This is a genomic window from Brevundimonas sp. (assembly GCF_044336875.1).
Classification (GTDB): Bacteria; Pseudomonadota; Alphaproteobacteria; order Caulobacterales; family Caulobacteraceae; genus Brevundimonas.
Genome location: NZ_JBIIOP010000012.1, coordinates 1 through 107721 on the forward strand (window position 1 = coordinate 1; position 107721 = coordinate 107721).

Here is a 107721-nt window from a genome sequence, read left to right on the forward strand (position 1 = left end):
TGTGTGGGGCAGGCGCCGTCCAACACGCTTCGCGCGTTCGCCCTCCCCCAAGGGGGGAGGAGCGTCAGCTTTCGCCCTTCTGACGGGCCGCCCACTTCTCCAGCCAGTGGATGTCGTAGTCGCCCGACAGGATGTCCGGCTCCTGCAGCAGCTTCTGGAACAGGGGGATAGTGGTGTCGACGCCGCCGATGACGATCTCGTTCAACGACCGCTTCAGGCGCGCGATGGCCTCTTCGCGGTCGCGACCGTGGACGATCAGCTTGCCGATCAGGCTGTCGTAATAGGGTGGGATCGAATAGCCGGCGTAGATGGCGCTATCCAGACGCACGCCCAGGCCGCCCGGGGCGTGGAAATCGGTGATCCGGCCCGGCGACGGGGTGAAGGTCTCGGGGTTCTCGGCGTTGATCCGCACCTCGATGGCGTGGCCCTTGAACTCGATGTCGGCCTGGCTGAACGACAGCGGCAGGCCGGCGGCGATCCGCACCTGTTCGCGCACCAGATCGACGCCGGTGATCATTTCGGTGACCGGGTGTTCGACCTGCAGGCGGGTGTTCATCTCGATGAAGAAGAACTCGCCGTCCTCCCACAGGAATTCGATGGTGCCGACGCCCAGATAGCCGATGGCGGCGATGGCCTTGTTGACTGTCTCGCCGATCTGCTTGCGACCCTCGGCCGACAGGGCGGGCGAGGGGGCCTCTTCCAGCACCTTCTGGTGACGCCGCTGCAGCGAGCAGTCGCGTTCGCCCAGGTGGACGACATTGCCGTGGCTGTCGGCGATGACCTGGATCTCGATGTGGCGCGGCTTCTGGAGGTAGCGCTCCATATAGACGGCGCCATTGCCGAAGGCGGCCTTGGCCTCGGACTGGGCGGTCTGGACGGCTTCGACCAGATCGTCGGGCGTCAGGGCCACCTTCATGCCGCGTCCGCCGCCGCCCGCCGCCGCCTTGACGATCAGGGGGAAGCCGATGGACTTGGACGCCTCGATGGCGGCCTCGACGGTCTCGACCTCGCCGTCGGAGCCGGGAACCACGGGGATGCCCGCGTCCTTGACCGTCTGTTTGGCGCTGATCTTGTCGCCCATGACCCGGATATGCTCGGGCTTGGGACCGATGAAGGCCATGCCGTGGGCCTCGACGATCTCGGCGAACCGGGCGTTCTCGGACAGGAAGCCGTAGCCGGGGTGGATCGCCTGGGCGCCGGTGATCTCGGCGGCGGCGATGATCGACGGGATGTTCAGATACGACTTGGCGGCCGAGGCCGGGCCGATGCAGACGCTCTCGTCCGCCAGTCGCACCCACATGGCGCCGCGGTCGGCTTCCGAATGGACGGCGACGGTGGAGATTCCCATCTCCTTGCACGCGCGGTGGATGCGCAGCGCGATCTCGCCGCGGTTCGCGATCAGGACCTTGGTGAACATCGGGGCGCCTTAGGCTTCCAGCAGGACGAGGGCTTCGCCGAACTCGACCGGCTGGGCGTCGCCCACCAGGATGTCGGCGACCACGCCGTCGCGCGGGGCCTGGATCGGGTTCATGGTCTTCATGGCCTCGACGATCAGCAGGGTCTGGCCCTTCTTGACCGTGTCGCCCTTCTTGACGAAGGCGGGGGCTTCCGGCGAGGCCTGCAGATAGGCGGTGCCGACCATCGGCGACTTCACCTCTTCGCCGGCGCGGGCGACGATGGTCGCCGGATCCGACGGCATCGAAGCCGGCGCTGCGGCGGCGACCGGAGCGGCTGCGGCGACGGGCGCGGCGGCATACTGCACCGGGGCGGCGTTGACGGTGATCTCGCGGGCGACGCGGATGCGCAGTTCGCCACGCTCGACCTCGACTTCCGTCAGATCGGTCTCGTTCAGGATCTCGGCCAGCTGGCGAACCAGGGCGGCGTCGATCTCGGCGTGTTTCTTTTCATCGGCCATTGGAATGCGCCTTGTCTTTCGTGTCTGTAAGCGAACGGGCGGCCCTCAGGCGCGTTCCCGTATCTTGGTGAGGGCCGCCTGGACGGCCAGTTCGTAGCCGGCCGCGCCGAAGCCGGCGATGACGCCGGTCGCCGCGGACGACACATAGGAGTGATGGCGAAACGCCTCGCGCGCCGCCGGATTGGACAGATGCAGTTCGATCAGCGGGATCGACAGCGTCTTCAGCGCGTCGTGCAGCGCCACCGAGGTGTGGCCGTAGGCCGCCGGATTGATGATCAGGGCATGGGCGCTTTCGCGCGCCTCCTGGATCCAGTCGACCAGCACGCCTTCGTGATTGGTCTGGCGGAAGACGATCGTCGCCCCGTTGGCCGCCGCGATGCAGCGCTTTTCGATGTCAGCGAGGGTGTCGCGGCCATAGATGTCCGGCTCCCGAACCCCGAGCAGGTTCAGGTTGGGACCGTTCAGCACATGGATGACGGGGGTTTCGGCCATCGGCTTTGGGATGGAGCTCCGGAATCGTCGGCGTTTCCGCGACACAAGAGGGGCCTTTTACCGGAGCCGTCGTGCGGGTCAAACGGTCTGGTTCACGAAGTTGACGCAAGGGCGCCTGGCTGGCGGATATGTCTCCCACCCTCTATGTGGGCCGGATCAGCCCCGGGAGCCCGTCTTGCACCATATCCAGTTGAACGGAGAACCGCGCCAGGTCGCAGCCGCAACCATCCTGGCCCTGGTCGAGGAACTGAGCCTGGATCCGCGCAAGGTGGCGGTGGAACGCAATCTGGAGATCGTGCCCAAGTCCCTGCACGGCTCCACGCCGGTGGCCGAGGGCGACCGCATCGAACTGGTCCAGTTCGTCGGCGGCGGGTGATCAGACCTTGAGGATCGCGTCCTGATAGAGGCCGATGTCGTGATCGGCGGTCATCAGCATCAGGCCTTCGTGTCGGGCCTGTGCGATCAGGGCGCGGTCGAACGGATCGCGGTGCAGCAGCGGCAGATCCTGAACCGCCAGCCCGTGCCGGCTGGTGAAGTCGATCTCCCGATAGGCGTTGGCCAGCAACTGGTCGCGCAGGCGTTCAGGATCGAGCTGGAAATCGAGCCGCTCCAGCCGTCGCTTGATGCCGATCTCCCAGATGCTGACCGCGCTGAAGAATAGACTGTTGCCGGGGTCGCTCAGGTGCTCCCGCGCCCGGGCCGACAGGCGCTCGGGCCGGGTCGCCGTCCAGACCAGCAGATGGGTGTCGAGAAGCAGGTTCACGTCTTGCCGTAGAACAGGTCTTCGATCTCGTCCTTGAACGGCGTCTTGATGTCGTCGGGAATGACGCCTTCGCCGGCCATGAAACCGATGCGCTGCACGGCCTTCCTCGGCGTCTCCTCCAGGGGAACCAGTTTCGCCATGGGCTTGCCGGCCTTGGCGATGGTGATCGACTCTCCCTTCGCCGCCCGCTCCAGCAGGCGGGACAGATGGGTCTTGGCTTCGTGGATGTTGACCGTTTCCACAGCGTCGCTCCAGTGAACTTAGTCCGCTTAGTTTAGTCTATCTGGCTGCGTCTCGCAACGCGGCGTGATCGATCCGGCCTTTCCCATCGGGCCGGAGAGGATTAGGTCAGCCCCCATGACCGATACAGCCAACGAAACCTGGTCCGTCGCCGGCCGCACCTTCAACTCGCGCCTGATCGTGGGCACCGGCAAATACGCCGACTACGCCCAGAACGCCGCCGCCGCCGAGGCTGCGGGCGCCGAGATCGTCACCGTGGCCGTGCGTCGGGTGAACCTGACCGATCCCAACCAGCCGATGCTGGTCGATTATGTGAAGCCGGACCGGTTCACCTTCCTGCCCAACACCGCCGGCTGTTTCACCGGCGAGGACGCGGTCCGCACCCTGCGGCTGGCGCGCGAGGCGGGCGGCTGGAGCCTGGTCAAGCTGGAGGTACTGTCCAACACCGCCCACCTCTATCCCGACATGATCGAGACCCTGCGGGCCCTGGATCTGCTGATCAAGGACGGGTTCGACGTCATGGTCTACTGCACCGATGACGTGGTCATGGCCAAGCGTCTGGAAGACGCGGGCGCCGCCGCCATCATGCCCGCCGCCGCCCCGATCGGCTCGGGCCTGGGCATCCAGAATCCGATCAACGTCCGCCTGATCGTCGAACAGGCCAAGGTGCCTGTCCTGGTCGACGCCGGGGTCGGCACGGCCTCCGACGCGACCCTGGCGATGGAACTGGGCTGCGACGCCGTGCTGATGAACACCGCCATCGCCGGGGCCAAGGATCCGATCCGCATGGCCCGCGCCATGAAACACGCCGTCATCGCCGGGCGTGACGCCTATCTGGCCGGCCGGATGCCTAAGCGGATGTACGCCGACCCGTCCTCGCCGCTGGCGGGTCTGATCTAGGGCTCACCAGTCCAGCGCCGCCTCGCCGCGCAGGATCGCCTCCGCCTCGGTCGTGTGCTTGGCGCCCGATCGGTCGTGCAGCACCAGGGCGGGCAACAGGCGCAGCGGGGCCTTGCCGGTCTTGATCGCCTGGACCAGCACCCGCTTCGCCGGTTCGTCGGCGAAGGGCTGCACCGGCCGGATGGCGAAGGAGCCGGCCTTGTCGCCCAGCAGGTCCAGCAGGTCGGCCAACCTATCGGCCCGGTGGATCACCACGATCCGCCCCCCCTCGCGCACCGACTTCAGCAGCAGGCCGGTCCAGGCCGCCAGGCCGTCGTCGGCCATCCAGGCTCCGGTCTTGCCGGGCGCAGGGGCGCGCAGGGCGCCGGGGTCGTCGAAGAAGGGCGGGTTGGACACAGCCCAGTCGAACGGCGCCAGGTCCAAGGCGCGGAAGCCGTGCGCCACGTCGCCGTTGAGGATCGTCGTCCGCTCGGCGACACCGTTCAGCGCGGCGTTCTCGCGCGCCAGACCGACGGCGACCGAATCGCGCTCCAGCCCGGTCAACGAAATCCCGGCCTGACGCGCCGCGACCTGCATCAGCACGGCCCCCGCGCCGCAGCCGGCTTCGAAAAGGCGCTCGCCTGGTTTCGGCGCGACGGCCGCAGCCAGCAGGGCGGCGTCCATGCCTGCCCTATAGCCGCGCGCAGGCTGGCGCAGGCGGACGCGACCGCCCAGCAGGGCGTTCTCCTCCACGTCCGGCTTCACCGCATCCGTCCCGTCCACGCCTCAATCTCCTTGACCCCAAAAGGGTCGGTCACCATTGTGCGCCGCATCGCGTTCCGGCAAGCGGAACCCGATCGAAAATCCCCTATGCGCGGTTCGTCCGCGCGACGTGTGAAGAGAGTATCCCTTGGACGCAGCCCTCGCCGCCGCTCCCCGCCCGAAGGGGGACGTGAACGCCCTCGTCCGGCTGGCCGGAACCGACATGGCCGATGTGGATGCCCTGATCCTCGATCGGATGCAGTCGGACGTGCCGATCATTCCCAAGCTGGCCGAGCATCTGGTCTCTGCGGGCGGCAAGCGCCTGCGCCCGCTGCTGACCGTCGCCGCCGCCCGCGCCTCGGGCGCCCAGGGCGACATCCTGTCGCCCAAGAAGCTGGCCGCTGCGGTCGAGTTCATCCACACCGCCACCCTGCTGCACGACGACATCGTCGACGCCTCGGAGCTGCGGCGCGGCAAGGTCGCCGCCCATCTGATCTGGGGCGCGCCCACCAGCGTCCTGGTCGGCGACTTCCTGTTCGCCCGCGCCTTCGAACTGATGGTCGAGACCGATTCGATGCGCGCCCTGGGTATTCTGGCCGAAGCCTCTCGCGTCATCTCCGAAGGCGAGGTCCTGCAACTGACCCGCGCCCACGACCTGAACCTGGATCAGGCCACCTATCTGCAGATCATCTCGGCCAAGACCGCCGAACTGTTCGCCGCCGCCGCCGAGGCGGGCGCCGTCGGGGCGGGCGCTTCGGCCGAGGCGATCAAGGGCTTGCGCGATTACGGCATGGCCCTGGGCATCGCCTTCCAGCTGGCCGACGACGCCCTGGACTATGGCGCCACGGCCGAGGCGCTGGGCAAGAACGCCGGCGACGACTTCAATGAGGGCAAGGCCACCCTGCCGCTGCTGCTGGCCGTGGTCCGCACCAAGGGCCGCGAGGACGACTTCTGGGAGCGGACCGTGACCAAGGGCGACCGCACCCCCGACGATTTCGCCCGGGCCCGTGAACTTGTGATCGGCTCCGGCGCCATCGGCGCGACCCTGGATCTGGCCGGCGACTACGCCGACAGGGCCAAGGCCGCCCTGTCGGTCCTGCCGGCCGGCGACTGGCGCACGGCGCTGGAAGATCTGGCCGACTTCGCGGTGTCGCGCGCCGCTTGACCGAGGCCGCCGCCAGCCTGGATCAGCAGGTCCGCGCCGCCGATCTGGACCGCTGGCTGTCCAGTCGCCTGGTCGCGGATGCCCAGGCGCGCGCCGATCTGATCACCCTCTACGCCTTCGAGGCCGAGCTGATGGCCATCCCGACGCGAGTGACCCAGCCCCTGCTGGCCGAGATGCGCTACACCTGGTGGGCGGAACAGCTAGATGGAGTCTTCGCCGGCGTGCCGCGCAAGGGGCATCCGGTGCTGGAGGCCCTGACCGACCTCGTCGCGCGCCATGGTCTGGATCGCGCGCCCTTCGACGCCTTGATCGAGGCCCATATCGGTCGGGTCCACAGCGAGCCGCACGACCTGGACGCCTTCTACGTCGGCCCCATGCAGGCGGCGGTTCATGTGCTGGCGGGACCGGGTCATGCCGACAAGGTCGTCGAGGCCGGGCGGGTGAGGGCGCTGGGTCAGGTTGGTCGCACCGATGAGGCGAAGGCGGCGCGGTCGAACGCCAACGCTGCCTTGAAAGGGCTTCCGCCTTCAGCCTTCCCCGCCGTGGCGTCTGCGACCCTGATCCGTCAGGACGAGCCCGAGCCGGTAAAGCGGCTGCGCCTGCTGTGGGCGATCCTGCGGGGGCAGGTTTAGCCCGCGTCCCGCCAGGCCTTCAGGCTTGCCATCGCCCGGATGCTCATCAGCCGCTTCTTGGCTCGGCCGCGCTCCTTCAGCGGAATCTTCTGGCCGTCTTCATCGACCTTGGGCGCCTCAAGCGGGGGCAGCAGGCCGTAGTTGATGTTCATCGGCTGGAATTTGGAGCCTTCCATGTGGCCGCCGGTGATGTGCTCGACCAGGGCGCCCATGGCCGTTTCCGGCGGGGGGGCGGCCAGGTCGCGGCCGAGGGCTTGCGCGGCGGCCAGCCGGCCGGTCAGCAGACCCATGGCGGCGCTCTCGACATAGCCCTCGACGCCAGTGACCTGCCCGGCGAAGCGCAGTCGGGGCATGGCCTTCAGCCGCAGCTGCTTGTCCAGCAGTTGCGGGCTGTTCAGATAGGTGTTGCGGTGCAGGCCGCCCAGACGCGCGAACTGGGCGTTCTGCAGGCCGGGGATCATGCGGAAGGTCTCGGCCTGAACCCCGTGTTTCAGCTTGGTCTGGAAGCCGACCATGTTGAACAGGGTGCCCAGCGCATTGTCCTGACGTAGCTGGACGATGGCGTAGGACTTGACCAGCGGGTCGCGCGGATTGGTCAGGCCGACGGGCTTCATCGGCCCATGGCGCAGGGTCTCGCGACCCCGCTCGGCCATGACCTCGATCGGCAGGCAGCCGTCGAAATAGGGGACGTTCTCCCAGTCCTTGAACTCGGCCTTGGGGCCGCCCAGCAGGGCGTCGATGAAGGCCTCGTACTGGGCCTTGTCCATCGGGCAGTTGACGTAGGCGGCGGCGTCCCCGCCCGGGCCTTCCTTGTCGTAGCGCGACTGACGCCAGGCGATGTCGAAGTCGATGCTGTCCGCGTGGACAATGGGAGCGATGGCGTCGAAGAAACTAAGGCTTTCCTCGCCGGTCGCCTTCAGGATGGCCTCGGCCAGGGCAGGGGAGGTCAGCGGCCCGGTGGCGACGATGACATTGTCCCAGTCTTCCGGCGGCAGGCCTGCGATCTCCTCGCGGAGGATGGTGACCAGCGGATGGGCTTCCAGCTTCGCCGTCACGGCGTCGGAGAAGGCGTCGCGGTCGACGGCCAGCGCCCCGCCGGCCGGCACCTGATTGACGTCGCCGCAGGCCATGATGACGGAATCCAGCGCCCGCATCTCCGCGTGCAGCAGGCCAACGGCGTTGTGCTCCCAGTCGTCGGACCGGAAGGAGTTGGAACAGACCAGTTCCGCCAGCCCGTCCGTCTGGTGGGCGTCGGTCTTGATGCCCGGCACGCCGCGCATCTCGTGCAGGATCACAGGCACGCCGGCCTGGGCGATCTGCCAGGCGGCTTCGGAGCCGGCGAGGCCGCCGCCGATGACGTGGACGGGGGAGGGAGAAGCGGGGGAAGCGGTCATCGCGGCCTTCTAGAGCATGATCGTTTCGGACGGAACCGCGCAGCGGTTCCGGCTGGAGCGTCGATGATGTTCTCGATTCATGCTGGAGCCTGATGCGAGCATCAGGCTCTGACGGCGGTCTGGTCGGATGTCATGATCCCCTGCTATGTCGGCGTCCGGAACTCAGGGGGCAGGGGTTGAACAATCATCGCGTTCTGCGACTGGGCGAGGCGCTGTCGGCGGCCATCGCGAGCCTGTCTCGCCTGTGGCGCGGCGCCTGGGGGGCGATCCTGCTCGCCGCCGTGGTCTGGAGCGCCAAGGTCGTCGCCGCCGGCGTGACCAGTCTGGTCTGGGCGCCGTTCGGCCTGATCTCGACCCTGATGCTGGCCGGGGCGCTCAGCCGGATCGCCATCGGCGACGATCTGGCGTCCGCGCGTCGGCTGGGCCTGGGCCCGGCGGGTCTTCAGTTCGGCCTGCCCGAGTTGCGGCTGCTGGGCGCGAGCCTGTTATGCGCGGTCTTCATGGCCATGATCCTGTCGGTGGTGGCCCTGGTCCTGCTCGCCGTTTTCGGCATGGCCGAGCTGGACGCCCGTGCCATCGAGCTGCGCCAGTGGGGCGCGGTGGGGCCGGCGTGGAAACTGGTTCTGCTGGCCCTGGTGACCCTGTTCGCCCTCTACGCTGTCCTGGTTCTGGTCGTGCGCCTGTCCCTGTTCGGCCCGGCGACCCTGGGACGCGGTCACATGGTCTCATTGAACAGCATGGGCATCGCACAGGGCAGCTTCTGGCCCCTGCTGGGCGGACTGCTCGTCGTCGGCCTGCCCAAGATCGTCCTGCTGGTTCTGACCGGGGCGGGCTTGCTGTCGGGCGTGATCGGATGGATCGTGTGGGCGGTGACGCTTACCGCGCTGGAGGCGCCCCTGACGATGGCCTTCCTGGGCGAGGCCTATCGCCGACTGGAATACTGGACGCCGCAAGGAGCGACGCATGACTGAGAGCCTTTCCATCGGCGAGGCCATGGCGACACCCGTGCGCGTGATCCGGCGGCATCCGCTGGCGATCTTCGTCTGGGGATTTGTGATCATGGCCTACAGCCTGGCGATGGTGGCCTTGATGTTCGGCGCGCTGGCCAATCTGCCGCTGACCGAGGGGGCCGAGCCGCCGCCCGAGATGGTCGGTCAGATCCTGGCGTTGCAGGGGGTGTCCATGCTGCTGAACGTCGGCCAGATGGCGTTGGCGGTCATCATCTGGGCCGCGACCATGCGGGCGACGCTGACGATCGGACGGTCCGACCGGTATTTCTTCATGCGGGTCGGCATGGATGAGCTGCGATTGGTGGTGGTGGGACTGGCCCTGTTCCTCGGCGCCTATGTCGCGGTCATAATCCTGGTCATGCTGGGCTTCTCCATCGGTTTCACATTGTGGCAGATCAGCGAGCCGGCGGCCGCGATCGCCGGTTTCTTCCTGACACTTGCTCTGATCGCAGCGGTCGCCGTGGCGATGGCGCGCCTGTCCCTGATCGCGCCGGCGACCCTCATTCTGAAGCGGTTCGCCTTCGTGGAAGGGTGGAAACTGGGCAAGGGCCAGACCTTGGCCTTGCTGGGGCTGCTGGTCTGTACTTGGCTGATCTATATGGTCATCTACTTCGTCATGGCCTTCGTGGTCATCATCGCCCTGTTCGCCAACGGCGCCCTGGCCGGCTTTGGGCAGGGAGCAGTCCCGGAGACTCTCGGCGAGATGATCCCCGCCGCAGGCGCCTTGTGGGGCGTGGCCGGCGTGCTGCTGATCCCGGGCAGTTTCGCCTATGGGGCCGTGATGACCCTGCTCTGCGCGCCCTTTGTCTCGGCCTGCCGCCAATTGCTGGATGGCGCGCCGCAGGACGACGCGGCGCCCGCGATGGTCTAGGGTCGCCGCGAATCTGGTCTGGAGTTCGAGATGAGTTTTTCCGCCACCGAAGCGGCGTTTGAAGGCTTTCGGGTCGTTCGTCGCCACCCGCTGACCGCTCTGTTCTGGGGATTGGCCTATCTGGTGGTGTTCCTGGCCATGTTCGGCCTGGGCGGGAGTCAGTGGGCTGCGATCATGGCCGCGGCCGAAACCATCGAGCAGTCCAGCGACCCGTCGCCCGACGACCTGATGGTGCTGATGCAGGCCTATGCCGAGCTGTTCGTCTGGCTGGTCCCGCTTGGGCTGGCCGTCGGTGCGGTGCTCAGCGCCGCCGTCGCGCGGTCCGTGCTGCGGCCGGAGGAGAGCCGCTGGGGCTATATCCGTTTCGGCATGGACGAACTGCGCGTGCTGGCGGTCACCGTGGTCATCGGTCTGATCGTCGGACTGCTCAGCGGCGTCCTGTTCGCAGTGGTCAGCAGACTGGTCGGCGCCGGCCTCGCCTCCGGTCAGGCGGTGATGTTCCTGCTGGCCCTGATCGTCGCCCTGGGCGCGATCGCCCTGGTCATCTGGCTGTCGGTCAAGTTCAGCCTGGCCGTTCCCATGACCCTGGATCGCCGCAAGATCAGCGTCGTCGAGTCCTTCAGCGCCACCAAGGGCCAGTTCTGGCCGCTGCTGGGCATGGCGATCATCGCCCTGGTGATGAGCTTCATCGTCAGTATTCTGGGCGGAATCATCAGCGCGGGTACGGACCTGACGACGGGGGGCATAGCCGGCCTGGCGTCAATGGACGGCCTGTCCACTCTCGACGTGTTGGCCCAGGGCTGGCCCGCCATCCTGGTCTGGTCGGTGGTCAACGCCTTGCTTTCGGCGTTGCAGCTGGCGGTGCTGTATGCGCCCTTCTCAGCGGCCTGGATGGGGCTCCGGAACCGCTGAGGGGTCCGGAGCCGGCAAGCGGGATCAGGCCGAGGCCTTGGCCCGCTTCTTCTTCGCCGGTTCGACCGAACTCCCCAAGGCCGCGACGCGCGCCTTGCGGCGGTCCTCGTGCCGGTCCAGCACCTCCTTGAGGTATTTGCCGGTCCAGCTGGCCTTGTTGCCGGCCACCTGTTCGGGCGTGCCGACCGCGACGATCTCGCCGCCGCCGTCGCCGCCTTCGGGACCGAAGTCGAGCAGGTAGTCCGCCACCTTGATGACGTCGAGATTGTGCTCGATCACCACGATGGTGTTGCCCGCCTCGACCAGTTCCTGCAGCACCTCCAGCAGTTTGCGGGTGTCTTCGAAATGCAGGCCGGTGGTCGGCTCGTCGAGGATGTAGAGGGTGCGGCCGGTGGCCCGTTTCGACAGTTCCTTCGACAGCTTGACCCGCTGGGCCTCGCCCCCCGACAGGGTGGTCGCCGGCTGGCCCACCTTGACGTAGCCCAGGCCCACCCGCTCCAGCGTCAGCATCTTGTCGCGGATCGGCGGCACGGCCTTGAAGAAGCTCGCCGCCTCCTCGACCGTCATGTCCAGCACGTCACTGATGGACTTGCCCTTGAACACGATCTCCAGCGTCTCGCGATTGTAGCGTTTGCCCTTGCAGACGTCGCAGGTGACATAGACGTCGGGCAGGAAGTGCATCTCGATCTTGATGACGCCGTCGCCCTGACAGGCCTCGCAGCGGCCGCCCTTGACGTTGAAGCTGAACCGGCCGGGGCCGTAGCCGCGCGCCTTGGATTCCGGCAGGCCGGCGTACCAGTCGCGGATCGGGCCGAAGGCGCCGGTATAGGTGGCCGGGTTCGAGCGCGGTGTGCGGCCGATCGGCGACTGGTCGATGTCGATGACCTTGTCGAAATGCTCCAGCCCCTCGATCCGGTCGAAGGGGGCGGGGGCCTCGGACGCATTGTTCAGACGACGCGCGGCGGCCTTGTACAGGGTCTCGATGGTGAAGGTCGACTTGCCCCCGCCGGAGACGCCGGTGATGCAGGTAAAGACCCCGACCGGGATCTCGCCGGTGACGCTCTTCAGATTGTTGCCGCTGGCGCCGCTGATCTTCAGCATCCGCTTGCGGTCGATCGGGCGGCGGCCGTCGGCCGGGATCTCGATCTCGCGTTCGCCGGTCAGATATTTGCCGGTCAGGGAGTTCGGATTGGCCATGACCTCAGCGGGGGTGCCTTCGGCGCAGACCTGACCGCCATGGACGCCGGCGGCCGGGCCCATGTCGATGACATAGTCGGCGGTCAGGATCGCCTCCTCGTCATGTTCGACGACGAGGACCGAATTGCCCAGGTCGCGCAGCCCCTTCAGGCTTTCCAGCAGCCGGGTGTTGTCGCGCTGGTGCAGGCCGATGGAGGGTTCGTCCAGCACATAGAGAACGCCGGTCAGGCCCGAACCGATCTGCGACGCCAGGCGGATACGCTGGCTCTCGCCGCCCGACAGGGTGCCGGACGAACGGGAGAGGTTCAGATAGTCCAGGCCGACATTGTTCAGGAACCGCAGCCGGTCGCAGATCTCCTTCAGGATCCGCCGGGCGATCTCGGCCTGTTTGTCGGTCAGGCTTTCCTCGATGGTCGAGAACCAGAGATAGGCCTTGGAGATCGACAGCACGGAGATGTCGGCGATGTCCTCGCCCCCGACCTTGACCGCCAGGGCCTCGGGCTTCAGGCGTTTGCCGTGGCAGGCGTCGCACGGGGTCTCGGACTGATAGCGGGCCAGTTCCTCGCGCACCCAGGCGCTGTCGGTCTCGCGCCAGCGGCGTTCCAGGTTCGGCAGGACGCCTTCGAACGGCTTGGAGACCTCGTACTTCCGGGCGTTGTCGTCATAGACGAACTTGATCTTCTCCGACCCCGTGCCCTGCAGGATGGCCTTGTGGGCCTGGGCCGGCAGTTCGCGCCACGGCTTGTCCATCGAGAAGCCGTAGTGGCGGCTCAGCGACTGCAGGGTCTGGGTGTAGAGGGGCGACGGCCCGCGCGCCCAGGGGGCGACCGCCCCGCCGTGCAGGGTCTTGTCGCGGTCCGGGATGACCAGATCGGCGTCGAAGGCCAGCTTGACCCCCAAGCCGTCGCAGACCGGGCAGGCGCCGAACGGATTGTTGAACGAGAACAGGCGCGGCTCGATCTCGCTGATCGTGAAGCCGGACACCGGACAGGCGAACCGTTCCGAGAACAGCAGGCTGCGCGGCGCGGTCTCGCCCTCGGCCGTCGACGCCCATTCGGCGTTGGCGATGCCGTCGGCCAGGCCCAGAGCCGTCTGCAGACTGTCGGCGTAGCGGCCTTCCTGATCCGGCTTGGTGACGATCCGGTCCACAACGATGTCGATGTCGTGCTTGAATTTCTTGTCGAGGGTCGGCGCCTCGTCGATCGGATAGAACTGTCCGTCGATCTTCAGTCGCTGGAAGCCCTGACGCTGCCACTCGGCGATTTCCTTCTTGTACTCGCCCTTGCGGCCGCGAACGACCGGGGCCAGCAGCAGGATGCGTTCGCCGTCCGGCAAGGCGGTCAGCTTGTCGACCATCTGGCTGACGGTCTGGCTCTCGATCGGCAGGCCGGTGGCCGGCGAATAGGGCACGCCGACCCGCGCCCACAGCAGACGCATATAGTCGTGGATCTCGGTCACCGTGCCGACGGTCGAGCGCGGGTTCTTGGACGTGGTCTTCTGTTCGATGGAAATGGCCGGCGACAGGCCCTCGATCAGGTCGACGTCCGGCTTGCCCATCAGTTCCAGGAACTGGCGGGCGTAGGCCGATAGGCTCTCGACATAGCGGCGCTGGCCCTCGGCGTAGATGGTGTCGAAGGCCAGGGACGACTTGCCCGAGCCCGACAGGCCGGTCATCACCACCAGCTGCTCGCGCGGAATATCGAGATCCACGCCCTTGAGATTATGCTCGCGGGCGCCGCGAACGCGGATGAAGTTGTGCTTTTCGGTCATGGAGTCCGGGAACGCGGAGGAGGCCGGTCGGGTCCGGCGCGACATCGCTATATGGGGATGAATTGCGGAATTTAAGCAAGAACATTGTGAGAACATTGCAGCGCGGGCGGCGGCGCGGTATCGTCGGCGCATGGCCGATGGTTTCGACATCCATCTGAACGAGGATCAGGCGCGGCGCCTGAAGGCGGCGGCCGAGGCGGCGGGCGTGGACCCGACGGCCTATGCGCTGGAGCTTCTCGATCTCGGAACCCAGGATGACTGGGCAGAGGACGAGCGCCGTTTCGCCGAATACGAGCGGACCGGAGAGTTCATTTCGCTTGAAGAGTTCTTGCGACCTTTCGAGGAACTGCTTGCGGAAAAGAAGCGTAGCGCTTGAGCTTCGCTATCCGGTTTTCGGTCGCGGCGAGATCCGACCAGCAGCGCTTACTGGATTTCATCCGCGAGAAAAGCCCCGACGCAGCCGCGCACGCCTATAGCGTCCTGCTCGGCGCATTCGATCAACTCATGGAGTTTCCGCTCAGCGGAAGATCCGTCGGCTCGTCCCGGATATGTGTCGCCCGGTTCGGTCAGGGTGGGTATGTCATCAAGTACCGCGTCTATGGCGATGTCGTCGTGGTCTCGCGTATCTTCCACTTGCGAGAGAACTGGCGCGGCTGACCTATTCCGGCGTCCACGCCTGCGCGGGGCGGACGAACCGTTCGCCCTTGGCCAGCATGACGCCGCCTGCGTTGGCGATCCCCAGTTCCAGGCTTTCGGCGATGCGGCGGGCGCGTTCGATGAAATGTTTGGCGGCGACCGGCGGGCAGAGGGTGTTGGCGGTCTCGACGAAGATCTCCAGCCAGCGGTCGAAATGGCGGGCGTCGATGGGCAGGGGCAGGTGTTTCGGCATCGGCCGGCCCTGATAGACGCCGGTCGACAGGGCCACCGACGACCAGAACAGCTTCATCTGCGCCAGATGCGGGGCCCAGTCGTCGATGCGGGCGGCGAAGATCGGGCCGATCAGACGGTCGTCGCGGACGCGGGCGTAGAAGGTCTCGACCAGGGCGTCGATCATGGCCTCGTCTATGCCGGTCTCGTCGCGCAGCGCCTGGACGGCGGCCTCGCGACGAGCGGCGGCGCCGGCGGGATCCTCGATACGGAAGCGGGTTTCCATGGCGGGGCTTTACGCCGGGTCGGCCTATTGGTCGAGAAAATCGCCGGCGTTGAACGACAGGACGCAGACGGGATCGCCGCCCGCCGCATCGGTCGAGCAATAGTCCACGCCGAACAGATTGGCGCGCACCCTGGCGGTGGAGCGGAAGGTCCGGCCGTCACGCTCGAAGCTCGAGCCGATCGTCTCGCTCCACGGCGTCAGGGCCGCGACGAAGGCCTGGGCCGGCACGCCGGTGCAGGTGAACAGCAACAACTCCTCGCCGCCGCCGTCCGCCGCCCTTCGATAGGCGCCTGAAATTGCAGCCTGTTCGAAACAGGCGGCGTAGAGCCGCGCATTCCGTGTCGGGTCCTGGGTCGGCATGGCGGCATAGTTCGGCGGCGGAGGCGGCGCGTCGGGCGTGCTCGCACAGGCCGAAACGGCGAGGGCGCAACCCAGACCGAACGTGACGAAAGGCTTCATTGGCAGGCTCCTGACGGCCAAGCTTCTCACGCGGCCGTGTTCGACGCCAGACTTGCGCATCGCACAAATACGACCCATCCTCCTGTCTCTGACGAGTTTTGAGCAGGAGGCTCGAAGATCATGATCATCGCACTGGCAACCGGTTCCGCCCTGTCCGCCATGCTGCTCGTGATCCTCCATGCCAACCAGCCCAAGCCGAAGCGTGTCCCCGTCCGCGCTCGCGACCCTCGACAAGGTCGCCGCCAGGACGCCTGACGGCGCCGCCCTCTTCGATAATCTGAGCCTGACGTTCGGGACCGAACGTACTGGCGTCGTCGGCCGCAACGGCGCGGGCAAGACCACCTTATTGCGCCTGATCTCCGGAGCGCTCCCGCCGGCCGAGGGCGCCGTGACGCGCGTCGGGACCATCGGCGTGCTGGAGCAACGTCATGATCCGGAGCCGGGCGAGACGGTCGCGGGAACCCTGGGCGTCGCGTCGGCCCTGGCTGTCATCGACCGTGTCCTGGCGGGACAGGGCGACGCCGACGACCTCGCGGCCGCCGACTGGAGCCTGGAGGCGCGGGTCGCCGAAACCTTGGCCGAGGTCGGGTTGGCGGATCTTGCGATGGATCGGGCGACGGCGAACCTGAGCGGCGGCGAACAGACGCGGCTGCGGCTCGCCGGTCTGCTGCTGGCGCGGCCGGACCTGATCCTGCTGGACGAACCGACCAATCATCTGGACGTCGAGGCGCGGCGGCTGGTCGCCGAGGTGCTGGGCCGCTGGCACGGCGGCGCCGTTGTGGTCAGCCACGACCGCGATTTGCTGGGCCGCATGGACCGGATCATCGAGGTGTCCAGTCTGGGCGTCGTGGTTCATGGCGGGAACTACGACCTCTACGCCGAGCGCAAGGCGACGGAGCGCGCGGCCGCTGAACGTGATCTGGCCGTCGCCGAACGGACGGCCGCCCGAGTCGGCGCGGACGCCCAACGGCGCGCGGAGACGAAGGCGCGCCGCGACGCCGCCGGTCGTCGCAAGGCGGCCAAGGGCGACATGCCGAAGATCCTGATCGGGGCCCGGGCCGAGCGGGCCGAGAACAGCGGCGCGGGCGATCGGCTGCTGGCCCTGCGACAGGCTGGTGAAGCGGAGTCCGCCCTGGTCGCCGCGCGCGAGCGGGTGGAGCGGATCCGGTCGCTGGCCATCCCCATGCCGACGACCGGTCTGGCGGCGGGACGGACCGTGTTGGCCCTGGACGCGGTCGGCTGGGTGACGCCGGAGGGGCGGCCCATTCTCGACCCCGTCGATTTTCGTCTGACGGGGCCGGAGCGGGTGGCCGTCACCGGAGTGAACGGCGCGGGCAAGACCACCTTGTTACGCCTGATCGCCGGTGATCTGGCGCCGACCGTGGGGCGGGTCGAACGCCCGGTCCCCGCGGCCCTGCTGGATCAGGAGGCGGCGATCCTGAAACCGGACGAGACCCTGGTCGAGGCCTGGCGTCGGCTGAACCCCGAAGGCTCCGTCAACGACGCCCAGGCGGCCTTGGCGCGCTTCCTGTTTCGCAATACGGGGGCGCATCGCCGGGTCGGCGACCTCTCCGGCGGAGAAAGGCTACGCGCCGCCCTGGCCTGTGTGATGACGGGGGGGCAGCCGTCGCAGTTTCTGGTGCTGGACGAACCGACCAATCATCTGGACCTCGAGTCCATCGCGGCGGTCGAGGCGGCCCTGTGCGCCTATGACGGGGCGCTGGTCGTGGTCAGCCACGACGCCGACTTTCTGGAAGCCGTCGGCGTGGACCGGACGATCAGCCTATCCCGCCCGTCTGTCTGAGCCCTTCCCAAAGGGCGATGCCGGCGGTCACCGACAGGTTCAACGACCGCGCCTCGGGCCGCAGGGGCACGACCACGCGGGCGTCGACGGCGGCATGGACATAGTCGGGCGCGCCCGTCGTCTCCTTGCCGAACAGAAGGGTGTCGTCGGGCTGGAAGACAAAGTCGGGCAGGGGCGTGGCCCCGCGCGTGGTCAGCAGGACCAGTCGTCCGGCGGGGCGATCGCGCTGGAAGGCGTTCCAGTCCGTGTGCCGCGTCATGTGCGATAACGGGCCGTAGTCGAGCGCCGCCCGCTTCATGGCGCGGTCGTCGAAACGGAAGCCCGTCGGCTCGATCACATGCAGGTCGACCCCGAAACAGGCCGATAAGCGGATGCAGGCGCCGACGTTCTGAGGAATGTCAGGTTGAAAAAGGGCGAGACGCATTCTAGTCCTTAAATATACGCGACCTGGGGGTTTGTCGCGGCCTGTTTGCGAGCGTTTCGCAAGAAACGTCAGCGACTTGTGGTCATGGGCCGCAAATACAGGTCGAGGGGAATACTGGGTCTCGTTTTTAGGGTTCGTGCCGTAAAAGAGGAACGTCAATACAGGCGCTCCCGGCGGTGTTCGAGAGGTGAAACGTGGCGGAAACGGGTGTGATTCCGGAAGGCGAGGGCGATCCGAATCGCCGCGACTTCATCCATATCGCGGCGGGCGCCGCCGCGGTGGGCGCAGGGGCGATGATCGCCTGGCCCCTGATCAACCAGATGAATCCCGCCGCCGACACCCTGGCCCTGGCCTCGATCGAATTCGATCTGACCAAGGTGCAGGAAGGCCAGCAGGTCGTGATCAAATGGCAGGGCAAGCCGGTCTTCGTGCGCTATCGCACCCCGGCCGAGCTGCAGCGGGTCATCGCCGACGACCACGCCTCCGACCTGAAACAGCCCCAGACGGACGCCGAGCGCACCAAGCCGGGTCACGAGAAATATCTGGTCGTGGTCGGATCCTGCACCCACCTGGGCTGCGTGCCGACCTTCGGTGCCGGCGACTACGGCGGTTGGTTCTGCCCGTGCCACGGCTCGCACTACGACGCGTCCGGCCGGATCCGCAAAGGCCCCGCGCCCCTGAATCTGGTGGTGCCGGAGTACGAGTTCGCATCCGACACGCGCGTCAAGATCGGTTGAGGGGAGGGCGGACATGAGCGAGCACGAATCCACCTACGTCCCCAAGACGGGCGTCGAGAAGTGGCTGGACAGCCGGCTTCCCATCATTCGCTTCGGCGCCGACTATATGTCGCTGCCGACGCCACGGAACCTGAACTACTGGTGGACCTTCGGCGGCATCCTGGCCCTTTGCCTGGTGACCCAGATCGTCACCGGCATCGTCCTGGCCATGCACTATACGCCGCACGTCGACCTGGCCTTCGCCTCGGTCGAGCGGATCATGCGTGACGTCAACGGCGGCTGGCTGATCCGCTATGTCCACGCCAACGGCGCGTCGATGTTCTTCATCGCTGTCTATCTGCACATGCTGCGGGGGCTCTACTACGGCTCCTACAAGGCGCCGCGCGAGATGATCTGGATCATCGGCTGCGTCATCTTCTTCCTGATGATCGCCACGGCCTTCCTGGGCTATGTCCTGCCCTGGGGCCAGATGTCCTTCTGGGGCGCCGAGGTCATCACCAATCTGATCGGGGCCATCCCGGGCATCGGCGAGCCGATCCTGATCTGGCTGCGCGGCGGCCCAGCGATCGACAATGCGACACTGAACCGCTTCTTCTCGCTGCACTATCTGCTGCCGTTCGCCATCCTCGGCTGCGTCGTCCTGCACCTTTGGGCCCTGCACGCGGCGGGTCAGAACAATCCGGTCGGCATCCTGATCCCCAAGGATCGCGAGAAGAAGGACCTGCTGCCCTTCCACCCGTATTTCACGGTCAAGGACGGGTTTGCGATCATCCTGTTCCTGATCCTGTTCTCGATCTTCGTCTTCTATCAGCCAAACGCTCTGGGCCACGCCGACAACTACATCCCGGCCAACCCGCTGCAGACCCCGGCGCACATCGTGCCCGAGTGGTACATGCTGCCCTTCTACGCCATCCTTCGCGCCATCCCGGACAAGTTCGGCGGGGTGGTGGCCATGTTCAGCGCCATCGGCGTGCTGTTCGTCCTGCCGTGGCTGGATACGTCCAAGGTGCGGTCGATGCGCTATCGGCCGACGATGCGGGCCTTCTTCATCATCTTCCTGGTGGTCGGCGTCGGTCTGGGCTGGTGCGGCGGTCAGCTGCCGGACGCCCCGGTCCTGCCGGGCATGCCCAGCCCTGTCTTCTTCGACGGCCACCTGAACTCCTATCTGTGGCTGACGCGGGTCTTCACCCTCTACTATTTCGTCTTCTTCCTGGTGATCATGCCGATGGTCGGGCTGAAGGAGACGCCGCTGCCGATACCGGCGACCATATCCGAACCGGTGCTGACCGGCGCGGACGCCCCCGAGCAGAAGGGCTGATCGTCATGAAGATCGGAAACAAGATCGTGTCGATCGCCCGCACCCTGGCTTCCGCCGCCCTGGCGGTCGGCGTCCTGACCGCCGCTCCGGCCCTGGCGGCCGGCGGCGCGGCCCATCCGCATTCGGGCGGGTTCAGCTTCGACGGCCCGTTCGGGGTCTATGACCAGGGCCAGCTGCAGCGCGGCTACAAGGTCTATCACGAGGTCTGCGCCGCCTGTCACAGCATGAACCTGATGCACTACCGGAACCTGGGCGACCGTCATGGGCCGTTCTGGAATCCGAAATACCCGAACCCGAACGACAATCCGGTGGTCAAGGCTCTGGCCGCCGAGGTCCAGGTGCCGGACATCGACAGCGAGACCGGCGAGGCGATCCAGCGCGACGCCACCCCGGCCGACAAGTTCCGCGCCCCCTATCCGAACGCCACGGCGGCGGCGGCGGGCAACGGCGGCGCCGCGCCGCCCGACCTGTCGGTCATGGCCAAGGCCCGTCACGGCGGGGCGGACTACATCTATTCCCTGCTGTCGGGCTACAAGGCCGCGCCGGCGGGCCTGACGATCCGCGAAGGCCAGCACTACAACCCCTTCATGGCCGGCGACCTGACGCCCTTCTGGACCGGTGACCACGATCACGTGCCGCCCGGCGGCTTCATCGCCATGCCGCCGCCGCTGCAGAATGGCCAGGTCACCTATGACGACGGCTCGCCCCAGACGGTGCAGCAGTACGCCAAGGACGTCGCCGCCTTCATCGCCTGGACCTCGGAGCCCAAGATGGTGGAGCGCAAACAGGCCGGCTTCGGCGTGATCATCTTCCTGCTGATCTTTGCGGGCCTGACCTACGCCTCCTATCGCCGCATCTGGAAGGGCGTCGCCCACTAGGCTGAACGATATCGAACACGATCCAGGCCCGTCGGCGTATGTGTCGGCGGGCCTTTTGGTTTCGACCAATGGCGTCGCGACATGGAATCGACACGCAGGACTTCGCCCCCTAGGGTCCGACCCTTCCGTTAAGGCTGTGGGGTCTGTTCATGCGTCTCGTCTCTTCGTTCGCCGCCGTTCTGCTGGCCGGCGCGGCTATATCGGCTTGCGCCACGGCCCCGAATCCCGGTGCGGTTCACACTGCTCCGACCTTTGAAGCCGCGCGCATCTCGGAAGACATCCGCATCCTGTCCAGCGACGCGTTCGAAGGTCGCGGCATCGCCACCCCGGCCGAGGAGAAGGTGGTCCGCTATCTGAGCGAACAATACGCGGCCGCCGGATTCGAGCCAGGCGGTCCGAACGGCCAGTGGACCCAGGACGTGATCCTGAACCGCTTTACCCAGTCGAACGTCTCGGCCTCGCTGAAGCTGGGCGACTGGACCCTGCCGATGACCCAGGGGCGTGAGGTGGCCATCTCGACCCGCCGCCCGGCCCAGCATGTCAGCCTGAAGGACGCGCCCCTGGTCTTCGTCGGCTACGGCATCTCGGCGCCGGAACGCCAGTGGGACGACTTCAAGGGGCAGGACCTGCGCGGCAAGATCCTGGTCGTCCTGGTCAATGACGCCGATTTCGAGGAGCCGGCGCTGAACACCTTCGGCGGCAAGGCCATGACCTACTACGGCCGCTGGACCTACAAGTACGAAGAAGCCGCCCGTCACGGCGCGGCCGGCGTGCTGATCATCCACGAGACGGCCCCGGCCTCCTATGGCTGGCAGACGGTGGCCAACTCCTGGGGCGTGCCCCAGTTCGACATCCTGCGTCAGAATGCGGCCGCCGAGCGCGTGCCGATGGAGGCCTGGATCCAGCGCGACGTGGCGGTGGACCTGTTCCGCCGCGCCGGTCTCGACTTCGAGGCCCTGAAGGTCCAGGCGCGCAGCCGCGACTTCCAGCCCGTCACCCTGACCGGCGCCGGCTTCTCGACCGAGTTCGACGTGGCGACCAGCCAGGTCACCAGCCACAATATCATCGCCCGCCTGCCGGGCACGACCCATCCTGACGAGACGGTCCTCTACACCGCCCACTGGGATCACATCGGCATGGGCGAGCCGGACGCGACCGGCGACCGGATCTTCAACGGCGCCGTCGACAACGCCTCGGGCACGGCCGGTCTGCTGGACCTGGCCCGCGTCTATGGCCGCGCGCCGCGCACCGAACGGTCAGTGGTGATGATCAGCTTCACCGGCGAGGAAAGCGGTCTGCTGGGCGCCGAATACTACGCCTCCAACCCGGTCTATCCGCTGGCCAGGACCGTTGGCGGCTTCAACATGGATTCGATGAACGTCTATGGCCGGGTCAAAGGCCTGGGGATCACCGGCTATGGCCAGTCGGACTTCGACGAGCGTCTGGCCGAGGCCGTCCAGCCGCAGGGCCGGACCATCGTGCCGGATCACGAGAATGCGGCGGGCACCTATTATCGTTCCGACCATTTCCCTCTGGCCAAGCGCGGCGTGCCGATGGCCTATGCCGGCAGCCGGGGCGACTTCCGTGACGAACCCATTGCGGACCGCACAGCGGCGCGGGCCGAGTACGGCGCCAAACGCTATCATCAGGCGGCGGACGAATGGTCGGCGGACTGGGACTATCGCGGCATGATCGAGGATCTGACCGTCTTCTACGATGTGGGTCGCGCGCTGGCGAACGGCCGCGATTGGCCCGAATGGAAGCCGAGGTCCGAGTTCGGCCCGATCCGCGCCACGACGGCCGCTGAACGCCGCTGAGACCTCGTCATCCTTCACCGGGGGCGCCCGCGCTCCCGGTCCCATCTGCATTCCGCGTCACGAGTTGCCCTCCGATGATTCTTCGCCGTTCCTCCCTGGTCGCACTGGCGGCTCTGGCTCTGGCCGCCTGCGCCACGACGCCGGTCTCCGGGCCGTCGACCTCCACCGACGCCTTCGCCGTCGCCGCCGCCGCGAACCCGACCTTCAGCGCCCAGCGCCTGTCCGACCACATCAAATATCTGGCGTCCGACGAGCTTGAAGGCCGTTTCCCCGGCCTGATCGGTGAGCGGCTGACCCTGGCCTATCTGCAGCGTCAGTATGAGGAGATGGGGCTGGAGCCGGGCGGCCGTGACGGATCCTGGCTGCAGCCGGTCGCTCTGGTGCGGTTCACGCCCGAGCGGGCGCCGACGGCGTCCTGGACCGGGGCGGACGGGGCGTCCCACGCCCTGACCTCGGGCACGGACATCACCCTGCGGGCTGGTCCGGCCGATCCGGTGGTGAAGATCGATGCAGCGACGGTGGTCTTCGCCGGCTATGGCATCTCGGCCCCGAACTGGGACGACTATGGAAACGCCGACCTGACCGGCAAGGTCGTGGTCGTGCTGCGCGGTCAGCCGGAGGTCATGGGCGCGGATCCGAACTTCTACGGCTCCACGACCCACAAGACCCAGGAAGCGCTGAAGCGCGGCGCCGTCGGCGTCATCACCCTGCAGGACCAGGACGGTCGCTGGCGTCGCGCCGTCGGCGGGGCGACGCGCGGTCAGATGACGGTCAAGGGCGCCCAGGACGCGCGTTTCACCGGGGCGATCAATCTGGCGACGGCGACGGCCTGGGGCGGCGAGGGCTTCGCCGACCAGCTGACGCGCGCCAAGGCCGCCGGTCTGGGCGGCGTGGTCGACCTGGGCGCGCGGCTGAGCGTGGACATCGCAGAGACGACCGAGGTCATCCACTCCAACAACCTGCTGGCCAAGATCCCCGGCACGACCCGGCCCGACGAATATGTCGTCTATTCCGCCCACTGGGATCACGTCGGCAAGGCCAAGGAGCCGAACGCCGAGGGCGACGACATCTTCAATGGCGCCTGGGACAACGCCTCAGGCACCTCGGGCCTGATCGAGATGGCGCGGGCCTTCAAGAACGGGCCGGCGCCGGAACGGACCGTGGTCTTCCTGCACGTCACGGCCGAGGAACAGGGGCTGTTGGGCTCGGAAGCCTATGCCGCCGACCCGGTCTATCCGCTGGCGAAGACGGCGGCGGACATCAACATCGACATGCTGCCCTTCACCCCGGCGACGCGGGATGTGGCCGTGTTCGGCGTCGGCAAGTCGGAGCTGGAGGATATTCTGGGCCGGTTCGCCGCCGTCCAGGGGCGCGCCGTCACCGGCGACGGCTATCCGGAGGAGGGCTTCTACTACCGTTCCGACCACTTCAACTTTGCGGCGGGAGGGGTGCCGGCCCTGATGCCCTGGACGGGCCGTGATTTCGTCGAGGGCGGCATCGACGCCGGCAAACCCTATTACGAAGGCCAGATGGCCAAATACTACCACCGCCTGACCGACGAATGGCGCGCGGACTACGACTTCACCGCCGCCCTGCAGAACCTGGACCTGCTGTATCGGCTGGGGCTGACGGTGGCGGACAGCACGACCTGGCCGGCCTGGAAGCCGACCGCCGAGTTCAACGCCATACGCGACGCGACGGCGGACCAGCGCCGCTAGAAACGAAAACGGCGGCCCGGAGAGGACTCCGGACCGCCGTCGATCTTCTGTTCGTCCGGAATATCAGCGGGCGGACGTCGCCTCGGTGATCAGGATGCGGGCCTTGGCGACCGCCTCCGCTTCATTGGTCTCGCCGTCAGCAATGGCCTGGGCCAGGTCCATCAGCGGCAGGCCGGTGACGGAGCCGGTCTCGCCGACCTCCTGCAGATGGATGCCGTTCCCGGTGACGATGGCGGCGTCCCAGGCGTCGCGTACGGCGGCCCAGAAGCCCTGCGTCTTGGCCCAGTAGTCGTCTCCTGCCCGGGGCGAATAGCCGGTCGAGCGGTCATAGGTGTTGATGACGTCTTCCTGAACAATGGCGACCGGTTCGCCGCCGGCCTTGCCCGACATCTTCATATTGTCCTGGATATGCACCCAGCCGTCCGGGGTCAGGATGTGGCGGTTGGTCCCGAGATAGCGGTCATAGATCGGGTTCCGTACGGCGTCGCGGCGGGCCAGGGGACGCCAGGTCGCGTTCGAGGTCCAAGCGGACAGACCATTGTCGTAGGTCCAGCGGCCGACGCCGCCATAGCGGGGTGAATCGTCGGTCTGCCACACGGTCTGGGACCAGGCCCCGGTGCGCTCGGCTTCAGGCACCGCCGTCAGGGTCCACTGGTTCGGCCCGGCGTAGGTCAGGACCGTCGCCGGTTGATAGACCCAGTCGTGCCGCCAGTGCTTGATGACCATGGTCTGGCCGTCGTGCTCCATGACCAGGATGTGCTGCAGGCTGATCCGGTCGCCCTTGTCGTAAACGACGCGGACGATCTCGCTTCCACCCGACAGCTTTTCCTCCAGCGGATCGTAGTCAGCCCGGAAGCTGACGTTTTCGCGCATGTCGAAGTGGACGCGGTACTGGCCGGCCTGGGCCAGGATGGACTGGCGATCCCGTTCGAAGGCGTTTGCTGGGGCTTGGGCCGAGGTCGGAGCCGCCGGCGCGGCGGCTCCGTTGTCCAGGGCCTGAACAGCCGGAGCCGTCGCGGTCAGCAGGGCGGCGGCGATCAGTATGGCGCGCATTGGGCGACTCTGTTTGTTGATAGCTGTTCGCATTATCGATCCAGCCCCTTACAGGCGCAAGGTCAGCGAGACGCCGAAGTTGCGGCCCGGCTGGGTGTAGGCGTCCTTGACGGTCGAGGTGGCGGTCAGGCCGCGCACGTCGCTCCACCAGCCGTATTTCTCGTCCAGCACGTTGAAGGCGCCGGCGCGCAGCGTGGCCCGCTCCGTCACGTTCCAGTAGGCGGTGACGTCCAGCAGGGTGAAGCTGTCGCCCAGGTAGCAGGCCGAACCGCAGGACAGGTTGTAGGTCCGGCTGTCCTTCTTGCCCGACCAGGTGACCGTGGCCGAACCGCCCCAGACGCCGGATTGATCGGCGTAGTTCAGACCGGCGACCACCTTAAGCGGATCGACGCTGCCCAGTTCGGTGCGACGCCCGTTGGTGGTCGTATCGCCTTCGGCATAGGCGGCCGAACCGATCAGGCTGAAGCCGTTGTCCCAGTAGATGTCGGCGCGGGCTTCCAGGCCCCTGATGTCGACCTCGGTCAGGTTGACGTACTGATAGACCAGCGGGTCGACGCCGGGGATACCCGTGCCGCTGACCACCACCTGATCGATGAAGTCGTCGTAATGGGTGGCGAAGGCGGTGGTGTTCAGACGCATCTGACCGCCGGCGACATCGATGTCGCGCAGGCGGAAGCCGGCCTCGAAGCTTTCGCTGGTCTCGGGACGCAGGTTCGGATTCGGGATCGACTCATAGCCGAACACCGGGTTCTCGAAGAAGTTGTTGACCTGCATCGGCGACGGGGCGCGGAAGCCCAGGCCGTAGTTGGCGAAGACGCCCAGGTGGGGACCCGTCCAGTAGACCACGCCCAGCTTGGGCGAGATATGATCCTCGCTCTGACCGGTGGCGGCGGCCGGGAACAGGGCGTCGACTTCCGGCGACAGGTCGTACCAGTCGTAGCGAACGGCCGGGATGATGCTCAGGTCGCCGCCCAGCATCTCGATCTCGTCTTGGATGAACAGGCCGGCCAGCTGGAACTCGGTCTTGGGGAAGGCGCGGGTGGGGAAGGCCTCGCCGACCGGCGGGGTGACGCCGTCGCGGATGCCTTCCTGCGTGGTCATCGACCAGTCGGCGCCGACGGTGACCCGATGCTCCATGGCCGAACCAGCGCCGAAGAGGCGGGCGCCCTGAGCGGCCAGCCCATAGACAGTGTTGTCGAAGGTGACGTCGCGAACGCGGTCCACGGCAGGCGTCCGGTCCTCGAAGGTGTACTGGCGGGTCGTGGCGTCCTGCCAGTAGGCGCTGACAAAGCCGTCCGAGAGGCCGACGAAGTCCTTGAACCGCCATTCGCCCTTCACGCTGTCGCGCTGCGTTTCGTCATGGGCGGTGACGGCCAGGACGGTGGCCGACTGAGCGGTCAGGGCCTCACCATCCATTTCGGAATCAAGGTGATCGTAGGTCAGGCGCAGGGTGTGCCCCGACGCCACGTCCCACACGACTTTGCCGAGGATGGCGTTGGAGATGAAGTCCTGCGGGTTTGGCTCCGTGCGGGCTGCGCCAACGCCGCCGACCTCGCCCTGGGTTTCGGTTTCCTGCGAGTCTCGGCGGGTGTACGCCAGCAGGCCCGAGACCGAGCCGGTGCGGCCGGCAAGCACCAGTCCCTCGGTCCAGCCCTCGTCGGCCGAGTTATAGGCGACGCGGCCCCGCGCGGCGAAATCCTGATCGATCAGGAAGTCCGACGGATCCTTGGTGGTGAAGGCTACGGCGCCGGCGATGCCGTCCGAGCCGTACAGGGCCGAGGCCGGACCGCGCAGGATCTCGACGGACTTGACCAGATCCAGATCATTGTAGCCGCCGCGACCGACTGCCTGGGCGCCGAAGCTGAAGCCGCTCGGCAGACGCACGCCGTCGTTGATGATCAGGACGCGGTCGCCGCCCATGCCCCGGATGGTGAAGCCCGAATTGCCGTCGCGGCCCGTGCCGGCGCCGGCCAGGGTGAAGCGGGCAGGGGCGGTCGGAACGCTGACGCCGGGCTCGAACCGGATCAGGTCCTTGATGTCGGTGACCAGCAGGGCTTCGATCTGCTTGTCGGTGATGACGCTGACCGTACCCGGCGTCTGGGAGGCCAGACGCTCGGACCGCGTGCCGACGACCACGACGGGATCGACATCGGTCGCCGCGACCTGCGGCTCTTCGGCGCGCGCCGACGGGGCGATCAGGACCGAGCCGAAGGCGGCAGCGGCGGTGGTGAGGAGGAGAAGGTTGCGCATAATGGCCCCGCTTGTTGATTGGCGGGGGTGGTACTGCGAACGATTATTAGAATCAACCGCATTCGTTGCAAGGTTTGAACCCGAACCTTGGCCATGACGTTGTGTCTGGATGAAAACTGCGTTGTTACCGACGGTTGCCGCTCTCGCCCTGTTGGCGGCCTGTGGCCAGCGTCAGGTCAATCCGCCCGACGAGCCGGCCGCGCCGTTGCGAACGCCGGAGGCGATGCAACCGACCGAGCCGCCGGGCCCGTCGTCGCTGGCCAGTCGCGGGCCGCGCAGTTTTGTGGGGGTCTGGGCCGCCAATCCCGTCTGGTGCGCCAATCCGCTCGGCGCGCAGCGACCGATCACCGTCACGCCTATGCGGTTCGAGGGCTACGAAAACAGTTGCGACATCGCCAGGATCGACGAGACGGGGGCGGGCTATGTTGCGACCCTGACCTGCGCCGCTGAGGGGCGGACCACGACCGAACGCGCGCATATGGCGACGAGCGGCGAGGTGATGAACCTGACCTGGATCGATCGGGACATGACCACGGTCAAGCTGCTGCGTTGTCCGGGCTCGCCCCGCGCGCCGGATCCGGCTAATCCACTGGAGAAGATGATGAAGCCGGAGGGGGCGCCGCCCCCGCCAGTCCCGGATCCTAGTTGAACAGGAAGTTCATCACGTCGCCGTCCTTGACGACATAGGTCTTGCCTTCGGCGCGCAGCTTGCCCGCCTCGCGCGCCTTGGCCTCGCCGCGCAGGGCGACGAAGTCATCGTAGGCGATGGTTTCGGCGCGGATGAAGCCCTTCTCGAAGTCGGTGTGGATCACGCCGGCCGCCTGCGGGCCTGTCGCGCCGACGGGGATGGTCCAGGCGCGGGCTTCTTTCGGGCCGACCGTGAAATAGGTCTGCAGGCCCAACAGCTTGTAGGCCTCGCGAATCAGACGGTTCAGGCCCGGCTCTTCCAGGCCCAGGGTCTCGAGGAACTCCTTCTGCTCCTCGTCGTCCAGGACGGCGATCTCGGATTCGATCTGGGCCGAGATCACGACCGAATTGGCGTTGTCGGCGGCGGCGCGGGCCGCGACCTTGTCGGACAGGTCATTGCCCTTGTCGGCCGAACCTTCCTCGACGTTCGAAACATAGAGGGCGGGCAGGGCGGTCAGCAGCTGCAGCATGTCCCAGGCCTTCTTGTCCTCCTTGGACACCTCGGCGGTGCGGGCGGGCTTGCCGGCGTTCAGCTGGGCCAGGGCCAGATCGACCAGTTTCAGGGTCAAACCCGATTCCTTGTCGCCGCCCTTGGCGCGTTTTTCCAGCTGGGGCCGACGGCGCTCCAGGCTCTCCATGTCGGCCAGCATCAGCTCGGTCTCGATGATCTCCAGGTCGGCGATCGGGTCGATCCGGTCCTCGACGTGAGTGATGTCGTCGTCGACGAAGCAGCGGGCCACGAAGGCCACGGCGTCGCAATCGCGGATATTGGCCAGGAACTGGTTGCCCAGACCCTCGCCCTTGGAGGCGCCGCGCACCAGGCCCGCCACATCCACGAAGGTGATGCGGGCGGGAATGATTTCCTTCGAACCGGCGATCTCCGCCAGGGCGTTCAGGCGCGCCTCCGGCACGGCCACGTCGCCGGTGTTCGGCTCGATGGTGCAGAACGGATAGTTGGCGGCCTGGGCCGCCGCCGTCTTGGTGAGGGCGTTGAACAGGGTGGACTTGCCGACATTGGGCAGGCCGACGATCGCGACTTTAAGGGCCATGGGTATCCTCTTGAGGCGCGAGCCTTTAGCGGGTTCCGATCCGTTTGTCAGGCTCGCGCTTCAAACGACGTCAATGCGCGCCGTGATCCATGCCCGCCATGGGCGGCTGACGCACCTGCGCCTCGACCGTGACGGCCGGCGCCGAGGCGAATTGAAGCGTGATGGGCACGGTCTCGCCGGCGATCAGGGGGGCGGTCAGACCGATCAGCATCAGATGGTTTCCGCCCGGCGCCAGGGCTGTCGTCTCGCCTGCGGCCAGGGGCAGGCCCTCGGCCAGCTGGCCCATCTTCATCATGCCGTTCTCGGTCTTCATCTCGTGGATCTGGAGATCGCCGGCGCGTGGGGTCGAACCTCCCGTCAGACGATCGTCGGTCGCCGCCGTCAGGGTGACGTAGCAGCCGCCGGCCTTGGCGCCGTTGGGCGAGGGGCGACACCAGGCGTCGGCGACGGTCACGGCCGCGGCGGTTGGAGTCGTGTCGGCGGTCGACGGCGGGGCTGCGGGCTCGCCGCATCCGGCGAGGGCCAGGGTCGAGACGAACAGGCCGCTCAGGATCGAAATGGATTTCATGGTCGGGATTTCCTTCAGAAGGCGGCGGCGGGCGGTCGGCGCATCGCCCGAACGGCTCTGTCGAGCAGCAGGACGACAATCAGACTGACACCCGTCAGAGGATAGAGGATGGCGAGGGGAAGCACGATGCCGAGGATCGCCGCGCGAACGCGGGGACCGGGTGGAACGACGGGGGCGGCCAGGCGTCCTTTCGGGCGGCGTTTCCACCACATGACGAAGCCGCTGATCGCCAGCAGCCAGACGGCGATGCAGCCGCTCAGCATGAGGATGCGGTTGGTCCAACCGAACTGCGTGCCCTGGTGGACATAGATGCCCCATTCCACGGCCTTGGCCCCGGCGCCGAACTGGCGATAGCCGATATCCGCCAGCACGGCGCCGGATGTGCCATCGACATAGAGCGACCGGCTGTCCTCGACCCGTCGCACCTGCGCCGTGACCGTATAGGCCAGGGCGTCGTCGCGGGGGATGGAGACGGCGTAGGGACGTGGCAGATCCCGACTTTCGACGGAGGCAATCACACGACTCAGTCGCGTCGCGTCCGAAGGCGGGGCCGGCATGACCATCCCCTCCATGGTCCAGCCTGCGCCGGTGGGATGGTCCTGATGCTCCGCCCGCTGCCAGGCGCCGGCCACGGGCGCGGGGGGGCGGCCCAGACCAGTGGTCTTGAGCGCGCCCATGACCTGTTCCCCCCAGACCGCCGACCAGGGCATTCCCGTGACGGCCAAGAACAGGATCACGCCTCCGGCATAGAGGCCGGTCACCGCGTGCAGATCGCGCCAGAACGGGCGGCGAGCGGGTTCGGTTGCGCGGATCGAGACGACCCCTACCGGCCGTTTTCTGGGCCACCACAGGAAGACACCCGTGGCCACCAGAATGATGGTCCAGCCCGCGACCACTTCGACGATCAGATTCATCGCCGTTCCGAACAGACTGAGGGAATGCAGCCGTTTGATCGTCTCCATCACCCCGCCATAGGCGGTGACGCCGGTGACACGGGCGGTGTGGGGATCGACGAAGACGGTCCTCTGATCGCCGTCGTCGCGGTCGACACGGATACGCACCGCCTGGGACGCGTGTTCGGGCATCAGGATACTGGCCGCCCGGCCGCCGCCGATCTTTTGCGCCGCCGCGACCCAGGCTTCGGGCGGGGTCTCCGCCTCCGAAGAATCGACCTGGATCATCGGTCGATAGACGGCTTGGTCGATCTCGTCCTTGAACAGATAGAGGCCGCCGGTCAGAGCCAGCAGCATCAGAAAGGGCATGACCAGAAGGCCGGCGTAGAAATGCCAGCGCCAGACGGCGCGATAGGCGTCGGAGAGAGGTTTGGGAGGGTCGGTCGTCTGCGACGGCGCGCGTGGCGTCGCCATGGTCTTGGAAGGCATGGGAAGATCCTGAAAACAGAAGGACAGGCGCTGTCGGCCAAGGCCGATCGCGGGATGCGGTCTGGATTCAGGCGTGGGGCGGAGCGGTGGACGGCGGACGCGGCGGAGCGCGGGCCGGAGGCGGCGGGCTGATGCTGGCCGGCGTATAGACGACCGCTTCGAAGGTGCGGACCACCGAGGCCGGTTCGGGCGCCGACGGGGCGGGCAGGGCGGCGGCCAGGGGCATGACGCAGGCGGCGCACTTGGCGCCGACGTGTTTGTTGACCGGGCCGTCCATGCCGCCCGACTGGATGGTCTGAGGCCCCTCGGCCGAACAGATGACCAGGGGCTGGCCCGGCTGCGCCGCCGCCAGGGCGCCGAAGGGCAGCAGGGATCCGAGCACGAGCGCGAACACCGCCGCCAGAAAGGCGAGGGATTTCGAAGTCGACCAGTTGTCGGCCTGGGAACGGATCACGCCTCGCCTCTACGGCGTTTCGGCCCGGTCGGAAAGGCGGCGCCTTGTCCTACAGTTCGCCGCGCGCCGCCTGGCGGGGGCTGAACTTGGGCGCGGGAGCCAGGCGCATGACCTCGCCCTGATAGCGCTCGTCGTCGCCGGCGACGGCGAAGGGCAGGGCGTCGGCGCAGGCCTGCAGCAAGGCGTTCAGCCAGGGCTGTTCCGCCTTGTGGAAGTCGCCCAGCACGTGGGGCATGACCAGTTCCTTCTCGCCCGGATGGCCGATGCCCATGCGCGCGCGGCGGAAGTCGGCGCCCAGATGGCTGATCAGCGAGCGGACGCCGTTCTGGCCGGCCGCCCCGCCGCCGGTCTTCATGCGGAACCGGCCTGGGGCCAGGTCGATCTCGTCGTGGAAGACGATGATCTCGGCCGGCTTGATCTTGTAGAAGCGAGCCGCCTCGCCGACGGCCCGACCGCTCTCGTTCATATAGGTCTGGGGCTTCATCAGCAGGACCTTGGTCCCGTCGACCTCGCCCTCGGCGATGATCGACTGGAACTTGGCCCGCTCGGGGCCGAACCGCCAGCGACGCGATATCTCGTCTGCGGCCATGAAGCCGATGTTGTGCCGGTTCTTTTCGTATTTGCCGCCCGGATTGCCGAGCCCCGCGATGATGATCATGGCGTCCTCATGCCGTGTGCGTCGGGCAAAGAAAAGCCCCGCCGCGGCGAACCGGGCGGGGCTGATCTTTGTCGAAGCGACGAAGGCTTAGTCTTCGGTCTTCTCGGCCGGGGCCGCAGCAGCAGCGTCGGCGGCTTCGTCGGCGGCGGCCGATTGAGCGGCGGACGAAACCTTGATCGTGGCGATCACGAAGTCACGGTCGGTGATGGTGGCCGAAGCGCCCTTGGGCAGCTTGATGTCCGAGATGCGGATGGTGTCGCCCATCTGCGACTTGGCCAGGTCGACGACCAGTTCTTCCGGGATCTGGTCGGCGCGGACCGAGATCTCGACGGCGTGACGGACGACTTCCAGCGAACCGCCCTGACGGGCGAACGGCGCTTCGTCGGCGTTCTTGAAGTGAACCGGAACCTCGATCTTGACCGGAGCCTTCTCGTCGACGCGCATCAGGTCGAAGTGCAGGGGACGGTCCGACACCGGGTCGAACTGCACGTCCTTGGCGATGACCGGCTGGGTCTCTTCGCCGTACTTCAGGGTCACCAGGTGGCCCAGCAGCTTGCCGGTGTAGAGCGACTTGCGGAAGTCCTTCTCGTTCACCGAAATGGCGACGGGGGCTTGCTCGCCGCCGTACAGCACGCCCGGCACGAAACCAGCGCGACGCGCAGCGCGGGCGCTGCCGGTGCCGACGCCATCGCGGACGTCCACGTTCAGAATGATCTCGGCCATCTGGCTCGCCTCAACAACAACGGAAACACCGCGCCAACCCTGGGCCCGCGCGGCGGGGGTCATGAACCCTCGAATTCAAGAGCGCGGGCTATTACACGCATCATGACGGATGTGCAACCGCCGAGGCGGAGGATCAGGCCGCTTCAGCCGCGTCTTTCAGCAGGATGGCCGGATCGGCGACGATCGCCAGCAGTTCCGCAGCGTTGAAGGGCTTGGCCAGATGGTGGTCGGCTCCGGCCGCGCGACCGGCGGCGATATGTTCCGGCATGGCGTTGGCCGTCAACATGACGATGGGGGTGCGTGAGCCGCCCATGGCCGCCTCGTGCAGGCGAATCTCGTGAGTCGCGGTCAGGCCGTCCATGACCGGCATCTGCATGTCCATCAGCACCAGGTCGAAATCCCGGCCACGGAAGGCCTCGACCGCCTCTGCGCCGTTCTCGGCGATGGAAATCTCGGCTGAGGCCTGGGCCAGGATCAGTTCAATGACGCGGCGGTTGGTCGGATGGTCGTCGGCGACCAGCACCCGTATCGTGCGTTGTCGGCCGTTGACGGCGGGCGTGGCGACCGGCTCCGCGTGGACCGGAGCGTCGCAGACGACCATCGGAATGGTCAGGATGAAGGCCGAGCCGCCGCCGGGTTCGCTCTCGCAGTCCAGATCTCCGCCCATCATCTCGGCCAGTTGACGGCAGATGGACAGGCCCAGGCCCGAGCCGCCGAACTTGCGGGTGATGCCGCCGTCGGCCTGTTCGAATCGCGTGAACAGACGCTCGCGGGTGGCGGCGTCGAAGCCGATGCCGGTGTCCTCGACCGTGAACCGCAGGGTCGGGGCGCCCTGCTTGTCCGGTCCGCGCTGGACCGTCAGCCCGACGAATCCCTGGGTGGTGAACTTGACGGAGTTGGAGATCAGATTGGTCAGGATCTGCTTCAGCCGCACCACATCGCCGCGAATCCACAGGCCGTCCTCCACATCGATATCGACGTGGAAACCCAGATGCTTGTCGCGGGCGTTCTCGGCATAGAGCTGCGCCGCCTCGCGCACGGCTCCGGCCAGTTCGAAGGCGTCCTCGGTCAGTTCCAGCTTGCCCGACTCGACCCGAGCCAGGTCCAGAATGTCGCTGAGCAGGGTCTGCAGCGTCCGCCCCGAGGCCTGCATCAGATCCAGCATCTCGCGCTGGTCGGGCGTCAGCTCCGTCTTGGACAAGGCCTGTGACAGGCCGATCACGCCGTTCAGCGGCGTGCGGATCTCGTGGCTCATATTGGCCAGGAACTGGCTCTTGGCGACGTTGGCCGACTCGGCCGCGTCGCGCGCCTCTTCGAGGGCCTGGGCGTCGCGTTTCAGGTCGGTGATGTCGTTGCAGACAGTGACCGTGCCGCCTTCTGCAGTGCGGCGATCCTGAATCTGCAGCCAGCGGTCGCCGGCCACCTGCTGTTCTATGGTCGAGACGCCCTGGCGCCGCACGCGGATGCGTTCGGCGATCCAATCCTCCTCGTGGCCGATGGCCTCGTCGTAACGTCCCTCGTTGATGCCGATCTGCAGGATGTCACGGAAGGTCATGCCGACCTTGAGGAAGGGCGCCAGTTCCGGGTTCACCTCGGCGTAACGGGCGTTCCACAGCACCAGTCGGTCGTCGGCGTCATAGAAGCCCAGGCCGTCGGGCATGGCTTCGACCGCCTCACGAATACGGGCCAGGGCGCCGGAACGCGCCATATAGGCCATGAAGATCAGCGTGCCTGCGACGCCGGCGATGGTCAGGGCGATGACGACCATCAGCGCGCGCATGGCCTGCGGGGTGAGCCCCCTCTGCAGTTCGATCGCGGGATCGGGCATGACGGTGATGGCGGCCATGCCGGTGAAATGCAGGAAGACGATGGCCAGGGACGCGCCGCCAGTGGCGGTGACGAGGCTGCGCAGACCGCCGCGCCGGTAGAAAAAGGCGCTCAATCCGGCGATCATCATGCCGCCGAGGATCGAGACCACGACCAGGTCCGGCTGCCAGGCGATATGGGCCGGCGCCTGCAGCGCCGCCATGCCGAGATAATGCATGGCCGCCACGCCCGCGATGGCGATCAGCGCCCCCAGGGTGCGCCACAGCCGCTCCTCGCGTCTAAGGGCGGTGGCGATGGCCGTGCCGATCATGACGATCGCCACGACCAGAGAGGTCAGGGTCAGGACGACGTCATAGGTCACCGGAACACCGGCGACATAGCCCTGCATGGCGATGAAATGGGTCGCCCAGATCGACAGCGAACCGGTAAGACCCGCCGAGATTGCGAGATGCCGGCGTCGGGCGCCCTCGGTGATGCGGGCGCGTTCCATGAAGCGGAAAGTCGAGCCCAGACCGATGAGGCAAACGGCGGCGGCCAGCAGGGTCACCCGCCAGTCGTGGTCACGCGCGATGCAATAAAGTATCCGGTCCACCGGGCCCCCCTCGATGCAACCCTGGCCGAAACTCCTAAACAAACCGTGCGGCCACGCTTGGAAAAAACAACGTCGTCTGTCGGCGCGCCGTCACAGAATCCGTGCAAGGATCGGATTCCTTCGGCCGCTCATACGGGTCCCGCGCCGCAATGCCTTATGAATCCTCGCCTTCGCCGGTGGCGCCGATCTCGACCTCCCGCCTCTGGACGGTCGGCATCAGTATAGCAATCGCGCTGGTTGTGCTGATCGGTCTGGCCTTCATCCATCCCGAGATCGCCAACTGGCTGGTCGGCGGCGCGGTGTTGGTCGCCGCCTCGGCCTGGCTGCTGAACGTACAGTCGCCTTCCGCCGCGCCCTTGCCGATCCCGACAGGCGCCCAGGTCGAGCGGAAGGCGGATCCGATGACGGCGGAACTGCTGGACCGGGTGTTCGAGACTCTGGACGACCCCGTCCTGATCGTCAGCGGCGGCGAGCCCGACGATATCGCGGGGCGACGAATCGTCATGGCGAACAGCGCCGCGCGCGACCTGCTTCGGATCCAGCGTCAGGGCGCCCTGCTGGTCCAGGTCATCCGCGAGCCGGGCGTGCTCGAGGCGGTGGACGAGGCCCTGTTCGGCGGCGTCTCGCGCACGACCGACTACGCCACGGGCGGCCAGCGTGATCGACGCTGGCGGGCCTGGACCCGACCGCTCAGCGGCGACGAGGCGCGGGTGCAGGATTCCCTGGCCCTGGTGATCCTGCGTGATGAGACGGATGCGCGTCGCACCGAGATGATGCGGGTCGACTTCCTGGCCAACGCCAGTCACGAATTGCGCACTCCGCTGGCCTCGCTCAGCGGCTTCATCGAGACGCTGAAGGGGCACGCCCGCGACGACGTCGTGGCGCGCGACCGCTTTCTGGACATCATGTCGGCCCAGGCCGACCGGATGGGGCGACTGGTTGCGGACCTGCTGTCGCTGAGCCGGATCGAGCTGAACGAGCATATTCCGCCGTCCGGTCGTGTCGACCTGGATCGGGCCGCGTCCGACGTCGTCGACGCCGTCAGCGTCCTGACCCAGGACAAGCAGGTCGCAGTCGTGGTCGATCAGGGGGAGGCGAGGGCCTCGATCAGCGGTGACCGGGACGAGATACTGCAGGTCGTCCAGAACCTGCTCGACAACGCCGTCAAATATTCCCCCAAGGGCGGCACGGTCGAGATTTCGGTCCGCTCGGACCTGTCGTTCGACGAGGCCTGGGCGTCGCGAATGCCGGGGGCGACGCGCCTGCCCCTGGTCACGCCGGATCGGGCCGTCGGCGTCCTTTACGCCGCTGTCACAGTTCGCGATCACGGACCGGGCATGGCCCGCGAACATTTGCCGCGCCTGACAGAACGCTTCTACCGCGTCGAGGGCCAAAAGAGCGGTGAACGGCAGGGAACGGGCCTGGGCCTGGCCATCGTCAAACACATCATCAATCGCCATCAGGGCGGACTGGTGGTGGAGAGCGCGCCCGGACTGGGGGCCGCTTTCACGGCCTGGTTCCCGATGGTGATCGAGCGCCGCGACATCCGGACGGCCGCCTGAATCACGCCGGACCGGCGCTGTTACCGAACTGTCATCAACTCGTCTTATTCCGCTGACCATTCACAGGCATTGGTCGCGCCGCGTCGAGCCCGGATTCCCGGGCGTCTTTCGATTCGCGCCTGCCCCGCTTCGGACCCGGAATGATCTGGATTTATCTGCTGATCCTCATCGCGCTCAGCGCCGCCGCCTATCTGGGCGGGCGGGAGCTGGCGCGTCGCCGCGCGGTCGGCGCCAAGCCGCATTCGCGTCCCGGTCAGCACGGGGCCTATGCTTTGATCTGGGTCGCCGCGCCGGCCCTGCTGGTGCTGATCCTGATGGGCGTCTTCGCCACGCCGCTGGAGCGCCAGCTGACGGCCGTCGGCACGCCCGACGCCGTCGCCGCGCTTGAACCCTTCCGTCGGGACGCCTTCTTCGCCGACGCTCATCGTGTCGGTCGCGGCGAACCCGCCCTGCAGATCTGGGAACGCCCTCTGGCCGAGCAGCTGCCGGTCGAGGCCCGCCGCATGGTGGGGATCGAGCGCACCCTGCAATGGGGCGGCGGGATCGCCGCCATCCTGGCCGCCATCCTGGGCGGTCTGTTCGCCCTTACCCAGATCAAGCCCCAGACCCGCGCCCGCAACCGCGTCGAGGGCTGGGTCTATGGCGCCCTGTTCGTCTGCTCGGCCATCGCCGTCCTGACCACGGCGGGCATCATCGCCTCACTGGCCTTCGACTCCTTCCGCTTCTTCCAGAAGGTGCCGATCTTCGAGTTCCTGCTGGGAACCCAGTGGAGCCCGCAGATCGCCATCCGCGCCGACCAGGTCGGATCGACAGGCGCCTTCGGGGCCGTGCCCCTGTTCGCCGGCACCCTGCTGATCATGTTGATCGCCATGTGCGTGGCCGCGCCGATCGGCCTGTTGTCGGCCATCTATCTGTCGGAATACGCCGGCCGCGGCACCCGCGCGGTGATCAAGCCGCTGCTCGAGATTCTCGCCGGCGTCCCGACCGTGGTCTATGGCTTCTTCGCCGCCCTGACAGTCGGACCGATCCTGCGGGTCTTCTTCAATGAGATCGGGCTGTTTCTGATCGGCGGACCGCTGGACGGCATGGGCCAGTATCTGGCCCTGGTTCAGAACCAGATGGCTCTGACTGCGGGCGCCGTCATGGGCATCATGCTGATCCCGTTCGTCTCCTCCCTGTCGGACGACATCCTGAACGCCGTGCCCCAGTCGCTGCGCGACGGCTCCTTCGCCATGGGCGCCACCAAGTCCGAGACGGTGAAGCGGGTCCTGTTGCCCGCCGCCCTGCCGGGCATTGCCGGCGCCCTGCTGCTGGCCGTGTCGCGCGCCATCGGCGAGACCATGATCGTGACCATGGCCGCCGGCCTGGCCGCCAACCTGACCTTCAATCCGCTGGATACGGTGACCACCGTCACGGTGCAGATCGTGACCCTGCTGACCGGCGACCAGGAGTTCAACAGCGCCAAGACCCTGTCGGCCTTCGGCCTGGGCCTGACCCTGTTCCTGGTGACGCTGATGCTGAACGTCGTCGCCCACCGGATCGTCCAGACCTATCGGGAACAATATGACTGACGCGACCCCCGATCAGATCGAAGGCGCGGCGGCCAAGGGACGCCTGGAACGTCTGCGTTCCGGCCTGAAGCGCCGCCATGCCCGTGAAACCCGCTTCAAGTGGTACGGCCGCCTGGCCATCGGCGCGGCCATGGTCTTCCTGGCCATCCTGCTGATCCGCATCGTCGAGCAGGGCCACACCGCCTTCTACACCCACACCGTCACGGTGCCGATCTATATGGATCCGGCCCGGGTCGACCGCGCCTATCCGCAGGGGTCCAACTTCGAGCAGCTGGCGGCCGAGCAACAGTTGACGCGCTGGGGCGTCCAGGACGACGCAGCCGGCTCCAAGGCCAACGAGATGAAGCGCCTGTTCTCGTCGGAGCTGAAGTTCGTCGCCGCCGATCTGGTCGCCAAACGCTCGGACGTCATCGGCGAGACCGTGCCCCTGGCCGTGCCGCTGTCGGATGACGCCGACCTGTATCTCAAGGGCGAAATTTCCAAGGCGACCCCGCAGGACCAGCGCCGCATCAGCGACCAGCAGATCGCCTGGCTGGAGCGGATGCAGGCCGAGGGCGTCGTCGGTTCGCACTTCAACACTGCCCTGTTCACCAACGGCGACTCGACCCAGCCGGAGCTGGCGGGCGTGCTGGGCGCCGTGGTCGGTTCGGCCCTGATGCTGATGGTCACGGCCCTGATCGCCATTCCCCTGGGCGTCGGCGCCGCCATCTGGCTGGAAGAGTTCGCACCCAAGAACAAGCTGACCGACATCATCGAGGTCAATATCAACAACCTCGCGGCCGTGCCGTCGATCGTCTACGGCCTGCTGGGCCTGGCCCTGTTCATCAACTGGATGCATCTGCCGCGCGCCAGTCCGATCGTCGGCGGTCTGGTTCTGGCCCTGATGGCCTTGCCGACCCTGGTCATCGCCACGCGCTCTTCGCTGAAGGCCGTGCCGCCGTCGATCCGCGAGGCGGCTCTGGCCATGGGCGCCTCCAAGACCCAGACGGTGTTCAGCCACGTCCTGCCCCTGGCCATGCCGGGCGTCATGACCGGCGCCATCATCTCCATGGCCCACGCCCTGGGCGAGACCGCGCCCCTGCTGCTGATCGGCATGGTCAGTTTCGTGCCGGGCGTGCCGCACGCGATCGACCAGCCCGTCGGGGCCATGCCGTCGCTGATCTACATCTGGGAGAACGCCTCGGAACGGGCCTTCCACGAACGCACCGCCGCGGCGATCATCGTCCTGCTGGTCTTCATGATCATCATGAACGCGGCGGCCATCATCCTGAGGCGGCGCTTCGAGCGCCGGTGGTAAGAGAATGAAATTCCGTATTTTCCGCTCTGCCGAAGATCAGACCGGCGCTGGTCGGTCGCCCGAGGCCGACAAGGCCGCGCCCGCGGCCTCGACCCTGCGCGCCGGGGCGACGCCGGACGCCGCCCTGGACTCCACCCCGGTGAACGGGCCGGCCGTCGTGGCCAGCCCGCCGGTCGGCCCGATCAAGATCGCGGCCCGCGACGTCTCGGTCTTCTATGACGGCAAACAGGCCCTGTACGACGTTTCGCTGGACATCCCGGACAAGACCGTCACGGCCCTGATCGGCCCGTCGGGTTGCGGCAAGTCGACCTTCCTGCGGACCATGAACCGCATGAACGACACGATCTCGGGCTGCAAGGTCACCGGCCGGATCGCCATGGACGACGAGGACATCAACGATCGGTCCATCGACCCGGTGCTGCTGCGCGCGCGCGTCGGCATGGTGTTCCAGCGCCCGAACCCCTTCCCGAAGTCGATCTACGAGAACGTCGCCTACGGGCCCAAGATCCACGGCCTGGTCAGCGCCAAGTCCGAGATGGACGGCGTGGTCGAAAGCGCCCTGAAGCGCGCCGGCCTGTGGGACGAGGTCGCCGACCGCCTGCAGTCGTCGGCCATGGGCCTGTCGGGCGGCCAGCAACAGCGTCTGGTCATCGCCCGCGCCATCGCCGTGAACCCCGAAGTGATCCTGATGGACGAGCCCTGCTCGGCCCTGGACCCCATCGCCACGGCGCGGATCGAGGAACTGATCGACGAACTGCGCGAGCGGTTCTGCATCGTCATCGTCACCCACTCGATGGCCCAGGCCGCCCGGGTGTCGCAACGGACCGCCTTCTTCCACATGGGCCGTCTGGTCGAGACCGGCGATACGGAAGACATCTTCCAGAATCCCCGCGAGCGGCGCACCCTCGACTACATCACGGGACGCTTCGGCTGATGAACCAGCATACGGTCAAGGCTTACGGCGACGAGCTGAACCAGATCACGGCCGAGGTCGCCCGCATGGGCGGCCTGGCCGAGGCCCAGGTCGCGGACGCCATCGATTCCGTCGCCCGGCGCGATATCGCCCTGGCGCGCGCCGTCGTGGATCGCGACCTGAAACTGGACGCCCTGCATCGCGACATCGAGAAGAAGGCCATCCGTCTGATCGCCTTGCGCCAGCCGGTCGCCAGCGACCTGCGTCGCACCCTGGGCGCCATGAAGATGGCCTCGGACCTGGAACGCACCGGCGACCTGGCCAAGAACATCGCCAAGCGGGCGCTGATCCTGGCCGAGGGCGAACCGATGCAGCCGCTGACCCGGTCGATCGAACGAATGGGCCGACTGGTCTCGACCCGCCTGCGCGACGTGCTGGACGCCTACACCGCTTCCGAACTCGATCGCGCCGTCGCCGTCTGGCAGACGGACGACGAGGTCGACGAACACTACAACGCCCTGTTCCGTGAACTGCTGACCTACATGATGGGCGACCCGCGCACGATCGGCGCCTGCACCCATCTGCTGTTCATGGCCAAGAACCTGGAGCGGATCGGCGACCACGCGACCAATATCGCCGAGACCGTCCACTACGAGATCACCGGCGACGACATGCTGGGCGAACGCCCGCGCGCGCAGCCGGGGGCGGAAGACGATGCGTCGACGCCCAACCTCCCGACCAACACGCACTGAGCCGAGACCGGAGACACGACGTGCAGCCCTATATCCTTGTGATGGAAGACGAGGACGCGCTGGCGACCCTGCTTCAGTACAATCTTGAAAAAGAAGGTTACGATGTCGCCGTCGCCGCCGACGGCGAGGAGGGCATGCTGCAGATCGACGAGCGTCAGCCCGATCTGGTCCTGCTGGACTGGATGCTGCCCAAGCTGTCGGGCATCGAGGTCTGCCGTCGCATTCGCGGCAAGGCCGAGACCCGCAACCTCCCGATCATCATGCTGACGGCGCGCGGCGAGGAAAGCGATCGGGTGCGCGGCCTCGACACCGGCGCCGACGACTATCTGACCAAGCCCTTCTCGATGGTCGAACTGATCGCCCGCATCCGCGCCGTCCTGCGCCGGATTCGTCCGGGTCTGGCCGACGACCGCCTGAACCACGGCGACATCATCATCGACCGGGTGTCGCACCGGGTGAAGCGTTCGGGCCAGGAGGTGCATCTGGGCCCGACCGAGTTCCGCCTGCTCGACCATTTCATGCAACACCCGGGTCGGGTCTTCAGCCGCGAACAACTGCTGGACGCTGTCTGGGGCTCGGACGTCTATGTCGAGGCTCGCACGGTCGATGTCCACGTCGGCCGCCTGCGCAAGGCCCTGTCCATCGGCGACGACAGCGCCAACCCGATCCGCACCGTGCGGTCGGCGGGCTATTCGCTGGATCTCGAAGGCTGAGCCTCGGCGAAAGCGGAGGTCAGATCGCGGCCGCCTGACAGCATCCGGACGATACGCACGTCGCTGTCGTAGATTTTGAAGGCCACGCCGACACGATGTTCGAAGACGACAATCCGAAGCCCGGGACGGAGATCGTCCCGGGCTTCGCCACGTTACGGAAACAGGTCGAGCTGGGTGCAGAACCCGATTAGTCTTTCAGCATATTGGTCGGCGACGCGGTCGTTGGCCTGATCGGCCACCCAGCCATGAATGTCGCTGAGGTCGTCGATGGCCTGCGGATCGAAGGTGACCGAACGCAGCTTCACTCCCCGTGAAACCGCGACGGGCGTCTTGCCTTGACGAGCGCCAGAACCTCCTCGGCCGATACGCCGGGCGTGTTCTCGCGTTCGATCCGATCCAAGGTCGGCACGACTTCGTTTCGTAGCCAGTCCTCGACCCTGGGATTTTGACTGAGCAAATAGGCTTCGGGGCTCTCGGAAAAGCCCGAGGCGACCTTGGCGTCGATCTCTCGCGCCGTCTCCTCAGGCACTTCGACGGTGATCTTGCGGGTGGCGGCCATGGGGCGATCCTCTCAGGACAATCTCCCCGCCGCCACGGGGGCTCAGATCTGGGCCGCCACCACCTCGTCGGGCTCCAGCGCATAGACGGTGGCGCAGTATTCGCAGGTGACGCGAATCTTGCCGTCGTCCTCGACCATGTCCTGACGTTCGGCCGGATCGAACGAGGCCAGGACGGCGGCGATCCGGTCCTTGGAGCACCGGCAGACGGCCGTCAGTTCGCGCGCGCCTTCCAGCCGCACGCCGTCTTCGTGGAACAGGCGGAACAGCAGGGTTTCGGGCGATATCGTCGGGTCGATCAGTTCGTCGTCCGCAAGGGTGCCGAACAGGGCGCGGGTGCGGTCCCAGACCTCTTCGGTCGAGCCACGCGCCTCGTCGCCGGCGATGATCTGGATCATCGCGCCACCCGCGCGCCACTGCGTACCGGCTTCGGTCTGGACCGAACCGACGGCCAGGCGGACCTTGGTCGGCACCTGTTCGGACTGCTGGAAATAGTGTTCGGCGGCCAGGGACAGGCTTTCGCCCTCGATAGGGGTGATGCCCTGGGTGCGTTCGAAGTCGGGGCCGCGATCCAGGGTCATGATGAAGACGCCCTGGCCCAGCAGGGTATGGGCGCCGGGGCGGGCGAAGCCCTTGGAGGCCTCGGCCACCTCCGCCTCGTCATACCGGCAGTAGCCGCGCAGCGAGCCGTCGGTGCCGTAGTCGGCGACGACATAACGCACGGGGCCGTCGCCCTGGGCCTGGACCAGCAGGCGTCCGTCGAACTTCAGGCTGGAGCCGATCAGGGCCGCCAGGGCGCAGGCTTCGCCCAGCAGGGCGGCGACCGGCTCGGGATAGGCGTGGGCGGCCAGGATCTTGTCGATGGCGGCGCCCAGGCGGACGAGGCGGCCGCGTACCGGCCAGCCCTCGATCTGGAAGGCGGCGGCGAGGTTGTCTGAAACGGCGTTTTGAGGCGCGTGATCGGTCACGGCAGGGTCCTTGGCGGTCGTCATTTCGGGATCGCGGCTATGTAGGCGCCCGAGGGCGTGATGATAAGGGGCTAATCCACCCGCGCGTCGCTGCATCGGTTTGCGCGGCGGTCAGGGCAGGGCGGCGGTCTGGCGAATACGCTTTCTCGCAGCTTTGCCGCAGCCGGCGGAACCGTTTCGAGCCCGGTTCGCTCATTTCGCAGATGCGGCACCCCTGTCCGCCCCATGCCCCATGACCAAGAGGTATCCGATGCTCCGCGATTTCGACGCCATCGAAGAGGTTCGCAAACATCCGGGGATCAGCGCCGGCGCCGTCGCCGCCGTCCTGGTCGGCGCCGGTCTCGCGATTTACCTGGGCCAGCGCAGCGGCCCGACCCGCTATCAGCGAATCAAGACTCGCATCGATCCGCGGGCCTGGGTCGACACCGGCGCCCTGCGGCACAGATTCGAGGATGCGGTCGAGACCTTCCGTCACGGCGCCACGGACTTGGCCGAGGGCGTGGGCGAACGCGCAGGCGATTTCTCGCGTGACGCCCGTCACCGCGCCCTCGATTTCTCCGAGAGCGCGCGCGACCACGCTGACGAATGGTTCCGTTCGGCCCGCAAGGGTTCGAAGAAGGCCTTGAAGAAGCACGGGAAGACCGCTCGTCGCTATGCCGACGACGCCGGTTCCTACGCCCGTGACCATGCGAAGGAGGGCGGGGCGCTGCTCGCCGTCGCCACCATCGCCGCTGCTGTCGGCGCTGCCGTGCTGGAAAGCCGTCGTCCCGACAGTCACGTGCGCCGCATCGCCCGGTTCTGATATTTTCTTGCGGCCCGTCGCCGGATCGGCGCGGCGGGCCGCAAGGTTTAAGCGACTCTGAGCCCTGTCATCAGCACGGCTTGGCTTTGCCGCGAGCGCGAAGGTCGCTAAAGACCCCGCCCATGAGCGCGCGCCCCACCCTGATCTTCGACTTCGATTCGACCCTGGTCGACTTCGAAACCCTAGAGGCCCTGGCCGACATCGCCCTGGCGGATTCGCCTGAGGCGTCCCGGACTCGCGCCGAGATCGCGTCGCTGACTGACCAGGCCATGGCGGGCGAACTCGAATTCGGCGAGGCCCTGCGCCGTCGCCTGGCCCTGCTGCCCCTGACGCGCGACCATGTGCATGCTCTGGCCTTGGCTGCGCCCGATCGCCTGACCGCCTCGGTTCGTCGCAACCTGAACTTCTTCCAGCAGAACAAGGGCAGGGTGATCATCATCTCCGGCGGCTTCCGCGAGGTGATCGCCCCGGTGGCCGAGGAACTGGGCGTCTCGCCCGACCGCATCCTGTGCAACGACCTGACCTATGACGCCGACGGCCGGGTGACCGGCGTCGACGACGCCAATCCCCTGTCCCACGCCAACGGCAAGCCCGCCGCCATCCACGCCCTGAACCTGTCGGGCCGGGTGGTGATGATCGGCGACGGCTGGAACGACGCCGAGGTCAAGATCGCCGGCGCCGCCGACGCCTTCTACGCCTTCACCGAAATCGCCCGCCGCGCCCCCGTGGTCGAGGCCGCCGATTCCGAGGCCGCCTCTCTGGACGAGGTGCTGCACGCCGAGGGCCTGGTCGGCCGCTGGTCCTTCCCGCGCAGCCGCATGAAGATGCTGCTGCTGGAGAATATCCATCCCGCCGCCGTCGAGCGGCTGGAGGAAGCGGGCTATTCCGTCGAGACGGTCAAGGGCGCCCTGGACGAGGACGACCTGATCGCCGCCATCAAGGGCGTCCATGTGCTGGGCATCCGCTCCAAGACCACGGTGACCCGCCGGGTGCTGGAAGAGGCCGACAGGCTGATGGCCGTCGCCGCCTTCTGCATCGGCACCAACCAGATCGATCTGGACGCCGCCTCCGACCATGGGGTGGCGGTGTTCAACGCGCCCTATTCCAACACCCGTTCGGTGGTTGAACTGGCCATCGGCCTGATGATCGTCCTGATGCGCGACGTGCCGGACAAGTCGGCCGCCATGCACCTCGGCAAGTGGAACAAGTCGGCCACGGGCTCCAAGGAGCTGCGCGGCAAGACCCTGGGCATAGTCGGCTATGGCGCCATCGGCAGCCAACTGTCGGTCTTGGCCGAGAACCTGGGCATGCGGGTTCTGTTCTACGACCTGTCGGAACGTCTGGCCCTGGGCAACGCCCGACGGATGCGCTCGCTGGAGGCCATGCTGGCCGAGAGCGACGTGGTCACCCTGCATGTCGACGGCCGCAAGGAGAACGCCGACATCTTCGGCGCGGCCCAGTTCGCCAAGATGAAGGAGGGGGCCCTGTTCCTGAATCTGTCGCGCGGCCATGTCGTCAATGTCGGCGCCTTGTCCCAGGCCATGGGCTCAGGCCGGATCGCCGGCGCCGCCGTGGACGTCTTTCCCGAGGAGCCGCGCACCAACGCCGATCCGTTCGAAAGCCCGCTGCAGGGCCTGCCCAACATGATCCTGACGCCCCACATCGGCGGCTCGACCGAAGAGGCCCAGGAGGCCATCGCCGAGTTCGCGGCCGAGCGGCTGCTGGGCTATCTGAACCGGGGCGACACCACCTTCAGCGTCAACCTGCCGAACGTGCAGCTGGCCGAGGTCTCGGGCGCGCACCGCATCCTGCACATCCACCGCAATCAGCCCGGCGTCATGGCCGAACTGAACCGCGCCCTGGCGGCGGCGGGTCTGAACATCCTGGGCCAGCACCTGAAGACGGACGAACGGACCGGTTATGTCATCACCGACGTGGACCGCGACTACGACCCGGCGTCGCTTCAAGCCCTGAAGACCGTGCCCGGCACGCTGAAGTTCCGCACCCTGCACTGAGGTGTTTTCCTCCGGATGCTGACGTAACGGCATCTTGCGCTCGCCGCAGAGTGGCGCATCCTCCCGTGCAACGGCCGCGATACACGACGGTCGTGGGAGGAAACATATGTCACGCTATCTCACCGGGGGCGCGGTCGCCGCCCTGGTCGTCGCCGCCTGCGCCTTCGCCGGCTCGGCCTCGGCCCAGACCTACAACCGGCTGGTCGTCTTCGGCGACAGTCTCAGCGACAACGGCAATCTGTATCTGGCGACCGGAGGAACCACGCCCGCCTCGCCGCCCTACTATCAGGGACGGTTCTCCAGCGGGCCGGTCTTCACCGAACTGCTGGGATTCACGGCCGCCAATTTCAACGGCCCGGTCAGCGGCAGCATCAACTATGCTTTCGGCGGGTCGCGCACCGACGGCTCGACCACCCCGCCGCCCGGGATGCTGGCGCAGCTGGGCGCCTATACGGGCCGGGGCGGGACCTTCGGCGCCAATGATCTGGTGACCGTTCTGGGCGGCGCCAACGACATCTTCCAGACCCTGGGCCTGGCCGCCGCCTCGGCCGCGCCTCTGACCTATATGAACACGGTCACCAACACCGCCTCGACCAACGTCAACACCCTGGTCAATTCGGTCGCGGGCGCAGGGGCGGGGACCATCCTGGTCGCCAACCTGCCCAAACTCAGCCTGACGCCGCAGTTCCGCTCGCCCGCCGGCCTGCCCGCCGCAGGCCTGGCGGATGCGGCGGCCGGCAATTTCAACTCGACCCTGCTGACCAAGCTGACCGCCACGGCGGCGGCGCAGCCGGGCGCGAACATCATCCTGATGGACCTGTTCCGGGTGGGCGACACCATCGCCGCCAATCCGGGCCAGTTCGGCCTGACCAACGTCACCGACGCCTGTTTCAACGGCGTCACCGTCTGCGCCAATCCGAACAGCTATTTCTACTTCGACGGCGTTCACCCGACCGCAGCGGGGCATCAGCTGATCGCCCGTCTGGCGGTGGACTATCTCTACTACGGCGACATCGGCGCCCAGGCGACGCTGCAGGGCGAGACGACCTTCCGCCATCGGGAGGAGGCTCTCGACGCCGCCAGCGAGGCCTTCTCGGGGCGCGCGGCCTGGAGCCAGGGCGTCAATGTCACCACTGCCGCCTGGGGCGACAGCCTCGACACGGACGCGCGAGGCGTCGTATCCGAATCGTCCAGCGACGGCTGGGGCGGACGCATCGCCCTGGAGGCCGGACCGTCGGAGACCTGGCGCTTCGGCGTGGCGGGCACGGCGCGAACCTCGGACGTCGAAAACGCCAGCCTGTTCTTCAATGTCGAGAGCTTCGGTCTGGACCTTTACGCCGGCTGGCGCTCGGGCCCGATCTTCGTCAACGGCGTGGTCGGGGCGGCGCTGGACAATATCGACGACATCGAGCGGATCACCTCTCTGGCCCCGGTGGTCCATACCGCCAGCACGACGGCGGTCAGCGCCGGCGCGCGCCTGCAGGCCGGCGCCTGGTTCGACATGAGCGGCTTCGCCCTGTCGCCCCGCGTGGCGATCAGTTCCATCTCCAGCAAGGTGGACGGCTATCGGGAGGAGGGGGTGGCGGCCCGGTTCCAGTATCAGGACCGCGACGTCAAGGCGATCTCCGGCGAGGTCGCCCTTCGCGCCGAGGCCGAGATGAACGGCCTGCGCCTGTTCGCCGAGGGCGGCTATCGCGACGCCCTGGACGACAGTTCCGACCCGGTGCGCGTGGGCCTGTACGCCAATCCGGCCCAGGTTCTGTCGCGCGAGGTCGACGATCCGTTCGGCGGCCAGATCCTGGCCTCGGCCGGCGTCGAAGGCGAGGTGGGCCCCATGACCCTGTCGATCGGGTATCGTGGCCGCTTCGGCGATCACGCCGACAGCCATATGGGCGGGATCCAGTTGAAACTGCCGCTATAACCGCGAGCGGCCCCTCCCTGCGCCAGCGGGGAGGGGTCAGCGGGCCTTCTTGCGCACCCACATGGCGGCGTCCGCTTCGGTCAGCCAGACTTCCGGGTCCGTATGCCCGTCCCAGCCACGCACGCCGAACGAGCCGCCCAGTTCGGTCTTCTGGCCATCCCAGACGAAGCCCTCGGTCTTCAGCGCCTCGGACAGCTGCCTCGCCTTGGCGCGGCCTTCCTCGACCCCGGCGTTCAGCATCAGCAGGGCGAATTCGTCGCCGCCCATGCGCCCGACCGAGTCCGACTCGCGCAAATTGGACAGGAACAGCCTGGCCACCGCCACCAGGGCCGCGTCGCCGGCGGCGTGGCCCAGCCTGTCGTTGACGCCCTTGAATCCATCCATGTCGAGATACAGCAACACCGCCGACACTCCGTGCCGCTGGCAATAGGCCATGGTCCGTTGCATGGCGGCGATGAAACCGCGGCGGTTCAGGGCCGGGGTCAGGACATCGTGATCCGCAGCGGCCTCGGCGGCGGCGGCGCGCTGTTTCCATGCGTCCAGTTCGGCGCGCAGGCGCTCGATCTCGGCGGTCAGGTCGTGTTCGGCCACGTCGGTCACGGCGCAGGGAGGCTCCGGCGGCGCGACTCAACCGGACGCGCGATACGGGGATGTTAGAGCCTGATCCGCCGACATTGAAGGCTGCGCCGTAGCGAAAGCGGCGTGAATCCCGCCCTGTTCGGTTGCGGGCGCCCGTCGTGTGCTGTAACGGGCGGCCTTTCCGCGAGGGGCCTTACAGACATGGCGACTTCCGCAACGCCGGTGGCGATCATCATGGGCAGCCGTTCGGACTGGCCGACGATGAAGCTGGCCGCCGACAAGCTGGACCAACTGGGCGTCGCCTGGGCCGCCAAGGTCGTCAGCGCGCACCGCACGCCCCAGCGGCTGGTCGAGTTCGCGACCGGCGCCAAGGCCGCCGGCTACAAGGTCATCATCGCTGGGGCGGGGGGCGCGGCCCACCTGCCGGGCATGGCCGCCTCGATGACCGAACTGCCGGTGCTGGGCGTGCCCGTGAAGTCCAAGGCCCTGAAGGGCATGGACAGCCTGCTGTCCATCGTCCAAATGCCGGCCGGCATCCCGGTCGCCACCCTGGCCATCGGCGAGGCGGGCGCCGCCAACGCCGGCATTCTGGCCGCCCAGATCCTGGCCCTGTCGGACGAAGGCCTGGCCCAGCGCCTGGCCGACTTCCGCGCCGCCCAGACCGATTCCATCGCCGAAACCGTCGAGGACTGAGTGCCCACGCTTCCGCTTCCCCCCGGTTCGACCCTCGGCATCATCGGCGGAGGCCAACTGGGCCGGATGCTGAGCCAGGCCGCCTCGCGTCTGGGCTTCGACGTCATCATCCTGGACCCCGAGGCCGACAGTCCTGCGGGCCGTGTCTCGGCGCACCAGATCGTCGCCGCCTATGACGATCCCGAGGCCCTGACGGCGCTTGGCCGGGCCGCAAACGTGGTCACCTTCGAATTCGAGAACGTCCCCGCCGATTCCATCGAACGTCTGGCCGAGGCCGGCGCCCTGGTGGCCCCTGGACCGACCGCGCTACGCGTGTCGCAGGATCGGGTCGACGAAAAGACCTTCCTGAACGCCGTCGGCGCCCCGACGGTCGAGTTCGCCGTAATCGACAGTCTGGACGACCTGATCGTGGGCCTGACGCAACTGGGCCTGCCCGCCCTGCTGAAGACCCGCCGCGAAGGCTATGACGGCAAGGGCCAGGTCTGGATCCGTTCTCTCGAAGAGGCGCCCGCCGCCCTGGAAAGCCTGGGCGGTCGCCCGGCCATTCTGGAAGCCAGGGCCAGCTTCATCCGCGAACTGTCGGTGATCGCCGCCCGCGACTGGGACGGCCATATGGCGGTCTATCCGCTGGGCGAGAACAGCCACGAGGGGGGCGTCCTGCGCACCACTCTGGCCCCCGCCACGGTCAGCGAAGCCACCCAGGTCCGCGCCCGCGCCATCGCTGAGGCCATTCTGGACGGTCTGGACTATGTCGGCGTCATGGGGGTCGAGCTGTTTGACCTCGGCGACGACCTGCTGCTGGTCAACGAGATCGCGCCCCGCGTCCACAACACCGGCCACTGGACCCAGGACGGCTGCGTCTGCGACCAGTTCGAACAGCATATCCGCGCCGTCGCCGGCTGGCCCCTGGGCCCTGTGACCGCCCACGCCCGCATCGAGATGACCAATCTGCTGGGCGACGAGGTCGAGGACTGGCGCAAACTGTCCGGCAAGTCCGACGAACGCCTGCACCTCTACGGCAAGGCCGAGGCCCGTCCGGGCCGCAAGATGGCCCATGTGAACCGGGTGCTGGGGGCGGTCTGAACGCCTGCTCCGTCATCCTCGGGTCAAGCCCGAGGATGACGGAGAGTAGGTGGGCTTAAACGCGCGCCCCATACCGCATCCGACTCAACGCATCCGTCACCTTCCTGAACGGCGCGTCGAAATCCTTGCCGGCCTTCCACTTCTCGAAGGCCATGACGTTCTCGATGCGGCGGGCGACGAAGGCCTCGGCGGCCTCGCGTCCGTCGAACCAGCGCATGGTCAGGGCGGGGATCAGGATGCCCGACAGGATGGTCCGCTTCGAATAGTGGTTCCAGTCGGTCGCCTCGTCCCCGGCCCAGCGCCACAGGTGGTCGGCGCTCTCCCAGGCCAGCTTCAGCCCCAGGTCGGCGTTGACGGGCAGGGCCAGGAAGGCGGCGCAGCGGCGAGCGGCCTCCAGGTCGGCGGCCCCGGCCTCCATCCGCTCGGAAACGGCGCGGGCGATTCGTTCGCGAATCTTCAGCGACCTGGCCTCGACCTGATTCAGAGCCTCCAGGGCGCGGGCGTCGTGGCGGCGCGACAGCAGGGCGGCGAGATCCCGCGCGCCGTTCGGCAACAGCAGTTCCTGATCGCCCAGCGACAGGCCGCAGGCCTCGCAGGCTTCCCTGACCAGACGGGCGTTCCAGCCCAGGGCAGGCGCATGGGCTATGGCCGCGTCCAGCACGGTCTGCTCGGTCCGATCCGCCCAGTCGGTTTTCTGTGTCATGAGACCAGCATACGCCGGTCACGCGGGCGTTTCGAGCCTTCAAGAATGGTTGAGACGAACTGGACAGGGCGGGTCGCGTCGTGTATCAGCGCGCCTTCATCCGAGAGCCCGGCTTTCGGAAGACGATTTTATTTTGTTCGCCCGTCTCCCTCACAGGACGCGGCGGGCGGCCAAAGGAGAGTTCAACCTGGTACAGATTTTCGTTCGCGATAATAACGTCGATCAAGCGCTGAAAGCCCTCAAGAAGAAGATGCAGCGCGAAGGCAGCTTCCGTGAAATGAAGCGCCACGTGCATTACGAAAAGCCGTCGGAAAAGCGCGCCCGTCAAAAGGCCGAAGCTGTCCGTCGCGCCCGTAAGCTGGCTCGCAAGCGCGCTCAACGCGAGGGCCTGCTGCCCGCGCCGAAGCCGCGCGTTCCGGGCGGCGCCGGCGGCCGGTAAGGTCTAGCCGTCAAGGCACAGAATTTGAGGCCGTCTCCTTCGGGAGGCGGCCTTTTTCTTTTCAGTCCCTCTCATGCTTGCGAAAGAGCCGGTCCGTCGATCGCGCATTGGTCCAGGCTTGGAGAGGGAAAGCGTTGCGGCGCCTTCCCACCATCAGGCGCGCCGCCGCGCGCCATGGCCTGACATTCCCTGCAGGCGGGGAAGGTTTCGCCTCAGCGCCCCGTGACGGCTCGCCCGAAACTCTTCCAGCTCAGCTTCACGTCCGACAGGGCGCCGGCCCGGAAGGCTCGTCCTGCGATCCACACCATGACGGCGGCGGTGACGAACATCCCCACCAGTGTCAGGACGACCTCGATAAACGGGGGGTCGCTGGGCGCGCGGGCGCTCATCAGGAATGGGGTGAAGAGGGGGATCCAGGACAGGATCCTTACGACCGGGGCGTCGGGGCTGGTCAGGGCCATCTGCATCACCAGGATCGGCACGACCAGGATCATCATGATCGGACCCATCAGGGTCTGGGCGTCGCGCGGCGTCTCGCAGAAGGCGCCGATGGCGGCGAAAAGCACCGCGTACATCAGATAGCCGCCGATCATATAGGCGATGAAGTAGAAGATCATTCCGTCGTCCAGCAGGGCCTGACCGATAGTCGCCGCCATCTCGGGCGCCGTGGACAGCAGGCCGAAGGCGCCGATGCCGCCCCAGACGGCCATGACGGTCAGAGTCAGCATCGCCACCCCCAGCACCTTTCCGGTCAGGATTTCGGTCGCCGAAGCCGAGGACAGCAGCACCTCCAGGATCTTGTTGGACTTCTCCTCCATCACGCTGTTCAGCAGGATGGAGGCGCCGGTGATGACCAGGGACCACAGGACGAAACCTGCGACCAGGCCCGTGACCGACGGAATCCAGTCGCGAACCGACACCTCTCCACCGCTGGCGGCGTTGGGCGAGAAGCCCTTCACCTCAGGCCGGAAGGTCTGGATTTCCTCGGCCACCGCCGCATCCACGCCCGCCGCCTCCAGAAGTTCGGCCCGACGGGCGTCGCGCAGCGCGTTGCGAATGAAGCCGGCCACATCGCCTTCATTGGCGCGGGCCGTCCAGACCTGGGCGGAGGGTTTGCCGTCCGCACGGCTCAGGAAGACCACTGCATCCAGCCGTTGACCCTTGGGCGTCTCCTTGTCCAGAGCCCGGCGGATGGCGGCGTCGCGTGCATCTCCGGTCGAATCGGCGATGGCGGACGGTGCGTCGACCAGGCGGATCCGGGGTGCGCTGAACGAGGCCACGGCTCGGCCGCGCGCCCCCATCTGTCCGTTGCCTCCGGCTTCGCGCACGCGTTCGCTCTGGCGGTCCAGATCTTCCTTCAGCGCGGCCCGGACGACGGCGGCCAGCCCGGAGGCGCCAGGCCCCTGCTCGATGACCGCCACCGCCTTGACCGGTTCGGCCGAGCGGATCAGCAGCGGGATTCCGCCGCCCAGCAGGGCGAACAGTGGAAGGGCCAGCAGCGACAGCCAGAATCCGACGGTCTTGGCGTAGGCCACATATTCGCGGCGGGCGATCAACAGGGTGCGGTTCATCGTGTCGTCTCCGCCATGGCGACAGGCTGATCCGGGTTGTCCCCGGTCAGGCCGATAAAGGCGTCGTGCAGGCTCGGCTCCTTCAGGGCGAAGCCGCGCACGTCCAGACCGTTCAGGAAGGCCGCCTTCAACGTCTCCTGACCGCCGGCGCCGGGAGCCAGGGCGACCTTCAGGCGTCGCACGCCGTCATCATCCGCCAGGGTCTCGACGCCCGCCACGCCGGGCAGGCCGGCTGCGGCCTCGGGCGAGATGGCGCCGTTCAGGTCCAGGAAGCGTGGCGAGGTCGCCTTGGCCTCGTCCACCGTGCCTTCGAACGCCTTTCGGCCGCGCGCCAGCAACACCACCTTGTCGCACAACCGCTCGGCGTGCTGCATCACATGGGTCGAGAACAGGACGGTGGCCCCGTCGGCCGCCAGTCCCCGGATCATCGCCTCCAGCCCCTGCTGGTTCATCGGATCCAGGCCGGAGAAGGGCTCGTCCAGGATCACGAATTCGGGCCGGTGCACGACCGAGGCGATCAACTGGACCTTTTGGGCCATCCCCTTGGACAGCTCCTTCATCTTCTTCTTCTGCGACGCCCCCAGGCCCTGCTGTTCCAGCAGATCCTTCGCCCGCTTCTTGCCCTCGTGCATCGGCAGGCCCTTCAGGGCGCCGAAGAAGGCGATGGCCTCGATCGGGGTCATCTTCTTGTAGAGACCGCGCTCCTCCGGCAGGAAGCCGATCCGGTCGCGCACCTGCCGGCCGTCGTCGGCGCCCAGGATCTCGATCCGCCCCGAGGTCGCCGACTGAAGGCCCAGGATCATCCGCAGGGTCGAGGTCTTGCCGGCTCCGTTCGGGCCCAGGAAGCCGCAGATCGACCCCTTGGCCACTTCGAAGCTGAGATCGCGCACGGCCTCGAAGTCGCCGTACCGCTTGCTGACTCCGTCCAGCGTCAACGCCGCCATGTCCGTCTCCCCATGCAGTTGCAGGGAGTCTAGCAAGGCCGAAGCGGTCGAGGCCAGCCGCTTCGGCGCCGCGCCCCTACTTGAGGATCGGCAGGTCGATGTAGGAGGCGTCTTCACCCGCGTGATGCACGGCGTTGTCGGCGACCACGCCCTGGGTCTCGGTCTCGTTGGGGCCGCCCGTGTTCAGGTTGCGAACGAATTTCGGGAAGTTGGAGCTGGTCACCTCGACCCGGATGCGATGGCCCGGCTGGAAGGTGTTGCTGATCGTCATCGGCGTTGGCTGCACCGTGGCGACCTGGCCGGGCGTCAGCGGCGTGGGGCGGTCGTAACCGTCGCGATATCGGGCCCGCATGATGGTGTCGCCCAGAATATAGGCCGTGCCGTCCGGCGCCACGTCCACCAGCTTGACCGCAAAATCGGTGTCCTGCGCCGAGGAGGAAACCTTCAGCACGGCGTCGATGAAGCCCGTCACCTGCATCGCCTCGGTCAGAGGCTCGGACGTATAGACCAGTACATCGTCGCGGGCCTCGATCTGACGCTGATCGAAGGCGCCGGCCGTGACCAGGCCGCCGTTGCAGCAGTCGCCGCCGCCAATGGTCTGGACCGGGTTCATCGGGTCGTAGCGATAGCGGTCGGCGGCTTCGCCGGCGGGGGGCGCCTCCAGGCTGAGACGGCCGTCACCGTTCAGGCTGTTGGCCGCGCCGCCGGAGCGCAGATACATCCGCACCGTCTCGACGCCGAGCGGCGGCCATTGGGCGGCGGTGCGCCACTTGTTCTCGCCCATGTTGAAATACTGGACGTGGGGCGTGCTGGCGGGGAAGGCGCGGGCCTCGCCCTTCAGCCAGCGGTCGAACCAGGCGGCGACCAGTTCGTCGCTGTCGAAACTGGCGTCGCCCAGATCCCGGTCGCCCGAGCGGAAGTTCGGCCCCAGGCCCGCGAAGGCGCAGTGGTTGTTCGGGCCGACCACGACATACTGGTTCTCGGCCGCCTCACGGTCCTGGGTGGTCGCGCGGGCGTGGTTGAACAGCTCCATGTTCGGGCCGATCGACACGTCGTACCAGCTGTTGAACCACAGCGACGGCACGCCCCAGCCCATGTCGTCATGATACAGGCCGCCGTCGCGCCAGGCCGGGTCTGCGGGCGTGCGGGCGATCAATTCCTCGAAGGTCGCCGGCGGTTCGCCCAGGTCCTTCAGCATCTCGTCGACCGGCAGATGACGGATCTGGCGCGGCCAGTTCACCTCGGGCTTCTTGGCGTCCAGGTCGTTGTAGCGAACCAGCCGGGCGCGGGTTTCCTGATCCAGGCCGCCGGGAATCTGGGCGCGCTGCGGATTGTCGACGCCGTACAGCCAGACGAAGAACAGGTTGCGCGGCACGCCGCCAGTGTACCAGTTGCCCTGTTCCTGGAAGCGACCGACCTTGCCGATGCCGGCGCCGGACGCCTGGGGCACCATGGCGGCGTGGGCGGGGTGGTTCTGCGCCGCAAGGGCCAGCTGCCATTCGGCCGAGGATGAACAGCCCAGGGTGCCGACCTTGCCGTTAGACCAGGGCTGGGCGGCGATCCAGGTCAGGGCGTCGTAGCCGTCGGTCTGGGGATGGCCCAGAATCTCGTACTTGCCCTCCGAGAAGTAGCGGCCGCGCTCGTTCTGGACCACGAAGGCGTAACCCCGGCTGACCCAGGTCAGGGCGCTGCGCGTGGTGCGGGCGCTGTAGGCCAGCTCGTTGTAAGGGGTTCTGGAAAAGACGGTGGGCAGAGGGCCGCTGGCGTCCTTGGGGCGATAGACGTTCGTGGCCAGGCCGACCCCGTCGCGCATCGGGACCATCACCGCCATCTGCACGTCGGCGATGCGCGACAGTTCCGTCTGGGCCGCCGCATCGCTGTAGCGGCCATAGTCCTGGGCGGAGGCGGCGACCGGCGTGGCCGCCAGCAGACCGGCGACGACGGCGGCGACAAATCGGTTCATGCAAACAACCCCCCTGATGACGAGAGGCAGGTTAGGCCGATTGCGACGTCGCTCGCAACGCCGCGTCCGGCGAATCAGATCTTCGCCTTCACCGCCACTTCGAACCGACGTCCGACCACCTTGGTCGGGTTCACTTGGCCGCCGTTGCGGCGAACCTCGAAATGCAGATGCGGGCCGGTGGAATAGCCGGTCGATCCGACGAGGCCGATCCGTTGTTCGGCCGACACAGCGTCGCCGCTGGCCACGTCGATCCGGCTCAGGTGGCCATAGACAGTGCTCAGGCCGTTGGGGTGGCGGACCTCGATGAAGTTGCCGTAGCCGCCGGCGTCGTAACCGGTGCGCACAACCACGCCCTCGGCGGCGGTGAAGACCGATGTGCCCTTGGGCGCGGCGATGTCCACGCCCTTGTGCGCGCGGGCGCGGGCCTCGATGGCCAGCCGGCGCAGGCCGAAGGCCGAGTTGATCGCATAGCCGCGCACCGGGGCGTTGAAGACGATCTGGCGCATCACCGGACCGGCGGCTTCCGCCTCGGCCTTGACGGGCGGGGCGACGGGGGCGGCAGGCAGGGCGGGCAGGGGCGCTTCGCGCGTCACCACGGGCGCGGCGGCGGCGGCCAGGACGGCCACGGCGGCGAAGGCGGCCGTCTGGCCGGAATGGATCAGCAAAGTCTTGAGGCGCGCCAGGGGCGCGTCGGTCAGCAGGCGTCGCATTCGGCGGCGTCTCCAGCGTGTCCACGCTTAGGGATGGAAGGAGACGGCTGGCGACTTCGCGCGGCGGCGTATCCGGAACGAGGCGGGCTTATGCCGTCCGCCTGGGGCGACTTTGGGGCCGCGATCGGGCGGCGGAACGTCGCAGCCCTGACCTTGTTCCGTCAGGCCCCTTGTTTCGTCAGGCGATGATGTCGGGCAGGATCCGGTCCTCGATCTTCACGATCTCGTCCTTCAGGGCCAGCTTCTTGCGTTTCAGCCGCGCGATCATCAGCTGGTCCGGAATCGCCGCCTGGCCCAGGGCGTCGATCGAGGCGTCCAGGTCGGCGTGCTCCTGACGCAGCAGTTTGACGCGGGCGTGCAGCGCCGCTTCCTCTTCGCTGATCTCAGGCGTGTCGTCGTTCATCGTCAGGTCCCCGGGCCGCTTATACTCACGCTCGTCTCAGGCCGGAAGGGCGTCGGCGAGACGGATCAGCGCCGGACGCGGCGTGACCGAGGCCCAGATTCGCGCCGTGGCGACCAGGCCGTCGATCGCCGGGCGCGCGGCGGCCGTCGGCGCGGGCGCCAGATCTTCCAGCGCCTCCAGCAGATGTTTCTCGGCTTCCAGCTCCAGGGCCTTGATCCGGTTGCGCACGCTTTCGCGCGGGCCGTCGTCGATGTCCGGCACCGGCGCCTTCAGGGTGCGGCGCATCGTCCGCAACGGCGCCACGACCACTCCGTCCCAGGCGCGCGCCGTGTCGCAGGCGGCCTCGATGGTGTCCTCGTCCGGCCTGCGGCCGGTCGCGGCGATCCAGGCGGACCACAGCAGCAGTGGCACGTTCTGGTCATTGTTGTCCTGCAGCGCCAGACAGGCCTCGCCGACGCCCGGCGCGCCATAGGCGGCGACCGCCCAATCCCACAGACGCATTATTTCAGGCCTTCCCAACGGCGGACGGCGCTCCAGTCCAGACCGAACAGGTCCAGGGTCCGGCCCACCGACTGGTCCACCATCTCCATCAGTGAGGCGGGCTTGGCATAGAAGGCCGGCAGGGGCGGGGCGATGGTCGCGCCCATCTCGGCCAGGGCCGTCATTGTCCGCAGATGGCCCAGGTGGAAGGGGGTCTCACGCACCATCAGCACCAGGGGGCGGCGTTCCTTCAGCGTCACGTCTGCGGCGCGGGTCAGCAGGGAACTGGTCACGCCGGTGGCGATCTCGCCCATGGTCCGCACCGAGCAGGGGGCCACGATCATGCCCAGGGTGCGGAAGGATCCGGAGGCGATGGTCGCCCCTACATCGGCCAGCTTGTGGACCACCGACGCCTTCGACGTCAGGTCGTCGGCTGACAGATCCGTCTCCTGCGACAATGTGAGCAGGGCGGCCTTGGTCACCACCAGATGGCTCTCGACGCCCAGGTCGTTCAGCGCGTCCAGCACGCGTGCGCCATAGATTGCTCCGGAAGCCCCTGAAATTCCGACCACCATCCGGACGGGCGGTCTTTGTATGGCTCCGTTCACATCATCGACCATTTTGGGGGCCAGCCTCCGTGGGGTCCGGGCTGACGGGCTGTCACTGGAATGTGATTCTACAGCTCGCCGATCCGGGCGCTCACTCTACTGGTCCCTAACCTGAGGAGGCGCAAGCCATGACCATCGAGGCTCGTATTCGCGAACTGGGTAATCGTCATCGCACCCTGGATGAGACCATCCAGAAGGAGCTTACCCGGCCGTCCACGGATCCGCTGCAGGTCAGGGCGCTGAAGCAGAAGAAGCTTCGGCTTAAGGAAGAGATCACCAGTCTGGAGGCGCGGGCCCACTAGCGGTCCACGACCTCCCGAAAACGACGACGGCCCCGGAGATCGCTCTCCGGGGCCGTTTTCGTCAATTGGGGCGGATCAGTCCTTGGTGCCGAACACCGAGGCGGCCGTTGGTTCGGCGGTCGGGCGTTGGCGGGCTTCCGGCACGAACTCGGGCTCGGCTTCGACTTCCTCGACCGGCTGGATGGTGCCGCCGCCCTTCTTCAGGTCGTCCTTGGCCTTCTTGTCGGCGGCCTTCTTGACGATTTCGTCCAGGGCCAGCTGGCCGACCAGGCCCAGGGTCACCGGGTCGACCGGCTTGATGTTGGCGCTGTTCCAGTGGGTGCGGTTGCGCACGCTCTCGATGGTCGACTTGGTCGTGCCCAGCATCTTGGCGATCTGGGCGTCGGTCACTTCCGGGTGATTGCGCACGAACCAGGCGATGGCGTCCGGACGGTCCTGGCGACGCGAGACCGGGGTGTATTTCGGCGCCGGCTTGGCCGACTTCAGCAGTTCGGCGTGGCGGCTGACGATGGCCTTCATGCGGTAGTTTTCGTCGGCCTGGGCCTTGTCCAGTTCCTCGCGCGTCAGCTGCCCGCCAGTGACCGGATCGACGCCGCGGATGTCGCGGGCCACGTCGCCGTCGGCGATGCCGCGGACTTCCAGCGGGTGCAGGCCGCAGAAGTCGGCGATCTGCTCGAAGCTGAGGGAGGTGTTGTCGACCAGCCAGACCGCAGTGGCCTTCGGCATAAGAATGTCGCTCATGGGGCGTTCGTCCCGGTGTTGTGGAGCCGCCGAATGAGGCTTCGGCTGGCGTTGGATACGACGGCGCCCGGCCTTTCGACCGGGCGCTTATGGTTTCGATATAGGCCTATTCGGGCGAAAAGAAAACGCCGACCGACAAAGACATACAGCAACGGTTCATGTGCTGTGGCGCAACCTTCGCGGTAATAGAGGCTTTCGCCTTTGGGAGAGGAGAACCACCATGTCCATTCTGCTTGGGGCCGCCATGGCCGCGGCACTGGCTTCCGGTCAGGACGTCACCGCTCAACGTGTCGCGCCGCGCGGCGGCTACAGCCGGTCCTGCACCGAGGCCTATACCAATCGCGGCCGGCTCTATGCCGACTGCCGCGACATGAGGGGCCAGATTCGCGGCACCTCGATCGAGCTGGCCCGCTGCGGCAACGAAGAAATCAACAACGACAACGGCCTGCTGGTCTGCGGCCGCTTCCGTGGCGATTATGAGGACAGGCAGCCCGGTCGTCCCGGCAACGGCGGCGGCTGGGGTGGTGGAAACGGCGGCGGCAATGGAGGCGGCTGGGGCCGGTCCTCGATCACCGTCTATACGGACTCCAACTATCGCGGCGCCTCGCGAGTCTTCACCAGTGAGGACCGTAATCTGGGCAATACCCCGTTCAACGACCGGATCAGTTCGATCCGCGTCCAGGGACGCTGGGAAGTCTGCACCAACGCCCAGTTCGGCGGTCGTTGCCGGATCATCGACGGCGATCAGCGGAACCTGGGCGGCGGCTTCAACGACAGTATCTCGTCGGTCCGCCCGGTCGGCGGTCGTCGCTAGGGCCAAATCAATCCTGGGGCCTGGTTCACTGCGTCGGTGGGATCGCGAACCGATTCCGCCGCCGATCAGGCCCTAGGCCGTCAGCACGAACTTGCCGACGTGATCGCCCGCCTCCAGCGCGCGGTGCGCGTCGGCGGCGCGCGCCAGGGGGAAGGTCGCCTGCACCGGTGGCCTGACCGCGCCTGACATGACCCACGGCCAGACCGTCGCCTCCACGGCGGCGGTCAGTCGGGCCTTTTCGTCCGCCGAACGACTGCGCAGGGTCGAGCCCGTAAGCACCAGCCGCTTCAGCATGATCCGCATCAGGTCGACCTCGACCTTCGATCCCGACAGAGAGGCGATGACCACCCAGCGTCCGCCGGGATTCAGCGCCTTCAGGTTCAGTTCGGCATAGTCGCGCCCGACCATGTCCAACACCACGTCTGCGCCGCCGGCCTCGGCGATGGCGGCCGCCAGATCATCGACACGCGCGTCCAGACTGACGTCCGCGCCCAGGGCCTTGGCCGCCGCCGTCTTTTCCGCCCCGCGCGAGGTGGCGATCACCTTGGCGCCGACCGCCCTGGCCATCTGTATGGCGGTGACTCCGATGCCGCTGGTTCCGCCGTGGATCAACAGGGTCTGGCCAGCCGCCAACCCGCCCGCCTCGAACACATTGGCGAAGACGGTGAAGACGGTTTCGGGCAGGACCGCCGCCTGGGCGTAGTCCAGTCCCTCGGGGATGGGCAGGACGTGACGGGCGTCGACCACGGCCCGGTCGGCATAGCCCCCGCCGCCCAGCAGGGCGCAGACCCGGTCGCCGACCGACCAGCGCGTGACGCCGTCCCCGATGCTCTCGATCTCGCCGGCGATCTCCAGGCCCAGCACGTCCGATGCGCCGGGAGGGGGAGGGTAGCCGCCGGTGCGCTGCAGCAGGTCGGGCCGGTTAATCCCGGCGGCGTGGATGCGGATGACGACCTGTCCGGCTTCGGCGACCGGGTCGGGCCGGTCGGCGATACGCAATGCTTCGGCCGGTCCTGAACCGCCCTCTATCTCGATGACCCGCATTTCGCCTCCGCTTGCAATCGTCCGTGTCCGGGCGTTCAGATAGGGGTTTCGGTCCTCCAGGACCACGACAGGACGAAGAAAGGCGACGACGATGTTCGAGGATATCGAGCCCCGCCCCCGGCGCGGAGAGGCCCTGACGGCCCTCGGTCGCGAGGATCTGGACGTCTATTCCATCGAGGATCTGGAGGAACGGATCGAGGCCCTGAACGCCGAGGTCGAACGGTCCCGCGGCGCCATCGAGGGCAAGAAGTCCAAAAAAAACGCCGCCGACGCCCTGTTCAACTTCGGCTCCTGATCGCGCGTGGGTCAAATCCGTGGCATGACGGTTGCAGTCCTGACGACAAAGGCCCCGCCTTGGGCCAAAGTCAGAACAAGCGTCCAATCCCGATGATGATGTCCACCATGACCCTGAGCGACACCCAGAGCACGGGCTCCACGGCCGACCGCGCCCGCACCGTGCAGGACTTCGCCCGCTCGGAGCTGTTCGACCGCACCTTCCGCGAAGGCATGGAACTGGTCGAGGAGACCGCCGCCTATCTGGACGGCGAGGGCCGCCGGGATTCCAAGATGCTGTCGCGCGCCGCCGCCCTGGCCTATGCGGCCGAGAGCATGAAACTGACCACCCGCCTGATGCAGATCGCCTCCTGGCTGCTGGTGCAGCGGGCCGTGCGCGAGAACGACATGACGCCGGAAGCCGCCTGCGAGCCGCGCTACCGTCTGAACGACCGCCGCATCGAGGCCGAGCCCAGCCACGCCGAACTGCCCATCGCCCTGGTCGAATATCTGGTCCGTTCCGAGAAACTGTTCGAACGCGCCCTGTATCTGGACCGCCGGATGTATCTGGACGCCCAGGAAGAGACGCCGGTGAATCCGGTGCTGAGCCAGCTCGGCATGCTGGAAGCCGCCTTCAAGGGCTGAAGTCATTTTCCCTTCTCCCGTTGGGAGAAGGTGGCCCGAAGGGCCGGATGAGGGTTCCGTCGGCGGGCCAGTTCGCACCGCCGGAACCCCATCCCTTTCGCGCAAGACCGATCGCTGACGCTCTCGGGCGCTCAAGCCCTCTCCCGGAGGGAGAGGGCCTTGGCTTGACTACGGCCCGACGTCGTTGACGTCGCGGCGGCCGTCGTCGACCGGCTTGGGCAGGCTGACGGCGATGCCCAGGGCCTGGGCCAACTTGTCGTCGCGGCCGTAGATGTCCTCGCGGAACGCCACCCGACCCTGACCATCGACGAAGGCCGTCCAGTACAACAGGCGCACCGAGATCTCGCGGCCGGTGGTGACGCGCGTGGTCTCGCGCGTGTCCTGGGCCGTGTCGAACTGGCTCAGCTTGGTCGGATCGGGCGACAGCAGCAGACGGGCGAACTCGACCGCGTTCTGCACCCGCACGCAGCCGTGGCTGCGCTGGCGCGTCGACAGGTTGAAGGCCGCCTTGGACGGCGTGTCATGCAGGAAGATGGCGTAGCTGTCGCGTAGCTCGAACTTCACATAGCCCAGGGCCGAACGCGGCCCGGCGCGCTGGATCACCGTGCCGTTCGACACATACATGTCGTTGGCGGCCAGATAGCCCGGTCCCTTGGGCAGGATTTCGCGGCGGGCGATCCCGGCGGGAACATACCAGGGCGGATTGGCCACGACCGACGCGAAGGGCTTCTCCAGGCTGGGTGTCTGGTTCTCGGCAGAGCCGACGACCACGCGGTTGGAGTGAACCGGCTTGCCGTCCTTCCAGTAGACCATGATGGCGGCGGCGGTGTTGACCTCGATCCGCTCGGGGGCCATTTCGCGCTTAAGCCAGCGGCGGCGTTCCAGGTTCAGGGCGATCTGGCGGGCGCGATCCTCGGCCGAGGCCGACAGGGACCGCTGGGTCCCCGTGCCGATGCGGCCGTCCGCGCCCAGGCCGTGACGGACCTGGAAGCCCTGAACCGCCGTCTGCAGTTCCGCGCCATAGGTCAGGCCCTGGGCCTTCAGACGCGACCCGTCCGCCGCCGTCAGGTCGCCCTCGGCCGTCAGCCGGTCGATCAGGGCCGGGATGCGGCGGTCGCTCATGTTCGGTTCGATGGTCGGCCCTGCCGCGAAGGCCGGCCAGCCGCCGCGCGCCGCAAGGCGGCGATAGCGGACATAGCCCGCCGACAGGTTCTGATAGCCGATATCGGTCGGGGCCAGGCCCTCGAACCAGTCCAGGAGGAGGTTGCGGGCCAAGGCGTCGCTCATGCCGCGCGGCAGATCCACGCGGTTCTTCTGCATTTCCCACAGGTCCTCGACCGTCTCGGGGCGAACCTTGCCCTCGGCCAGGATCCGGCCATAGGCCAGGGCCGCGGCCGTGGTCCGCAGGTCGGACGAGGCGGGATCGGCGGCTAAGCCCACGAAGTCGAAATAGTCGTTGGCGGCCAGGCCGTGGCGCTCGCTGCGGGCGGCGACGGCGTTCAGGGCGCGAATCCGCTCGGCGTTCCACACCGGGCGCCAGCCGTTCAGTTCATAGAAGGCGCGGACGTCGGCCTGCTGGGTTTGCGGCAGACGGGAAATCTGGTCGTTGAAGCTGTTGTAGAAGGCGGTCGCTTCCGGTCCGCGCTGCACATAGACCTGTTGCGCGCGCGCCGTAGAGGCGAGGGTCACGGCCGCCGTGGCGACGCCCAGACCCAGTTCCCGTCTATTCATAACCTGTCCGCTTCTCGATGACGCCGATTCCCGTGAATCGAAGCCTTGCTGTGCCATACCCCAACGCCGCTCACGTTACCGACGTTCCGGGCAAACAAAAAGCGCCGGTCCTGCGACCGGCGCTCTTATCCATCCGATTGCTGCGACATGTCGCAGCCAGGTCGCGCTTACTTCTTGATGAAGCCGGCGAACTTGTTGTTGAAGCGCGAAACGCGACCGCCGCGGTCCAGCAGGTGGGCGTTGCCGCCGGTCCAGGCCGGGTGCGTCGACGGGTCGATGTCGAGGGCCAGCTTGTCGCCTTCCTTCCCGTAGGTCGAACGGGTCTGGTAGGTGCTGCCGTCGGTCATCACCACGGTGATGAAGTGGTAGTCGGGATGGGTATCCGCCTTCATGGTCGTCGTCCGGTCTCTGGCGCGATGACGATGCCGACCGTCGCTGCGCATGAAATGAGAAACCCGCCAGAAATCCGGCGGGAATGAGGGGCGGCGTTTACACCGGGGGGCGTTCCGGGGCAAGAGGCGGGCGAAATGACCGATCAGACCGCCGCATCCGCCCGTCCCGCAACCCGCGCCTCGGGCGTCGCTCCGGTCGAGGGCCGTCCCAGCGCCGGCGCCCTGCTGGCCGACCAGATGTCCGAGGCGGGCGCCAAGCGCGCCAAGCGTCGCGACATCCGCCCCCTGGCCCGGCTGATTCCCTATGCCCTGCGGCACAAGGGGCATGCCCTGATGGCGGTCTTCTGGCTGCTGCTGTCCACGACGGCTTCCCTGGGGCTGACGGCCTTGGCGCGCGGGGCCATCGACCACGGCTTCGAGGCCGGCGGCGCCAATCTGAACCTGTGGTTCCTGCTGCTGGGCGCCAACGCCCTGTTCCTGGGTCTGGCCACCGCCGCCCGCTATTTCTACGTCACCCGCACGGGCGAGCGCGTCATCGCCGACGTGCGCAAGGGTCTGTTCGGCCGCATCCTGACCCTGGATCCCTCCTTCTACGCCCAGATGCGCACGGGCGAGGTGCTGTCGCGCCTGACCACGGACATCGCCCTGGTCGAGACGCTGATGACCACCTCGATTTCCTATGCGCTGCGCAACTTCCTGACCCTGATCGGCGGGGTGATCCTGTTGTTCTTCGTCAGCCCCAAGCTGACCGGCTTCGTCCTGCTGATCGTGCCCTTCCTGCTGGGGCCGATCTTCATCTTCGGCCGCAAGGTCAGGAAGCTGACCGTCGCGTCCCAGGACCGGTTCGCCAACGCCGTCGGCTTCGCCGGGGAGAGCGTGGACGCCATCGAGACGGTCCAGGCCTTCGGCCGCGAACAGAGCGCCATCGCCCGCTTCGGCGCGGCGGTCGAGGACGCCTTCTCCGCCTCGTTGACCCGGATGCGGGCGCGGGCCTGGATGACGGCCCTGATCATCGTCGTCATGTTCGGGGGCGTGACCCTGGTCCTGTGGCTGGGCGCCCAGGATGTCGTCGCCGGCGTCATGTCGCCCGGCGCTCTGCTGCAGTTCGTGCTGCTGTCGGTTTTCGCCGCCGGAGCCGTCGGCGCACTGGGCGAAAGCTGGGGGGACGTGCAGAAGGCCGCCGGCGCCATGGAGCGGATTGAGGAACTGATGCGGGCCGTGCCTGACATCGCCCCTCCGGCTCAGGCCACGGCCCTGCCGGCGCCGCCGCGCGGCGAGGTGTCGATGTCGGCTGTCGGCTTCGCCTATCCCGGCCGTCCGGACCTGCCGGCCCTGAAGGGCTTCAGTCTGACCGTGCGTCCGGGCGAGACGGTGGCTCTGGTCGGTCCGTCCGGCGCGGGCAAGTCCACCGTCTTCCGTCTGCTGCTGCGCTTCTACGACCCCCAGACCGGCGTGGTCTCGGTTGATGGCGTCGATGTGCGCCAGGCCGATCCCGTCGCCGTGCGCGACCGTTTCGCCTGGGTGTCGCAGGAGACGCCGCTGTTCTCGGGCTCGGCGCTCGAGAACATCCGTTTCGGCCGCGAGAACACCACCCTGGACGAAGCCCGCGCCGTCGCCGACAAAGCCCAGGCCCTGGCCTTCATCGACGCCTTGCCGGAAGGTTTCGACACCCCCCTGGGCGAGCGCGGCAAGAGCCTGTCGGGCGGCCAGCGTCAGCGTCTGGCCATCGCCCGCGCCCTGGTCCGCGACGCCCCCATCCTGTTGCTGGACGAAGCCACCAGCGCCCTGGACGCCGAGAGCGAACGCCTGGTCCAGGTCGCCCTCGATCAGGCGATGGAGGAACGCACCACCCTGGTCATCGCCCACCGCCTGGCCACCGTCCTGCGCGCCGATCGTATCGTCGTCATGGACGACGGTCGCGTGGTGGAGGAGGGGACGCACGAGCAACTGGTCGCCAAGGGCGGCCTCTACGCCCGGTTGGCCAAGCTGCAGTTCCGGGCCGACTGATGAGCCTGCTCTCTGCGCCGGACTTCGCCGAATGCTATGCGGCCTTCCTGGTCGCCGCCCACGCCGATTTCGACCGTGCGGCGATCGATCTGTTTCTCTAACGGACCGGTCTCGACTTCGACGGGCCGGACCCATTGGCCAAGAGCTGGCGGAGGTTCCGGCCGGCTGACTCCATCTGGACTCCATGAGGCCGGATGAAAATTGGTGAATTCAATAGATTACACGACTTGGGTTCGGTTCTTCTCGAGTCGCCTCTTCAGGCGGTGCATCTGTTTGATTTAGATGGAATTGTATAAAATCAATAACTTGCGGAAGATTTTCGGACAAGTCCGGGAAAGTCGCTGAAGATGGCGTCCACCCCCGCTTCAGCGAAGGCTGCGGCATAGCCGGTCATGTCGCCGTGGTCGGCGAGACCTTCGCCCCGTCGCCGCTCGGCGGGCAGGAAGGCGTTCTCGGCCCGCAGGGTCCAGACCACGACCTTCAGTCCCACGGCGTGGGCGTCGGCGACCAGGGCGCTGGGCTGGGTCGAACGCCCCTCTGCGTCGCGCGGCAGGACCAGGGTCGCTTCCGGCGCCACCCAGGCGGCATAGGTCGCCATCCGGGACAGACCGGCGGGCGCGATCATTTCGGCATAGGTCATGTCCGGGCGGTCGGCGGGCGAACCTGCGGAGTCCACCAGTTGGACCAGTGGCGCATCGATCCGCTTCGCCAGCCGCTCCAAAGGTCCGACCTCGAAACACTGGATCAATATGGGGCGTCGGCGCCGGTCAGGCCCAGTCGTTCCAACTGGGCGAAGAAGGCGTCTTCCATCGGCAGATCAACCGAAGCGAAATAGGTCGGGTGCTTAAGCTCGGGCGCGACCAGGATGGTGCGCCCGGTTCGGGCCGAGGCCTCGCGGGCGATGGCCACGACCTCGTCGAAGGTCAGGATGGGCTGTTGGCCGTCATAGGCGGTGTTGCCTCGTCGTACTTCCGGCAGGCGCTCGCGGGCGCGCAGCGTCTTCAGCTCGGCCAGGGTGAAGTCCTCGGTGAACCAGCCCGTGGTCTGGACGCCGTCGATGGTCTTGGTCGTCTTGCGGTCGGCGAACTCGGGGTGGCGGGCCACGTCGGTGGTGCCGCCGATCTCGTTCTCGTGCCGGTCGACGAAGACGCCGTCCTTGGTGAGAACCAGGTCCGGCTCGATCACGTCGGCGCCCTGTTCGACCGCCAGCTCATAGGCGGCGCGGGTGTGTTCCGGCCGTTCGCCGGAGGCCCCGCGGTGGGCGATGATCAGGGGCTGGGCCACGGCGGGCGTTCCGACGAGCAGGGCGAGGGCGGTGACGATGGCGCGGATCATGCCCTTTGGATAGGGCAGGGCGGCGACAAGCCTGTGACGCTTACGCCCCCTGCAGCACCTTGCGCAGCTGCGGGTGCAGTTCGCTGTTGGTCGCCAGCACCGACACGCCGGTCTTCGGATCGCCGTCCTCGTCGATGGTCGTGACCCGGCCGCCGGCCTCGGTGACGAACAGGATGCCTGCCGCCACGTCCCAGGGCTTCAGGTTGCGCTCGTAATAGGCGTCATAGCGGCCGGCCGCGACCCAGGCGAAGTCCAGGGCGGCCGAGCCCAGGCGGCGGATGCCCGCGACGCGCTGGCCGATGGCGTGGATGTCCTTGATGGCCTGGGCGTGGCCCGACTTGCCGATGAAGGGCAGGCCGGTGGCGATCAGGCTTTCCGACAGGTCGCGACGGCCGGCGACGCGGATCCGCTGGTCGTTCAGATAGCAGCCCTTGCCCTTTTCGGCCCAGAACAGCTCGTTCATGACGGGGTTGTAGGTCACGCCGGCTACGATCTCGGACGAGCCGTCCGGCGCGCGACGCTCCAGCCCCACCGTGATGGCGAAATGGGGCATGGCGTGCATGAAGTTGGTGGTGCCGTCGATCGGATCGACGATCCAGGTATGGGACTTGTCGGTCCCCTCGATCATGCCGCGTTCCTCACCCAGGAAGCCGTAGCCGGGGCGGGCCTTCATCAGCAGTTCGTAGAGGGTGTCTTCGGCCTTCAGATCGGCGGCGGTGACAAAGTCGCCGGGGCCCTTGCGCGACACCTGCAGCTGCGACACCTCGCCGAAGTCGCGGAGCATGGGGCGGGCGGTCTTGCGCACCGCGTCGAGCATGACTTGGAGCAGGGCGGAAGCGAGGGCCATCGGCGGATCTCCTGGTCCGCATGTCCTGAAAAGGCGCTCTGGCCCGGACATGCGGAGAAGTTCAAGAAAAGGAACCGGCCCCGACTGGAGCCGGCGGTAATCAGTCCGCGCGGCGGACGTATTCGCCGCTGGTCGTGTCGACGATGATGCGCTCTCCGGCCGACATGTACGGCGGGATCATGATGCGCACGCCGTTCGAGGCGATGGCGGGCTTGTAGGAGGACGAGGCCGTCTGACCCTTCACGGTCGGCTCGGTCTCGGCGACTTCCAGCACGACCTGATCGGGCAGTTCCAGGCCGATCGGACGCTCTTCGTGCATCTCGATGATGACCTTCATGCCCTCTTGCAGATAGGGGATGCGGTCTTCGCCGACCCAGTCCTTCTGCAGTTCGATCTGCTCGTAGGTGGCGTCGTCCATGAAGACCAGGCTGTCGCCGTTGTCGAACAGATAGGAGAAGTCCTTCTGTTCCAGGGTGACGCGCTCGACCTTGTCTTCCGAACGGAAGCGTTCGTTCAGCTTGTTGCCGGTCTCGAGGTTCTTGGCCTCGACGTTGGCGAAAGCGCCGCCCTTGCCGGGCTTGACGTGGCTGGCCTTGGTGACGACCCACAGGCCGCCGTTGTGCTGCAGGACCATGCCGGGCTTGATGGTGTTGCCGTTGATCTTCATGGGGTCACATCGGGAATGGGGTTGCGCTCACGCGCCCGAGCGGGGCGTGGCGAATAGGGCGCGATCCCTAGAGGAAGCCCCGCCAAAGGGCAAGGCGGCCGCTAGTGCAGCGTGCGCTCACGTGACGCCTCGTCCGCCTTGCGGTGCAGGAAGTTGCCCAGGCGCACGCCTGATCCGGTCGGGGCGGCCATCTTGCCCGCACCCTCGTCCAGCTTGCGGGCCTCGTGGGCGAAGGCCGCGGCGAGGCCGGCCGAGGACATGGCGGCCGCCACCTGTTTCCACATCGACGATGGGCGCAGGCCCAGCCAGACGGCGTTGACGGTCTGGGCCGCAGCCCACAGGGCCATGGCCGTGGTCCGTTCGCGACGCGGCGGCGCGTTCCAGACCCGCACGGCCGACAGGGTGGTGGCCGAGAAGACGGCGGGCAGGATCAGGCTGAAGGCCCCCTGCGGCTTCTCGGTGATCGGCATTTCCCGGTTGCGGACGTTCTTCAGGCTGCGTTTGGGCCTAAGCGCGCCCGAGGCGATGCCGGTGGCCAAGAGCGCGAACCCGGCCGTCAGGGCGATGCCGAGGGCCACATGCCCAGCGCTTCGGCCCTCGCTGTTGAGGAAGTCCGTGGCGGCGTCGCGCACGTCGTCGATGGCGTCGTCGATGTCGGTCATGGTGCGCTCCAGCCTGCCCTGTGAAATCTAATGAGCGGGGCCGGTCGCGGTTCCGTCACACATCGGTCTGCGGTTCGACCGGTTCGCGCTCGCTCGGGTCGAGGTCGTAGTCCAGCAGATCGCCGGGGCGGCACTCCAGTACGGCGCACAGCCGCGCAAGGGTGCTGAAGCGGATGCCCTTCACCTTGCCGGACCGGAACAGCGACAGTTGGGTCTCGCTGAGCCCGACCTGGGCGGCGATGTCGCGCGCCTTCAGGCCCTTCTTCACGATCAGGTCGTTCAACGTCACGCGGACGGGCATTCAGATCATCTCGTCCATCTCGGCCTGCACCAGGCCCGCCTGATCGATCACGCGACCGAGCAGGAACAGGGCGCCGCCGATCATCCCCAGGGTCATGCCGCCGACGTCGAAGTTCAGATAGCCGCCGTGCGTCTGTCCGACCAGTCGCAGCAGGTTCAGGGTGACAAAGACAGTCAGCAAGCCGCCGATTCCCAGGGCCAGCCCGACCTTGCGCAGGGCCGAGGCGAGGGTGGGTTGGATCAGCCGCCCCTGCGCCAGTTGTCCCATGGCCGCGCCGATCGACCACACCGCGAACAGATAGCAGGCGACAGGGGCGGTCCAGATGGCCGAGGCGATCATATCGGCGACGGGCCAGCGCCCACGTCCCATGGCCTGCAACACCAAGGGCCCGATCATATGTCCCAACGCCTGAATGAGGGCCACGCTGACGACCATGAAGATCGCCAGTGCGCGGTACTGCCGGCACAGCCGGTGGAAGCGGACGAGATCGGCGGCTGTCATAGCGAATCCGGTATGGAAAACCTGTCTTGTCTTTAATCTTGACTTAAAAATCATCTCCTCGCAACTTTATCTAAGAGGTAAACGATGGGGCGGCGAATGGCGGCGATCGAGACGGAGGGGCTGACGCGGGTCTTCGGGCGTCGGCGGGTGGTGGATGCAGTGTCGATGACGGTGCCGGACCGGGCGGTCTACGGCTTCCTGGGCCGCAACGGCGCCGGCAAGACCACGACGATGAAGATGCTGATCGGCCTGTTGCGCCCGACCGCCGGCGCGGCGCGGGTCTGCGGAGTCGATGTGGCGCGGGACCGGATGGGGGCGGCGCGCAGGATCGGCGCCCTGCTGGAGGCGCACGGCTTTTACATCCATCTGACGGGACGGGAGAACCTGGACCTGACGCGGCGCCTGCTGGGCCTGGCGCCGACCGAGATCGACCGGGTGCTGGAGGTCGTCGATATGGTTCGCGACGGTGGTCGGCGCGTCTCCGACTATTCACTGGGCATGCGCCAGAGGCTGGGCATCGCCCGGGCCATGCTGGGGGCGCCGCCGGTGCTGATGCTGGACGAGCCGACCAACGGGCTGGACCCGGACGGGATCGCCGACATGCGGCGCTTCCTGCGCGCCCTGCCGGAACGGGCGGGAGCGACGGTGCTGCTGTCCAGCCACCTGCTGGGCGAGATCGAGCAGACCGCCAGCCATGTCGGCATTCTTCACCAGGGGCGGCTGGTGGTGGAGGGTGATCTGGCCCGGCTCAAGGCCGAGCTGGCGCCCGAGATCGGCCTGAGGGTCGATGATCCCGGCCGGGCCCGGGCCGTTCTGCAAGGCCGTGATCTCACCCTGACGGAAGACGCCGAGGGGCTGGTGGCTCGACTGCGTCCCGGCGACGACCATGACGTCGTTTCCGCCGCCCTCAACCGGGATCTGATCGAGGCCGGGGTGTCGGTCTTCGCGCTCGCGCCGCGCGCCCGCTCTCTGGAGGGGATCTATCGCACCGCCTCCGCCGTCAAATCCCGCCGTCAGGAGACCGTCTGATGATCGCCGTGCTTTCCGTCGAGGTTCGCAAGCTGAACCGGTCCCTGGCCCTGCTGCTGGCCGTCGCGGCCCCGATGCTGATCGCCGTCTTCGCCTTCGCCATGTTGCTGCGATCAGGCAAGGCGTCCGAATGGGATATGTGGTTTGGCAGCGGTATAGGCATCTGGGCCTATTTCATGCTGCCGATGAGCGTCACGGCCCTGACGGCCCTGGTCGCCCACATGGAGCACGGCCCGCGCAGCTGGGACCATCTGCGCGCCCTGCCGGTCCCGCGCTGGACCCTCTATGCGTCCAAGGCTGTCTGCGTCATCGGCCTGGTCGGCCTGATGGGCCTCGCCGTTCTGGTTTTGACGGTGGGGGCGGTCGTCCTGGGCGGCCTGATCAAGCCTCAGGTCGCTGCAACCGGCGCGCTTGACCTGGCGGCCCATGCGCGGACCCTGGCGCTGATGACGGCGGCGGCGACCCTGATGATCGCCGTACAGTTCTGGACCGCAATGCGGTTCGCCAGTTTCGTACCCGGTCTGGTGCTGGGTATCGGCGGGACCTTCTTCGCCGTGGTCGCGACGGCGGCGAAACAGGGGGTCTTCATGCCCTGGCAGATACCGGTGAACATCCTGGCCCAGGAGGCCTGGCGCGCCCAGACCGCCCTGATGCTCGGCGGCGGCCTGGGTCTTGTCGTCCTCGCGGCGGTGGTGGTCCACCTGGCCCGCCGCGAGGTGGGATGAGACGGATCAGTTGCCGGTGGCGGCGCCGTCGGTGACGATTTCCTTCATGGCCGACTGCAGATAGTTCTGCGCGCCCATCAGCTCGATTAGCTTGTGCTGGTTTTCGAGGAAGTCGATGTGCTCCTCGGTGTCGGCCAGGATCTTCATCAGCAGGTCGCGGCTGACGTAGTCGCGGGTTTCCTCGCACTGGGTCACCGCAGCGGCCGTCGTGGCGCGGCTGTCGATTTCCAGCTGCAGGTCGGCGCCCAGGCATTCGATCGGATCCTCGCCGACCTTCAGCTTGTGCAGATCCTGCAGGTTGGGCAGGCCGTCCAGGAAGAGGATGCGCTTGATCAGCATGTCGGCGTGCTTCATCTCGCCGATCGATTCCTCGTAGATCACGTTGCCGAGGTGGGCCAGGCCCCAGCTCTCGAACATACGTGCGTGCAGGAAATACTGGTTCACTGCGGTCAGTTCGTTGGTCAGCACTGCATTGAGCGTGCGGATGATTGCGGGATCGCCCTTCATGGCCATGGTCCTTGGTCTCGCCACGGCGCGTTCGCCGTCTGTCGAGCGACGCAATACCACAGTAAAACCCGCGTTGTTTATTTGCGAGTTTTTATCACTACATTGATAGTGCGAATGATTTTTGGCCGCGAAGGGCGGGCCGGACTACTCGGCTGCGAGTGCGAAGGCTTCGCGACTGTCCTGGATCATCTGCCGCATCTCGCAGACGCACTTGGCGCATTGGGCCTGGCACTGATGGCTGGCGAAGATGTCGCGGGGACGGCAGGCGCCCGCCTCGATGGCCGAGGCCACATCACGCTTGCGAAGACCGTTGCAGTTGCAGACGTACACGAGTGTTCTACGCGGTTCACCGACTGAGAATGGTTCGCTATAGCACGGGTTAAGGCGATTGCAAGTCGTTCGCATGGCTTGACCGTAGCCTGGGGCGTTGACGAATGGTCGCGGGGAGGGGAGACCACGCCATGGCCAGAACCCCGACCGTTTCCGATCGCCCGCCCTGCCGGCTTTATCTGATCACTCCGCCTTCGATTCCCGACCTGGACGCCTTCGCCGCGATCCTGGACGAGGCTCTGGGCGCCGGCGACGTCGCAGCCCTGCAGGTCCGGCTCAAGCCCGCCGACGATGCGACCATCCGCGCGGCGGTGGAGGTCTTGGCGCCGATCGCGCGCAGGCATGATGTGGCCGTGCTGCTCAACGACCGGCCCGATCTGGCGAAGGCCACGGGCTGCGACGGGGTCCATATCGGTCAGGAGGACGGCTCTCTGGCCGAGGCGCGACGGACCATGGGGCCGGACGCCATGATCGGCGTCACCTGCCATGACGACCGCGACCTGGCCTGGGATGCGGCGGAGGGGGGCGCCGACTATGTCGCCTTCGGCGCCTTTTATCCGACCAGCACCAAGGAGACCGTTCATCGACCGCCGCTGGACATCCTCACGGTCTGGCAGGAGACGGTCGAGGTTCCCTGCGTCGCCATCGGTGGAATCACCATCGATACGGCGGCCGAGGTCGCCCGTGCGGGCGCTGACTTCGTCGCCGTCAGCGGTGGCGTCTGGTCCTGCGACGAAGGTGCAGCTGCGGCGGTCAGGGCGTTCAATCATAAGTTGAATATTTAGCGCGGCCGCATATTTCAGGGGATATTAGGAACCCCGTGGTCTGATCGTGGCGAGTTGGATCGCCCGAGATCGTTTCATGACCATGAGCCGTGTGCTCGACATTGATACCGCGAGGCCTGTGTCGAAGGTGACGCGGGCGGACGCGCGTCCGAACGAACCGGTGGTGACGGACATCTTCGCCCACCCGCTCGTTCCGGTGATGACCGGTGTTACGGTGGCGGTTCTGGTCGCGCTCGCGGTCGGTTACGCACGCAGTTCGGGACTCGTCGCCGGCCTTTGGGGCGCGGGCGGCGTGGCCGTGGCGGTTTGGCTGCGGACGAGCCGGGGGCCGCGTCATGACCTGGCGTTCGGCATGGTCCTGACGGTCAGTATCCTGATCGGCGAGATCATTGCGGGCAACAAGCCGGTTCTCTCGTTGCTGTTCACCTCGGCGAACATGATCGAGATCGTGGGCGCGGTCCTGCTGGCTAGACGCTTTGCGCCGACCCTGAATGTATCCAGCTTGAACGGCGCAGCGCGCTTCCTGGTCTGCGCCGCCGTCATCGCCCCGATTCCGGCGGGGCTGGTGGCGGCCGTAGGCCTGACCCAGTTCGGGTCGCACGACATCGTCGAGGGTTTCCAGACCTGGTGGTTCGGCCATGCCCTGGGCATCGCGGTGATCGGCGCCCTGGGGCTGTCACTGACCCGCTCGACCTTGGTCCGCCTCAGTCGGCCGTGGACCCTGGTCGAGGCGGGCTGTCTGCTCGCGGCGGTGTTGGGTTTCTACTATGTCGGCTTCACCGGTCGCATAACGATGGGCTTCCTGATGCTTCCGTTGCTGCTTGGCGTAGCCGTGCGGCTGGGGGTGGCGGGGACCGCCGTCGGTCTGCTGGTGGTCGCCCTGATGTCGGTTGGCGGCGCCATGTTCGGCTATGCCCCCTATACCGAAGGCATGAGCCGGCCCGAGCAGGTGATGATGGCTCAGCTTCTGGTTCTGCTCGGCTATATGCCGATCCTGCTGGTGGCGGCGCTGCTGGAAGAGCGGGACCGTCTGGCGGACCGAGCCCGCCTGGGGCAGGAACGAGCCGAATTGGCCTCGGAGGCCAAGTCGCGTCTGCTGGCCAATGTGGCCCACGAGATCAAGAGTCCGGTGGCCGGCGTCATCGGCATCGGCCAGTTGTGGTCGACGGGGCAGTTGGGCGCCGTGACGCCGCAGCAGACCGAGATGGCGGACATGCTGGTCAAGACGGCCCGCCAGGTCGAGACCCTGGCGCATGACTTGCTTGACGTCGCGCGGGCGGAATCCGGCGCGGTGAAGGTCGAACTGCGGCCGACGGACATCGCCGGCCTGCTTGAGGATGTGCGTCGTTCCGCCGGGCTGAGACCCGAGGCCCGGTCGATCAAGCTGGAGGTGGTCAGCGAGGGCGACGGTCTGATCGCGGTCGCGGATTCCCAGAGGCTGGCCCAGGTGATCGACAATCTGGCGACCAATGCTCTCAAGTACGGCGGCGTCGGGGGGCGCGTGATTCTGCGCGCGCTGCGTGTCGACGACTGTATTCGGATCGAGGTCACGGACTTTGGGCCAGGCCTGTCGCCACAGAAGCAGGCGCAGCTTTTTGAGCCGTTCAACCGTCTGGGGCTGGAACGTTCCACGATCGAGGGGCATGGCGTCGGTCTGGCGCTGGCCAAGCGGCTGGTCGAGTTGCAGGGCGGTGCGATCGGGGTGGTCTCGACATCCGGCCAGGGCGCGACCTTCTGGGTGGAGATGCCGCGCGCCTGACGGCCTCTTGCGGTTCCGGCGACGGCGCGTAAAGGTCCGGCCATGTTCGTGATCGCCCTCGCCGCCGCCCTTCTGTCCGGGCAAAACGCCCCGTCTGGCCAGCGTTCGGCCTCCGATCTCACCCGCGATCTGAACAGCGGCCCCCCCTTCACGCCCACGATTTCCCCGGTCCAGTCCGCGCCTGCGCCTGCGCCTGCGCCTGCGCCGACGCCCACGACAACGCCCGCTGCTCCGGCGGCGGTCGCGCCCGATCCAAGCCCTGCGTCGACGCGGCCCTCGCAGCCGACCGTCCCGCAAACCTCGCCGTTGACCCGGGATCTGAACAGCGCGCCGCCGTCGGCCGCCGCCGTTCCGCCCGCGCCTGTCGCTGCGCCTGTCGAGGCCGCGCGGCCCGGCATGCCTGTTCCTGCGTCGCCCCAGACGACCCGGCCTTCCTCGACCGCTCCTGCGCCGACGTCCGTTTCTCCCCAACGCCCATCCACGCCTGTCATACCGTCGACGCCTCAACCGCCGCGAGCCGTCGCCGCTCCCGTCGTGCCCGCACCGGTTCCGTCTCCCGACCGGCTGGCGGCCGCACCGGCGCCCCTGGGGGCGCCCGCAGCGGCGCCCCGCGCTCTCGACGCTGCGGGGATCGCCGCCCTGCCGTTTGCTGTGGATCTGCCGGCGGGCACGACGCTGACTCAATCGCGCGCCGGCGCGGACGCCAGCATCTATTTCGTGCGTCGTGGCGACCAGATCCTGGTCATGATCTACGCCGGACCGTCATCGCAGTTTCCGATCTACGACGGGCAGTTGGTCCGGGCCGGCGGCCGCGCCTCCATCGTCCTGACCGAGGGCGACCGCCGTCTGGCCATGGAGCACCTGTTCCAGCGCGCGACCGCACCACAGGAAATCCATGTCTGGGTCGCCAGTCCGGACGGCGCCGACCGGGATCTGGCCGAACGGATCGGTCAGTCGGTCGACGCCCGCTAAGGGTCAGGTCTCGGACCAGACCGCCATCTCGGTCCCCGCCGGATCGGCGAAGTGGAAGCGTCGTCCGCCCGGGAAGGCGTAGATCGGCTTCAGGATCTCGCCGCCCGCCGTCTCGACCTTGGCCAGCATGGCCTCCAGGTCGTGGGCGTAGAGAACGGGCAGGGGCGTCGCCGTCCGCTCGGCCTGGTCGGCGTCGAAGCCGCCGTCCAGTCCCTGATCGAAGGCGGCGTAGGTCGGGCCATAGTCGACGAAGGTCCAGCCGAAGGCTTGGCTGTAGAATTTCTTGGTCGCCGGCAGGTCTGCGGCGGGCAGTTCGAGATAGTCCAGCTTTCCGTCTTCACGCACGGTTGATCTCCTGGGTTGCGGCGCCACCGACGAACCCCTCTTGCACGCCGCCCAAAGTTGCGCAAACCTGCAAACGGTTCGCAGTTGCAGGGAGTCGAGCGATGATCGTGATGACCACAGGACTGACGGGCCTGATGGCCCTGATGCGTCAGGACGAGAAGCCGGTCGAACGGGGCCCGGCGCCCGACGCCTATCGACCGTCCAGCCTGCGGCCGAATACGACGACCGTTTGTCGCTCCAGACCCAGTCGCTCGTAGAAGTCCAGGGCGGGCGTATTGTCGGCCCGCACCATCAGCTGGATCTTAGGAGCGCCCCGGTTGGACAGCCAGGCTTCGGCTGCAGCCGTCAGATCCCGACCGAGACCCCGTCCGCGCCGGTCCGGATCGACCGCAAGATAATAGACCCAGCCTCTGTGACCGTCGAAACCGACCATGATCGAGCCGACGACCTTTTCGTCCTCGACCGTGACCAGGACTGTCGAGGTCGCTCCCTCGCGCGCCAGCCTCAGATCCTGCTTCGGATCGTTCCAGGGCCGGGTCAGGCCGCAGGCGGTCCACAGGGCGACGACGGCCTCGTCCTCGCCGTCGCGGATCGGGCGGATGTCGCTCATCCGACCTGGGCGCGGTGCCGCAGGAAGGCGTCGGCCAGGACGCAGGCGGCCATGGCCTCGACGACCGGCACGGCGCGCAGGGCGACACAGGGGTCGTGACGGCCCTTGGTGCGCAGGTCCGTTTCCTCGCCGTCGCGGGTGATGGTCTGACGCATGGTCAGGATGGAGGAGGTCGGCTTGAACGCCACTCGCGCCGTCACCGGCTGACCCGTAGATATGCCGCCCAGTACGCCGCCCGCCTTGTTGGACAGGAAGATAGGCTGCTTGTTCAGGTCCAGCCGCATCTCGTCGGCGTTCTCCTCGCCCGACAGTTCGGCCGCGCCGAATCCGGCGCCGATCTCGACCCCCTTGGCGGCGTTGATCGACATCAGGGCGGCGGCCAGTTCGCCGTCCAGCTTGCCGTAGAGGGGCGCGCCCCAGCCGGCGGGCACGCCCGTCACCTCCAGCGCCACGACGGCGCCGATGGACGAGCCGGCCTTGCGGACCCCGTCGAGATAGGCCTCCCACTCGGGCACGACGGCGGCCGAGGCGGCGAACAGCGGATTGTCGTGGACGGCGTCGAAGTCGATGTCCTCGGGCGCGATCTTGTGCGGGCCGATCTGGACGACCCCGGCGCGGATTTTCACCCCTTCGCCCAGTATCCTGCGGGCCACGGCGCCGGCGGCGACGCGACTGGCGGTCTCGCGCGCCGAAGACCGGCCGCCGCCGCGATGATCACGCACGCCGTATTTGGTCTGATAGGCGAAGTCGGCGTGGCCGGGGCGATAGGCGCGGGCGATCTCGCCATAGTCCTTGGACCTCTGGTCCTCGTTCCAGATCAGGATCGAGATCGGGGTCCCTGTGGTCACCGGGCCGTCGCCGTCGTCGAAGACGCCGGACAGGATGCGGGCGGTGTCGCTCTCGTTGCGCTGGGTCACGAAGCGCGATCCGCCGGGCTTGCGCTGGTCCAGCCAGGGCTGGATGTCGGCCTCGGTCAGGGACAGCAGCGGCGGACAGCCGTCCACGACGCAGCCGATGGCCGGCCCGTGGCTCTCGCCCCAGGTGGTCACGCGAAACAGATGGCCGAAAGTGTTGTGCGACATGAAGCGACGCTTAGGCCGCCTGACGCTCCGCCGTCCAGACCCGGGTGAAGCGAAGCAGCATATCTTCGGCGGCCGACGGCGCCTCGGAAGACGGCGTCAGGGTCACGAACAGATGCCCCTCCGGCCGTGACCCGCGGGCGGGCAGGCCCAGCCCCTTCAGGCGGATCCGCATGGCTCCGGTCATCCCCGGCGTGATCCAGGCCGAACGGGGGCCTGCATAGGTTTCGATCTCGACCCGACCGCCTTCCTCCAGCAGGCGCGGGGCGGCGGGCCAGGTCATGAACAGGTCGTCGCCCAGGACTGAAATTCCGTCCTCGGGCCGGATCAGCACGGCCAGATACAGGTCCGCCACGTCGCCGGCCCCGCCGCGCAGCCGTAGGTGTTCGCCGGTTCTTAGGCCAGCCGGCACGGCGATGCGCACCGACCGCTCGCCCAGCCGCAGATCGACCTCGGCGCCGGCGACCGCCTGCATCGGGGTCAGGGCCAGAACCGGGGCGGGGGTGGGGCGGTCCTCGGGCGGGGCCAGGGCAGGGCGGGCTGAACCGTGGGCCTGGATCAGCCGATAGGCGGCGATCACCCGGCGGAAACGCTCGGCGTCCCCGCCCGGCTGGTCCGGCCGCGCTGCCTTGACCGCCGCGCGGAAGGCCGTCTTCAGCGCCGCGGCGTCGGTCGCGCCGTGCAGGCCCAGCGTGGCCAGGGCTTCACGGACGGCGGCGGCGTCGGATCGGGAACGGAGATCGCTCATGCCGCTACCGTTCGCCGCTTAGGGTCAATGGCCGGTTAACCGTGATTCGAAATGCGCGGTTTGATCCCGATCATTCCCACTGACGTCGCCCCGCTGTAGATCGAAACCATGACCGCCCCCCAGATCCCCTCGGTGATCCCGCCTAGCCCGTCGCGCGAAGAATACGCCCGCGACTACGCCGCCGCCCTAGCCGCCAACGGCGACGAGGCCGTCTTTGATCGAGTCGAGCCCATCGGCCTGTTCGTCGACTGGCTGGCCGATGCGAATGCGCACGAGGTCAATGATTCCAACGCCATGACCCTGTCGACCGTCGACGCCGACGGCCTGCCGGACGCGCGGATCGTCCTGCTGAAGGATGTCGATGCGCGGGGCTTCACCTTCTATTCCAACCGCGAGAGCGCCAAGGGCGTCGAACTGGACGTCCGCCCGGTCGCCGCCCTGACCTTTCACTGGAAGAGCCTGCGGCGTCAGGTGCGGGTGCGCGGCGTGGTCGAGCCGGTCACGGTCGAGGAGGCCGACGCCTATTTCGCCAGCCGCGCCAGAGAGAGCCGTATCGGCGCCTGGGCCTCGGATCAGTCCCGCCCTCTGGACGCCCGCGAGACCTTGGAGGCCGCCGTCGCCCGCGAGACCGCCCGGTTCGAGGATCAGGACGTGCCGCGCCCCGACCGCTGGAGCGGCTGGCGGGTCGTGCCTCACGCCGTCGAATTCTGGCGCGACCGCCCGTTCCGCCTGCACGACCGGCTGCGGTTCACACGCGACGGCGATGCCTGGGGTCGCCAACGCCTCTGGCCGTAAGACAATCGGCCGCGCCGGGGATACGGAAGGGCGTCGGGCGCGTTAAGCGTTTCTCGCCACGGCCAAGGTTCCTCATGCGTTTTCTGCCGCTGCTGTTCGCGTCGCTTCTGCTCGCGGCCTGCGCCACCCATCCGGGCAAGGTCGATCATGTGCGGTTCGCGGCCGACGCCCGGACGGCGCTGGCGACGACCTACGACGGTTCGCTGCGCGGGGTTCAGGGCGACGGCGTCCGCGCCTTCCTGGGCGTGCCCTTCGCCCGGCCGCCGGTCGGCGACCTGCGCTGGCGCACGCCCCGGCCGGTCCAGGCCTGGGACGGCGTGCGCGATGCGACCCGGATCGGCGCGGACTGCACCCAGGCCATCGGCCGCAAGGCCATCCTGGGCGGCGGCGGCGGGATCGTCGTCGGGTCCGAGGACTGTCTCTATCTGAACATCTACGCCCCGGCCGGGGCGACGGACCGGGCCCTGCCGGTCATGGTCTATGTCCACGGCGGCGCCTTCACCATCGGCGCGGGCGCCAACTACGATCCGTCGAAACTGGCGCGGGAGCAGGGACGGGTGGTGGTCACCGCCAACTATCGTCTCGGCGCCCTGGGCTGGCTGGCCCACCCGGGCTTCCAGGCCGAGGGCGAAGGCTACGGCGGCAATTTCGGCCTGATGGATCAGCAGGCGGCGCTGCAATGGGTGCATCGGAACATCGCGGCCTTCGGCGGCGATCCGTCGAACGTCACCCTGTTCGCCGAGAGCGCGGGGGGCTGGACCGCCTGCTACCTGATGGCCTCGCCCGCGTCCGAGGGCCTGTATCAGCGGGTCATCATCCAGAGCGGCGGCTGTCTTGAGCCCTCGTCCCTGGTCAGCGCCGAGGCGGCGGCCCAGTCCGGCCCCCTGTTCGCCGAGGGGTTGGGCTGCACCGGCATGGATCAGGTCGCCTGTCTCAAGGCCTTGCCGGCCTGGCGGCTGTCGCGCGCGCCCTCGGTGCGGGCCGGGATCAACGGGCCGGGCTCCTGGGGACCGGTCCATACCGACGCGACCGTGCCGGAAAACCCCGCTGTGGCCATCGACGCCGGACGCTTCACCCGCGTCCCCGTCATCGTCGGCAGCAATCTGGACGAGGGCCGGCTGTTCGCCAACGAGGTGCAGGACATGGATCGTTACCAGAAGGAGACGATCTGGATGTACGGCGACGAAGGGCGGCGCGTGCTCGATCGCTATCCGGTCGGCCCGGAGGGCCCGGCCATCGCCATCGCCACCAACTTCACCGACCAGAGGTTCGCCTGTCCGTCCCAGGCCCTGCGGCGTCAGCTGGCCCGCTACGTCCCCGTCTGGGGTTACGAGTTCGCCGACCGCGACGCCCCCTTCGTCCTGCCGGACTGGATCGTCGGTCTGGACCTGGGCGCCTATCACGCCAGTGAACTGGCCTATGTCTTCGGGACCAGCTGGATCTTCGCCGACGTCGGCCGGTTCACGCCGGGGCAGAAGGCCCTGTCCGGGCGGATGCAGCGCCTGTGGGCGGACTTCGGTCAGACCGACTTCGGCGCCGACTGGCCCCGCGTCGAGGCCGCCGGCCCGGTGCGGATCTTCACCGCCCAGAGCGACCGGCTGGACCCCGACTTCTTCGGCCGCCACCAGTGCGACTTCTGGGACGGCACCGCGTTCGGCGCCGCCCACTGAAGGTCAGATGAACCGCACCGTCACGCCCGGCTTGACCTTGTCCGCCAGGGTCCAGGCGTCCCAGTTGGTCAGGCGCACGCAGCCGTGGGACGCCGTCTTGCCGACCAGATGCGGATCCGGCGTGCCGTGGATGCCGTAGCTGGGCTTGTTCAGGTCGATCCAGACGACACCGACCGGATTGTTCGGCCCCGGCTTGACCACCACCTTGTGGTTCAGGTCGCCATAGCTCAGCTTCGCCGGATCATAGACATAGTCCGGATTGCGGGCGACGCCGTTCACCTTGACCGTGCCGGTGGGCGTCGGATTGTCGCCGCTGCCGATGGTGGCCGGGAAATAGGCGATCAGTTTTCCGTCTGCGGCGAAGGCCTTGACCGAGCCTTCGGCCTTGTCGACGTCGATGTGGTCCACTTCTGTGGGCAGCGGGGTGGTGTTGATGGCGGGGACCAGCAGCTTCTGGCCCGCGCGGTTGAAGTCGGCGTTAGGGTTCATGGCCCGCAGAAGAGCTTCGCTCACATGAAACCGTTCGGCCAGAGCCTCGACGATATTGGCGTAGCCCATGGCCTCGACCTCGCCTTGGGCCGCCAGGTCGGTGGGGACTCTGCCCAGATAGGGGCCGGCGATGTCGCCTTGGGTGATCTCGTAGGTCGAGGTCACGGCGCCGACGCCCTGGGCGCGCAGTCGCCCCATGACCCCCGCGTCCAACTGGCCGTTGACCGACAGGTTCTGAGCCTCCTGGAAGGCGGCGATGGCCTGGCGCATGTTCGAGCCGGCCAGACCGTCGATGGCGCCGGGCGAGAATCGAGCCCGTTCCAGCAGAACCTGAGCCTGGATCAGCGCCGGGTCGGGCTGGGCCTGTGTCGGCGGCGCGTTGGGGACGGGGGCAGGCGGCGGCGCATAGGCGCTGTTCTCTATGGCGTCGCGCGACAAGGGGCCGGCCTGTCCGATTTCCGTCGAGGGGGCGGCGCTCCTGTCATCGGCGGGATTGCAGGCGGCCAGGGTCAGGATGGCGAGACTGGAGGCGAGGCAGGCGAAACGGCGGTTCATACAAAGGCTTTCAAACGCGACAGGGGCAGACGGGGCGGTTCAGTTCTCTTCGCCGGTGGCGGGATCCGTCTCGGTCTCGCCCGAGTTGCTGGAGCCTTCCGAGCCCTTGGGCTCGGTCGCCGGGCGCGGCGGTTCGCCGTCCCTGCCGGGGCGCTGGTTCTCGTTCTCGACCTTGCGGTCGTCCGGGCGGGCGTCGGTCATGGGCATTTCTCCAGTTGGATCAGAGGCTAGTTCGGATTGAACGCGCCCAACGCGGCCGGGCTCCCGTGAAAGCGCGACCGTCAACATCCGTTCACCATGCCGGTGAACCGTACCGAAACGGGGCAGGGGGCAGGGTGCCGGCTGGAATGGACCTTGCTCTCGCAGGGTCGACGAGGACGCGCATGACCGAAACCCTGCAGGTCGAGATCATCAAGGCGGAGGCGATGGACGCCGCCGCGATCGCCCTGTGGCGGGACTGGTCGACGACCAATCCCGATCTGGCCAGCCCCTATTTCCGTTGGGACTATACGGAGATCGCCTCGCGCATCTGTCCCGGCGCGGCGGTGGCCGTGTTCCGGCGCGGCGGCCGGATCGTCGGCTTCTTCCCACACCAGAGACGGGGCGGCGCGGTTCAGCCGCTCGGCGCGCCGATGAACGACTATCACGGGGTGATCGCCGGCGACGGCGAGACGATCGGTCTTGAGGACGTGGCGCAGCTGCTGAAGGCCCGCAGCCTGAACGTCCCCGGCTGGATCGGCGCGGGCGAGGCGGGCGAGGAACGCCAGACGGTCAAGGTCACCATGCCGCCCCAGGGCTATGGCGCCTGGTATGTCGAACGCCGCTCGACCTTCGGCAAATACTACAAGGACAAGGAGCGGGCGCGGCGCAGCCTGGAGGCCGAACTGGGCGCGATCCGCGTGGAGGGCGAGGTCCGCGACGACGCCCTGCTGGATCATCTGATCGACCTGAAGGCGGCTCAGTATCGTCGTTCGGGCCTGCACGACATCTTCGCCTGCGGCTGGACGCGCAAACTGCTGCACGCCCTGATGAACGACCAGCGCGAGGATTTCGGCGCGTCGCTCGCGGTCATGTATGCGCAGGACACCCTGGTCGCGATCGAGTTCTCGCTGCACGCCGGCCAGCATTTCCACTTCTGGTTCCCGGCCTACGAGCCCAGTCTGGCGCGCTGTTCGCCGGGCATACTGCTCAGCATGGACACCATGCAGCTGGCGGGGGCGCGGGGCTTCCGCACCTTCGACTTCGGCTTCGAGGGCGAGCACTACAAGAAATACTTCTGCAACGCCCGCCAGACGGTGCGCGAGGCGGTGGTGACGCGGCCGGGCCTGGGCCAGGCGGTCGGCGACGTCGCCTTCGGCCTGCTGGGCAAGGCCGGGCGGGGCGAGGCCCTGCGCACCTCCCTGCGTCGCCGCTGGGCCACCATCGAGGCCTGCGAGGCTTCGGCCGTCGGACGGGCGCGGGGCGCCGCCGTCGCCGCCCGCTCCGCCGTCAACAAGATGGCCAGCAAGAAAAAGGGCCCGGCGCGCGTCGCCCACGCCTGATGGACATGAGCATGACCGACCGCCGCACCCGCTATCCCGGCCCCATCGCCGAGGCGAAGGATCACCCCCACACCCTGGTCGAACAGGGCTTCGCCGAGGACGCGGCTCTGGCCGCCGTGCTGGATCGCTATCCGGCCGAACTGTTCGACATCAACCTCTACGACTACGACGACGAGGGGCAGGTGTCCTTACGCACCGGCGCGCGCGGCCGTCTGTCGGGCGAGGATCTGCTGGAGGCGATCAAACAGGGTCGCCTCTGGGTCAATATGCGCGAGGTCCAGACCGGCTGGCCCGAGCTGTGGGCTGCGGCGATGAAGGATTTCGCCGCCATCCAGGCGAACTACCCGGGGATGCGGGCCGTGCGGAACGCGGGCCAGCTGATCCTGTCCTCGCCAAAGGCGCGGGTGCCCTATCATTTCGACGCGGCGGGGGTGGTGCTGTTCCACCTGCGCGGCCGCAAGCGGATATTCGTCTATCCGGGCGACGAACAGCATCTGCCCGAACGCAACATGGAGCAGGTGGTCGCGCGCCAGACGACCGAGGAACTGCCCTATGTCCTCGGCTTCGAGAACGACGCCCAGGTCATGGATCTGGAGCCGGGGCGGGCGCTGACCTGGCCGTTGTACGCGCCGCACCGGGTCGAGAACCTGGACCGGTTCTGCGTCAGCCTGTCGATGGACTTCCAGACCTGGCCGTCGCGGTTCAGGAACGGCGCCCTGTTCACCAATGCCGTAATCCGCAGTCGGGGCGGGCGTCCCCGCTTCACCGACGGTATGGCGACGCCCGAGCTGGCCGCGCGCTGGGCCGCCTCCCTGGCGCTGAAGAAGGTCGGGGCGATGCGCAGCAAGATCGCCAACTTCGAACGTGATTTCGAGCCTGAGGTCGGCGTGGCCGACGGGGCGGGCCAGCTGACCGCCGCCCGTTAATTCGAGTTCATGACCTCGAGTTAAAATGACTCGCGGCCGGGCGTCGCTCACCCTTCCTCCATATTCGGGAAAGGGAGCCCCTCATGAAGTCCGCATTGATCATCACCGCCGCAGTCGCCGCCCTGACCGCCCTGGCCGCCGCCGCGCCCGCCTCGGCGGCGGCGGAGGTCGAGATCCGCAACGCCGTGGCCCGCGTGATCGTCATCGTCGAGGATCGCCAGGATATCGGCGTCGAGGTGACCCAAGGGCGGTCGCGCCTGCCGACCGTGCAGGTGCGCCGCAACGGTCGCGACGTCGAGATCGACGGCGGCCTGCGTCGCAACGGAATATGGGGCGGCAATGACGGCGTCCGTAACTGCAACAGCGGGCGGGCCGACGCCAGCCAGCCGGGACAGGGCGCAAGCGTCGAGGTCCGCGACCTGGGCCGGATCCGCCTGGAGGACGCGCCCCTGATCGTGTTGCGCACACCGCGCGACGTGGATGTCAGCGCCGGCGGGGCTGTGTTCGGCGCCGTGGGTCGGGGGGCGCGGCGCGTGGAACTGGACAGCGGCGGCTGCGGAAACTGGAACATCGCCAATGTGGACGGCGCCATGGAACTGGGTGTCGGCGGCTCCGGCTCGATCCGGGCGGGGACTTCGCGTTCGCTGGAAGCCAGCGTCGGCGGGTCGGGGTCCGTCATGGCGGGAGCGACCGGAAATCTGAAGGCGGCCGTCGGCGGCTCGGGCAGCGTGGTCGTGGCCAGCGCCAGCGGGCTGGGCGACGTGTCGATCGGCGGTTCGGGCGGGGTGACGGTGCGCGACGGCCGGATGGACAAGCTGTCGGTGGCCATCGGCGGGTCCGGCGACGTCCGTTACGGCGGAACCACGCGAGACCTCAGCGTCGCCATCGCCGGCTCCGGCGACGTGCGCGTGGGCGCCGCCACAGGATCCGTGTCCCGCTCCATCGTCGGATCGGGAACCGTGCATATCGGGCGCTAAGACCCGTCTCTCAGCCGCGAGAGGAAAGGCCCCCGGTCGTGGAACCCCGGGGGTCTTTTTCTGTCCGGGCAAAGAAAAAGCCCCGGCGGATCGCTCCGCCGGGGCTTCGTCTTGGTGCGACAGTCGCTAATTACTGGACGTTGCCGCGGAACAGCGAGGTCAGGACGCTGTTGACGTTGCGGCCCAGGTTGGCGCCGGCGCGGTCACGCGCTTGCAGACCGCCGCCGAAGTTGTAGCGAACGCCGACTTCGAAGGCGTCGACGGTGACGTCGAAGTCTTCCAGTTCCGAACGGTCGTAACCGGCATAGACGCTGTAGGGCGTGGCGGCGAAGGCGTACTCGGCGTTGACGCCGGCCGACCAGCCGTCGGTGCTGGCGCCGTCGACGTCCAGATCCGAGTAGGACGCGCGGGCGGCCAGGCGCAGAGCCGGGGTGGCGTAGAAGGCGGCTTCACCACCGACGGTCCACAGGTCGGCGTCCGCAGCGGTGCCGTACGAAGCGACGCCGGTCAGGGTGGCGCGGTCGAAGTACTTCTGACCTTCGGCGCCGAAGGTCGTCAGGGTGTAACCCAGCGGCAGTTCTTCACCCGAGACGAAACCACCGAAGCGCATGTCTTCGACGGCCTTGGTCAGGTGGACGGCGCCCGACAGGCCGGTCTCGTCACCACCGAAATCCGAGTCGGTGTAGGTGCCGGCGGCGTTGAAGGTCACGGTCCAGTCGCCGAAGGCGGGGGTGGCGACGACGCCGTCGATCTTGGCGCCATTCATGTCGTTGTCGGCAGCGCCGGCTTCCGTCTTGGCGTGGTTGTAGGCGACGCCGACCGAACCGACGGCGTCCTGGGCGAAGGCCGGGGCGGCGAACAGGGTGGCGGCGGCGGCCGATGCGAGGAGGATCGTCTTCATTTTCTTTTGTCCTTAGCAGTCTCGACCCGGATGGGGGTCCGGGGAGGGCGGCTGCTACCAGTGTGCATTGAAGCTGAGCAATAAACCGTCGTTACATAAGTGTCTTGAAACTGTCGTGTGGCGCATCCGCCACGCCTTGTGGCTGGAATGTGTCGGCGGTGCGCGCATGCGGAGGCGAGCGATTAACAGGCAGCAATCATATAATCATATAAGCATGTCTTTATATGTATTGACGACGGGGCGCGCTTTCGGTCATCTGTGACCGTCGTGGTCTGCACGCGTCCCTCGGGGTGTGTGGAGCTAAGAGGGAAGCCGGTGCGGAACCGGCGCTGCCCCCGCAACTGTGAGCGGCGAGCCGAAGGTCCATCTCGTGTCACTGGGAGCTCGCTCCCGGGAAGGCCGGACCGGAAGCTGTGACCCGCGAGCCAGGAGACCTGCCCCGACAGATAACGTCCTCCGGCGGGGTGTCCGGTCAGGCCGCATGAACGCCGCGACGGCTGAAGCCGCGCGGGCGGTCGCGCGTCCCTGTCCGCTGTCTCGCCACAGCACCAAAGGCAGAGACCATGTTGAACAGCGAATTCACATTCAACATCCAGCGCACCCGGCTCGACGAGGACTATCGTCCCGCTGAGAACACGCGGATCACCACCAATTTCGCCAACCTGGCGCGTGGGGAGAGCCGGGAGGAGAACCTGCGCAATACGCTGAGGATGATCGACAACCGGTTCAACTCCTTGGCCCATCGGGACAATCCCAGCGGCGACCGCTATGCCCTCGAACTGGAGATCATCACCGTGGAGATGAGCGTCGCCCCCGGCGCGGACGCCGACGCCTTCCCGCTGATCGAAATTCTCAGGACGACGATCGTCGACAAGAGCGCCGACGCGCGCATCGAAGGGATCGTGGGGAACAACTTCTCCTCCTACGTCCGCGACTACGACTTCAGCGTGGTTCTGCCGGAGCATATGAAGAACCATCCGGACGCCGGCGCGCCGGAAGGCTTTGGCCAGCTGCACGGGAACCTGTTCAAACACTTCCTGAACTCGGCCGCTTATCAGGACAATTTCAGCAAGTCGCCCGTCATCTGTCTGAGCGTGTCGAGCAACAAGACCTACCATCGCACGGGCGCCGAACACCCTGTGCTGGGTTTCGAATACGAGAACAACGAGTTCTCTCCGACCGATCAGTATTTCGCGAAGATGGGGATGAAGGTTCGCTACTTCATGCCCCCGAACAGCGTGGCGCCCTTCGCCTTCTACCACATGGGCGACCTGACCGGCGACTACACCGACCTCGAGCTGGTCAGCACGATCAGCACGATGGAGACCTTCCAGAAGATCTATCGCCCCGAAATCTACAACGCCAACTCCCCGGCGTCGGACCAGTATCGGCCGAGCCTGGAGTATCAGGACTATTCCGTCACCCGCATCGTCTACGACCGGGAGGAGCGCAGCCGACTGGCCGTCGAACAGGGCAGGTTCGTCGAGGAGCGGTTCATCAAGCCGTATCGGGCCCTGTTGGACCAATGGTCCGCAAACTTCGCCGCCGCCTGATCAGTCAGCAGTCCAAAGTCTCCCATCATGAAAACTCTGCTCCCCACCTCCACCGCTGGCAGCCTGCCGAAACCCGTCTGGCTGGCTGAACCCGAGACCCTCTGGTCGCCCTGGAAACTGGAAGGCGACGAACTGATCGAGGCCAAGCGGGATGCTCTGCGTCTGTCGCTGGACGATCAGAATCGGGCCGGCATCGACATCGTCAGCGACGGCGAACAGACGCGTCAGCATTTCGTCACCACCTTCATCGAGCATCTCGACGGCGTGGATTTCGAGGCGCGCAAGACCATGCGGATCCGCAATCGCTACGACGCCAGCGTGCCGGTCGTCGTGGGCGCGGTCAGCCGACCGAAGTCGGTGTTCGTCGAGGACGCCAGATACTTGCGCGCCCAGACCGATCAGCCGATCAAATGGGCGCTGCCGGGACCGATGACGATGATCGATACCCTCTACGACGATCACTACAAGAGCCGCGAAAAGCTGGCCTGGGAGTTCGCCAAGATCCTGAATGAAGAGGCCCGGGAGCTGGAGGCCGCCGGGATCGACATCATCCAGTTCGACGAGCCGGCCTTCAACGTTTTCTTCGACGAGGTGAACGACTGGGGCGTCGCGACCCTGGAGAAGGCGGCCGAGGGGCTGAAATGCGAAACGGCCGTCCACATCTGCTACGGCTACGGCATCAAGGCCAACACCGACTGGAAGAAGACGCTGGGGACGGAGTGGCGTCAGTATGAAGAGGCCTTCCCCAAACTACAGACCTCCAGCATCGATATCATCTCGCTTGAGGCCCAGAACTCGCGCGTTCCGATGGACCTGATCGAACTGATCCGGGGCAAGAAGGTGATGGTCGGCGCGATCGACGTGGCGACTGACGCCGTCGAGACGCCCGAGCAGGTCGCCGACACGCTCCGTAAGGCGCTTCAGTTCGTGGACGCCGACAAACTCTATCCCGCAACCAACTGCGGCATGGCGCCTCTGTCGCGCCGCGTAGCCAACGCCAAGCTGAAGGCCTTGGGCGCAGGCGCCGAGATCATCCGCAAGGAGCTCTCGGTTTGACCCTGATGAACACTCTTCTCGGCCGACTGCTGCACCGGTCGGCCGTCGATGGGGCTCATTCATGACTGTCCGCCTGATCGACATGGTGTTCCCCGGGGACGCCAATCACCACGGCACCCTGTTCGGAGGCGTCGGTCTGGCGCACCTGGACAAGGTCGCCTTCCTTGCCGCCGCGCGTCATGCGCGGCGGCCGACCGTGACGGCCAGTTGCGACCGGATCGACTTCGCCGCCCCGGCCCGGATCGGGGAGCTGGTCGAGGCGACCGGTCGCGTGGTCCGTGTCGGCCGCACCTCGATGGGCGTCGAGGTCGAGCTGTGGGCCGAGGCGCCGGTCAGCGGCGAGCGTCGGCTGTGCACGCGCGGCGTCTTCAACATGGTCGCGCCGTGCGGGGAGGGTCAGGGCACCCTGCCGCCAGTACCGGCCGAGGGCGCGGGCGATGACGACGGCTGGCTGCGAGCGGTCGAGATCGTCTTCCCGACCTGGACCAATCACTACGGCACGCTCTACGGCGGCGACGCCCTGAAGCTGATGGCCAAGGCTGCCTTCGTCTGCGCCACGCGGAGGGCCAGGGCGGTCATGGTTCTGGCGGCCTCCAGCCGCATCGACTTCGCCTCTCCCATAAGAGAAGGCGACATGGTCGAGCTGGCGTCCCGCGTCACACGGGTCGGCCGCACCTCCGTCACCATAGAGGTGGAACTGTGGGCCGAGACCCTGCTGACCGGGGAAAGGCGCCGTTCTGCGGCCGCCGAATTCGCCATGGTGGCGGTTGACGAAACCGGCGCTTCGACGCCGATTCCGGGCGGCGCTTCCCACCTTGAAATCGCCTGATGGAATCCTGTCCACGCACCGGTTTCCGCGCTTGACGAAATCGGAATCGGTAGGCATAAGCCACCACTCTTGTTGGACCGGCTGTGCACTTCGGTGCAGACGCGGTTCGCGAGAACGACCTAAGTCACTGTTCTTTGCAGCTTCTTGGGACTTCAACGGCCTTCGCGGGCGACTGCGTGGGCCGATCGTTTTTGCGGATTTGCGTTCCCGAGGGCCTCGTGCCCGAAGGCCTTCGGTCTTTGAAATGGTTCACAGGGACGCGGTCCTCCGACCGCATTGGAAGTAAGCACCGATATGGATCAAAGCATCCGCATCAGGCTCAAGGCCTTTGATCACCGCGTCCTCGATTTCTCGACGCGCGAGATCGTTAATACCGCCAAGCGCACCGGCGCGACCGTTCGCGGTCCGATTCCGCTGCCGACCCTGATCGAGAAGTTCACCGTGAACCGCTCGCCGCACGTCGATAAGAAGTCGCGTGAGCAGTTTGAAATCCGCACGCACAAGCGCGTGCTCGACATCGTCGACCCCACCCCGCAGACCGTGGACGCGCTCATGAAGCTCGACCTGTCCGCCGGCGTGGACGTCGAGATCAAGATTTAAGTAGAAAGAGGCGGGATCCGATGCGCACGGGCGTGATCGCCAAGAAGCTGGGCATGACCCGCGTGTTCGCCGAAGACGGCGCGCACGTACCGGTCACTGTGCTGCAGCTCGACGGCTGCCAAGTCGTCGGCCAACGTACCCAGGAGCGTGACGGCTACGTCGCTCTCCAGCTGGGCGCTGGCACCAAGAAGGCCAAGAACACGGCTAAGGCTCAACGCGAAATCTACGCGAAGGCCGAAGTTGAACCGAAGGCCTATGTGACCGAGTTCCGCGTTGACGCGGAAGGTCTGCTGGATGTGGGCGCCGAGCTGTCGGCCGAACACTTCCTGGTGGGCCAGAAGGTCGACATCCAGGGTGAAACCATCGGTAAGGGTTTCGCCGGCGCCATGAAGCGCTGGAATTTCGGCGGTCTGCGGGCCACCCACGGCGTCTCGGTCTCGCACCGTTCGCACGGTTCGACGGGTAACCGTCAGGACCCGGGTCGTACGTTCCCCGGCAAGAAGATGGCCGGCCACTACGGCCAGGAAGTCGTCACCCAGCAGAACCTGACCGTCGTCCGCGTGGACGCCGAGCGTGGTCTGATCCTGATCAAGGGCGCTGTCCCGGGTCACGACGGCAGCTACGTCAAGGTTCGTGACGCCATCAAGAAGGCCCGTCCGGCCGACGCCCCGTTCCCGGGCGCCGTCAAGTCGGCTGGCAAGTCCAATGGGGCCGCTCAACCCGCCTCGACCCCGGCTGAAGAAGCTCCCGTCGAAGCGACCGAAGGCGGTGAAGCGTAATGAAACTCTCTGTCATCAAACTCGACGGCAAGGCTGCCGGCGACGTGGATCTGTCGGACGCCGTCTTCGGCATCGCTGACATCCGCGGCGACATCCTAGCCCGCACCGTCAACTGGCAACTGGCCAAGCGCCGCGCCGGTACGCACAAGGTTCAAACCCGCAACGAGAATTCTCGTACGGGCAAGAAGATGTACAAGCAAAAGGGCACCGGCGGCGCTCGTCACGGTTCGCGCCGTGCACCGCAGTTCGTCGGCGGTTCGCGCGCCTTCGGTCCGGTCGTTCGCGACCACGGCTTCTCGCTGCCGAAGAAGATCCGCGCTCTTGCTCTGCGTCACGCCCTGTCCTCGAAGGTGAAGTCCGGCGACCTGATCGTCGTCGACACCGTCTCGGTCAAGGAAGCCAAGACCGCCTCGCTGCGCGAGACGCTCGGCAAGCTGGGCTGGACCAAGGCTCTCATCATCGCGGGTCCCGAAGTCGACACGAACTTCGGCCTGGCCGCACGCAACATCCCGCACATCGACGTGCTGCCGAACGCCGGCCTGAACGTCTATGACATCCTGCGGGCTGAAAAGCTGGTGCTGACCAAGGCCGCCATCGAGGCGATCGAAGCCCGCTTCAGCGATAAGGAAGCCGCGTAATGGCCGCTCAACCTACCGCCAAGCACTACGACACCATCCTGGCTCCGGTGATCACCGAGAAGGCCACGATCCTGTCCGAGCAGAACAAGGTCGTCTTCCGCGTTGCCGACACGGCGACCAAGGACGAGATCGCCGCGGCGGTCGAAAGCCTGTTCAAAGTCAACGTCCTGAAGGTCAACACCCTGGTTCAAAAGGGCAAGACCAAGCGTTTCCGGGGTATCCTGGGTCGTCGGGTCGACATCAAAAAAGCGATCGTGACGCTGGCTGACGGCCAGTCGATCGACGTCACCACGGGGCTCTGATCAGATGGCCTTGAAGCATTACAATCCGACTTCGCCGGGCCGTCGCGCCCTCGTGCTGGTCGACCGTTCGGAACTCCACAAGGGCCGTCCGGAAAAGTCGCTGACCGAAGGTCTGACCAAGTCCGGCGGACGTGGCCAGGGCGGTCGCATCGCGGTCCGCTTCCGCGGCGGCGGCGCCAAGACCCTGTACCGCAAGATCGACTTCAAGCGTCGCAAGTGGGACATGGTCGGCACGGTCGAGCGTCTGGAATACGACCCCAACCGCACGGCCTTCATCGCCCTCGTGACCTACGAAGACGGCGAGAAGACCTACATCATCGCGCCGCAACGCCTTAAGGCCGGCGACACGGTGATCGCGGGCGAAAAGACCGACGTGAAGCCGGGCAACGCCATGCCGCTCCGTTCGATGCCGGTGGGTACGATCATCCACAACATCGAAATGAAGCCGGGCAAGGGCGCTCAGCTGGCCCGTTCGGCCGGCGCCTACGCCCAGCTGGTCGGTCGCGATCAGGGCTACGCCCAGATCCGTCTCGGCTCGGGCGAGCTGCGCATGGTCCTGGACGGCTGCATCGCCACGGTGGGCGCGGTTTCGAACCCCGACCACATGAACCAGAACCTCGGCAAGGCCGGTCGCAAGCGCCACATGGGCTTCCGTCCGCACGTCCGCGGCGTCGCCATGAACCCGATCGACCACCCGCACGGTGGTGGTGAAGGCCGGACCTCTGGTGGTCGTACCCCGGTTACCCCGTGGGGCAAGGACACCAAGGGCACCCGTACCCGCAAGAACAAGGCTACGGACAAGTACATCATCCGTACCCGCCACGTTAAGAAGGCTCGCTAAGAATGGCCCGCTCCTCCTGGAAAGGCCCGTTTGTCGACGGGTATCTGCTCAAGAAGGCCGACGCCGTTCAATCGTCGGGCCGCAAGGACGTGATCAAGACCTGGTCGCGCCGCTCCACCATCCTGCCGCAGTTCGTCGGTCTGACGTTCGGCGTCCATAACGGTCAGAAGCACGTTCCCGTGTCGGTCTCGGAAGAGATGGTCGGCATGAAGTTCGGCGAGTTCGCCCCGACCCGGAACTTCCCGGGTCACGCGGCGGACAAGAAGGCCAAAAGGAAGTAACTGATGGCCCAGACCAAGAACATTCGTCGGGTCGCCCCGACAGAGGCCCGCGCCAAGCTGGTCAACGTGCGCATCAGCCCGCAAAAGCTGAACCTGGTCGCCGCATCGATCCGCGGCATGCCGGTTCAGAAGGCGCTGAACGAGCTGGAATTCAGCCGTAAGCGTATCGCGACCGATGTCCGCAAGGTCCTGTATTCGGCGATTTCGAACGCCGAGAACAACCACAACCTCGACATCGACAACCTAGTCGTCGCCGAGGCCTTCGTGGGCAAGAACCTGGTGATGAAGCGTTTCGCGAGCCGTGCTCGTGGTCGCTCGTCGCGCATCCTGAAACCGTTCAGCGAGATCACCATCGTGGTCCGTGAAGCCGGCGAGGCCGCCTGATGGGTCAGAAAATCAATCCGATCGGTCTGCGCCTCGGCGTGAACCGTACGTGGGACAGCCGTTGGTTCGCCGCCGGCGCCGACTATTCCCGCCTGCTGCACCAGGACCTGAAGCTGCGCGAGTGGCTCAAGGAACGCCTGGCCGCCGCCGGCGTGTCGCGCATCATCATCGAGCGCCCGCACAAGAAGTGCCGCATCACCATCTACGCCGCCCGTCCGGGCGTCGTGATCGGCAAGAAGGGCGCTGACATCGAGAAGCTCCGCAAGGACATCTCGGCGCGCACCGAAGGTGAGGTTCACCTGAACATCATCGAAGTCCGCAAGCCGGAAACCGATGCGCAGCTGATCGCTGAAAACATCGCGCAACAACTGGAACGCCGCGTGGCCTTCCGTCGCGCCATGAAGCGTTCGATGCAGTCGGCCATGCGTCTCGGCGCCAAGGGCATTCGTATGAATGTCTCGGGTCGTCTGGGCGGCGCCGAAATCGCTCGTATGGAATGGTACCGCGAAGGTCGCGTGCCGCTTCACACGCTGCGCGCCGACATCGACTATGGCTTCTACGAAGCCAAGACGACCTACGGCATCATCGGCGTGAAGGTCTGGGTGTTTAAGGGTGAAGTGCTCGAGCACGACCCGATGGCCCAGGACAAGCGTTGGGCCCAGGAAGCCTCGGGTCCGTCCTCGAACGAAGGCCGCGAACGCGGCGGCCCCCGTGGCGACCGCGGTCCGCGTCGCGACCGGGGACGTGAGAACTAAGTCATGTTGCAACCGAAGAAGACCAAGTACCGCAAGGCCTTCAAGGGCCGCATCCACGGCTCGGCCAAGGGCGGCTTCTCGCTGAACTTCGGGTCGTACGGCCTGAAGACGCTGGAGCCGGAACGCATCACTGCGCGTCAGATCGAAGCGGCTCGCCGCGCGATCACTCGCCAGATGAAGCGCCAGGGCCGCGTCTGGATCCGCGTCTTCCCCGACCTGCCCGTCACGGGCAAGCCGGCCGAAGTCCGGATGGGTAAGGGCAAGGGCGCCGTGGACCATTGGGCCGCACGCTGCCACCCGGGCCGCATCCTGTTTGAAATCGACGGTGTCACGGACGAAGTCGCCCGTGAAGCTCTCCGTCTCGGCGCTGCCAAGCTGCCGGTCCGCACCAAGGTCGTGACCCGCATCGACGCCGGCATCGCTCATGTTGAGGTAGCCGCGTAATGACCAAGATCGCCGATCTGCGGTCGCAGACGACCGACCAGCTGTCCGACGAGCTGCTGAAGCTCAAGAAGGAACAGTTCAACCTGCGTTTCCAGGCGGCCACCGGCCAAATGGAAAAAACCCACCGCGTGGGTGAAGTGCGCAAAGACATCGCCCGCATCTCGACGCTTCTGCGCGAGAAGCGTGCGGCCTCGTAAGGAAACGAATATGCCCAAGCGAATTCTTGAAGGCGTGGTCGTGTCCGACAAGGGCGAGAAGACCGTCGTCGTGAAGGTGGAGCGCACGCTGCTTCACCCCGTTCTGAAAAAGATCGTTCGTCTTTCGAAGAAGTACCACGCGCACGACGAAGCCAACGCGCTCAAGGTCGGCGACATCGCTCGCATCGTCGAGTGCGCCCCCAAGTCCAAACTGAAGCGCTGGGAAGTCCTTTCCAACGCCTCCGCCTCGTAATCAGAAGGATCTGATCTTATGATCCAGATGCAAACTAACCTGGAAGTGGCCGATAATTCGGGCGCCCGCCGGGTCATGTGCATCAAGGTGTTGGGCGGCTCCAAGCGCCGCTACGCCTCGATCGGCGACACTATCGTCGCCTCCGTGAAGGAAGCCATCCCTCGCGGCCGCGTGAAGAAGGGCGACGTTGTTCGCGCCATCGTCGTGCGCACCGCCAAGGACATCCAACGCAAGGACGGCTCGGTCATCCGCTTTGACAAGTCGGCCGCCGTCATCGTCAACAAGCAGAACGAGCCTGTCGGCACGCGGATCTTCGGCCCGGTTCCCCGCGAACTGCGCGCCAAGAACCACATGAAGATCATCTCGCTGGCTCCGGAGGTCCTGTAACATGGCCGCCAAGATCAAGAAGGGCGACCGCGTCGTCGTCCTCACCGGCAAGGACAAGGGCCGCACGGGCAACGTGCTGAAGGTCCTGCCTACCGAAAACCGCGTCCTCGTCGAAGGCGTCAACATGGTTCAGCGCCACACGCGCCCGAGCCAGGCTGACCCGCAGGGCGGCATCAAGAACAAGGAAGCCTCGCTTCACCTGTCGAACGTCGCGATCGCCGACGCCAACGGCAAGGCGACCCGCGTCGGCTTCAAGATCGATGGGGACACCAAGGTCCGCATCGCCAAGACGACGGGAGACGTCATCTGATGGCTACCGAGAAATACACCCCCCGTCTGAAGTCGGACTATCAGGCCCGCATCCGTGCGGAACTGAAGACCAAGTTCGGCTACACCAACGAGATGCAGATCCCCAAGCTGGACAAGATCGTCCTGAACATGGGTATCGGAGAAGCCGTCGCCGACTCCAAGAAGGCCAATGCGGCCCTCAAGGATCTGACCGCCATCGCCGGTCAGAAGGCCGTCGCCACCAAGGCTCGCAACTCGATCGCCGGCTTCAAGCTGCGTGAAGGCATGGTCATCGGCGGCAAGGTCACCCTGCGCGGCGACCAGATGTACGAGTTCCTGGACCGGTTCATCACGATCGCGCTGCCGCGCGTGAAGGATTTCCGTGGTCTGAAGGGCACGTCCTTCGATGGTCGCGGCAACTACGCCACGGGTCTGAAGGAACACATCGTGTTCCCGGAGATCAACTACGACCAGATCGATCAGATGTGGGGCATGGACATTGTCGTCTGCACCACGGCCAAGACCGATGAGGAAGCCAAGGCTCTCCTCACCGAGTTCAAGTTCCCGTTCGTGAAGAACTGAGCGGGAAGGGAAGAGAACAATGGCTAAGAAGAGCGCCGTAAACCGCAACGAAGCCGTCAAGGCCCTGGTTGCGAAGTATGCCGCGAAGCGGGCCGCCCTGAAGGCGACCGCCAACGATGAAAACCTGCCGCTTGAGGAGCGTTTCGACGCCCGCCTGAAGTTGGCTGAACTGCCGCGCAACTCCGCGCCGAGCCGTATTCGCAACCGTTGCGAAGTGACGGGTCGTCCGCGGGCGTTCTATCGCAAGCTCAAGATGAGCCGGATTGCGCTGCGTGAACTCGGCAACCAGGGCCAGATCCCTGGCCTGACGAAGTCGAGCTGGTAAGGGGAGCGAACAGACATGATGATCAACGATCCCCTGAGCGACATGATCGCTCGCATCAAGAACGCGGCGACCCGCAAGCGTTCCAAGGTGCTGACCCCCGCTTCCCGTCTGCGTCAGCGCGTCCTCGACGTGCTGCAGGACGAAGGCTACATCCGCGGCTACAACCTGGTTCAGAACCCGGGTGAGTTTCCGCAGTTCGAGATCGAGCTGAAGTACTTCGACGGTCAGCCCGTCATCGCCGAAATCGCGCGCGTGTCCAAGCCGGGCCGCCGCGTCTATTCGGCGATCGGCGATCTGAAGCCGATCAAGAACGGCCTCGGCATCTCGATCCTCTCGACTTCGAAGGGCGTCATGTCCGACGCTTCTGCCCGCGACGCCAACGTCGGCGGCGAAGTCCTCTGCAGGGTCTACTGATATGTCCCGTATTGGCAAGAAAACCATCGCTGTGCCGAAGGGCGTGACTGTCACGCTCGACGGCCAGAACGTCGCTGTGAAGGGTCCCAAGGGCGAGCGCTCCTGGACCGTCGCCGAAGAGATCGAAGTCAGCCAGGAAGGCGACGAACTGTCGCTGACCCTGCGTTCGGACACCCAGCGCGGTCGCGCGATGTGGGGTCTGTCGCGCACCCTGGTCGACAACATGGTCGTCGGCGTCACCACCGGCTTCGAGAAGTCGCTGGAGCTGGTCGGCGTGGGTTACCGCGCCGCGATGAAGGGCGACGCCCTTTCGCTGCAGCTCGGCTTCTCGCATGAAGTCGACATCGCTCCGCCGGCCGGCGTCAGCTTCGCTGTTCCCAAGCAGACCGAGATCAAGGTCTCGGGCGCGGACAAGCAGGCTGTCGGTCAGATCGCCGCGGTCATCCGCAAGCTGCGTCCGCCGGAGCCCTACAAGGGCAAGGGCGTCCGTTATGCGGGCGAGAAGGTCCGTCGCAAGGAAGGCAAGAAGAAGTAAGTCATGGCTCTTTCTCTTCGACAACAAGCCAAGCGCCGCTCGGAGCGCACCCGTCGCCGCCTGAAGGCTGTCGCCAATGGTCGTCTGCGTCTGTCGGTCTACCGTTCGGACAAGAACATCTCGGCCCAGATCATCGACGACGCCCAGGGCGTGACCGTCGCTTCCGCCTCGTCGCTGGAAAGCGTCAACGGCAAGAAGGGTTCGGACACCGCCGCGGCCGCCGCGATCGGCAAGCTGATCGCCGAGCGCGCTCTCGAGAAGGGCGTCAAGGACGTCGTCTTCGACCGGGGCGAGTACATCTATCACGGACGGGTGAAGGCGCTGGCGGAAGCCGCGCGTGAAGCCGGCCTGAATTTCTAAGGGACGCGACAGATGGCGCAACAACCCCAACGCGGCGGCGGCGGCAACGATCGCAACCGTCGTGACAACCGCAACGCTCCCGCTGTCGATGGTCCGGATTCGGACATCGTCGAAAAGCTGGTTCACATCAACCGCGTCGCCGCCACCGTGAAGGGCGGCCGTCGCTTCAGCTTCGCAGCCCTGATGGTCGTCGGCGACGGCAAGGGCCGCGTCGGCTTCGGTCACGGCAAGGCGCGCGAAGTGCCGGAAGCCATCCGCAAGGCGACCGAAGAAGCCAAGAAGACGATGATCAAGGTTCCGCTGCGCGAGAACCGCACCCTGCACCACGACGGCAACGGCCGTTGGGGCGCCGGCAAGATCATGATGCGCGCCGCCCCTCCCGGGACCGGCGTCATCGCGGGCGGTCCGATGCGCGCCGTGCTCGAAACCCTCGGCGTCCAGGACGTCGTGGGCAAGTCGACCGGTTCGTCTAACCCCTACAATATGATCCGCGCGACGTTCGAGGCCCTCAAGGTCCAGTCGTCGCCGCGCCAGGTCGCCTCGAAGCGTGGCAAGAAGGTCGCCGACCTGATGGGCCGCCGCAACGACGGCGCCTCGACGCCCGAAGCTGTGGAGTCCTAAGTCATGGCTGAGAAGAAGACCGTCACCGTCAAGCAGACCGGTTCGCCGATCCGCCGCAAGAACGATCAGCGCGCCACCCTGGTGGGCCTGGGTCTGAACCGTCTGGGCCGCGAGTCGACCCTGGAAGACACGCCTTCGGTTCGTGGGATGATCGCCAAGGTCGCCCACCTGACCGAGATCGTCGAAAAGTAAGCCGTTTCGCCCTCTCCCGAACCCGGGGGAGGGCGTTTCAGTCTTGCGAATACCCGAAGGGTCGCCTATCAGCGGCCCTTAAATTTTTACAGCCGAGTCCGGAGCCGTGTTCCGGGCGCTAGCACCCGAAAGGATCAGGCACATGAAACTGAACGAAATCCGCGACAACGAAGGCGCCCACAAGAAGCGTATGCGCGTCGGCCGTGGCCCCGGTTCGGGCAAGGGCAAGACCTCGGGCCGCGGCGTCAAGGGTCAGAAGTCGCGTACCGGCGTCAGCCTGCTGGGCTTCGAAGGCGGCCAGATGCCGCTGTACATGCGTATGCCCAAGCGCGGCTTCAACAACCCGAACGCCCTGAAGCTGGCCGAAGTGAACCTGTGGCGCCTGCAAGACGCCATCGACGCCGGCAAGCTGGACGCCAAGTCGGAACTGAAGGGCGACGCCCTGGTCGCCGCCGGCGTGATCCGTCGCGTCAAGGACGGCGTCCGTCTGCTGGGCACCGGTGAGCTGAAGCAGGCCCTGAACCTGGTCGTCTGGTCGGCCACCTCGGGCGCCATCAAGGCCATCGAAGCCGCCGGCGGCTCGGTCGTGCAAGAGCGTATCGCCGCCGAAGCCAAGGCCGCCGCGCGCGTCGAGAAGCGCAACGCCGCCAAGGGCAAGGCTCCGGCTCCCAAGGCGCCGCGTGGCGACGAGAACAAGATCTCGGCTCGCACCAAGCGCACCGCCGCCAAGGCATAAGCAACGCGTCGTCGCGGCTTATTGGGCCGTGGCCTGAATACACCTGCGACGACGAAACAACGGAAGCGGCCCTCGCATGAGGGCCGCTTTCCGCCTATCTGACGACTCAGTCAGTCGTGGGGACGCATAATGGCTTCGGCCGCAGAACAACTCGCCGCCAATATGAACATGGGCTCGTTCGCGAAAGCGACCGAGCTCCACAAGCGCCTGCTGTTCACGCTGGGCGCCCTGCTGGTTTATCGCATCGGTACCTATGTGCCGATCCCGGGCATCAATTCGCAGGCCTTCCTGCAGTTCTTCCAGGACCCCTCGGGTCAACGCGGCATTCTGGACATGTTCAACATGTTCTCGGGCGGCGCGGTCGAGCGTATGGCCATCTTCGCGCTGAACGTCGCGCCCTACATCTCGGCGTCGATCATCGTGCAACTGATGGGCACCGTGTATCCGCCCTGGGAGAAGCTGAAGAAGGAAGGCGGCGAAAGCGGCCGCAAGCAGCTGAACCAGTACACCCGTTATCTGACGGTCTTCCTGGCCCTGGCCCAGTCCTTCGGCATCGCCGCCGGCCTGAACGCCCAGCCCGGTCTGGTCGACAATCCGGGCATCTTCTTCCTGGTCTCGACCGTGGTCACCCTGACGGGCGGCACCATGTTCCTGATGTGGCTGGGTGAGCAGGTGACGGCGCGCGGCGTCGGCAACGGCATCTCGCTGATCATCTTCGCCGGTATCGTCGCAGTCCTGCCGTCGACCATCGCCCGGATGCTGGGCCTAGCCCAGCAGGGTCAGATGTCGGCCTTCTCGCTGCTGTTCCTCGCCGTCCTGGCCGTCGCCACCGTCGTCTTCATCGTCTTCATGGAACGGGCCCAGCGTCGTCTGCTGATCCAGTATCCGAAGCGTCAGGAAGGCAACCGCATGGCCGGGGGCGAGCGTTCGTTCCTGCCGCTGAAGGTCAACACCGCCGGCGTCATCCCGCCGATCTTCGCCTCGTCGCTGCTGATGCTGCCGACGACGGTGGCCAGCCTGACCGCCAACGCCAATCTGCCCAGCTGGGCCAGCTGGCTGCCGTTGGTGACGGCGCAGCTGACGCACGGCCAGCCGCTGTTCATGGCCCTGTATGCGGCCCTGATCATCTTCTTCTGCTTCTTCTACACCTCGATCACCTTCAATCCGGAGGACACGGCCGAGAACCTGCGGAAATACGGCGGCTTCCTGCCGGGCATCCGTCCGGGCAAGCGGACGGCCGAGTATCTGGACTATGTCCTGACGCGCCTGACGGTGATCGGCGCCGCCTATATCACCGTCGTCTGCCTGCTGCCCGAGTTCCTGGTCGCCCAGATGGGCAACAGCCTCTACTTCGGCGGAACGTCTATCTTGATCGTGGTCTCGGTGACGATGGACACTGTCGCCCAGATCCAGTCCCAACTTCTGGCCCACCAGTACGAAGGTCTGATCAAGAAGGCCAAGCTGCGGGGTCGCGGCGGTCGTGGCGCGCCCACGCCGGTGCGTCGCTAAGTCTTAAGTGTTGAAGAAGCCTGGGGAGGGCTTACGCGTGAACTTGATCCTGTTCGGACCGCCGGCGGCGGGCAAGGGGACACAGGCCAAGCGGCTGGTCGAAGAAAAGGGCATGGTCCAGCTCTCGACCGGCGACATGCTGCGCGCGGCCATCGCCTCGGGTTCCGAACTCGGCGAGAAATGCCAAGCCATCATGGCGCGTGGCGACCTCGTGTCCGACGAGATCGTCATCGCCCTGATCGAGGATCGCCTGCCGGAGGCCGAGGCCGCTGGCGGCGCCATCTTCGATGGCTTCCCCCGCACCGTGGCCCAGGCCGAGGCCCTGGACGCGATGCTGGCCAAGCGCGGTTCGCAGATCGACAGCGTCGTCCGGCTCAAGGTCGATGACGCCGCCCTGCTGGAGCGGATCACCAAACGCTACGCCGACCAGGGCCGTCCCGATGACAACCCCGAGACCTTCGTGGTTCGTCTGGACGCCTACAACCGCAACACCGCCCCGCTGCTTCCCTATTACGAGGCCCAGGGCAAGCTGACCGAGGCGGACGGCATGGGCTCCATCGAGTCTGTGGCCAAGGCGATCGACGAAGCCCTGGCGTGACCAAACCGGACCTCGGGCGTTAATCGACCGATGGACGAAGCGGATACTCAGAATAACCGAAGGCGCGCCCGCAAACGCTGGCGCGCCTTCGCGCTTTTCGGCGGGGTCGCCGCCGTCGAGATCGGCCTGTTCCTGCTGCTGGGCCAGGTGAAGGGCCGCGCGCCGGAGACGGCGAACCTTGCCGAACCCCAGCCGTTCGAGGTCGTCCTCTACGATCCGCCGCCGCCCCGCTCCGACCAGCCCCCGGCGCCTGAAACCGGGGGAGGGGCGCCCGCCGCCCCGTCGCGCGTCCATACGCCTCCGCCGCCGAAACAGCCGCGCCCCGTCGAACTGCCGTCTCCGCCGAAACAGGCGCCCGAGCCCGCGCCGGTCGTCGGCGTCGCTCCGACGCCCTCGCTCGAGCCCGGCTTCGGTCAGGGCGGGCAGGGGACGGGCAGCGGATCCGGAGTCGGTGCGGGCTCCGGCCCCGGAACCGGATCTACCGGTCCGCGCCTGGTCGTCGGCCCGACCCTCGCTCAGGTCCGCGCCAACCACCCGCGCCAGGCCCGCAGTCGCTACGGCCGGGTCGAACTGTCGTGCCGAATCCGGCTGGACAGCCGACTGGAAGCCTGTCGCGTGGTCGAGGAGACGCCCGCCGGCCTGGGCTTCGGCGCGGCGGGCTTGGCCGTGTCCAGCTATTTCCGCGTCGAGCCCCCGACCGAGAACGGCCGTCCCGTCGAGGGGCGGCAGATGACGGTCGGCCTCGACTTCGGCATTCCTCCCCGACGCTGACCGGGTTGCGTTGACACCCTTTCCGACGCGCGCCTCTATGGGCGGCTCACGGGGGATGTTCGATGATACGATTGACGACGGCGACGGCGCTCGCCCTGGTTCTGGCCTGCGGCGCGGCGCCCGCCTTTGCTCAGACCGCCCGCCCGGCGACCGCCGCCTCCGCCCAGACCCTCGGCGGCCTGTTCCCGCTGCAGGTCGATCAGGACAAGGGGACGGTCAAGATCGAACTGCCGCCGCCCGGCGCCGACGGCGTCCTGGCCCGCGTCATCCATTTCACCACGCTTCGCACCGGCGTTGGTTCGGCCGTCACCGGCCTGGACCGGGCCCAGATCGGCCCGACCCACATCCTGGTCTTCCGCAAGGTCGGAAACCGCGTCGTCGCCGAATACGAGAACCCGACCTATCGTGCGCCCAACGGCTCGACCGACGAACAGGCCGCCGCCCGTGACGCCTTCCTGGGCTCGACCGTCTGGTCCGGCGAGATCGACAGCCGCACGGCCGGCGGCGGAATCGTGGTCGATATCGGCAAGTTCCTGACCTGGGACGCGACCGGCATCGCCGCGGCCCTGAAGGCGTCGGGCCAGGGCAGCTTCCGCCCCATGGCCGACCTCAGCCTGGTCGACGCCTCGGCCGCCCGCGCCTTCCCCGAGAACGTCGAGCTGGAGGCCCGGCTGACCTTCGCCTCGGACGACGCGGGGCGCGAGGTGTCGCGCATCGCCCCCGACTCTCGTCTCGTCACCTTCACCGTCCACCACAGCTTCGTGAAACTGCCGGACGACGCCTATCAGGTGCGGCCGTTCGATCCCCGCACCGGGGCGATGAACCAGGTCGTCGCCGACTTCTCGGCTCCGCTGGACCAGCCCATCGTCTCGCGCCTGGCCGCCCGTTTCCGGCTGGAGAAGACCGATCCGACCGCCGCCCGCTCGACCGTGGTCAAGCCCATCGTCTTCTATGTCGACCGCGCTGCCCCCGAGCCGATCCGTTCGGCCCTGGTCGAGGGGGCGATGTGGTGGGCCGACGCCTTCGACAAGGCGGGATTCATCGACGCCTTCCGCGTCGAGGTCCTGCCCGAGGGTGTCGATCCGATGGACGCCCGCTACAATGTCATCAACTGGGTCAACCGGGCGACGCGCAGTTGGTCCTACGGCCAGAGCGTGGTCGATCCGCGCACCGGCGAGATCGTCAAGGGCTCGGTCCTGCTGGGCTCGCTGCGGGTCCGTCAGGACATGCTGATCTTCGAAGGCCTGGTCGGCGCCGACCGTACCGGCACGGGCGCTCAGGACGATCCCGAACGCATCGCCCTGGCCCGCATCCGCCAACTGTCGGCGCACGAGGTCGGTCACGCCATCGGCCTGATGCACAATTTCGCAGCCTCGACCCAGGACCGGGCCTCGGTGATGGACTATCCGGTGCCCCTGATCGGGGTGGACGGCGACAGGCTCGACTTCTCCAACGCCTACGGTGTGGGGATGGGGGCGTGGGACGACTTCGCCATCGACTGGCTCTACGCCCCGGCCGATGCGGCGGCCCTGGACCGCAAGGCGAGGGAAGGGGCCGCGCGCCTTCGCTTCGTCTCCGACGCTGACGCCCGCGTCCCCTCGATGGGCCAGCCCTGGGGCAGTCTGTGGGACAATGGTTCGGATCCGGTCGCGGAACTGGCCCATCTGATGCGGGTGCGCCGTATCGCCCTGGATCGTTTCGGCCTGGGCAACCTGCCCGCCGGTTCTCCCGTCAACGACCTGCGCCGCCGCCTGGTCCCCATATACCTGTATCACCGCTATCAGGTGGACGCCGTGCTGAAGCTGGTCGGCGGGAGCGACTACGGCTTCCCGGTCGTGGGCGACGGGCGCGAGATCGCGACCCCGGTTCCGGCCGCGACCCAGTCGGCGGCGCTGGACGCCCTGCTGACCACGCTGGATCCTGCCGAACTGGTCCTTCCGGTCCCGCTGCTGGATCTGCTGGCCGCACAGCAGTCGGGCGATGCGGACATTCAGCACCAGATCGAGGTCTTTCCCGGCGAGACGGGACGCGGCTTCGACGCCGGCGCCGCCGCCGACGTGGCGGCCGAGGTCACCCTGTCCGGTCTGTTCGGACCCGAGCGGGTCAATCGTCTGGTCGAGGCCACGGCGCGCGATCCCCAGGCCCTGGGTCTGTCCGACGTCCTGAGCCGCACCTCGGCGGCGGTGTTCAAACCGGCGACCGGGCGTCAGGCCGAGCCGGCGCGCCGCGTGCAGGCCCGCTATGTCCTGATCCTGGCCGGGCTGACGCGCGGCAAGGATCTGTCGGGCACGGCCGCCGCCCTGATCGAGGCGGAACTGATGACGGTAGGGGAGAGGCTGCGTGGATCCCGCGCCGCCGATCCGGCCCAGCGTGCGCACGACCGCTGGCTGGGCGGGCTCTTGACCGACCGCGAGAGATTGGATCAAGTGTTGACGGATCGACGTCACCCGGTCGCCGTCCCTCCGGGCAGCCCGATCGGCGACGAGGATTGCTGGCTGTGCGGGCTCCAGCCGTCGTCAATACGCTCAGGCGTTGACGGCCTGTGAATCATCTGTATAAGGGCGCCTTCCCGCGAAGGGCGCCACGCTCCTGGTTTGTTAACCGGAGCGTTTGTTGCGTCTGACTAACGCGTATCTGGAGAATTTCGTGGCCCGTATTGCTGGCGTCAACATCCCGACCAACAAGCGCGTTGAAATCGCGCTTCAGTACATCCACGGCATCGGCCCTGCCGCCGCCAAGGACATCACCGAGAAGGTCGGCATCGAGCCGGCCCGTCGCGTGAACCAGCTGACGGACGCCGAAGTCCTGTCGATCCGCGAGACGATCGACAAGGATCACACCGTCGAGGGCGACCTGCGCCGCGAGACGTCGATGAACATCAAGCGTCTGATGGACCTGGCCTGCTACCGCGGCCTGCGTCACCGTAAGGGCCTGCCGGTCCGCGGCCAGCGCACGCACACCAACGCCCGCACCCGCAAGGGCCCCGCCAAGCCGATCGCCGGCAAGAAGAAGTAAGACATAGACATGGCTAAGGAACCGGGTCGCGTAAAGAAGCGCGAGCGCAAGAACATCACCTCGGGCGTCGCCCACGTGAACGCCAGCTTCAACAACACGATGGTGACCATCACCGACGCGCAAGGAAACGCGATTTCCTGGTCGTCGGCCGGTCACATGGGCTTCAAGGGTTCGCGCAAGTCGACCCCGTATGCGGCCCAGATGGCGGCTGAAGACGCCGGCAAGAAGGCGCAGGAACACGGCGTGAAGACGCTGGAAGTGAACGTTTCGGGTCCGGGTTCCGGCCGTGAGTCGGCCCTGCGCGCCCTGCAGTCGGTCGGCCTGACGATCACGACGATCCGCGACGTCACTCCGATGCCGCACAATGGTTGCCGTCCGCCCAAGCGTCGTCGCGTCTAAGCGACCGCGTTCCAAGGCACCCCCCATCTCCGTCGGTTCCACCATGGCCTCGTCGACAAGGCCGGAACCGACGAAACCCGTTCGAGGGACAAAATGATCGAAAGAAACTGGCAAGAGCTGATCCGTCCCGAGAAGCCGCAGATCGAGATCGGTTCCGACGCCCAGCGCAAGGCGCGCCTGGTGGCCGAACCCCTCGAGCGTGGCTTCGGCGTGACGCTCGGCAACGCGCTCCGTCGCGTTCTGCTGTCCTCGCTGCAAGGCGCGGCTGTCAC

General features: G+C 67.0%; 123 protein-coding genes, 3 pseudogenes and 1 riboswitch. Of the genes and pseudogenes, 75 read left to right on the plus strand and 51 right to left on the minus strand.

The window, feature by feature from the left end; all coding sequences use genetic code 11:
• Positions 1-64: 64 nt before the first annotated feature.
• Genes accC through aroQ form a run of 3 tightly spaced genes read right to left on the minus strand, consistent with a single transcriptional unit; the run spans position 65 to position 2407 of the window.
• The gene (gene accC, locus ACIQ1T_RS13280; protein ID WP_395945036.1) at positions 65-1417 is read right to left on the minus strand and encodes an acetyl-CoA carboxylase biotin carboxylase subunit; all 1353 of its coding nucleotides are present in this window, start codon (positions 1415-1417) and stop codon (positions 65-67) included.
• Between the two features lie 9 nt (positions 1418-1426).
• Positions 1427-1915, minus strand: coding sequence for an acetyl-CoA carboxylase biotin carboxyl carrier protein (gene accB, locus ACIQ1T_RS13285; RefSeq protein WP_395945037.1), 489 nt, complete (start codon positions 1913-1915; stop codon positions 1427-1429).
• Between the two features lie 45 nt (positions 1916-1960).
• On the minus strand, positions 1961-2407 hold the full coding sequence (aroQ, locus tag ACIQ1T_RS13290) for a type II 3-dehydroquinate dehydratase (RefSeq protein ID WP_395945038.1): 447 nt from the start codon (positions 2405-2407) through the stop codon (positions 1961-1963).
• 175 nt (positions 2408-2582) lie between these two features.
• Between aroQ and thiS the strand changes: the two genes are divergently transcribed.
• On the plus strand, positions 2583-2783 hold the full coding sequence (gene thiS, locus ACIQ1T_RS13295; protein WP_395945039.1) for a sulfur carrier protein ThiS: 201 nt from the start codon (positions 2583-2585) through the stop codon (positions 2781-2783).
• Here the strand turns inward: thiS and ACIQ1T_RS13300 are convergent, their stop codons facing one another.
• Entirely contained in the window at positions 2784-3170 is a 387-nt protein-coding gene (locus ACIQ1T_RS13300) for a type II toxin-antitoxin system VapC family toxin (RefSeq protein ID WP_395945040.1), read from the minus strand.
• Positions 3167-3412 carry a type II toxin-antitoxin system Phd/YefM family antitoxin gene (locus ACIQ1T_RS13305; RefSeq protein ID WP_395945041.1) on the minus strand — a complete coding sequence of 82 codons (246 nt, stop codon included), beginning with the start codon at positions 3410-3412 and terminating at the stop codon, positions 3167-3169. Before ACIQ1T_RS13305 ends, ACIQ1T_RS13300 begins: the two co-directional genes overlap by 4 nt.
• Positions 3413-3527: 115 nt before the next feature.
• Between ACIQ1T_RS13305 and ACIQ1T_RS13310 the strand changes: the two genes are divergently transcribed.
• Complete coding sequence (locus ACIQ1T_RS13310; RefSeq protein WP_372692090.1) at positions 3528-4310, plus strand: thiazole synthase; 783 nt, start codon at positions 3528-3530, stop codon at positions 4308-4310.
• Positions 4311-4313: 3 nt separating this feature from the next.
• Here ACIQ1T_RS13310 and ACIQ1T_RS13315 read toward each other — a convergent pair whose 3' ends face one another.
• Positions 4314-5072, minus strand: coding sequence for a tRNA1(Val) (adenine(37)-N6)-methyltransferase (locus ACIQ1T_RS13315; protein ID WP_395945042.1), 759 nt, complete (start codon positions 5070-5072; stop codon positions 4314-4316).
• Between the two features lie 169 nt (positions 5073-5241).
• Between ACIQ1T_RS13315 and ACIQ1T_RS13320 the strand changes: the two genes are divergently transcribed.
• Together ACIQ1T_RS13320 and ACIQ1T_RS13325 are read left to right on the plus strand one after the other, a co-directional pair.
• A complete protein-coding gene (locus ACIQ1T_RS13320; RefSeq protein ID WP_395945043.1) occupies positions 5242-6216 on the plus strand; it encodes a polyprenyl synthetase family protein in 975 nt (324 codons plus the stop codon).
• Positions 6213-6848 carry a squalene/phytoene synthase family protein gene (locus ACIQ1T_RS13325; protein WP_395945044.1) on the plus strand — a complete coding sequence of 212 codons (636 nt, stop codon included), beginning with the start codon at positions 6213-6215 and terminating at the stop codon, positions 6846-6848. The genes ACIQ1T_RS13320 and ACIQ1T_RS13325 overlap by 4 nt, the downstream gene beginning before the upstream one ends.
• On the opposite strand, the gene trmFO is transcribed toward ACIQ1T_RS13325, so the two are convergent.
• Positions 6845-8242 (minus strand): methylenetetrahydrofolate--tRNA-(uracil(54)-C(5))-methyltransferase (FADH(2)-oxidizing) TrmFO, encoded by a 1398-nt coding sequence (trmFO, locus tag ACIQ1T_RS13330; protein WP_395945045.1) that lies wholly within the window; start codon positions 8240-8242, stop codon positions 6845-6847. The genes ACIQ1T_RS13325 and trmFO overlap by 4 nt on opposite strands.
• 176 nt (positions 8243-8418) lie before the next feature.
• Here trmFO and ACIQ1T_RS13335 point away from each other — a divergent pair, with 176 nt between their 5' ends.
• From ACIQ1T_RS13335 to ACIQ1T_RS13345, 3 genes are read left to right on the plus strand one after another with little or no spacing between them, the layout of a single operon-like run.
• Positions 8419-9213 (plus strand): hypothetical protein, encoded by a 795-nt coding sequence (locus ACIQ1T_RS13335; protein WP_395945046.1) that lies wholly within the window; start codon positions 8419-8421, stop codon positions 9211-9213.
• Positions 9206-10123, plus strand: a complete 918-nt coding sequence (locus tag ACIQ1T_RS13340; protein WP_395945047.1) for a hypothetical protein — start codon at positions 9206-9208, stop codon at positions 10121-10123. The genes ACIQ1T_RS13335 and ACIQ1T_RS13340 overlap by 8 nt, the downstream gene beginning before the upstream one ends.
• Before the next feature lie 30 nt (positions 10124-10153).
• The gene (locus tag ACIQ1T_RS13345) at positions 10154-11035 is read left to right on the plus strand and encodes a hypothetical protein (RefSeq protein ID WP_395945048.1); all 882 of its coding nucleotides are present in this window, start codon (positions 10154-10156) and stop codon (positions 11033-11035) included.
• 24 nt (positions 11036-11059) lie between these two features.
• On the opposite strand, the gene uvrA is transcribed toward ACIQ1T_RS13345, so the two are convergent.
• Complete coding sequence (gene uvrA / locus ACIQ1T_RS13350) at positions 11060-14002, minus strand: excinuclease ABC subunit UvrA (protein ID WP_395945049.1); 2943 nt, start codon at positions 14000-14002, stop codon at positions 11060-11062.
• Positions 14003-14132: 130 nt separating this feature from the next.
• Here uvrA and ACIQ1T_RS13355 point away from each other — a divergent pair, with 130 nt between their 5' ends.
• The gene (locus ACIQ1T_RS13355; RefSeq protein WP_395945050.1) at positions 14133-14378 is read left to right on the plus strand and encodes a hypothetical protein; all 246 of its coding nucleotides are present in this window, start codon (positions 14133-14135) and stop codon (positions 14376-14378) included.
• Positions 14375-14659 (plus strand): type II toxin-antitoxin system RelE/ParE family toxin, encoded by a 285-nt coding sequence (locus tag ACIQ1T_RS13360; RefSeq protein ID WP_395945051.1) that lies wholly within the window; start codon positions 14375-14377, stop codon positions 14657-14659. The genes ACIQ1T_RS13355 and ACIQ1T_RS13360 overlap by 4 nt, the downstream gene beginning before the upstream one ends.
• A gap of 1 nt (position 14660) precedes the next feature.
• On the opposite strand, the gene ACIQ1T_RS13365 is transcribed toward ACIQ1T_RS13360, so the two are convergent.
• Entirely contained in the window at positions 14661-15155 is a 495-nt protein-coding gene (locus ACIQ1T_RS13365) for a group III truncated hemoglobin (protein WP_395945052.1), read from the minus strand.
• A gap of 24 nt (positions 15156-15179) precedes the next feature.
• A complete protein-coding gene (locus tag ACIQ1T_RS13370; protein ID WP_395945054.1) occupies positions 15180-15614 on the minus strand; it encodes a hypothetical protein in 435 nt (144 codons plus the stop codon).
• A 178-nt stretch (positions 15615-15792) separates the two neighbouring features.
• On the opposite strand from ACIQ1T_RS13370, the gene ACIQ1T_RS13375 reads away from it, so the two are divergent.
• Positions 15793-17418: an ABC-F family ATP-binding cassette domain-containing protein gene (locus ACIQ1T_RS13375; RefSeq protein WP_395945055.1), complete on the plus strand. Its 1626-nt coding sequence runs from the start codon at positions 15793-15795 to the stop codon at positions 17416-17418.
• On the opposite strand, the gene ACIQ1T_RS13380 is transcribed toward ACIQ1T_RS13375, so the two are convergent.
• The gene (locus ACIQ1T_RS13380) at positions 17393-17842 is read right to left on the minus strand and encodes a tRNA (cytidine(34)-2'-O)-methyltransferase (protein WP_395945056.1); all 450 of its coding nucleotides are present in this window, start codon (positions 17840-17842) and stop codon (positions 17393-17395) included. The two genes, ACIQ1T_RS13375 and ACIQ1T_RS13380, sit on opposite strands and share 26 nt — an antisense overlap.
• Before the next feature lie 194 nt (positions 17843-18036).
• Between ACIQ1T_RS13380 and petA the strand changes: the two genes are divergently transcribed.
• The 5 genes from petA to ACIQ1T_RS13405 all read left to right on the plus strand — a co-directional run bounded on the left by petA (position 18037) and on the right by ACIQ1T_RS13405 (position 24310).
• On the plus strand, positions 18037-18579 hold the full coding sequence (gene petA, locus ACIQ1T_RS13385) for a ubiquinol-cytochrome c reductase iron-sulfur subunit (RefSeq protein WP_395945057.1): 543 nt from the start codon (positions 18037-18039) through the stop codon (positions 18577-18579).
• 13 nt (positions 18580-18592) lie between these two features.
• On the plus strand, positions 18593-19897 hold the full coding sequence (locus ACIQ1T_RS13390; protein WP_395945058.1) for a cytochrome bc complex cytochrome b subunit: 1305 nt from the start codon (positions 18593-18595) through the stop codon (positions 19895-19897).
• 5 nt (positions 19898-19902) lie between these two features.
• Complete coding sequence (locus ACIQ1T_RS13395; RefSeq protein ID WP_395945059.1) at positions 19903-20775, plus strand: cytochrome c1; 873 nt, start codon at positions 19903-19905, stop codon at positions 20773-20775.
• Between the two features lie 149 nt (positions 20776-20924).
• Positions 20925-22592, plus strand: coding sequence for a M28 family metallopeptidase (locus ACIQ1T_RS13400; RefSeq protein ID WP_395945061.1), 1668 nt, complete (start codon positions 20925-20927; stop codon positions 22590-22592).
• Between the two features lie 74 nt (positions 22593-22666).
• The gene (locus tag ACIQ1T_RS13405) at positions 22667-24310 is read left to right on the plus strand and encodes a M28 family peptidase (RefSeq protein ID WP_395945062.1); all 1644 of its coding nucleotides are present in this window, start codon (positions 22667-22669) and stop codon (positions 24308-24310) included.
• Positions 24311-24373: 63 nt separating this feature from the next.
• Here ACIQ1T_RS13405 and ACIQ1T_RS13410 read toward each other — a convergent pair whose 3' ends face one another.
• Both ACIQ1T_RS13410 and ACIQ1T_RS13415 read right to left on the minus strand, forming a co-directional pair.
• Positions 24374-25363 carry a DUF6607 family protein gene (locus ACIQ1T_RS13410; protein WP_395945063.1) on the minus strand — a complete coding sequence of 330 codons (990 nt, stop codon included), beginning with the start codon at positions 25361-25363 and terminating at the stop codon, positions 24374-24376.
• Positions 25364-25411: 48 nt separating this feature from the next.
• Positions 25412-27613 (minus strand): TonB-dependent hemoglobin/transferrin/lactoferrin family receptor, encoded by a 2202-nt coding sequence (locus ACIQ1T_RS13415; protein WP_395945064.1) that lies wholly within the window; start codon positions 27611-27613, stop codon positions 25412-25414.
• Positions 27614-27734: 121 nt separating this feature from the next.
• Between ACIQ1T_RS13415 and ACIQ1T_RS13420 the strand changes: the two genes are divergently transcribed.
• Positions 27735-28262 carry a hypothetical protein gene (locus tag ACIQ1T_RS13420; protein WP_395945065.1) on the plus strand — a complete coding sequence of 176 codons (528 nt, stop codon included), beginning with the start codon at positions 27735-27737 and terminating at the stop codon, positions 28260-28262.
• Here the strand turns inward: ACIQ1T_RS13420 and ychF are convergent.
• The 7 genes from ychF to ACIQ1T_RS13455 form a co-directional block, all read right to left on the minus strand.
• A complete protein-coding gene (gene ychF, locus ACIQ1T_RS13425) occupies positions 28255-29349 on the minus strand; it encodes a redox-regulated ATPase YchF (RefSeq protein WP_395945066.1) in 1095 nt (364 codons plus the stop codon). The two genes, ACIQ1T_RS13420 and ychF, sit on opposite strands and share 8 nt — an antisense overlap.
• Before the next feature lie 70 nt (positions 29350-29419).
• On the minus strand, positions 29420-29917 hold the full coding sequence (locus tag ACIQ1T_RS13430; RefSeq protein WP_395945067.1) for a copper chaperone PCu(A)C: 498 nt from the start codon (positions 29915-29917) through the stop codon (positions 29420-29422).
• A 14-nt stretch (positions 29918-29931) separates the two neighbouring features.
• A complete protein-coding gene (locus tag ACIQ1T_RS13435) occupies positions 29932-31299 on the minus strand; it encodes a PepSY-associated TM helix domain-containing protein (RefSeq protein ID WP_395945068.1) in 1368 nt (455 codons plus the stop codon).
• Positions 31300-31366: 67 nt separating this feature from the next.
• The gene (locus ACIQ1T_RS13440) at positions 31367-31753 is read right to left on the minus strand and encodes a hypothetical protein (RefSeq protein WP_395945069.1); all 387 of its coding nucleotides are present in this window, start codon (positions 31751-31753) and stop codon (positions 31367-31369) included.
• A gap of 49 nt (positions 31754-31802) precedes the next feature.
• Positions 31803-32411, minus strand: a complete 609-nt coding sequence (gene pth / locus ACIQ1T_RS13445) for an aminoacyl-tRNA hydrolase (protein WP_395945070.1) — start codon at positions 32409-32411, stop codon at positions 31803-31805.
• 87 nt (positions 32412-32498) lie between these two features.
• Complete coding sequence (locus ACIQ1T_RS13450; RefSeq protein ID WP_395945071.1) at positions 32499-33134, minus strand: 50S ribosomal protein L25/general stress protein Ctc; 636 nt, start codon at positions 33132-33134, stop codon at positions 32499-32501.
• 133 nt (positions 33135-33267) lie between these two features.
• Positions 33268-35553: an ATP-binding protein gene (locus ACIQ1T_RS13455; RefSeq protein WP_395945072.1), complete on the minus strand. Its 2286-nt coding sequence runs from the start codon at positions 35551-35553 to the stop codon at positions 33268-33270.
• Positions 35554-35702: 149 nt separating this feature from the next.
• On the opposite strand from ACIQ1T_RS13455, the gene ACIQ1T_RS13460 reads away from it, so the two are divergent.
• From ACIQ1T_RS13460 to phoB, 6 genes are all read left to right on the plus strand, one after another.
• Positions 35703-37115 (plus strand): sensor histidine kinase, encoded by a 1413-nt coding sequence (locus ACIQ1T_RS13460; protein ID WP_395945073.1) that lies wholly within the window; start codon positions 35703-35705, stop codon positions 37113-37115.
• A 140-nt stretch (positions 37116-37255) separates the two neighbouring features.
• Complete coding sequence (gene pstC / locus ACIQ1T_RS13465; RefSeq protein ID WP_395945074.1) at positions 37256-38686, plus strand: phosphate ABC transporter permease subunit PstC; 1431 nt, start codon at positions 37256-37258, stop codon at positions 38684-38686.
• On the plus strand, positions 38679-39983 hold the full coding sequence (gene pstA, locus ACIQ1T_RS13470; RefSeq protein WP_395945075.1) for a phosphate ABC transporter permease PstA: 1305 nt from the start codon (positions 38679-38681) through the stop codon (positions 39981-39983). The genes pstC and pstA overlap by 8 nt, the downstream gene beginning before the upstream one ends.
• A gap of 4 nt (positions 39984-39987) precedes the next feature.
• Positions 39988-40917 (plus strand): phosphate ABC transporter ATP-binding protein PstB, encoded by a 930-nt coding sequence (pstB, locus tag ACIQ1T_RS13475; RefSeq protein ID WP_395945076.1) that lies wholly within the window; start codon positions 39988-39990, stop codon positions 40915-40917.
• Positions 40917-41648, plus strand: a complete 732-nt coding sequence (phoU, locus tag ACIQ1T_RS13480) for a phosphate signaling complex protein PhoU (RefSeq protein ID WP_395945077.1) — start codon at positions 40917-40919, stop codon at positions 41646-41648. Before pstB ends, phoU begins: the two co-directional genes overlap by 1 nt.
• Before the next feature lie 20 nt (positions 41649-41668).
• Positions 41669-42361 carry a phosphate regulon transcriptional regulator PhoB gene (gene phoB, locus ACIQ1T_RS13485; protein ID WP_395945078.1) on the plus strand — a complete coding sequence of 231 codons (693 nt, stop codon included), beginning with the start codon at positions 41669-41671 and terminating at the stop codon, positions 42359-42361.
• A gap of 152 nt (positions 42362-42513) precedes the next feature.
• Here the strand turns inward: phoB and ACIQ1T_RS13490 are convergent, their stop codons facing one another.
• The 3 genes from ACIQ1T_RS13490 to ACIQ1T_RS13500 are packed head-to-tail and all read right to left on the minus strand — an operon-like array spanning position 42514 to position 43886.
• Positions 42514-42666, minus strand: coding sequence for a type II toxin-antitoxin system RelE/ParE family toxin (locus tag ACIQ1T_RS13490; RefSeq protein WP_395945079.1), 153 nt, complete (start codon positions 42664-42666; stop codon positions 42514-42516).
• Complete coding sequence (locus ACIQ1T_RS13495; protein WP_395945080.1) at positions 42663-42920, minus strand: hypothetical protein; 258 nt, start codon at positions 42918-42920, stop codon at positions 42663-42665. Before ACIQ1T_RS13495 ends, ACIQ1T_RS13490 begins: the two co-directional genes overlap by 4 nt.
• Before the next feature lie 42 nt (positions 42921-42962).
• Positions 42963-43886 (minus strand): Hsp33 family molecular chaperone, encoded by a 924-nt coding sequence (locus ACIQ1T_RS13500; RefSeq protein ID WP_395945081.1) that lies wholly within the window; start codon positions 43884-43886, stop codon positions 42963-42965.
• A gap of 250 nt (positions 43887-44136) precedes the next feature.
• Here ACIQ1T_RS13500 and ACIQ1T_RS13505 point away from each other — a divergent pair, with 250 nt between their 5' ends.
• The 4 genes and pseudogenes from ACIQ1T_RS13505 to ACIQ1T_RS13520 all read left to right on the plus strand — a co-directional run bounded on the left by ACIQ1T_RS13505 (position 44137) and on the right by ACIQ1T_RS13520 (position 48624).
• Positions 44137-44688, plus strand: a complete 552-nt coding sequence (locus tag ACIQ1T_RS13505; RefSeq protein ID WP_395945082.1) for a hypothetical protein — start codon at positions 44137-44139, stop codon at positions 44686-44688.
• 122 nt (positions 44689-44810) lie between these two features.
• Positions 44811-45338: pseudogene (locus ACIQ1T_RS13510) on the plus strand (HAD-IB family phosphatase); the annotation flags it as partial.
• 135 nt (positions 45339-45473) lie between these two features.
• The gene (gene serA / locus ACIQ1T_RS13515; RefSeq protein ID WP_395945140.1) at positions 45474-46703 is read left to right on the plus strand and encodes a phosphoglycerate dehydrogenase; all 1230 of its coding nucleotides are present in this window, start codon (positions 45474-45476) and stop codon (positions 46701-46703) included.
• Positions 46704-46809: 106 nt separating this feature from the next.
• The gene (locus ACIQ1T_RS13520) at positions 46810-48624 is read left to right on the plus strand and encodes an autotransporter domain-containing protein (RefSeq protein WP_395945083.1); all 1815 of its coding nucleotides are present in this window, start codon (positions 46810-46812) and stop codon (positions 48622-48624) included.
• A gap of 36 nt (positions 48625-48660) precedes the next feature.
• Here the strand turns inward: ACIQ1T_RS13520 and ACIQ1T_RS13525 are convergent, their stop codons facing one another.
• A complete protein-coding gene (locus ACIQ1T_RS13525) occupies positions 48661-49224 on the minus strand; it encodes a GGDEF domain-containing protein (RefSeq protein WP_395945084.1) in 564 nt (187 codons plus the stop codon).
• A gap of 180 nt (positions 49225-49404) precedes the next feature.
• On the opposite strand from ACIQ1T_RS13525, the gene purE reads away from it, so the two are divergent.
• A complete protein-coding gene (gene purE / locus ACIQ1T_RS13530; RefSeq protein ID WP_395945085.1) occupies positions 49405-49896 on the plus strand; it encodes a 5-(carboxyamino)imidazole ribonucleotide mutase in 492 nt (163 codons plus the stop codon).
• Entirely contained in the window at positions 49897-50979 is a 1083-nt protein-coding gene (locus tag ACIQ1T_RS13535; protein WP_395945086.1) for a 5-(carboxyamino)imidazole ribonucleotide synthase, read from the plus strand. It abuts the gene before it with no gap.
• 55 nt (positions 50980-51034) lie between these two features.
• Here the strand turns inward: ACIQ1T_RS13535 and ACIQ1T_RS13540 are convergent, their stop codons facing one another.
• Positions 51035-51682: a COQ9 family protein gene (locus tag ACIQ1T_RS13540; protein ID WP_395945087.1), complete on the minus strand. Its 648-nt coding sequence runs from the start codon at positions 51680-51682 to the stop codon at positions 51035-51037.
• Between the two features lie 187 nt (positions 51683-51869).
• Here ACIQ1T_RS13540 and rpsU point away from each other — a divergent pair, with 187 nt between their 5' ends.
• A complete protein-coding gene (gene rpsU, locus ACIQ1T_RS13545; RefSeq protein ID WP_314436700.1) occupies positions 51870-52121 on the plus strand; it encodes a 30S ribosomal protein S21 in 252 nt (83 codons plus the stop codon).
• 212 nt (positions 52122-52333) lie between these two features.
• Here rpsU and ACIQ1T_RS13550 read toward each other — a convergent pair whose 3' ends face one another.
• The 7 genes from ACIQ1T_RS13550 to ACIQ1T_RS13580 form a co-directional block, all read right to left on the minus strand.
• Positions 52334-53692 (minus strand): ABC transporter permease, encoded by a 1359-nt coding sequence (locus ACIQ1T_RS13550; RefSeq protein ID WP_395945088.1) that lies wholly within the window; start codon positions 53690-53692, stop codon positions 52334-52336.
• Positions 53689-54636: an ABC transporter ATP-binding protein gene (locus ACIQ1T_RS13555; RefSeq protein WP_395945089.1), complete on the minus strand. Its 948-nt coding sequence runs from the start codon at positions 54634-54636 to the stop codon at positions 53689-53691. The genes ACIQ1T_RS13550 and ACIQ1T_RS13555 overlap by 4 nt, the downstream gene beginning before the upstream one ends.
• Before the next feature lie 76 nt (positions 54637-54712).
• Entirely contained in the window at positions 54713-56599 is a 1887-nt protein-coding gene (locus tag ACIQ1T_RS13560) for a CocE/NonD family hydrolase (protein ID WP_395945090.1), read from the minus strand.
• A gap of 74 nt (positions 56600-56673) precedes the next feature.
• Positions 56674-57309, minus strand: coding sequence for a M23 family metallopeptidase (locus tag ACIQ1T_RS13565; protein ID WP_395945091.1), 636 nt, complete (start codon positions 57307-57309; stop codon positions 56674-56676).
• Positions 57310-57487: 178 nt separating this feature from the next.
• Entirely contained in the window at positions 57488-57712 is a 225-nt protein-coding gene (locus tag ACIQ1T_RS13570; protein WP_395945092.1) for a YdcH family protein, read from the minus strand.
• Positions 57713-57748: 36 nt separating this feature from the next.
• Positions 57749-58213, minus strand: a complete 465-nt coding sequence (locus tag ACIQ1T_RS13575) for a TIGR02444 family protein (protein ID WP_395945093.1) — start codon at positions 58211-58213, stop codon at positions 57749-57751.
• Complete coding sequence (locus ACIQ1T_RS13580; RefSeq protein ID WP_395945094.1) at positions 58213-58812, minus strand: UbiX family flavin prenyltransferase; 600 nt, start codon at positions 58810-58812, stop codon at positions 58213-58215. The genes ACIQ1T_RS13575 and ACIQ1T_RS13580 overlap by 1 nt, the downstream gene beginning before the upstream one ends.
• Positions 58813-58928: 116 nt before the next feature.
• Here ACIQ1T_RS13580 and ACIQ1T_RS13585 point away from each other — a divergent pair, with 116 nt between their 5' ends.
• Entirely contained in the window at positions 58929-59102 is a 174-nt protein-coding gene (locus ACIQ1T_RS13585) for a YdcH family protein (protein WP_183194900.1), read from the plus strand.
• 75 nt (positions 59103-59177) lie between these two features.
• On the opposite strand, the gene ACIQ1T_RS13590 is transcribed toward ACIQ1T_RS13585, so the two are convergent.
• Positions 59178-59843: a DUF1013 domain-containing protein gene (locus tag ACIQ1T_RS13590; protein ID WP_395945095.1), complete on the minus strand. Its 666-nt coding sequence runs from the start codon at positions 59841-59843 to the stop codon at positions 59178-59180.
• Positions 59844-60063: 220 nt separating this feature from the next.
• On the opposite strand from ACIQ1T_RS13590, the gene ACIQ1T_RS13595 reads away from it, so the two are divergent.
• Positions 60064-60657 (plus strand): beta/gamma crystallin-related protein, encoded by a 594-nt coding sequence (locus ACIQ1T_RS13595; RefSeq protein ID WP_395945096.1) that lies wholly within the window; start codon positions 60064-60066, stop codon positions 60655-60657.
• A 72-nt stretch (positions 60658-60729) separates the two neighbouring features.
• Here the strand turns inward: ACIQ1T_RS13595 and ACIQ1T_RS13600 are convergent, their stop codons facing one another.
• Entirely contained in the window at positions 60730-61701 is a 972-nt protein-coding gene (locus ACIQ1T_RS13600; protein ID WP_395945097.1) for an NAD(P)H-quinone oxidoreductase, read from the minus strand.
• A gap of 91 nt (positions 61702-61792) precedes the next feature.
• Between ACIQ1T_RS13600 and ACIQ1T_RS13605 the strand changes: the two genes are divergently transcribed.
• Both ACIQ1T_RS13605 and ACIQ1T_RS13610 read left to right on the plus strand, forming a co-directional pair.
• The gene (locus ACIQ1T_RS13605) at positions 61793-61996 is read left to right on the plus strand and encodes a DUF1192 domain-containing protein (protein ID WP_395945098.1); all 204 of its coding nucleotides are present in this window, start codon (positions 61793-61795) and stop codon (positions 61994-61996) included.
• Between the two features lie 107 nt (positions 61997-62103).
• Positions 62104-62619, plus strand: coding sequence for a DUF1465 family protein (locus tag ACIQ1T_RS13610; protein ID WP_395945099.1), 516 nt, complete (start codon positions 62104-62106; stop codon positions 62617-62619).
• A 168-nt stretch (positions 62620-62787) separates the two neighbouring features.
• Here the strand turns inward: ACIQ1T_RS13610 and ACIQ1T_RS13615 are convergent, their stop codons facing one another.
• Positions 62788-64350, minus strand: a complete 1563-nt coding sequence (locus tag ACIQ1T_RS13615; RefSeq protein WP_395945100.1) for a murein L,D-transpeptidase — start codon at positions 64348-64350, stop codon at positions 62788-62790.
• 167 nt (positions 64351-64517) lie between these two features.
• On the minus strand, positions 64518-64742 hold the full coding sequence (rpmE, locus tag ACIQ1T_RS13620; RefSeq protein ID WP_395945101.1) for a 50S ribosomal protein L31: 225 nt from the start codon (positions 64740-64742) through the stop codon (positions 64518-64520).
• Between the two features lie 135 nt (positions 64743-64877).
• On the opposite strand from rpmE, the gene ACIQ1T_RS13625 reads away from it, so the two are divergent.
• On the plus strand, positions 64878-66749 hold the full coding sequence (locus ACIQ1T_RS13625) for an ABC transporter transmembrane domain-containing protein (protein WP_395945102.1): 1872 nt from the start codon (positions 64878-64880) through the stop codon (positions 66747-66749).
• Positions 66750-67047: 298 nt separating this feature from the next.
• On the opposite strand, the pseudogene ACIQ1T_RS13630 reads toward ACIQ1T_RS13625, so the two are convergent.
• From ACIQ1T_RS13630 to ACIQ1T_RS13655, 6 genes and pseudogenes are all read right to left on the minus strand, one after another.
• Positions 67048-68084, minus strand: a pseudogene (locus tag ACIQ1T_RS13630) (glycerophosphodiester phosphodiesterase).
• 40 nt (positions 68085-68124) lie between these two features.
• Positions 68125-68931, minus strand: a complete 807-nt coding sequence (locus tag ACIQ1T_RS13635; RefSeq protein WP_395945103.1) for an inositol monophosphatase family protein — start codon at positions 68929-68931, stop codon at positions 68125-68127.
• A gap of 100 nt (positions 68932-69031) precedes the next feature.
• A complete protein-coding gene (efp, locus tag ACIQ1T_RS13640) occupies positions 69032-69598 on the minus strand; it encodes an elongation factor P (RefSeq protein WP_271164748.1) in 567 nt (188 codons plus the stop codon).
• Between the two features lie 101 nt (positions 69599-69699).
• Complete coding sequence (locus ACIQ1T_RS13645) at positions 69700-70260, minus strand: tryptophan-rich sensory protein (RefSeq protein WP_395945104.1); 561 nt, start codon at positions 70258-70260, stop codon at positions 69700-69702.
• 55 nt (positions 70261-70315) lie between these two features.
• Positions 70316-70561 (minus strand): helix-turn-helix domain-containing protein, encoded by a 246-nt coding sequence (locus ACIQ1T_RS13650; RefSeq protein ID WP_395945105.1) that lies wholly within the window; start codon positions 70559-70561, stop codon positions 70316-70318.
• Positions 70562-71062, minus strand: a complete 501-nt coding sequence (locus ACIQ1T_RS13655) for a DUF2975 domain-containing protein (RefSeq protein WP_395945106.1) — start codon at positions 71060-71062, stop codon at positions 70562-70564.
• Between the two features lie 84 nt (positions 71063-71146).
• On the opposite strand from ACIQ1T_RS13655, the gene ACIQ1T_RS13660 reads away from it, so the two are divergent.
• On the plus strand, positions 71147-72091 hold the full coding sequence (locus ACIQ1T_RS13660; protein ID WP_395945107.1) for an ABC transporter ATP-binding protein: 945 nt from the start codon (positions 71147-71149) through the stop codon (positions 72089-72091).
• Entirely contained in the window at positions 72091-72816 is a 726-nt protein-coding gene (locus ACIQ1T_RS13665) for an ABC transporter permease (RefSeq protein ID WP_395945108.1), read from the plus strand. Before ACIQ1T_RS13660 ends, ACIQ1T_RS13665 begins: the two co-directional genes overlap by 1 nt.
• 6 nt (positions 72817-72822) lie before the next feature.
• On the opposite strand, the gene bfr is transcribed toward ACIQ1T_RS13665, so the two are convergent.
• Positions 72823-73323, minus strand: a complete 501-nt coding sequence (bfr, locus tag ACIQ1T_RS13670) for a bacterioferritin (protein WP_395945109.1) — start codon at positions 73321-73323, stop codon at positions 72823-72825.
• A 144-nt stretch (positions 73324-73467) separates the two neighbouring features.
• Positions 73468-73653: a bacterioferritin-associated ferredoxin gene (locus ACIQ1T_RS13675; RefSeq protein WP_395945110.1), complete on the minus strand. Its 186-nt coding sequence runs from the start codon at positions 73651-73653 to the stop codon at positions 73468-73470.
• A gap of 131 nt (positions 73654-73784) precedes the next feature.
• On the opposite strand from ACIQ1T_RS13675, the gene thiE reads away from it, so the two are divergent.
• The 3 genes from thiE (at position 73785) to ACIQ1T_RS13690 (ending at position 77169) form a co-directional block, all read left to right on the plus strand.
• Complete coding sequence (gene thiE, locus ACIQ1T_RS13680) at positions 73785-74438, plus strand: thiamine phosphate synthase (protein WP_395945111.1); 654 nt, start codon at positions 73785-73787, stop codon at positions 74436-74438.
• Positions 74439-74514: 76 nt separating this feature from the next.
• A complete protein-coding gene (locus ACIQ1T_RS13685; protein WP_395945112.1) occupies positions 74515-76197 on the plus strand; it encodes an ATP-binding protein in 1683 nt (560 codons plus the stop codon).
• Between the two features lie 534 nt (positions 76198-76731).
• Positions 76732-77169: a hypothetical protein gene (locus tag ACIQ1T_RS13690; protein ID WP_395945113.1), complete on the plus strand. Its 438-nt coding sequence runs from the start codon at positions 76732-76734 to the stop codon at positions 77167-77169.
• A 3-nt stretch (positions 77170-77172) separates the two neighbouring features.
• Here ACIQ1T_RS13690 and ACIQ1T_RS13695 read toward each other — a convergent pair whose 3' ends face one another.
• The 4 genes from ACIQ1T_RS13695 to ACIQ1T_RS13710 form a co-directional block, all read right to left on the minus strand.
• Positions 77173-77514, minus strand: coding sequence for a VOC family protein (locus tag ACIQ1T_RS13695; RefSeq protein WP_395945114.1), 342 nt, complete (start codon positions 77512-77514; stop codon positions 77173-77175).
• Positions 77515-77704: 190 nt separating this feature from the next.
• A complete protein-coding gene (locus tag ACIQ1T_RS13700) occupies positions 77705-78124 on the minus strand; it encodes a GNAT family acetyltransferase (RefSeq protein ID WP_395945115.1) in 420 nt (139 codons plus the stop codon).
• Positions 78121-79206: a chorismate synthase gene (gene aroC, locus ACIQ1T_RS13705; RefSeq protein WP_395945116.1), complete on the minus strand. Its 1086-nt coding sequence runs from the start codon at positions 79204-79206 to the stop codon at positions 78121-78123. The genes ACIQ1T_RS13700 and aroC overlap by 4 nt, the downstream gene beginning before the upstream one ends.
• Positions 79207-79216: 10 nt before the next feature.
• Positions 79217-79951, minus strand: a complete 735-nt coding sequence (locus tag ACIQ1T_RS13710; protein WP_395945117.1) for a DnaJ C-terminal domain-containing protein — start codon at positions 79949-79951, stop codon at positions 79217-79219.
• A gap of 108 nt (positions 79952-80059) precedes the next feature.
• On the opposite strand from ACIQ1T_RS13710, the gene pdxH reads away from it, so the two are divergent.
• Complete coding sequence (pdxH, locus tag ACIQ1T_RS13715; RefSeq protein WP_395945118.1) at positions 80060-80746, plus strand: pyridoxamine 5'-phosphate oxidase; 687 nt, start codon at positions 80060-80062, stop codon at positions 80744-80746.
• A 74-nt stretch (positions 80747-80820) separates the two neighbouring features.
• Complete coding sequence (locus ACIQ1T_RS13720; protein WP_395945119.1) at positions 80821-82416, plus strand: carboxylesterase/lipase family protein; 1596 nt, start codon at positions 80821-80823, stop codon at positions 82414-82416.
• Positions 82417-82419: 3 nt separating this feature from the next.
• On the opposite strand, the gene ACIQ1T_RS13725 is transcribed toward ACIQ1T_RS13720, so the two are convergent.
• The gene (locus ACIQ1T_RS13725) at positions 82420-83460 is read right to left on the minus strand and encodes a L,D-transpeptidase (RefSeq protein WP_395945120.1); all 1041 of its coding nucleotides are present in this window, start codon (positions 83458-83460) and stop codon (positions 82420-82422) included.
• A 39-nt stretch (positions 83461-83499) separates the two neighbouring features.
• The gene (locus ACIQ1T_RS13730) at positions 83500-83661 is read right to left on the minus strand and encodes a hypothetical protein (RefSeq protein WP_395945121.1); all 162 of its coding nucleotides are present in this window, start codon (positions 83659-83661) and stop codon (positions 83500-83502) included.
• 182 nt (positions 83662-83843) lie between these two features.
• On the opposite strand from ACIQ1T_RS13730, the gene ACIQ1T_RS13735 reads away from it, so the two are divergent.
• The 3 genes from ACIQ1T_RS13735 to ACIQ1T_RS13745 all read left to right on the plus strand — a co-directional run bounded on the left by ACIQ1T_RS13735 (position 83844) and on the right by ACIQ1T_RS13745 (position 86904).
• On the plus strand, positions 83844-85001 hold the full coding sequence (locus tag ACIQ1T_RS13735; RefSeq protein WP_395945122.1) for a GNAT family N-acetyltransferase: 1158 nt from the start codon (positions 83844-83846) through the stop codon (positions 84999-85001).
• Between the two features lie 11 nt (positions 85002-85012).
• On the plus strand, positions 85013-85927 hold the full coding sequence (locus ACIQ1T_RS13740; protein WP_395945123.1) for a transcriptional regulator: 915 nt from the start codon (positions 85013-85015) through the stop codon (positions 85925-85927).
• Positions 85928-86010: 83 nt separating this feature from the next.
• Complete coding sequence (locus tag ACIQ1T_RS13745) at positions 86011-86904, plus strand: hypothetical protein (protein ID WP_395945124.1); 894 nt, start codon at positions 86011-86013, stop codon at positions 86902-86904.
• Positions 86905-87034: 130 nt separating this feature from the next.
• Here the strand turns inward: ACIQ1T_RS13745 and ACIQ1T_RS13750 are convergent, their stop codons facing one another.
• Positions 87035-87805 carry a hypothetical protein gene (locus tag ACIQ1T_RS13750; protein WP_395945125.1) on the minus strand — a complete coding sequence of 257 codons (771 nt, stop codon included), beginning with the start codon at positions 87803-87805 and terminating at the stop codon, positions 87035-87037.
• Positions 87806-88056: 251 nt separating this feature from the next.
• Positions 88057-88262: riboswitch (cobalamin riboswitch) on the plus strand.
• Between the two features lie 106 nt (positions 88263-88368).
• On the opposite strand from ACIQ1T_RS13750, the gene ACIQ1T_RS13755 reads away from it, so the two are divergent.
• The 31 genes and pseudogenes from ACIQ1T_RS13755 to ACIQ1T_RS13905 all read left to right on the plus strand — a co-directional run.
• Positions 88369-89358 carry a DUF1852 domain-containing protein gene (locus ACIQ1T_RS13755; protein WP_395945126.1) on the plus strand — a complete coding sequence of 330 codons (990 nt, stop codon included), beginning with the start codon at positions 88369-88371 and terminating at the stop codon, positions 89356-89358.
• A 27-nt stretch (positions 89359-89385) separates the two neighbouring features.
• Positions 89386-90414: a methionine synthase gene (locus ACIQ1T_RS13760; protein WP_395945127.1), complete on the plus strand. Its 1029-nt coding sequence runs from the start codon at positions 89386-89388 to the stop codon at positions 90412-90414.
• A gap of 61 nt (positions 90415-90475) precedes the next feature.
• Positions 90476-91243, plus strand: coding sequence for an acyl-CoA thioesterase (locus ACIQ1T_RS13765; RefSeq protein WP_395945128.1), 768 nt, complete (start codon positions 90476-90478; stop codon positions 91241-91243).
• Positions 91244-91537: 294 nt separating this feature from the next.
• Positions 91538-91843 (plus strand): 30S ribosomal protein S10, encoded by a 306-nt coding sequence (gene rpsJ, locus ACIQ1T_RS13770; RefSeq protein ID WP_003164367.1) that lies wholly within the window; start codon positions 91538-91540, stop codon positions 91841-91843.
• Between the two features lie 20 nt (positions 91844-91863).
• Complete coding sequence (rplC, locus tag ACIQ1T_RS13775; RefSeq protein ID WP_395945129.1) at positions 91864-92622, plus strand: 50S ribosomal protein L3; 759 nt, start codon at positions 91864-91866, stop codon at positions 92620-92622.
• Positions 92622-93260: a 50S ribosomal protein L4 gene (gene rplD / locus ACIQ1T_RS13780; RefSeq protein WP_395945130.1), complete on the plus strand. Its 639-nt coding sequence runs from the start codon at positions 92622-92624 to the stop codon at positions 93258-93260. Before rplC ends, rplD begins: the two co-directional genes overlap by 1 nt.
• Positions 93260-93562: a 50S ribosomal protein L23 gene (locus ACIQ1T_RS13785; RefSeq protein WP_008260292.1), complete on the plus strand. Its 303-nt coding sequence runs from the start codon at positions 93260-93262 to the stop codon at positions 93560-93562. Before rplD ends, ACIQ1T_RS13785 begins: the two co-directional genes overlap by 1 nt.
• Before the next feature lie 4 nt (positions 93563-93566).
• Positions 93567-94403, plus strand: a complete 837-nt coding sequence (gene rplB / locus ACIQ1T_RS13790) for a 50S ribosomal protein L2 (protein WP_008259904.1) — start codon at positions 93567-93569, stop codon at positions 94401-94403.
• Between the two features lie 2 nt (positions 94404-94405).
• Complete coding sequence (gene rpsS / locus ACIQ1T_RS13795) at positions 94406-94684, plus strand: 30S ribosomal protein S19 (protein WP_007442184.1); 279 nt, start codon at positions 94406-94408, stop codon at positions 94682-94684.
• 3 nt (positions 94685-94687) lie between these two features.
• Positions 94688-95068 carry a 50S ribosomal protein L22 gene (rplV, locus tag ACIQ1T_RS13800; RefSeq protein WP_008262904.1) on the plus strand — a complete coding sequence of 127 codons (381 nt, stop codon included), beginning with the start codon at positions 94688-94690 and terminating at the stop codon, positions 95066-95068.
• Positions 95068-95823 (plus strand): 30S ribosomal protein S3, encoded by a 756-nt coding sequence (gene rpsC / locus ACIQ1T_RS13805; protein ID WP_395945131.1) that lies wholly within the window; start codon positions 95068-95070, stop codon positions 95821-95823. The genes rplV and rpsC overlap by 1 nt, the downstream gene beginning before the upstream one ends.
• A 3-nt stretch (positions 95824-95826) precedes the next feature.
• Positions 95827-96267: a 50S ribosomal protein L16 gene (rplP, locus tag ACIQ1T_RS13810; protein ID WP_267516103.1), complete on the plus strand. Its 441-nt coding sequence runs from the start codon at positions 95827-95829 to the stop codon at positions 96265-96267.
• Positions 96267-96464, plus strand: a complete 198-nt coding sequence (gene rpmC / locus ACIQ1T_RS13815) for a 50S ribosomal protein L29 (RefSeq protein WP_008263673.1) — start codon at positions 96267-96269, stop codon at positions 96462-96464. Before rplP ends, rpmC begins: the two co-directional genes overlap by 1 nt.
• Before the next feature lie 10 nt (positions 96465-96474).
• Entirely contained in the window at positions 96475-96717 is a 243-nt protein-coding gene (gene rpsQ / locus ACIQ1T_RS13820) for a 30S ribosomal protein S17 (RefSeq protein ID WP_008262472.1), read from the plus strand.
• A gap of 18 nt (positions 96718-96735) precedes the next feature.
• Entirely contained in the window at positions 96736-97104 is a 369-nt protein-coding gene (rplN, locus tag ACIQ1T_RS13825) for a 50S ribosomal protein L14 (protein WP_003164378.1), read from the plus strand.
• A 1-nt stretch (position 97105) separates the two neighbouring features.
• Positions 97106-97414: a 50S ribosomal protein L24 gene (gene rplX, locus ACIQ1T_RS13830; RefSeq protein WP_008263379.1), complete on the plus strand. Its 309-nt coding sequence runs from the start codon at positions 97106-97108 to the stop codon at positions 97412-97414.
• Entirely contained in the window at positions 97414-97974 is a 561-nt protein-coding gene (rplE, locus tag ACIQ1T_RS13835; protein WP_201100515.1) for a 50S ribosomal protein L5, read from the plus strand. The genes rplX and rplE overlap by 1 nt, the downstream gene beginning before the upstream one ends.
• Positions 97975-97993: 19 nt before the next feature.
• A complete protein-coding gene (gene rpsN / locus ACIQ1T_RS13840) occupies positions 97994-98299 on the plus strand; it encodes a 30S ribosomal protein S14 (protein ID WP_135195330.1) in 306 nt (101 codons plus the stop codon).
• A gap of 15 nt (positions 98300-98314) precedes the next feature.
• Positions 98315-98713: a 30S ribosomal protein S8 gene (gene rpsH, locus ACIQ1T_RS13845; RefSeq protein ID WP_135195331.1), complete on the plus strand. Its 399-nt coding sequence runs from the start codon at positions 98315-98317 to the stop codon at positions 98711-98713.
• 1 nt (position 98714) lies between these two features.
• Positions 98715-99248: a 50S ribosomal protein L6 gene (rplF, locus tag ACIQ1T_RS13850; protein ID WP_395945132.1), complete on the plus strand. Its 534-nt coding sequence runs from the start codon at positions 98715-98717 to the stop codon at positions 99246-99248.
• Between the two features lie 3 nt (positions 99249-99251).
• Complete coding sequence (gene rplR, locus ACIQ1T_RS13855; protein WP_395945133.1) at positions 99252-99608, plus strand: 50S ribosomal protein L18; 357 nt, start codon at positions 99252-99254, stop codon at positions 99606-99608.
• Between the two features lie 12 nt (positions 99609-99620).
• Positions 99621-100229 (plus strand): 30S ribosomal protein S5, encoded by a 609-nt coding sequence (gene rpsE, locus ACIQ1T_RS13860; RefSeq protein ID WP_395945134.1) that lies wholly within the window; start codon positions 99621-99623, stop codon positions 100227-100229.
• Positions 100230-100232: 3 nt separating this feature from the next.
• Entirely contained in the window at positions 100233-100421 is a 189-nt protein-coding gene (rpmD, locus tag ACIQ1T_RS13865; RefSeq protein ID WP_184277823.1) for a 50S ribosomal protein L30, read from the plus strand.
• A 142-nt stretch (positions 100422-100563) separates the two neighbouring features.
• Positions 100564-101157 carry a 50S ribosomal protein L15 gene (rplO, locus tag ACIQ1T_RS13870; RefSeq protein ID WP_395945135.1) on the plus strand — a complete coding sequence of 198 codons (594 nt, stop codon included), beginning with the start codon at positions 100564-100566 and terminating at the stop codon, positions 101155-101157.
• Between the two features lie 129 nt (positions 101158-101286).
• Positions 101287-102666 (plus strand): preprotein translocase subunit SecY, encoded by a 1380-nt coding sequence (gene secY / locus ACIQ1T_RS13875; protein ID WP_395945136.1) that lies wholly within the window; start codon positions 101287-101289, stop codon positions 102664-102666.
• A gap of 37 nt (positions 102667-102703) precedes the next feature.
• Complete coding sequence (locus ACIQ1T_RS13880) at positions 102704-103264, plus strand: adenylate kinase (protein ID WP_395945137.1); 561 nt, start codon at positions 102704-102706, stop codon at positions 103262-103264.
• A 30-nt stretch (positions 103265-103294) separates the two neighbouring features.
• Positions 103295-104035 carry an energy transducer TonB gene (locus tag ACIQ1T_RS13885; RefSeq protein WP_395945138.1) on the plus strand — a complete coding sequence of 247 codons (741 nt, stop codon included), beginning with the start codon at positions 103295-103297 and terminating at the stop codon, positions 104033-104035.
• Between the two features lie 62 nt (positions 104036-104097).
• Positions 104098-106581, plus strand: a complete 2484-nt coding sequence (locus tag ACIQ1T_RS13890; protein WP_395945139.1) for a zinc-dependent metalloprotease — start codon at positions 104098-104100, stop codon at positions 106579-106581.
• Positions 106582-106681: 100 nt separating this feature from the next.
• Complete coding sequence (rpsM, locus tag ACIQ1T_RS13895) at positions 106682-107050, plus strand: 30S ribosomal protein S13 (RefSeq protein ID WP_026108555.1); 369 nt, start codon at positions 106682-106684, stop codon at positions 107048-107050.
• Positions 107051-107059: 9 nt separating this feature from the next.
• Positions 107060-107449 (plus strand): 30S ribosomal protein S11, encoded by a 390-nt coding sequence (rpsK, locus tag ACIQ1T_RS13900; protein WP_008264180.1) that lies wholly within the window; start codon positions 107060-107062, stop codon positions 107447-107449.
• Positions 107450-107542: 93 nt separating this feature from the next.
• Positions 107543-107721, plus strand: a pseudogene (locus ACIQ1T_RS13905) (DNA-directed RNA polymerase subunit alpha); the annotation flags it as partial.

Coding starts and splice junctions, on each gene's coding strand:
- accC (WP_395945036.1), bottom strand. CDS start 1,417: ATGTTCACCAAGGTCCTGATCGCGAACCGCGGCGAGATCGCGCTGCGC.
- accB (WP_395945037.1), bottom strand. CDS start 1,915: ATGGCCGATGAAAAGAAACACGCCGAGATCGACGCCGCCCTGGTTCGC.
- aroQ (WP_395945038.1), bottom strand. CDS start 2,407: ATGGCCGAAACCCCCGTCATCCATGTGCTGAACGGTCCCAACCTGAAC.
- ACIQ1T_RS13310 (WP_372692090.1), top strand. CDS start 3,528: ATGACCGATACAGCCAACGAAACCTGGTCCGTCGCCGGCCGCACCTTC.
- trmFO (WP_395945045.1), bottom strand. CDS start 8,242: ATGACCGCTTCCCCCGCTTCTCCCTCCCCCGTCCACGTCATCGGCGGC.
- ACIQ1T_RS13340 (WP_395945047.1), top strand. CDS start 9,206: ATGACTGAGAGCCTTTCCATCGGCGAGGCCATGGCGACACCCGTGCGC.
- ACIQ1T_RS13345 (WP_395945048.1), top strand. CDS start 10,154: ATGAGTTTTTCCGCCACCGAAGCGGCGTTTGAAGGCTTTCGGGTCGTT.
- uvrA (WP_395945049.1), bottom strand. CDS start 14,002: ATGACCGAAAAGCACAACTTCATCCGCGTTCGCGGCGCCCGCGAGCAT.
- ACIQ1T_RS13355 (WP_395945050.1), top strand. CDS start 14,133: ATGGCCGATGGTTTCGACATCCATCTGAACGAGGATCAGGCGCGGCGC.
- ACIQ1T_RS13365 (WP_395945052.1), bottom strand. CDS start 15,155: ATGGAAACCCGCTTCCGTATCGAGGATCCCGCCGGCGCCGCCGCTCGT.
- ACIQ1T_RS13370 (WP_395945054.1), bottom strand. CDS start 15,614: ATGAAGCCTTTCGTCACGTTCGGTCTGGGTTGCGCCCTCGCCGTTTCG.
- ACIQ1T_RS13375 (WP_395945055.1), top strand. CDS start 15,793: ATGCCAACCAGCCCAAGCCGAAGCGTGTCCCCGTCCGCGCTCGCGACC.
- ACIQ1T_RS13380 (WP_395945056.1), bottom strand. CDS start 17,842: ATGCGTCTCGCCCTTTTTCAACCTGACATTCCTCAGAACGTCGGCGCC.
- ACIQ1T_RS13390 (WP_395945058.1), top strand. CDS start 18,593: ATGAGCGAGCACGAATCCACCTACGTCCCCAAGACGGGCGTCGAGAAG.
- ACIQ1T_RS13395 (WP_395945059.1), top strand. CDS start 19,903: ATGAAGATCGGAAACAAGATCGTGTCGATCGCCCGCACCCTGGCTTCC.
- ACIQ1T_RS13400 (WP_395945061.1), top strand. CDS start 20,925: ATGCGTCTCGTCTCTTCGTTCGCCGCCGTTCTGCTGGCCGGCGCGGCT.
- ACIQ1T_RS13405 (WP_395945062.1), top strand. CDS start 22,667: ATGATTCTTCGCCGTTCCTCCCTGGTCGCACTGGCGGCTCTGGCTCTG.
- ACIQ1T_RS13410 (WP_395945063.1), bottom strand. CDS start 25,363: ATGCGCGCCATACTGATCGCCGCCGCCCTGCTGACCGCGACGGCTCCG.
- ACIQ1T_RS13415 (WP_395945064.1), bottom strand. CDS start 27,613: ATGCGCAACCTTCTCCTCCTCACCACCGCCGCTGCCGCCTTCGGCTCG.
- ychF (WP_395945066.1), bottom strand. CDS start 29,349: ATGGCCCTTAAAGTCGCGATCGTCGGCCTGCCCAATGTCGGCAAGTCC.
- ACIQ1T_RS13430 (WP_395945067.1), bottom strand. CDS start 29,917: ATGAAATCCATTTCGATCCTGAGCGGCCTGTTCGTCTCGACCCTGGCC.
- ACIQ1T_RS13435 (WP_395945068.1), bottom strand. CDS start 31,299: ATGCCTTCCAAGACCATGGCGACGCCACGCGCGCCGTCGCAGACGACC.
- pth (WP_395945070.1), bottom strand. CDS start 32,411: ATGATCATCATCGCGGGGCTCGGCAATCCGGGCGGCAAATACGAAAAG.
- ACIQ1T_RS13450 (WP_395945071.1), bottom strand. CDS start 33,134: ATGGCCGAGATCATTCTGAACGTGGACGTCCGCGATGGCGTCGGCACC.
- ACIQ1T_RS13460 (WP_395945073.1), top strand. CDS start 35,703: ATGCCTTATGAATCCTCGCCTTCGCCGGTGGCGCCGATCTCGACCTCC.
- pstC (WP_395945074.1), top strand. CDS start 37,256: ATGATCTGGATTTATCTGCTGATCCTCATCGCGCTCAGCGCCGCCGCC.
- pstA (WP_395945075.1), top strand. CDS start 38,679: ATGACTGACGCGACCCCCGATCAGATCGAAGGCGCGGCGGCCAAGGGA.
- pstB (WP_395945076.1), top strand. CDS start 39,988: ATGAAATTCCGTATTTTCCGCTCTGCCGAAGATCAGACCGGCGCTGGT.
- phoU (WP_395945077.1), top strand. CDS start 40,917: ATGAACCAGCATACGGTCAAGGCTTACGGCGACGAGCTGAACCAGATC.
- ACIQ1T_RS13495 (WP_395945080.1), bottom strand. CDS start 42,920: ATGGCCGCCACCCGCAAGATCACCGTCGAAGTGCCTGAGGAGACGGCG.
- ACIQ1T_RS13505 (WP_395945082.1), top strand. CDS start 44,137: ATGCTCCGCGATTTCGACGCCATCGAAGAGGTTCGCAAACATCCGGGG.
- ACIQ1T_RS13520 (WP_395945083.1), top strand. CDS start 46,810: ATGTCACGCTATCTCACCGGGGGCGCGGTCGCCGCCCTGGTCGTCGCC.
- purE (WP_395945085.1), top strand. CDS start 49,405: ATGGCGACTTCCGCAACGCCGGTGGCGATCATCATGGGCAGCCGTTCG.
- ACIQ1T_RS13540 (WP_395945087.1), bottom strand. CDS start 51,682: ATGACACAGAAAACCGACTGGGCGGATCGGACCGAGCAGACCGTGCTG.
- ACIQ1T_RS13550 (WP_395945088.1), bottom strand. CDS start 53,692: ATGAACCGCACCCTGTTGATCGCCCGCCGCGAATATGTGGCCTACGCC.
- ACIQ1T_RS13555 (WP_395945089.1), bottom strand. CDS start 54,636: ATGGCGGCGTTGACGCTGGACGGAGTCAGCAAGCGGTACGGCGACTTC.
- ACIQ1T_RS13560 (WP_395945090.1), bottom strand. CDS start 56,599: ATGAACCGATTTGTCGCCGCCGTCGTCGCCGGTCTGCTGGCGGCCACG.
- ACIQ1T_RS13565 (WP_395945091.1), bottom strand. CDS start 57,309: ATGCGACGCCTGCTGACCGACGCGCCCCTGGCGCGCCTCAAGACTTTG.
- ACIQ1T_RS13570 (WP_395945092.1), bottom strand. CDS start 57,712: ATGAACGACGACACGCCTGAGATCAGCGAAGAGGAAGCGGCGCTGCAC.
- ACIQ1T_RS13575 (WP_395945093.1), bottom strand. CDS start 58,213: ATGCGTCTGTGGGATTGGGCGGTCGCCGCCTATGGCGCGCCGGGCGTC.
- ACIQ1T_RS13580 (WP_395945094.1), bottom strand. CDS start 58,812: ATGGTCGATGATGTGAACGGAGCCATACAAAGACCGCCCGTCCGGATG.
- ACIQ1T_RS13585 (WP_183194900.1), top strand. CDS start 58,929: ATGACCATCGAGGCTCGTATTCGCGAACTGGGTAATCGTCATCGCACC.
- ACIQ1T_RS13590 (WP_395945095.1), bottom strand. CDS start 59,843: ATGAGCGACATTCTTATGCCGAAGGCCACTGCGGTCTGGCTGGTCGAC.
- ACIQ1T_RS13595 (WP_395945096.1), top strand. CDS start 60,064: ATGTCCATTCTGCTTGGGGCCGCCATGGCCGCGGCACTGGCTTCCGGT.
- ACIQ1T_RS13600 (WP_395945097.1), bottom strand. CDS start 61,701: ATGCGGGTCATCGAGATAGAGGGCGGTTCAGGACCGGCCGAAGCATTG.
- ACIQ1T_RS13605 (WP_395945098.1), top strand. CDS start 61,793: ATGTTCGAGGATATCGAGCCCCGCCCCCGGCGCGGAGAGGCCCTGACG.
- ACIQ1T_RS13610 (WP_395945099.1), top strand. CDS start 62,104: ATGACCCTGAGCGACACCCAGAGCACGGGCTCCACGGCCGACCGCGCC.
- ACIQ1T_RS13615 (WP_395945100.1), bottom strand. CDS start 64,350: ATGAATAGACGGGAACTGGGTCTGGGCGTCGCCACGGCGGCCGTGACC.
- rpmE (WP_395945101.1), bottom strand. CDS start 64,742: ATGAAGGCGGATACCCATCCCGACTACCACTTCATCACCGTGGTGATG.
- ACIQ1T_RS13625 (WP_395945102.1), top strand. CDS start 64,878: ATGACCGATCAGACCGCCGCATCCGCCCGTCCCGCAACCCGCGCCTCG.
- ACIQ1T_RS13635 (WP_395945103.1), bottom strand. CDS start 68,931: ATGGCCCTCGCTTCCGCCCTGCTCCAAGTCATGCTCGACGCGGTGCGC.
- efp (WP_271164748.1), bottom strand. CDS start 69,598: ATGAAGATCAACGGCAACACCATCAAGCCCGGCATGGTCCTGCAGCAC.
- ACIQ1T_RS13645 (WP_395945104.1), bottom strand. CDS start 70,260: ATGACCGACATCGACGACGCCATCGACGACGTGCGCGACGCCGCCACG.
- ACIQ1T_RS13650 (WP_395945105.1), bottom strand. CDS start 70,561: ATGCCCGTCCGCGTGACGTTGAACGACCTGATCGTGAAGAAGGGCCTG.
- ACIQ1T_RS13655 (WP_395945106.1), bottom strand. CDS start 71,062: ATGACAGCCGCCGATCTCGTCCGCTTCCACCGGCTGTGCCGGCAGTAC.
- ACIQ1T_RS13660 (WP_395945107.1), top strand. CDS start 71,147: ATGGGGCGGCGAATGGCGGCGATCGAGACGGAGGGGCTGACGCGGGTC.
- ACIQ1T_RS13665 (WP_395945108.1), top strand. CDS start 72,091: ATGATCGCCGTGCTTTCCGTCGAGGTTCGCAAGCTGAACCGGTCCCTG.
- bfr (WP_395945109.1), bottom strand. CDS start 73,323: ATGAAGGGCGATCCCGCAATCATCCGCACGCTCAATGCAGTGCTGACC.
- thiE (WP_395945111.1), top strand. CDS start 73,785: ATGGCCAGAACCCCGACCGTTTCCGATCGCCCGCCCTGCCGGCTTTAT.
- ACIQ1T_RS13685 (WP_395945112.1), top strand. CDS start 74,515: ATGACCATGAGCCGTGTGCTCGACATTGATACCGCGAGGCCTGTGTCG.
- ACIQ1T_RS13700 (WP_395945115.1), bottom strand. CDS start 78,124: ATGAGCGACATCCGCCCGATCCGCGACGGCGAGGACGAGGCCGTCGTC.
- aroC (WP_395945116.1), bottom strand. CDS start 79,206: ATGTCGCACAACACTTTCGGCCATCTGTTTCGCGTGACCACCTGGGGC.
- ACIQ1T_RS13710 (WP_395945117.1), bottom strand. CDS start 79,951: ATGAGCGATCTCCGTTCCCGATCCGACGCCGCCGCCGTCCGTGAAGCC.
- pdxH (WP_395945118.1), top strand. CDS start 80,060: ATGACCGCCCCCCAGATCCCCTCGGTGATCCCGCCTAGCCCGTCGCGC.
- ACIQ1T_RS13720 (WP_395945119.1), top strand. CDS start 80,821: ATGCGTTTTCTGCCGCTGCTGTTCGCGTCGCTTCTGCTCGCGGCCTGC.
- ACIQ1T_RS13725 (WP_395945120.1), bottom strand. CDS start 83,460: ATGAACCGCCGTTTCGCCTGCCTCGCCTCCAGTCTCGCCATCCTGACC.
- ACIQ1T_RS13730 (WP_395945121.1), bottom strand. CDS start 83,661: ATGACCGACGCCCGCCCGGACGACCGCAAGGTCGAGAACGAGAACCAG.
- ACIQ1T_RS13735 (WP_395945122.1), top strand. CDS start 83,844: ATGACCGAAACCCTGCAGGTCGAGATCATCAAGGCGGAGGCGATGGAC.
- ACIQ1T_RS13740 (WP_395945123.1), top strand. CDS start 85,013: ATGACCGACCGCCGCACCCGCTATCCCGGCCCCATCGCCGAGGCGAAG.
- ACIQ1T_RS13745 (WP_395945124.1), top strand. CDS start 86,011: ATGAAGTCCGCATTGATCATCACCGCCGCAGTCGCCGCCCTGACCGCC.
- ACIQ1T_RS13750 (WP_395945125.1), bottom strand. CDS start 87,805: ATGAAGACGATCCTCCTCGCATCGGCCGCCGCCGCCACCCTGTTCGCC.
- ACIQ1T_RS13755 (WP_395945126.1), top strand. CDS start 88,369: ATGTTGAACAGCGAATTCACATTCAACATCCAGCGCACCCGGCTCGAC.
- ACIQ1T_RS13760 (WP_395945127.1), top strand. CDS start 89,386: ATGAAAACTCTGCTCCCCACCTCCACCGCTGGCAGCCTGCCGAAACCC.
- ACIQ1T_RS13765 (WP_395945128.1), top strand. CDS start 90,476: ATGACTGTCCGCCTGATCGACATGGTGTTCCCCGGGGACGCCAATCAC.
- rpsJ (WP_003164367.1), top strand. CDS start 91,538: ATGGATCAAAGCATCCGCATCAGGCTCAAGGCCTTTGATCACCGCGTC.
- rplC (WP_395945129.1), top strand. CDS start 91,864: ATGCGCACGGGCGTGATCGCCAAGAAGCTGGGCATGACCCGCGTGTTC.
- rplD (WP_395945130.1), top strand. CDS start 92,622: ATGAAACTCTCTGTCATCAAACTCGACGGCAAGGCTGCCGGCGACGTG.
- ACIQ1T_RS13785 (WP_008260292.1), top strand. CDS start 93,260: ATGGCCGCTCAACCTACCGCCAAGCACTACGACACCATCCTGGCTCCG.
- rplB (WP_008259904.1), top strand. CDS start 93,567: ATGGCCTTGAAGCATTACAATCCGACTTCGCCGGGCCGTCGCGCCCTC.
- rpsS (WP_007442184.1), top strand. CDS start 94,406: ATGGCCCGCTCCTCCTGGAAAGGCCCGTTTGTCGACGGGTATCTGCTC.
- rplV (WP_008262904.1), top strand. CDS start 94,688: ATGGCCCAGACCAAGAACATTCGTCGGGTCGCCCCGACAGAGGCCCGC.
- rpsC (WP_395945131.1), top strand. CDS start 95,068: ATGGGTCAGAAAATCAATCCGATCGGTCTGCGCCTCGGCGTGAACCGT.
- rplP (WP_267516103.1), top strand. CDS start 95,827: ATGTTGCAACCGAAGAAGACCAAGTACCGCAAGGCCTTCAAGGGCCGC.
- rpmC (WP_008263673.1), top strand. CDS start 96,267: ATGACCAAGATCGCCGATCTGCGGTCGCAGACGACCGACCAGCTGTCC.
- rpsQ (WP_008262472.1), top strand. CDS start 96,475: ATGCCCAAGCGAATTCTTGAAGGCGTGGTCGTGTCCGACAAGGGCGAG.
- rplN (WP_003164378.1), top strand. CDS start 96,736: ATGATCCAGATGCAAACTAACCTGGAAGTGGCCGATAATTCGGGCGCC.
- rplX (WP_008263379.1), top strand. CDS start 97,106: ATGGCCGCCAAGATCAAGAAGGGCGACCGCGTCGTCGTCCTCACCGGC.
- rplE (WP_201100515.1), top strand. CDS start 97,414: ATGGCTACCGAGAAATACACCCCCCGTCTGAAGTCGGACTATCAGGCC.
- rpsN (WP_135195330.1), top strand. CDS start 97,994: ATGGCTAAGAAGAGCGCCGTAAACCGCAACGAAGCCGTCAAGGCCCTG.
- rpsH (WP_135195331.1), top strand. CDS start 98,315: ATGATGATCAACGATCCCCTGAGCGACATGATCGCTCGCATCAAGAAC.
- rplF (WP_395945132.1), top strand. CDS start 98,715: ATGTCCCGTATTGGCAAGAAAACCATCGCTGTGCCGAAGGGCGTGACT.
- rplR (WP_395945133.1), top strand. CDS start 99,252: ATGGCTCTTTCTCTTCGACAACAAGCCAAGCGCCGCTCGGAGCGCACC.
- rpsE (WP_395945134.1), top strand. CDS start 99,621: ATGGCGCAACAACCCCAACGCGGCGGCGGCGGCAACGATCGCAACCGT.
- rpmD (WP_184277823.1), top strand. CDS start 100,233: ATGGCTGAGAAGAAGACCGTCACCGTCAAGCAGACCGGTTCGCCGATC.
- rplO (WP_395945135.1), top strand. CDS start 100,564: ATGAAACTGAACGAAATCCGCGACAACGAAGGCGCCCACAAGAAGCGT.
- secY (WP_395945136.1), top strand. CDS start 101,287: ATGGCTTCGGCCGCAGAACAACTCGCCGCCAATATGAACATGGGCTCG.
- ACIQ1T_RS13885 (WP_395945138.1), top strand. CDS start 103,295: ATGGACGAAGCGGATACTCAGAATAACCGAAGGCGCGCCCGCAAACGC.
- ACIQ1T_RS13890 (WP_395945139.1), top strand. CDS start 104,098: ATGATACGATTGACGACGGCGACGGCGCTCGCCCTGGTTCTGGCCTGC.
- rpsK (WP_008264180.1), top strand. CDS start 107,060: ATGGCTAAGGAACCGGGTCGCGTAAAGAAGCGCGAGCGCAAGAACATC.